108 protein-coding genes (2 of these 108 only partly in view) are annotated in these 112253 nt (G+C 66.5%); 47 read left to right on the top strand and 61 right to left on the bottom strand.

Features of this window, described 5'->3' with window-relative positions; genetic code table 11:
• The 15 genes from HUJ28_12850 to purD all read left to right on the top strand — a co-directional run.
• Positions 1–156, top strand: the final stretch of a protein-coding gene (locus HUJ28_12850) for a TolC family protein (protein MBD3620352.1). The gene continues 1200 nt to the left of window position 1, outside the view; 156 of the gene's 1356 nt are visible here — the last part of the coding sequence; the start codon falls outside the window, past its left edge; its stop codon occupies positions 154–156.
• Positions 153–917 carry an efflux RND transporter periplasmic adaptor subunit gene (locus HUJ28_12845; protein MBD3620351.1) on the top strand — a complete coding sequence of 255 codons (765 nt, stop codon included), beginning with the start codon at positions 153–155 and terminating at the stop codon, positions 915–917. The genes HUJ28_12850 and HUJ28_12845 overlap by 4 nt, the downstream gene beginning before the upstream one ends.
• A 36-nt stretch (positions 918–953) precedes the next feature.
• On the top strand, positions 954–1271 hold the full coding sequence (locus tag HUJ28_12840) for a divalent-cation tolerance protein CutA (protein ID MBD3620350.1): 318 nt from the start codon (positions 954–956) through the stop codon (positions 1269–1271).
• Positions 1268–3580 (top strand): protein-disulfide reductase DsbD, encoded by a 2313-nt coding sequence (gene dsbD, locus HUJ28_12835; protein ID MBD3620349.1) that lies wholly within the window; start codon positions 1268–1270, stop codon positions 3578–3580. The genes HUJ28_12840 and dsbD overlap by 4 nt, the downstream gene beginning before the upstream one ends.
• A 39-nt stretch (positions 3581–3619) precedes the next feature.
• Positions 3620–4213: a TlpA family protein disulfide reductase gene (locus HUJ28_12830; protein ID MBD3620348.1), complete on the top strand. Its 594-nt coding sequence runs from the start codon at positions 3620–3622 to the stop codon at positions 4211–4213.
• Positions 4214–4436: 223 nt separating this feature from the next.
• On the top strand, positions 4437–4886 hold the full coding sequence (aroQ, locus tag HUJ28_12825; GenBank protein MBD3620347.1) for a type II 3-dehydroquinate dehydratase: 450 nt from the start codon (positions 4437–4439) through the stop codon (positions 4884–4886).
• Between the two features lie 11 nt (positions 4887–4897).
• Positions 4898–5365 carry an acetyl-CoA carboxylase biotin carboxyl carrier protein gene (locus HUJ28_12820; GenBank protein ID MBD3620346.1) on the top strand — a complete coding sequence of 156 codons (468 nt, stop codon included), beginning with the start codon at positions 4898–4900 and terminating at the stop codon, positions 5363–5365.
• A 78-nt stretch (positions 5366–5443) separates the two neighbouring features.
• Entirely contained in the window at positions 5444–6790 is a 1347-nt protein-coding gene (accC, locus tag HUJ28_12815) for an acetyl-CoA carboxylase biotin carboxylase subunit (protein ID MBD3620345.1), read from the top strand.
• A gap of 7 nt (positions 6791–6797) precedes the next feature.
• On the top strand, positions 6798–7682 hold the full coding sequence (gene prmA / locus HUJ28_12810; GenBank protein MBD3620344.1) for a 50S ribosomal protein L11 methyltransferase: 885 nt from the start codon (positions 6798–6800) through the stop codon (positions 7680–7682).
• Between the two features lie 33 nt (positions 7683–7715).
• Positions 7716–8462, top strand: coding sequence for a zinc-ribbon domain-containing protein (locus HUJ28_12805; GenBank protein MBD3620343.1), 747 nt, complete (start codon positions 7716–7718; stop codon positions 8460–8462).
• Between the two features lie 92 nt (positions 8463–8554).
• Positions 8555–9544 carry a tRNA dihydrouridine synthase DusB gene (gene dusB / locus HUJ28_12800; protein MBD3620342.1) on the top strand — a complete coding sequence of 330 codons (990 nt, stop codon included), beginning with the start codon at positions 8555–8557 and terminating at the stop codon, positions 9542–9544.
• Entirely contained in the window at positions 9541–9828 is a 288-nt protein-coding gene (gene fis / locus HUJ28_12795; protein MBD3620341.1) for a DNA-binding transcriptional regulator Fis, read from the top strand. The genes dusB and fis overlap by 4 nt, the downstream gene beginning before the upstream one ends.
• A 79-nt stretch (positions 9829–9907) precedes the next feature.
• Positions 9908–11485 (top strand): bifunctional phosphoribosylaminoimidazolecarboxamide formyltransferase/IMP cyclohydrolase, encoded by a 1578-nt coding sequence (gene purH / locus HUJ28_12790; GenBank protein ID MBD3620340.1) that lies wholly within the window; start codon positions 9908–9910, stop codon positions 11483–11485.
• A gap of 117 nt (positions 11486–11602) precedes the next feature.
• Positions 11603–13183: a HAMP domain-containing histidine kinase gene (locus HUJ28_12785; GenBank protein MBD3620339.1), complete on the top strand. Its 1581-nt coding sequence runs from the start codon at positions 11603–11605 to the stop codon at positions 13181–13183.
• A gap of 36 nt (positions 13184–13219) precedes the next feature.
• On the top strand, positions 13220–14512 hold the full coding sequence (gene purD, locus HUJ28_12780; protein MBD3620338.1) for a phosphoribosylamine--glycine ligase: 1293 nt from the start codon (positions 13220–13222) through the stop codon (positions 14510–14512).
• A gap of 22 nt (positions 14513–14534) precedes the next feature.
• On the opposite strand, the gene HUJ28_12775 is transcribed toward purD, so the two are convergent.
• Complete coding sequence (locus tag HUJ28_12775; GenBank protein MBD3620337.1) at positions 14535–16112, bottom strand: methyl-accepting chemotaxis protein; 1578 nt, start codon at positions 16110–16112, stop codon at positions 14535–14537.
• 263 nt (positions 16113–16375) lie between these two features.
• On the opposite strand from HUJ28_12775, the gene HUJ28_12770 reads away from it, so the two are divergent.
• A complete protein-coding gene (locus HUJ28_12770; GenBank protein MBD3620336.1) occupies positions 16376–18883 on the top strand; it encodes a glycogen/starch/alpha-glucan phosphorylase in 2508 nt (835 codons plus the stop codon).
• A gap of 60 nt (positions 18884–18943) precedes the next feature.
• On the opposite strand, the gene rho is transcribed toward HUJ28_12770, so the two are convergent.
• Together rho and trxA are read right to left on the bottom strand one after the other, a co-directional pair.
• Positions 18944–20203, bottom strand: coding sequence for a transcription termination factor Rho (gene rho / locus HUJ28_12765; GenBank protein MBD3620335.1), 1260 nt, complete (start codon positions 20201–20203; stop codon positions 18944–18946).
• 218 nt (positions 20204–20421) lie between these two features.
• Positions 20422–20748, bottom strand: coding sequence for a thioredoxin TrxA (gene trxA, locus HUJ28_12760; protein MBD3620334.1), 327 nt, complete (start codon positions 20746–20748; stop codon positions 20422–20424).
• 170 nt (positions 20749–20918) lie between these two features.
• Between trxA and rhlB the strand changes: the two genes are divergently transcribed.
• From rhlB to cfa, 3 genes are all read left to right on the top strand, one after another.
• Positions 20919–22232: an ATP-dependent RNA helicase RhlB gene (gene rhlB, locus HUJ28_12755; GenBank protein ID MBD3620333.1), complete on the top strand. Its 1314-nt coding sequence runs from the start codon at positions 20919–20921 to the stop codon at positions 22230–22232.
• A gap of 4 nt (positions 22233–22236) precedes the next feature.
• On the top strand, positions 22237–22671 hold the full coding sequence (locus HUJ28_12750; protein MBD3620332.1) for a DUF2721 domain-containing protein: 435 nt from the start codon (positions 22237–22239) through the stop codon (positions 22669–22671).
• Positions 22672–22844: 173 nt separating this feature from the next.
• On the top strand, positions 22845–24047 hold the full coding sequence (gene cfa / locus HUJ28_12745) for a cyclopropane fatty acyl phospholipid synthase (GenBank protein ID MBD3620331.1): 1203 nt from the start codon (positions 22845–22847) through the stop codon (positions 24045–24047).
• 72 nt (positions 24048–24119) lie between these two features.
• Here cfa and HUJ28_12740 read toward each other — a convergent pair whose 3' ends face one another.
• Positions 24120–24680: a DUF4136 domain-containing protein gene (locus tag HUJ28_12740; GenBank protein ID MBD3620330.1), complete on the bottom strand. Its 561-nt coding sequence runs from the start codon at positions 24678–24680 to the stop codon at positions 24120–24122.
• A 170-nt stretch (positions 24681–24850) separates the two neighbouring features.
• Between HUJ28_12740 and HUJ28_12735 the strand changes: the two genes are divergently transcribed.
• The gene (locus HUJ28_12735) at positions 24851–25246 is read left to right on the top strand and encodes a VOC family protein (GenBank protein MBD3620329.1); all 396 of its coding nucleotides are present in this window, start codon (positions 24851–24853) and stop codon (positions 25244–25246) included.
• A gap of 6 nt (positions 25247–25252) precedes the next feature.
• Here HUJ28_12735 and HUJ28_12730 read toward each other — a convergent pair whose 3' ends face one another.
• Entirely contained in the window at positions 25253–26806 is a 1554-nt protein-coding gene (locus tag HUJ28_12730) for an AMP-binding protein (protein ID MBD3620328.1), read from the bottom strand.
• Between the two features lie 216 nt (positions 26807–27022).
• A complete protein-coding gene (locus tag HUJ28_12725; GenBank protein MBD3620327.1) occupies positions 27023–27502 on the bottom strand; it encodes a paraquat-inducible protein A in 480 nt (159 codons plus the stop codon).
• A gap of 127 nt (positions 27503–27629) precedes the next feature.
• Here HUJ28_12725 and HUJ28_12720 point away from each other — a divergent pair, with 127 nt between their 5' ends.
• Entirely contained in the window at positions 27630–28907 is a 1278-nt protein-coding gene (locus HUJ28_12720) for a sulfatase (GenBank protein MBD3620326.1), read from the top strand.
• A gap of 193 nt (positions 28908–29100) precedes the next feature.
• Here the strand turns inward: HUJ28_12720 and HUJ28_12715 are convergent, their stop codons facing one another.
• From HUJ28_12715 to HUJ28_12705, 3 genes are all read right to left on the bottom strand, one after another.
• Complete coding sequence (locus HUJ28_12715; GenBank protein MBD3620325.1) at positions 29101–30042, bottom strand: dimethyl sulfoxide reductase anchor subunit; 942 nt, start codon at positions 30040–30042, stop codon at positions 29101–29103.
• A 33-nt stretch (positions 30043–30075) separates the two neighbouring features.
• The gene (locus tag HUJ28_12710; protein MBD3620324.1) at positions 30076–30771 is read right to left on the bottom strand and encodes a 4Fe-4S dicluster domain-containing protein; all 696 of its coding nucleotides are present in this window, start codon (positions 30769–30771) and stop codon (positions 30076–30078) included.
• A 70-nt stretch (positions 30772–30841) separates the two neighbouring features.
• Positions 30842–33754: a molybdopterin-dependent oxidoreductase gene (locus HUJ28_12705; protein MBD3620323.1), complete on the bottom strand. Its 2913-nt coding sequence runs from the start codon at positions 33752–33754 to the stop codon at positions 30842–30844.
• Between the two features lie 298 nt (positions 33755–34052).
• On the opposite strand from HUJ28_12705, the gene moaA reads away from it, so the two are divergent.
• Together moaA and HUJ28_12695 are read left to right on the top strand one after the other, a co-directional pair.
• Positions 34053–35036 (top strand): GTP 3',8-cyclase MoaA, encoded by a 984-nt coding sequence (moaA, locus tag HUJ28_12700; protein MBD3620322.1) that lies wholly within the window; start codon positions 34053–34055, stop codon positions 35034–35036.
• Positions 35037–35189: 153 nt separating this feature from the next.
• Positions 35190–36887 carry a bifunctional diguanylate cyclase/phosphodiesterase gene (locus tag HUJ28_12695; protein ID MBD3620321.1) on the top strand — a complete coding sequence of 566 codons (1698 nt, stop codon included), beginning with the start codon at positions 35190–35192 and terminating at the stop codon, positions 36885–36887.
• An 8-nt stretch (positions 36888–36895) separates the two neighbouring features.
• On the opposite strand, the gene HUJ28_12690 is transcribed toward HUJ28_12695, so the two are convergent.
• Both HUJ28_12690 and HUJ28_12685 read right to left on the bottom strand, forming a co-directional pair.
• Positions 36896–38155 (bottom strand): BamA/TamA family outer membrane protein, encoded by a 1260-nt coding sequence (locus tag HUJ28_12690; GenBank protein MBD3620320.1) that lies wholly within the window; start codon positions 38153–38155, stop codon positions 36896–36898.
• An 81-nt stretch (positions 38156–38236) separates the two neighbouring features.
• A complete protein-coding gene (locus HUJ28_12685) occupies positions 38237–39601 on the bottom strand; it encodes an NAD-dependent succinate-semialdehyde dehydrogenase (GenBank protein ID MBD3620319.1) in 1365 nt (454 codons plus the stop codon).
• 112 nt (positions 39602–39713) lie between these two features.
• Between HUJ28_12685 and HUJ28_12680 the strand changes: the two genes are divergently transcribed.
• Complete coding sequence (locus HUJ28_12680; GenBank protein MBD3620318.1) at positions 39714–40670, top strand: complex I NDUFA9 subunit family protein; 957 nt, start codon at positions 39714–39716, stop codon at positions 40668–40670.
• Between the two features lie 114 nt (positions 40671–40784).
• Positions 40785–42005: a multifunctional CCA addition/repair protein gene (locus HUJ28_12675; GenBank protein MBD3620317.1), complete on the top strand. Its 1221-nt coding sequence runs from the start codon at positions 40785–40787 to the stop codon at positions 42003–42005.
• Positions 42006–42263: 258 nt separating this feature from the next.
• Here the strand turns inward: HUJ28_12675 and HUJ28_12670 are convergent, their stop codons facing one another.
• Positions 42264–43184 carry a histone deacetylase family protein gene (locus HUJ28_12670; protein MBD3620316.1) on the bottom strand — a complete coding sequence of 307 codons (921 nt, stop codon included), beginning with the start codon at positions 43182–43184 and terminating at the stop codon, positions 42264–42266.
• Positions 43185–43244: 60 nt separating this feature from the next.
• Here HUJ28_12670 and HUJ28_12665 point away from each other — a divergent pair, with 60 nt between their 5' ends.
• Positions 43245–45923: a bifunctional acetate--CoA ligase family protein/GNAT family N-acetyltransferase gene (locus tag HUJ28_12665; GenBank protein ID MBD3620315.1), complete on the top strand. Its 2679-nt coding sequence runs from the start codon at positions 43245–43247 to the stop codon at positions 45921–45923.
• Positions 45924–45977: 54 nt separating this feature from the next.
• Here the strand turns inward: HUJ28_12665 and HUJ28_12660 are convergent, their stop codons facing one another.
• Entirely contained in the window at positions 45978–47405 is a 1428-nt protein-coding gene (locus HUJ28_12660; GenBank protein MBD3620314.1) for an MBL fold metallo-hydrolase, read from the bottom strand.
• Positions 47386–48405 carry a YhdH/YhfP family quinone oxidoreductase gene (locus tag HUJ28_12655; GenBank protein MBD3620313.1) on the bottom strand — a complete coding sequence of 340 codons (1020 nt, stop codon included), beginning with the start codon at positions 48403–48405 and terminating at the stop codon, positions 47386–47388. Before HUJ28_12655 ends, HUJ28_12660 begins: the two co-directional genes overlap by 20 nt.
• Before the next feature lie 82 nt (positions 48406–48487).
• Here HUJ28_12655 and HUJ28_12650 point away from each other — a divergent pair, with 82 nt between their 5' ends.
• A complete protein-coding gene (locus HUJ28_12650) occupies positions 48488–49018 on the top strand; it encodes a hypothetical protein (protein ID MBD3620312.1) in 531 nt (176 codons plus the stop codon).
• Between the two features lie 306 nt (positions 49019–49324).
• A complete protein-coding gene (locus tag HUJ28_12645) occupies positions 49325–49564 on the top strand; it encodes a YdcH family protein (protein MBD3620311.1) in 240 nt (79 codons plus the stop codon).
• Positions 49565–49642: 78 nt separating this feature from the next.
• Here HUJ28_12645 and HUJ28_12640 read toward each other — a convergent pair whose 3' ends face one another.
• The 6 genes from HUJ28_12640 to HUJ28_12615 form a co-directional block, all read right to left on the bottom strand.
• The gene (locus HUJ28_12640; GenBank protein ID MBD3620310.1) at positions 49643–50932 is read right to left on the bottom strand and encodes an outer membrane protein transport protein; all 1290 of its coding nucleotides are present in this window, start codon (positions 50930–50932) and stop codon (positions 49643–49645) included.
• A 55-nt stretch (positions 50933–50987) separates the two neighbouring features.
• Positions 50988–51356 (bottom strand): acyl-CoA thioesterase, encoded by a 369-nt coding sequence (locus HUJ28_12635; protein MBD3620309.1) that lies wholly within the window; start codon positions 51354–51356, stop codon positions 50988–50990.
• A gap of 29 nt (positions 51357–51385) precedes the next feature.
• On the bottom strand, positions 51386–53206 hold the full coding sequence (locus HUJ28_12630; GenBank protein MBD3620308.1) for a long-chain fatty acid--CoA ligase: 1821 nt from the start codon (positions 53204–53206) through the stop codon (positions 51386–51388).
• Between the two features lie 161 nt (positions 53207–53367).
• Positions 53368–53883: a protein disulfide oxidoreductase gene (locus HUJ28_12625; protein ID MBD3620307.1), complete on the bottom strand. Its 516-nt coding sequence runs from the start codon at positions 53881–53883 to the stop codon at positions 53368–53370.
• A 1-nt stretch (position 53884) separates the two neighbouring features.
• Positions 53885–54565, bottom strand: coding sequence for a zinc metallopeptidase (locus tag HUJ28_12620; GenBank protein MBD3620306.1), 681 nt, complete (start codon positions 54563–54565; stop codon positions 53885–53887).
• Positions 54566–54572: 7 nt separating this feature from the next.
• The gene (locus HUJ28_12615) at positions 54573–55007 is read right to left on the bottom strand and encodes a hypothetical protein (GenBank protein ID MBD3620305.1); all 435 of its coding nucleotides are present in this window, start codon (positions 55005–55007) and stop codon (positions 54573–54575) included.
• A gap of 164 nt (positions 55008–55171) precedes the next feature.
• Between HUJ28_12615 and HUJ28_12610 the strand changes: the two genes are divergently transcribed.
• The 3 genes from HUJ28_12610 (at position 55172) to HUJ28_12600 (ending at position 58303) form a co-directional block, all read left to right on the top strand.
• Positions 55172–55840 carry an NUDIX hydrolase gene (locus tag HUJ28_12610; GenBank protein MBD3620304.1) on the top strand — a complete coding sequence of 223 codons (669 nt, stop codon included), beginning with the start codon at positions 55172–55174 and terminating at the stop codon, positions 55838–55840.
• Between the two features lie 76 nt (positions 55841–55916).
• The gene (gene nadA, locus HUJ28_12605; GenBank protein MBD3620303.1) at positions 55917–56999 is read left to right on the top strand and encodes a quinolinate synthase NadA; all 1083 of its coding nucleotides are present in this window, start codon (positions 55917–55919) and stop codon (positions 56997–56999) included.
• A 113-nt stretch (positions 57000–57112) separates the two neighbouring features.
• Complete coding sequence (locus HUJ28_12600; protein MBD3620302.1) at positions 57113–58303, top strand: hypothetical protein; 1191 nt, start codon at positions 57113–57115, stop codon at positions 58301–58303.
• Between the two features lie 132 nt (positions 58304–58435).
• Here HUJ28_12600 and HUJ28_12595 read toward each other — a convergent pair whose 3' ends face one another.
• Complete coding sequence (locus tag HUJ28_12595; GenBank protein MBD3620301.1) at positions 58436–58654, bottom strand: hypothetical protein; 219 nt, start codon at positions 58652–58654, stop codon at positions 58436–58438.
• 121 nt (positions 58655–58775) lie between these two features.
• On the opposite strand from HUJ28_12595, the gene lexA reads away from it, so the two are divergent.
• From lexA to HUJ28_12580, 3 genes are all read left to right on the top strand, one after another.
• Positions 58776–59237, top strand: a complete 462-nt coding sequence (lexA, locus tag HUJ28_12590) for a repressor LexA (GenBank protein MBD3620300.1) — start codon at positions 58776–58778, stop codon at positions 59235–59237.
• Positions 59238–59278: 41 nt separating this feature from the next.
• Positions 59279–59629 carry a hypothetical protein gene (locus tag HUJ28_12585; protein ID MBD3620299.1) on the top strand — a complete coding sequence of 117 codons (351 nt, stop codon included), beginning with the start codon at positions 59279–59281 and terminating at the stop codon, positions 59627–59629.
• 72 nt (positions 59630–59701) lie between these two features.
• Positions 59702–60613, top strand: a complete 912-nt coding sequence (locus HUJ28_12580) for a LysR family transcriptional regulator (protein MBD3620298.1) — start codon at positions 59702–59704, stop codon at positions 60611–60613.
• On the opposite strand, the gene HUJ28_12575 is transcribed toward HUJ28_12580, so the two are convergent.
• On the bottom strand, positions 60579–61718 hold the full coding sequence (locus HUJ28_12575; protein MBD3620297.1) for a diguanylate cyclase: 1140 nt from the start codon (positions 61716–61718) through the stop codon (positions 60579–60581). The two genes, HUJ28_12580 and HUJ28_12575, sit on opposite strands and share 35 nt — an antisense overlap.
• Before the next feature lie 190 nt (positions 61719–61908).
• Entirely contained in the window at positions 61909–63726 is a 1818-nt protein-coding gene (typA, locus tag HUJ28_12570; protein MBD3620296.1) for a translational GTPase TypA, read from the bottom strand.
• Between the two features lie 107 nt (positions 63727–63833).
• Here typA and HUJ28_12565 point away from each other — a divergent pair, with 107 nt between their 5' ends.
• The 3 genes from HUJ28_12565 (at position 63834) to HUJ28_12555 (ending at position 67594) form a co-directional block, all read left to right on the top strand.
• On the top strand, positions 63834–66221 hold the full coding sequence (locus HUJ28_12565; protein MBD3620295.1) for a mechanosensitive ion channel family protein: 2388 nt from the start codon (positions 63834–63836) through the stop codon (positions 66219–66221).
• Between the two features lie 67 nt (positions 66222–66288).
• Positions 66289–66693, top strand: a complete 405-nt coding sequence (locus tag HUJ28_12560) for a group II truncated hemoglobin (GenBank protein ID MBD3620294.1) — start codon at positions 66289–66291, stop codon at positions 66691–66693.
• Position 66694: 1 nt separating this feature from the next.
• Positions 66695–67594, top strand: a complete 900-nt coding sequence (locus HUJ28_12555) for a prenyltransferase (protein MBD3620293.1) — start codon at positions 66695–66697, stop codon at positions 67592–67594.
• Between the two features lie 26 nt (positions 67595–67620).
• Here HUJ28_12555 and HUJ28_12550 read toward each other — a convergent pair whose 3' ends face one another.
• Complete coding sequence (locus HUJ28_12550) at positions 67621–68328, bottom strand: hemerythrin domain-containing protein (protein MBD3620292.1); 708 nt, start codon at positions 68326–68328, stop codon at positions 67621–67623.
• Positions 68329–68566: 238 nt separating this feature from the next.
• Here HUJ28_12550 and HUJ28_12545 point away from each other — a divergent pair, with 238 nt between their 5' ends.
• The 4 genes from HUJ28_12545 to HUJ28_12530 are packed head-to-tail and all read left to right on the top strand — an operon-like array spanning position 68567 to position 70632.
• Positions 68567–68965, top strand: a complete 399-nt coding sequence (locus HUJ28_12545) for a hypothetical protein (GenBank protein ID MBD3620291.1) — start codon at positions 68567–68569, stop codon at positions 68963–68965.
• Positions 68966–68967: 2 nt separating this feature from the next.
• Entirely contained in the window at positions 68968–69420 is a 453-nt protein-coding gene (locus tag HUJ28_12540; GenBank protein MBD3620290.1) for a glycine cleavage system protein H, read from the top strand.
• Positions 69421–69436: 16 nt separating this feature from the next.
• Positions 69437–70138 carry a thioredoxin family protein gene (locus HUJ28_12535; protein ID MBD3620289.1) on the top strand — a complete coding sequence of 234 codons (702 nt, stop codon included), beginning with the start codon at positions 69437–69439 and terminating at the stop codon, positions 70136–70138.
• An 11-nt stretch (positions 70139–70149) separates the two neighbouring features.
• Positions 70150–70632: a hypothetical protein gene (locus HUJ28_12530; GenBank protein MBD3620288.1), complete on the top strand. Its 483-nt coding sequence runs from the start codon at positions 70150–70152 to the stop codon at positions 70630–70632.
• 22 nt (positions 70633–70654) lie between these two features.
• Here the strand turns inward: HUJ28_12530 and HUJ28_12525 are convergent, their stop codons facing one another.
• The 3 genes from HUJ28_12525 to speA all read right to left on the bottom strand — a co-directional run bounded on the left by HUJ28_12525 (position 70655) and on the right by speA (position 73871).
• Positions 70655–70933, bottom strand: coding sequence for a YcgL domain-containing protein (locus tag HUJ28_12525; GenBank protein ID MBD3620287.1), 279 nt, complete (start codon positions 70931–70933; stop codon positions 70655–70657).
• 98 nt (positions 70934–71031) lie between these two features.
• Positions 71032–71871 carry a hypothetical protein gene (locus HUJ28_12520; protein ID MBD3620286.1) on the bottom strand — a complete coding sequence of 280 codons (840 nt, stop codon included), beginning with the start codon at positions 71869–71871 and terminating at the stop codon, positions 71032–71034.
• 116 nt (positions 71872–71987) lie between these two features.
• Complete coding sequence (gene speA / locus HUJ28_12515; GenBank protein MBD3620285.1) at positions 71988–73871, bottom strand: biosynthetic arginine decarboxylase; 1884 nt, start codon at positions 73869–73871, stop codon at positions 71988–71990.
• 95 nt (positions 73872–73966) lie between these two features.
• On the opposite strand from speA, the gene speE reads away from it, so the two are divergent.
• Positions 73967–74824, top strand: coding sequence for a polyamine aminopropyltransferase (gene speE / locus HUJ28_12510; protein MBD3620284.1), 858 nt, complete (start codon positions 73967–73969; stop codon positions 74822–74824).
• Between the two features lie 62 nt (positions 74825–74886).
• On the opposite strand, the gene fetB is transcribed toward speE, so the two are convergent.
• The 21 genes from fetB to HUJ28_12405 form a co-directional block, all read right to left on the bottom strand.
• A complete protein-coding gene (fetB, locus tag HUJ28_12505; GenBank protein ID MBD3620283.1) occupies positions 74887–75687 on the bottom strand; it encodes an iron export ABC transporter permease subunit FetB in 801 nt (266 codons plus the stop codon).
• A 13-nt stretch (positions 75688–75700) separates the two neighbouring features.
• Complete coding sequence (locus tag HUJ28_12500) at positions 75701–76291, bottom strand: ATP-binding cassette domain-containing protein (protein ID MBD3620282.1); 591 nt, start codon at positions 76289–76291, stop codon at positions 75701–75703.
• 212 nt (positions 76292–76503) lie between these two features.
• Positions 76504–77775 carry an ammonium transporter gene (locus tag HUJ28_12495; GenBank protein MBD3620281.1) on the bottom strand — a complete coding sequence of 424 codons (1272 nt, stop codon included), beginning with the start codon at positions 77773–77775 and terminating at the stop codon, positions 76504–76506.
• A gap of 29 nt (positions 77776–77804) precedes the next feature.
• A complete protein-coding gene (gene glnK, locus HUJ28_12490; GenBank protein ID MBD3620280.1) occupies positions 77805–78143 on the bottom strand; it encodes a P-II family nitrogen regulator in 339 nt (112 codons plus the stop codon).
• Positions 78144–78375: 232 nt separating this feature from the next.
• The gene (gene ureG, locus HUJ28_12485; GenBank protein ID MBD3620279.1) at positions 78376–78999 is read right to left on the bottom strand and encodes an urease accessory protein UreG; all 624 of its coding nucleotides are present in this window, start codon (positions 78997–78999) and stop codon (positions 78376–78378) included.
• Positions 79000–79039: 40 nt separating this feature from the next.
• Positions 79040–79723, bottom strand: a complete 684-nt coding sequence (locus HUJ28_12480; GenBank protein ID MBD3620278.1) for an urease accessory protein UreF — start codon at positions 79721–79723, stop codon at positions 79040–79042.
• Positions 79695–80198, bottom strand: coding sequence for an urease accessory protein UreE (ureE, locus tag HUJ28_12475; GenBank protein ID MBD3620277.1), 504 nt, complete (start codon positions 80196–80198; stop codon positions 79695–79697). The genes HUJ28_12480 and ureE overlap by 29 nt, the downstream gene beginning before the upstream one ends.
• A gap of 8 nt (positions 80199–80206) precedes the next feature.
• Positions 80207–81910: an urease subunit alpha gene (gene ureC / locus HUJ28_12470; GenBank protein MBD3620276.1), complete on the bottom strand. Its 1704-nt coding sequence runs from the start codon at positions 81908–81910 to the stop codon at positions 80207–80209.
• The gene (locus tag HUJ28_12465) at positions 81907–82227 is read right to left on the bottom strand and encodes an urease subunit beta (protein ID MBD3620275.1); all 321 of its coding nucleotides are present in this window, start codon (positions 82225–82227) and stop codon (positions 81907–81909) included. The genes ureC and HUJ28_12465 overlap by 4 nt, the downstream gene beginning before the upstream one ends.
• A 9-nt stretch (positions 82228–82236) precedes the next feature.
• Positions 82237–82539 carry an urease subunit gamma gene (gene ureA, locus HUJ28_12460; GenBank protein MBD3620274.1) on the bottom strand — a complete coding sequence of 101 codons (303 nt, stop codon included), beginning with the start codon at positions 82537–82539 and terminating at the stop codon, positions 82237–82239.
• Between the two features lie 37 nt (positions 82540–82576).
• On the bottom strand, positions 82577–83425 hold the full coding sequence (locus HUJ28_12455; GenBank protein ID MBD3620273.1) for an urease accessory protein UreD: 849 nt from the start codon (positions 83423–83425) through the stop codon (positions 82577–82579).
• A gap of 146 nt (positions 83426–83571) precedes the next feature.
• Positions 83572–85356 (bottom strand): hypothetical protein, encoded by a 1785-nt coding sequence (locus HUJ28_12450; protein MBD3620272.1) that lies wholly within the window; start codon positions 85354–85356, stop codon positions 83572–83574.
• Positions 85357–85428: 72 nt separating this feature from the next.
• Positions 85429–86472 (bottom strand): aliphatic amidase, encoded by a 1044-nt coding sequence (locus HUJ28_12445; protein ID MBD3620271.1) that lies wholly within the window; start codon positions 86470–86472, stop codon positions 85429–85431.
• Between the two features lie 36 nt (positions 86473–86508).
• Positions 86509–87198: an urea ABC transporter ATP-binding subunit UrtE gene (gene urtE / locus HUJ28_12440; protein MBD3620270.1), complete on the bottom strand. Its 690-nt coding sequence runs from the start codon at positions 87196–87198 to the stop codon at positions 86509–86511.
• A gap of 14 nt (positions 87199–87212) precedes the next feature.
• The gene (gene urtD / locus HUJ28_12435) at positions 87213–87959 is read right to left on the bottom strand and encodes an urea ABC transporter ATP-binding protein UrtD (protein ID MBD3620269.1); all 747 of its coding nucleotides are present in this window, start codon (positions 87957–87959) and stop codon (positions 87213–87215) included.
• Between the two features lie 30 nt (positions 87960–87989).
• Positions 87990–89141 (bottom strand): urea ABC transporter permease subunit UrtC, encoded by a 1152-nt coding sequence (urtC, locus tag HUJ28_12430; GenBank protein MBD3620268.1) that lies wholly within the window; start codon positions 89139–89141, stop codon positions 87990–87992.
• 12 nt (positions 89142–89153) lie between these two features.
• Entirely contained in the window at positions 89154–90071 is a 918-nt protein-coding gene (gene urtB, locus HUJ28_12425; protein MBD3620267.1) for an urea ABC transporter permease subunit UrtB, read from the bottom strand.
• Positions 90072–90201: 130 nt separating this feature from the next.
• Complete coding sequence (gene urtA, locus HUJ28_12420) at positions 90202–91443, bottom strand: urea ABC transporter substrate-binding protein (GenBank protein MBD3620266.1); 1242 nt, start codon at positions 91441–91443, stop codon at positions 90202–90204.
• A 374-nt stretch (positions 91444–91817) separates the two neighbouring features.
• The gene (locus tag HUJ28_12415) at positions 91818–92174 is read right to left on the bottom strand and encodes a zinc ribbon domain-containing protein (protein MBD3620265.1); all 357 of its coding nucleotides are present in this window, start codon (positions 92172–92174) and stop codon (positions 91818–91820) included.
• 49 nt (positions 92175–92223) lie between these two features.
• A complete protein-coding gene (locus tag HUJ28_12410) occupies positions 92224–93453 on the bottom strand; it encodes an acetamidase/formamidase family protein (GenBank protein ID MBD3620264.1) in 1230 nt (409 codons plus the stop codon).
• A 304-nt stretch (positions 93454–93757) separates the two neighbouring features.
• A complete protein-coding gene (locus tag HUJ28_12405) occupies positions 93758–94423 on the bottom strand; it encodes a hypothetical protein (GenBank protein MBD3620263.1) in 666 nt (221 codons plus the stop codon).
• A 252-nt stretch (positions 94424–94675) separates the two neighbouring features.
• On the opposite strand from HUJ28_12405, the gene HUJ28_12400 reads away from it, so the two are divergent.
• Both HUJ28_12400 and HUJ28_12395 read left to right on the top strand, forming a co-directional pair.
• Positions 94676–94924, top strand: coding sequence for an accessory factor UbiK family protein (locus tag HUJ28_12400; protein MBD3620262.1), 249 nt, complete (start codon positions 94676–94678; stop codon positions 94922–94924).
• 51 nt (positions 94925–94975) lie between these two features.
• Entirely contained in the window at positions 94976–96490 is a 1515-nt protein-coding gene (locus HUJ28_12395) for a YifB family Mg chelatase-like AAA ATPase (GenBank protein MBD3620261.1), read from the top strand.
• A gap of 44 nt (positions 96491–96534) precedes the next feature.
• Here HUJ28_12395 and HUJ28_12390 read toward each other — a convergent pair whose 3' ends face one another.
• The 9 genes from HUJ28_12390 to HUJ28_12350 form a co-directional block, all read right to left on the bottom strand.
• A complete protein-coding gene (locus HUJ28_12390) occupies positions 96535–97038 on the bottom strand; it encodes a FixH family protein (GenBank protein ID MBD3620260.1) in 504 nt (167 codons plus the stop codon).
• 7 nt (positions 97039–97045) lie between these two features.
• A complete protein-coding gene (ccoG, locus tag HUJ28_12385; protein MBD3620259.1) occupies positions 97046–98446 on the bottom strand; it encodes a cytochrome c oxidase accessory protein CcoG in 1401 nt (466 codons plus the stop codon).
• 15 nt (positions 98447–98461) lie between these two features.
• On the bottom strand, positions 98462–98740 hold the full coding sequence (locus HUJ28_12380; protein ID MBD3620258.1) for a hypothetical protein: 279 nt from the start codon (positions 98738–98740) through the stop codon (positions 98462–98464).
• Between the two features lie 14 nt (positions 98741–98754).
• The gene (ccoP, locus tag HUJ28_12375; protein ID MBD3620257.1) at positions 98755–99639 is read right to left on the bottom strand and encodes a cytochrome-c oxidase, cbb3-type subunit III; all 885 of its coding nucleotides are present in this window, start codon (positions 99637–99639) and stop codon (positions 98755–98757) included.
• A gap of 2 nt (positions 99640–99641) precedes the next feature.
• Positions 99642–99806, bottom strand: coding sequence for a cbb3-type cytochrome c oxidase subunit 3 (locus tag HUJ28_12370; GenBank protein MBD3620256.1), 165 nt, complete (start codon positions 99804–99806; stop codon positions 99642–99644).
• Between the two features lie 5 nt (positions 99807–99811).
• Positions 99812–100417 (bottom strand): cytochrome-c oxidase, cbb3-type subunit II, encoded by a 606-nt coding sequence (gene ccoO / locus HUJ28_12365; GenBank protein MBD3620255.1) that lies wholly within the window; start codon positions 100415–100417, stop codon positions 99812–99814.
• 13 nt (positions 100418–100430) lie between these two features.
• Complete coding sequence (ccoN, locus tag HUJ28_12360; GenBank protein MBD3620254.1) at positions 100431–101837, bottom strand: cytochrome-c oxidase, cbb3-type subunit I; 1407 nt, start codon at positions 101835–101837, stop codon at positions 100431–100433.
• A gap of 230 nt (positions 101838–102067) precedes the next feature.
• Entirely contained in the window at positions 102068–102529 is a 462-nt protein-coding gene (locus tag HUJ28_12355) for a cytochrome c5 family protein (GenBank protein MBD3620253.1), read from the bottom strand.
• Between the two features lie 182 nt (positions 102530–102711).
• Positions 102712–103242 (bottom strand): MarR family transcriptional regulator, encoded by a 531-nt coding sequence (locus tag HUJ28_12350; protein ID MBD3620252.1) that lies wholly within the window; start codon positions 103240–103242, stop codon positions 102712–102714.
• Between the two features lie 154 nt (positions 103243–103396).
• Between HUJ28_12350 and HUJ28_12345 the strand changes: the two genes are divergently transcribed.
• The 3 genes from HUJ28_12345 to HUJ28_12335 all read left to right on the top strand — a co-directional run bounded on the left by HUJ28_12345 (position 103397) and on the right by HUJ28_12335 (position 108520).
• Entirely contained in the window at positions 103397–104500 is a 1104-nt protein-coding gene (locus HUJ28_12345; GenBank protein ID MBD3620251.1) for an efflux RND transporter periplasmic adaptor subunit, read from the top strand.
• Positions 104497–107547, top strand: coding sequence for an efflux RND transporter permease subunit (locus HUJ28_12340; GenBank protein MBD3620250.1), 3051 nt, complete (start codon positions 104497–104499; stop codon positions 107545–107547). The genes HUJ28_12345 and HUJ28_12340 overlap by 4 nt, the downstream gene beginning before the upstream one ends.
• Positions 107548–107824: 277 nt before the next feature.
• Positions 107825–108520 carry a hypothetical protein gene (locus HUJ28_12335; protein ID MBD3620249.1) on the top strand — a complete coding sequence of 232 codons (696 nt, stop codon included), beginning with the start codon at positions 107825–107827 and terminating at the stop codon, positions 108518–108520.
• A 10-nt stretch (positions 108521–108530) separates the two neighbouring features.
• On the opposite strand, the gene HUJ28_12330 is transcribed toward HUJ28_12335, so the two are convergent.
• The 4 genes in view from HUJ28_12330 to HUJ28_12315 are tightly spaced (at most 43 nt apart) and all read right to left on the bottom strand, a layout consistent with a single transcriptional unit that may run on beyond the window.
• Positions 108531–109130: a hypothetical protein gene (locus tag HUJ28_12330; protein MBD3620248.1), complete on the bottom strand. Its 600-nt coding sequence runs from the start codon at positions 109128–109130 to the stop codon at positions 108531–108533.
• 43 nt (positions 109131–109173) lie between these two features.
• The gene (locus tag HUJ28_12325) at positions 109174–110472 is read right to left on the bottom strand and encodes a PASTA domain-containing protein (protein ID MBD3620247.1); all 1299 of its coding nucleotides are present in this window, start codon (positions 110470–110472) and stop codon (positions 109174–109176) included.
• Positions 110473–110486: 14 nt separating this feature from the next.
• Positions 110487–111035, bottom strand: coding sequence for a hypothetical protein (locus HUJ28_12320; GenBank protein ID MBD3620246.1), 549 nt, complete (start codon positions 111033–111035; stop codon positions 110487–110489).
• A protein-coding gene (locus HUJ28_12315; protein MBD3620245.1) for a putative baseplate assembly protein crosses the window boundary here: on the bottom strand, positions 111016–112253 show its final stretch. It continues 1375 nt past the right edge of the window; 1238 of the gene's 2613 nt are visible here — the last part of the coding sequence; its start codon lies beyond the right edge, outside the window; the stop codon is at positions 111016–111018. Before HUJ28_12315 ends, HUJ28_12320 begins: the two co-directional genes overlap by 20 nt.

The raw sequence follows: 112253 nt of genomic DNA, 5'->3' as shown, positions 1-112253 counted from the left end.
CAGCAGTCCGACGCGCGCCTGCTCACCCACCGCACCGAATACGAACTGGCGCTTGCCTGGGAACGGCTGGCCTGGCTCACGGGGGAACCCTCGCTGAGCCCGCTGCTGCCCCCGGGCGAGAAGGCGCCGTTGACCGCAGACGAGGCCAACCCATGAAACGGATGCGTCATCTCATACTCCTGCTCGGCATCACCGCCACCGGGGCCTTTGCCCAGGATGTGGACGCCACCCTCGACTGGTCCCAGCGCGTGGCGCTGAGCACACCCGCCTCCGGCGTGGTGCGCGAGATCAGCGTGACCCCCGGCCAGCGCGTCGAGGCCGGCGCCCGGCTCGGCCAGCTCGACGACCGCCGCGCCCAGGCCGAACTGCGCCGCACCAGTGCCGACGTCACCCGCCTCAAGCTGACGCTGGAGGAGGCCGAACGCGAGCATCAGCGCGCCGAGGAACTCTACGAGCGCACCGTCATCGCCGAGCGCGACCGCCAGCTTGCCGAGATCGACCTCGCGGTGGCCAGGGCCGACCACACCGCCGCGGTGGCCGCCCACCAGCGCGCCCGGGTCGACCTGGAGGACACACGCCTCGTCGCGCCCTTCGACGGCGTGGTGCTGACGGTACACGTCAGCCCCGGCGAGACCATCAGCAACGCCCTGCAGGTAACCCCCATGGTGACCCTGGCCAGCGACCGTCCCATGCTGGCGCGTACCTGGATACCGGAGGCAGCCCAGAGCCGCCTCTCTCCCGGCCAGGCGCTGACCGTACGCGTGGCGGGCGAGCGCCTGACGGGCAAGGTACAGGCACTGGGCCTCGAGGCCCGGGAAGGCGGCGACGAACCGCTGTATGAAATAGTCGTGGCCTTCACGCCGTCAGACAGGGTACAGCTGCGCGCCGGTCAGGCCGCCGTCATCGAACTGCCCTGACGCCCCACCAGGCCTCACCAGGAGCCGCCAAACGCCATGACCAACGCCCTGCTCGTGCTCTGCACCCACCCCGACGCCGATGACGCCGAGGCGCTGGCGCGCACGCTGGTGGGCGAGCGGCTGGCGGCCTGCGTGAACGTCCTGCCGCTCATGACGTCCATATACCCGTGGCGGGGCGAGATACAGCGCGAGCAGGAACACCAGCTCGTGATCAAGACGCGCGCCGGCGCCTTCGATGCACTGGCGGCACGGATTTGCGAACTGCACCCCTACGACGTCCCGGAAGTGATCGCCGTCCCCGTAACCCACGGCCTTGCGGCCTACCTGAACTGGATTGACGAGAGCACATCATGAAGAATCGCCTCACCCGCCTGCTGCTTCTCCTGCTCGCCCTGCTGCCGCTCGCCGCGGTCGCCCAGGTCGAGGGGGAACTCCTCGACCCCGACGTCGCCTTCCGCTTCGAGGCCCGCGCCGTCGATGCCGACACCCTGGTCGCCGAATGGGAGGTGGCCGAGGGCTACTACCTGTACCGTGACAAGATCCGCTTCGCCATCACCGGCGGCGATGCCGTGCTGGGCGAGCCGGCCATTCCCGCGGGCAAGCTGAAGCAGGACGAGTTCTTCGGCGAGGTGGAGATCTTCCGCGACCGCGTGCGCATCGAGATCCCGGTCAGCGCGCAGTCCGAAACCATCACCCTGGAGGCACGCTCCCAGGGCTGCGCCGACATCGGCGTGTGCTACCCGCCCCATACCCAGACCGCCACGCTCACGATGCCGGCCGGGGACCCGGCCGATCGGACGCAGGCGAATGACGCCGTGGCCGAACTCACCGGCCTGGCCCGCGACATGGGCGGCCAGGAGGAAGGCGAGCTGCTCGACCCGGACGTCGCCTTCTTCCACTCCGTAGAGGTCGAGGCCGGCGAACAGGCCCTGATCGCCCGCTGGAAGGTCGCCGAGGACTACTACCTCTACAAGGACAAGTTCGAATTCCGGCTCGAAGGCCCCGATAGCGTGAGCCTCGGCGAGGCCGAGTACCCGCAGGGCAAGATGAAGGACGACGCCTTCTTCGGCCGCATGGAGGTGTATGTCGGCGAGGTGGCCATCCGCCTGCCGCTCAACCGCCCGGCCGAGGCCGTGGAGGGCCTGACCCTGGTGGCGAAATCCCAGGGCTGCGCGGAGATCGGCGTGTGCTACCCGCCGATCACCAAGACCACCGACTTCGACCTGAAGCCCGCCTCCGCCAGCAGCGCCGCCCCGGCGGCCGCCAGCGGCGCGTCCTTCAGCGACCTGGACTTCGGCAGCGTCGACAGCATCATGCAGGTACTCACCGGCGGCAGCCTCGGCCTGATGCTCGGCATCAGCCTGGTGCTCGGCGTGCTCATCGCCTTCACCGCCTGCATGTACCCGATGATCCCGATCCTCTCCAGCCTGATCGTGGGCCAGGGCGAGAAGATGACCGCCGGGCGCGGCTTCCTGTTCTCGCTGGTCTACGTGGAGGCCATGGCCGTCACCTTCGGCGTGATGGGCGCCATCATGGCCGTGATCGGCGCCGGCGTGGGCATCCAGGCCTATTTCCAGAGCCCGTGGCTGCTGATCCCCTTCGCCATCCTCTTCATCCTGCTGGCGCTGGGCATGTTCGGCTTCTACAACATCCAGGTCCCCTCCTTCATCCAGAGCCGCCTGAACGCCCTCAGCAACCAGCAGAAGGGCGGCAGCCTCATCGGCGTGGCCGTCATGGGTGCGCTCTCTGCGCTGATCATCGGCCCCTGCGGCGGCCCGGTGCTGGTGGCGGAGCTGGCCTATGCCGGCGCCAGTGAAAGCATCGTCAAGGGCTTCCTCGCCCTGTTCGTGTTCGGCAACGGCATGGGCCTGCCGCTGCTGGTGGTGGGCCTGACCGGCGGCAAGCTGCTGCCCCGCGCCGGCACCTGGATGAATGCCGTCAAGGCCGTGGCCGGGGTGATCCTGCTGGCCGTGGCCATCGTCATGCTCGAACGCATGCCCGGTATCTTCCCGGTGGGGCTGACCATGACCCTGTGGGCGCTGCTGTTCATCCTTGGCGGCGTGTACATGGGCGCACTCGAACCCATCAGGGAGGGCATGAGCGGCTGGTGGCGCTTCTGGAAGGGCATCGGCCTGGTGTTCGTCTTCTACGGCTTCGTCGTGCTGCTCGGCGGCATGACCGGCGGCTCCGGCGTCACCGACCCGCTGCACGGCTCGCGCCTGCTGGGCGGCGGCACGGTGATGATGGCCCCGGGCGCCGGCGGACAGTCCCAGGCCGGCGTCACCCAGGGCAAGCTCGAGTTCAGGACCATCAAGACCCTGGCCGACTTCCGCGCCGAGGTGGACAAGGCGAACGCCGCCGGCAAGACGGTGATGCTCGACTTCTATGCCGACTGGTGCACCTACTGCAAGCAGTTCGAGAAATACGTCTTCACCGACCCGGGCGTGCAGGCCGCATTGTCCGACACCGTGCTGCTCAAGGCCGACGTCACCGCCACCGACCGCGAGGACCGCGAGCTGATGGAGGCGCTGGGCGTGTTCTTGCCGCCGGCCATCCTGTTCGTGGGCGCCGATGGCGAGGAGCGTCGCGACCTGCGCGTGGTCGGCTACATGGAGGCCGACCGCTTCCGGGCCCGCATCCAGCAGGCCTTCGGCAGCAACTGACCCCGTCATCCAACGCCAACCGGAATCACAGGCAACGCCATGCAACAGCAAAAGACCGGCAACACCGGCTTCATCATCGCCCTGATCGTCGTCTCTCTCGTCTCGGTGGCGGCCGGCTACGGCTTCTACAGCCTGAGCCAGGACAACGCCGCCCCCGACCCCGTGGCCACCGCCAGCCAGGCCGGCGGCCTGCCGGCCATCGACAGCCAGCTGATCGGTACGCCGCGCCCCGACTTCACCCTGCCGGACCTCGAGGGCAGGGACCGGGCCATCGGCGAATGGGACGGCCAGATCGTGCTGGTGAACTTCTGGGCCACCTGGTGCCCGCCCTGCCGCAAGGAGATGCCGGCCTTCATGGAGCTGCGCGAGCAGTACAACGCGCAGGGCTTCGAGATCGTGGGCGTGGCCATCGACGATCCGCAGCAGGTGCAGGACTTCATCGACACCCTCGGCGTGAACTACCCGGTGCTGCACGGCGACGTGGACGCCATGGAGATCGCCAAGGCCTACGGCGACCGCTTCGTCACCCTGCCCTACAGCGTGCTGCTGGACCGCGAAGGCAGGATCCGCTTCATCCAGCCCGGCGAACTGCACAAGGACGTCCTCGAGGCCGAGATCCAGGCCCTGCTCTGACAGGACCGAAAACACGCTCGCGGGCCAGGTCCGCCTGGCCCGTCACATTGTGAACCCCATCGCATCTTCCGGGGTTCATGTCCCGAACGGCGGCGAACGTGCGTAAACTCTGCCGCTTATGGACAAGTCACCAGGGATTGGGCAGAATGCCCCTTCACGACCTATACTCCGTGGTCGTTTCCCGCTTTGTTTCCGGAAATTCGCCACCAGATAGCGCCCATTCATGGCCAAATTGCTGCTACTCAACGGTCCCAACCTCAACCTGCTCGGCACCCGCGAGCCGACGGTATACGGGGCAGTCACGCTCGAGCACATCGTCGAGACCCTGAGCGGCCGCGCGCAGATGGCCGGGCACCAGCTGGAGGCCTTCCAGAGCAACGCCGAGCACGCCCTGGTGGAGCGCATTCATCAGGCCGGCCGCGACGGCGTCGACTTCATCATCCTCAACCCGGCCGCCTTCACCCACAGCAGCATCGCCCTGCGCGACGCCCTGCTCGGGGTGGCCATCCCGTTCATCGAGATCCATCTCTCGAACGTGCACAAGCGGGAAAGCTTCAGGCATCACTCCTATTTCTCGGACATTGCCGAAGGGGTGATCATGGGCCTTGGTGCCAAGGGCTACGAACTGGCCCTGGAAGGGGCCATCGCCGCCATCAACCATTCGAATTCCTAAGGGCATTGCAAATGGACATTCGCAAGATCAAGAAACTCATCGAACTGCTGGACGAGTCCGGCGTCGCCGAAATCGAAATCAAGGAGGGCGAGGAGTCGGTGCGCATCAGCCGCGCCACCGCCCCGATGCCGACCTTTGCGCCGCCGCCCATGCCGGCCGCCGCCCCCGCGCCTGCCCCGGCTGCCGCCCCCGCGGCTGCCACCGCGGCTGCCCCCGCGGCCGACGAGCCCCCCGCCCTGCCGCCCGGCCACGTGGTCAAGGCGCCGATGGTCGGCACCTTCTACCGTGCCCCCTCCCCGGGCGCCAAGCCCTTCGTCGAGGTCGGCCAGAGCGTGGGCGTGGGTGACACGCTGTGCATCATCGAGGCGATGAAGATGCTCAACCCGATCGAGGCCGACAAGGCGGGGGTGGTGAAGGCCATCCTCGGCGAGAACGGCCAGCCGGTGGAGTTCGGCGAACCGCTGTTCGTCATCGAATGATGCCCGCCGCGGTGCCTCGCAGGCCCGCGCCGGACCACCGCCCACACGTCATGCCAACCGGATACGCAAGACCAGCCTATGCTCGATAAAGTCGTCATTGCCAACCGCGGCGAGATCGCCCTGCGCATCCTGCGCGCCTGCCGCGAACTCGGCATCAAGACGGTGGCCGTCCATTCCGAGGCCGACCGCAACCTGAAACATGTACGCCTGGCGGACGAGTCCGTCTGCATCGGCCCGGCCTCTTCCACCGAGAGCTATCTCAACGTCCCGGCATTGATCAGCGCCGCCGAGGTCACTGACGCCACCGCCATCCACCCGGGCTACGGCTTTCTCTCCGAGAACGCCGACTTCGCCGAACGTTGCGAGTCCAGCGGCTTCATCTTCATCGGCCCGCGCGCCGAGACGATCCGCATGATGGGCGACAAGGTCTGCGCCAAGGAGGCCATGATCAAGGCCGGCGTACCCTGCGTGCCCGGCTCCGACGGTGCGCTCGACGACAACCCGGACGAGAACATCCGCAAGGCCCGCGAGATCGGCTACCCGGTCATCATCAAGGCCTCCGGCGGCGGTGGCGGCCGCGGCATGCGCGTGGTGCATTCCGAGGCCGCGCTGCTCAATGCCATCTCCCTGACGCAGTCCGAGGCCCTGGCCGCCTTCGGCAACGGCCAGGTGTACATGGAGAAATTCCTGGAGACACCGCGTCACGTGGAATTCCAGATCCTGGCCGACGAGCACGGCAACGGCGTGCACCTGGGCGAGCGCGACTGCTCCATGCAGCGCCGCCACCAGAAGGTGGTCGAGGAGGCCCCTGCCCCCGGCATCACCGCCGAGGAGCGTCACCGCCTGGGCGAGCGCGTGCGCGAGGCCTGTCGCGAGATCGGCTATCGCGGGGCCGGCACCTTCGAGTTCCTGTACGAGAAGGGTGAGTTCTACTTCATCGAGATGAACACCCGCGTGCAGGTCGAGCACCCTGTCTCCGAGATGATCACCGGCGTGGACATCGTCAGGGAACAGCTGCGCATCGCCGCCGGCGAGAAGCTCGCCTTCACCCAGGAGGAGATCCTGTTCCGCGGGCATGCCATCGAGTGCCGCATCAATGCCGAGGACCCGGAGACCTTCATGCCCTCGCCCGGCACCATCCAGAACTTCCATGCCCCGGGCGGCCCGGGCGTGCGCGTGGACACCCACATCTACAACGGCTACCCCGTACCGCCCTACTACGACTCGATGATCGGCAAGCTGATCGTCTGGGGCGAGACCCGCGAGACGGCCATCGCCCGCATGCGCGGCGCGCTCGACGAGATCGTGGTCGACGGCATCAAGACCAACATCCCGCTGCAGCGTGACATCATGGCGGATGCGCATTTCCAGGCTGGTGGAACCGACATCCACTATCTGGAGAAGAAACTCGGCGGCCAGAAGTAGCACCGCCATGCCCTGGCAGGAGCTCACCCTGCGCCTGGCGCGCGAGCAGCTGGAGGCCGCCGAGTCACTGCTGCTGGCCGCCGGCGCCGTCTCCGTCACCTATCGCGACGCCGAGGACCAGCCGGTGCTGGAACCCGCCCCGGGCGAGACCCCGCTGTGGGACCAGGTACTGGTCACCGGCCTGTTCGAGGCCGATGCCGACCTTGCCACCCTCACGGCCCTGATCCGGGCACAGCTGCCCGCCCTGCAGGCGCTCGACACCCGCCAGGTCGAGGACCAGGACTGGGAGCGGGCCTGGATGGACGACTTCCGTCCCATGCGCTTCGGCCAGCGCCTGTGGATCTGCCCGAGCTGGGACGAGCCGCCGGCGGGCGATGCCATCAGCATCCTGCTCGACCCCGGGCTGGCCTTTGGTACCGGCACCCACCCGACCACCGCCCTGTGCCTGGAATGGCTGGACGCCCACCCGCCGGCCGGCCTCGAGGTCATCGACTACGGCAGCGGCTCGGGCATCCTCGCCGTGGCCGCCCTCAAGCTCGGCGCCGCCCGCGTGACCGCCGTGGACATCGACCCGCAGGCGCTCACCGCCACCCGCGACAACGCCGCGCGCAACGGCGTGGACGATGCGCGCCTGCATATCGACTACCCCGAGGGCCTGGGCGAGAAGACCACGGCCGATCTCGTCATGGCCAACATCCTCGCCGGCCCGCTGGTCGAACTGGCCCCGGTCATGGCCGGCCGCGTGCGCCCGGGCGGCGCCATCGTGCTCTCCGGCATCCTGCGCGAACAGGCCGACACGGTGCGCCAGGCCTATACCGCCTGGTTCGACATGGACCCGCCCGCCTTCCGCGAGGACTGGACGCGCCTCACCGGCCGGCGGCGGGACGGCTGATGCACACGGCCCGGCTTGCAGTAGACTAGACCCATGTACGTCCAGTGCCCCCGCTGTGAAGCCGTGTTCCGCGTCCGCACCCGCCTGCTCACCCAGGCCGAGGGCATGGTGCGCTGCGGCGAATGCGAGCACGTCTTCAATGCCATGGACACCCTGCTCGCCGTGCCGCCCGAGGCCCCGGCCACGCCACCGGAACAGATCCCCCTGGCCGCGGTGGCGCCCCCGGCACAGGCAGGGGAGGACGAGCCGGCACGGGACATCCCCAGCATCCTCGCCGAGGACCTGCGCCCCGCCCGTGCCCATGGCAGCACCCGGGGCCGGCTGGCCTGGGGACTGGCCAGCCTGCTGCTGATCGCGACCCTGGCCGGCCAGTACACCTGGTACGAACGCGAGACCCTCTATCGCTACCCGGCGCTGCAGGCACCGATCGACCGGCTCTGCGAGCTGACCGGCTGTACGTCGCCGCAGCCCCGGGACGTGAGCCGGGTGGAGCTGGTCAATCGCCACGTCTATTCCCACCCCAACATCGAGGGGGCGCTGATGATCACCGCCACGGTGGTGAACCGGGCCCCCCATCCCCAGCCCTACCCCCTGCTCGGCATGCGCTTCTCCGACCTGCAGGGCCAGAGCGTGGCCGCACGCCGCTTCCTGCCCGAGGAATACCTCGCCAGCCCGCCGCCACCCGGCAGCCTGATGGAACCGGGCGTGCCGGCCATCGTCAACCTCGAGATCGTCGACCCGGGCGAGCGCGCCCTGTCCTTCGAGTTCGACTTCCTCTAGTCCGGCCAGCCCTGCCTCGAGCAGTCCGGCGCGCCGGGGATGCGGCGCCCCGTCGCGCCCGGTATCATGGCGGGCTCGCGGAGACCACGACCATGCACATCGGCCCCTACCAGCTCGACAACCGGCTCATGCTCGCCCCCATGGCGGGCGTGACCGACCGCCCCTTCCGGCAGCTCTGCCGGCGGCTGGGCGCGGGCCTGGCCGTCTCCGAGATGGTCACCGCCGACAGCCGCCTGTGGCACAGCAGGAAGTCCCGCTCCCGCCTAGACCATGCCGGCGAGGATGCCCCCCGCAGCGTGCAGATCGCCGGTGCCGACCCGGCCATGATGGCCGAGGCCGCCCGCCTCAACGTCGCCTTCGGCGCCCAGATCATCGACATCAACATGGGCTGCCCGGCGAAGAAGGTCTGCAACCGCGCCGCGGGCTCGGCCCTGCTGCAGGACGAGCCACTGGTGCGCGCCATCCTCGAGGCCGTGGTGGACGCCGTGGACGTCCCCGTCACCCTCAAGATCCGCACCGGCTGGGACCCGGCGCACCGCAATGCCCCGCGCATCGCGCAGATCGCCGAGGACGCCGGCATCCGGGCCCTGGCCGTGCACGGCCGCACCCGGGCCTGCGCCTACGGCCCCACGGTGGAATACGACACCATCCGCTGCATCAAACAGACGGTGGCCATCCCGGTGATCGCCAACGGCGACATCGATTCGGGCGAAAAGGCGAAGCACGTCTTGGAATTCACCGGGGCGGATGCCATCATGATCGGCCGGGCAGCACAGGGGAATCCGTGGATCTTCCGCGAGATCGCCCACCACATCGAGACCGGACAGCCCGGCGGCACGCCCGCCTGGGACGAGGTGCGCGAGACGCTGCTCGGTCACGTGCAGGCACTGCACGGGTTTTACGGCGAACACGCCGGGCTGCGCATCGCGCGCAAGCACATCGGCTGGTATCTCAAGGGGCGCCCCGGGGGCGAGGCGACCCGCCAGCGCATCAACCGGGCCGACCGGGCCGATGAGCAGCTCGCGCTGATCGCCGCGTATTTCGATCACCCGCAGAACCATAACGAGACTCTGGCCGCATGAGTGCACATCTCGAAGCCGTGCCAACCAGGGAAAACGCCGGCTCACACGACATGGACGCACCCCCGCTCGCCGAAGCGGTGAAACAGGCGCTCGAGCGCTACTTCCAGCATCTCGACGGCCACGCGCCGGGCGAGCTCTACCGCATGGTCATCGAGGAGGTCGAGCGCCCGCTGCTCGATTGCGTGATGCGCCACTGCGGCGGCAACCAGACCCGCGCCGCCGAGCACCTCGGCATCAACCGCGGCACCCTGCGCAAGAAGCTCCGGCAGTACGGTCTCGAATAAGCCCCGGCCTGCCCGCCGGGTCGGCCATGTCGGCTATAATGTCGACCTTTTCATTCACACCCCAGCGGAATCCAGCACCATGAGCGCAGCCACGCAATGGCCCGTCACCCGGGCACTCATCAGCGTCTCCGACAAGACCGGCGTCGTCGACTTCGCCCGCCACCTGCATGACAGTGGCATCGAGATCCTCTCCACCGGCGGCACCGCGAAGCTGCTGGCCGACAGTGGCATCCCGGTGGTCGAGGTCTCCGAGCACACCGGCTTCCCGGAGATGATGGACGGCCGCGTGAAGACCCTGCACCCGCGCATCCACGGCGGCATCCTCGGCCGGCGCGGCGTGGACGACGCGGTGATGGCCGAGCACGACATCGTGCCCATCGATCTCGTGGTGGTGAACCTCTATCCCTTCGAGGCCACGGTGGCCCGTCCCGACTGCTCGCTGGCAGACGCCATCGAGAACATCGACATCGGCGGCCCGACCATGGTCCGCGCCACAGCCAAGAACCATGCCCACGTGAGCATCATCGTCGATCCGGCCGACTACGCCCGCGTGGAGACCGAGATGAAGGCCAACGACGGCTGCATCTCCCGCGAGACCCGTTTCGACCTGGCGGTGAAGGCCTTCGAGCATACCGCCCGCTACGACGGCGCCATCGCCAACTACCTCGGCCGCATCCGCTCCGAGAGCGAAAAGGACGACTTCCCGCGCACCTTCAACCAGCAGTTCCGCAAGGCACAGGACATGCGCTATGGGGAGAACCCGCACCAGCGCGCCGCCTTCTACGTGGAGCACGAGCCCAAGGAGGCCTCGGTGGCCACCGCGCGCCAGCTGCAGGGCAAGGAACTCTCGTACAACAACGTGGCCGACACCGACGCCGCGCTGGAATGCGTCAAGCAGTTCGAGGCCCCGGCCTGCGTCATCGTCAAGCACGCCAACCCCTGCGGCGTGGCCGTGGGCGAGGACATCCTGGTCGCCTACGACCGCGCCTATGCCACCGACCCCACCTCGGCCTTCGGCGGCATCATCGCCTTCAACCGCCCGCTGGACGCGCACACCGCGCGCACCATCGTCGAGCGCCAGTTCGTCGAGGTGATCATCGCCCCCGAGGTGGAGGCCGAGGCCCTGGAAGAGCTGGCCGCGAAGAAGAACGTGCGCGTGCTGGCCTGCGGCCAGTGGGCCGCCCCCGTCCCCGGCCTGGACTTCAAGCGCGTCAACGGCGGCCTGCTGGTGCAGGACCGCGACATCGGCATGGTCGCCCCGGCCGACCTCAAGGTCGTCACCCGGCGTGCGCCCAGCGAAGCCGAGATGCGCGACCTGCTGTTCGCCTGGAAGGTGGCCAAGTTCGTCAAGTCCAACGCCATCGTCTACGCCCGTGACCAGCAGAGCGTCGGCATCGGTGCCGGGCAGATGAGTCGCGTCTACTCGGCCCGCATCGCCGGCATCAAGGCCGCCGACGAGGGGCTGATCGTGGAGGGCTCGGTGATGGCCTCGGATGCCTTCTTCCCCTTCCGCGACGGCATCGACGCCGCGAAGGAGGCAGGCATCACCGCGGTGATCCAGCCCGGCGGTTCCATGCGCGACGACGAGGTCATCGTCGCCGCCGACGAGCACGACATGGCCATGGTCTTCACTGGCATGCGCCACTTCCGCCACTAGCCGGTACGGCAGTCCGCCCGTCAAGCCGCGCCAGGGGCCGCCCCGGCGCGGTTTTTTCGTTATAGTGCGGGGGACCTCCACCTTCCCATTCACCGACAGGCGGAACGCAACGCGGATATGCGCAGCCACGGCATCGCCCTACTCGTCATGCTGCTGCTGGTGGGCCTGCTCATCGGCGGCATCACGGCGCTGCGCTACCAGGCCTTCGCCGACCAGCACCAGGCCATCGCCCGGGAGGCCGTGCGCGGCATCACCGCCGAGCTCGCGCGCCTGATCGGCGAACAGGAACGCCTGGTGGGGGTGTTCACCCAGGACCACCAGCCCCTGCTCGATGCCTTGGTCAGGGCCCCGGATGACCCCGACCGCTACCTGGCGCTCTCGCGCCAGGTGGTGCGCTATTTCCCCGACGCCTCCACCTATGCCATCGCCAACCCGCAGGGCGAACTGGTGGTGCACGACGTCGACTTCCTGGGCGGCGAGCTCTGCCTGCAGGATATCCGGGAATTCGACGCTGCCGGCCAGCAGCGCCAGCGCGTGCACCCGAGCATCGACGTGTACCACTTCGACCTGCTCGGCGAATTCCGCGTCGACGGTCGTGACTACATCCTGCTCGTCAGTTTCAATGCCCGCATCCTCGGCGACCTGCTCGGTCACATGCAGACCCCGGACCACGAGCGCCTGCTGGTGCTGGCCGGCGAGGAACCCCTGATCGAGGCCACCCCGGCCGGCCCGCGCCGCGATTTCGTCCGCGACGACTACCGCCTGACGGACGAGGAGGCGGCACGCGTACTGGCACGGGACAACGTGCCCGGCACCCGCTGGGAGGTCCTCGGCCTGCACGCGCCGCGGCTCTTCACGACCATGCGCAACCGGCTGCTGGCCGAGGGCCTGCTGGTATTCGGCATCTTCGCCCTGCTGGCCGGCGTGATGCGTCACTTCCTGAATCGCGCACAGGGCCAGCGCGACCGCGCCGAACGTCTCAAGGACGAGTTCCTCGCCGTGGTCAGTCACGAGCTGCGCACGCCCATCACCTCCATGCTCGGCTCGCTCGGGCTGATGGTGAACGGCGTGGCCGGTGAACTGCCGCCCCGTGCCCGCGAGCTCAGCCGCCTGGCCCTGGCCAACGGTGAACGGCTGCTCGGCCTGGTCAACGACATCCTCGACATCCAGCGCATCGAGGCCGGTCGGCTCGCCATCGAGCGCCGCCCACTCGCCCTGGGCCGGCTGGTCTGCGAGTCCCTGGAACACAACCGCGCCTATGCCGAGCGCTTCGGCGCCGGTTTCCTGCTCGAGGACCAGGCACCCGGTGTGGTGGTGCATGCCGATCCGCAGCGACTCTCGCAGGTGCTGGACAACCTGCTGTCCAATGCCGTGAAGTACGGCCGCGAGGGCGACCGCATCGAGGTCGTGATCACGGCCGACGACGATCATGCCCGCGTGGCCATCCGCGATCACGGCAACGGGGTATCGCCGGCGCTGGCCGAGCGCATCTTCGAGAAGTTCACCCAGGGAGACACCTCGCCACGGCGCCGGCGCGACGGCACCGGGCTCGGACTGTTCATCGCCCGCACCCTGGTCGAGCAGCACGACGGCCGGATGGGATTCGAGAGCGCCCCGGGCCGGGGCAGCTGCTTCTGGTTCGAACTGCCGCTGGCCCAGCCGGTGGCGAGACAAAGCGCGGCCGGGCCGCTAGACTAGCGGCCTGCTGCAAACCAACCAGAACGGAAACAGCCCATGAAGGTACTGATCATCGGTGGCGGTGGCCGCGAACATGCACTTGCGTGGAAGGCCGCGCAGTCTCCCCGGGTGGAACAGGTATTCGTCGCCCCCGGCAATGCCGGCACGGCCCGCGAGGCGAAGGTGCGGAACGTGGCCATCGGCGCCGAGGACATCCCGGCCCTGTTCCGCTTCGCCCAGGACGAGGCCATCGACCTCACCATCGTCGGCCCCGAGGCCCCACTGGTGGCCGGCGTGGTCGACACCTTCCGCGACGGCGGCCTGCGCATCTTCGGCCCCAGCCGTGACGCCGCCCAGCTGGAGGGCTCCAAGGCCTTCACCAAGGACTTCCTCGCCCGTCACCACATTCCCACCGCCCGCTACGGCGTGTTCACCGAGATCGACGCGGCCGTGGACTTCATCCACGACCACGGCGCCCCCATCGTGGTGAAGGCCGACGGCCTGGCCGCCGGCAAGGGCGTGATCCTGGCGCAGACCCAGCAGGAGGCCATCGATGCGGTGAAAGACATGCTGGCCGGCAACGCCTTCGGCGAGGCCGGACACCGGGTGGTGATCGAGGAGTTCCTCACCGGCGAGGAGGCGAGTTTCATCTGCATGGTCGACGGCACGAACATCCTGCCCATGGCCAGCTCCCAGGACCACAAGGCCCGCGACAACGGCGACCGCGGCCCGAACACCGGCGGCATGGGGGCCTACTCGCCGGCGCCGGTAGTCACGCCCGAGATCCACGCGCGCATCCTGCGCGAGGTCATCGAACCCACCGTGGCCGGCATGGCCACCGAGGGCAACGTCTACACGGGTTTTCTCTATGCCGGGGTGATGATCGCGCCGGACGGCACGCCCAAGGTACTGGAATACAACTGCCGCTTCGGCGACCCGGAGACCCAGCCGATCATGATGCGACTGCGCTCCGACCTGGTGGCGCTCTGCGACCTGGCCATCGACGGGCGGCTCGACGCGGCACAGGCCGAGTGGGACCCGCGGGTGGCGCTGGGCGTGGTGCTGGCCGCCGGCGGCTACCCGGACGACTACGCGAAGGGCGACGTGATCCATGGCCTGCCCGGGCAGGACGCGCCCGATGCCAAGGTCTTCCACGCCGGCACCGCCGAACGCGACGGCGAGGTGGTGACCAATGGCGGGCGCGTGCTCTGTGCCGTGGCCCTGGGCGAGACCGCCCGTGAGGCGCAGAAGCGGGCCTACGAACTCACCCGGCAGATCGACTGGTCGAACGTCTACTACCGCACCGACATCGGCTACCGCGCGGTCGCCCGCGAGGCCGGGAGCGCCTGATACGGGGCCTGGGGCGTACGCCTCAGGCCTGCAGCAGCTCGTCGAAGCCCTGCACCAGCGCCCGCTGGTCCGAGACGTTGGAGAACAGCGCCTCGCTGTTCTCGTCCAGGGCCTGGGCCATGCCGAGGATGGCATCGGCCTGGTCCTTGATGTTGAGGATATTGCGGTTGATCTCCTCGGCCACGGCGCTCTGTTCCTCCACCGCGGTGGCGATCTGCGTGTTCATGTCGTTGATCAGCTGCACCGAATCGGCAATGCGCCCGAGCGACTGACCCGCCTCGCCCATGGACTCGCTGCTTTCCTGCGCCGTGCTGCGGCTGTGTTCCATCGCCTCCACCGCGTTGCGCGTGCCTTCCTGCACCCCGGCGATCATGTCCTGGATCTGCCCGGTCGCCTCCTGGGTGCGCATGGCCAGTGAACGTACCTCGTCGGCCACCACGGCAAAGCCGCGGCCCTGCTCGCCGGCACGCGCGGCCTCGATGGCGGCGTTGAGCGCCAGCAGGTTGGTCTGGTCGGCGATCTCGCGTATCACGTTGATGATGCTGCCGATCTGACCGCTCTGCTGGCTCAGGGCCTCCAGGGCATTCGCGGTGTTGTCCACCTCGCGCGTCAGGGCGTCGATGGAATGAATGGCGCGATCCAGCACCCGCTTGCCGTCGTGGGCCTCCTCGTTGGCCGCGTGCGCCGCCTCGGCCGCCTGCGAGGTGTTGCGGGCCACCTCGTTCACGGTGGCCGACATCTCGTTCATGGCCGTGGCCACCTGCTCCACCTCGGCATGCTGCTGGGCGATGGTCTGGGTGGTCTGCTGCACCTGGTCGCGGCCCTGGTGGGCCACGTCCTGCAGGTGGGCCGCGCTCGCCCCGATACGCCGCAGGATGGTGCGCTGGTTGGCCTTGAGCATGTGCAGGGCGGCCTCGGCCTGGGCCATCTCGTCCAGGTCCCCCTCATAGACCTTCTGCGTCACCGGGTTGTCGGCGATGCGGCGGGCATGGGCCCCCAGGCGCTTCAGACGGCGCAGGGCGACGGCAATGCCCAGCGGCCCGGCAACGGCCGCGCCGGCATAGGCCAGCCAGGTGCCGAAGGGGGCCGGCAGCACGGCCTGCACCGCCAGCATGGCGCCCAGCAGGACGAAGAAGCCCAGCGAGAGCCGCACCGTGGTGTGGTGATAGAAGCGGCGGGTAAAGCCCACCCGGCCCTTCCACACGCGCCGGTAGAGCTTCTCGGCACGGCGCACCAGGGCGCGATCAGGCTTGACACGCACCGACTCGTAGCCGGCCACCTGGCCGTTGCGGAAGATCGGGGTGACATGGGCGTCCACCCAGTAGTGATCGCCGTCCTTGCAGCGGTTCTTCACCGCCCCCACCCAGGGCCGCCCGGCCTTGATCTCGTCCCAGAGGTTCTGGAAGGCCGCCGGCGGCATGTCCGGATGGCGCACCACGTTGTGGCTCTTCCCCACCAGCTCGTCCGCCTCGAACTTGGCCACGCGACAGAAGCCCTCGTTGGCGAAGGTCACGCGCCCCTTGAGGTCGGTGGAGGAGATCAGGGATTCGTCGGCCGGGTAATCGACCTCCCGGCCGGTGACGGGCAGATTCGTTTTCATGACGTGTGCTGTGGGTCCATTTTCGATGATGGGCGGTTAACCGGTTTAGCGGCCCGCTGGGCAGAATCTTGACCGAAATCGGGCCAATCTGCACCAGGCTGGTGCAACAGGCGCTGTCACGCCGCTGTCGTTCCCGCCCGCTAGACTGGGTGGACTAGAATACCCCATCGGCCAGGGGCGGCGGTTGACGCCCATCGGGCCGATCGGGCCGCTGGCCCCGAACTTGCACCATGCTGTCATGGCCACATCCCAGGAGTCGCCGCATGAACCATCCGGAATCCGTCGTCGACATCGAGCACCAGCCGCTGGCCAGTGACGTCGACACGCTGCGTCAGAACATCCGCGACCGCCTGATCCACATCGTCGGCAAGGACCCGCTGCACGCCACCACCCGCGACTGGCTGCATGCGGTCTCGCTGGCCGTGCGCGACCGGCTCATCGAACAGCGCATGTTCACCAAGCGCTACCACCAGGAAGAAGACGTCAAGCGCGTCTACTACCTCTCCATGGAGTTCCTGCTCGGGCGCATGCTCATCAACAGCATGCTCAACCTCGGCATCTACGACGCCTGCGTACAGGCCCTGGAGGACCTGGGCGTGGAGCTCACCGACATCGAGGGCCTGGAGACGGACGCGGCGCTGGGCAACGGCGGCCTCGGCCGTCTGGCAGCCTGCATCCTGGACGCCATGGCCACACTCTGCCTGCCGGGCTACGGCTACGGCATCCGCTACGAATTCGGCATGTTCCACCAGGAGATCCAGAACGGCCAGCAGGTGGAACACCCGGACAGCTGGCTGCGCTACGGCAACCCCTGGGAGTTCCCGCGCCCGGAGAAGATCTTCCCGGTGTATTTCTACGGCACGGTCTCCGAACACATCGGCATCAGCGGCCAGATCGACCGCTTCTGGGACCACGGCGAAGAGGTGCTGGCCATGGCCTACGACATACCGGTCCCGGGCTATGGCAAACAGAAGAACGTGAACAACCTTCGGCTGTGGTCGGCCAAGGCCACGCGCGACTTCGACCTGCGCTACTTCAACGAGGGCGACTACATCCGCGCCCTGGAGGACAAGAACCAGTCGGAGACCATCTCCAAGGTGCTCTATCCCAACGATGCCACCGCCATGGGCCGCGAGCTGCGCCTCAAGCAGGAGTACTTCTTCGTCTCGGCCTCACTGCAGGACATCCTCGACCGCCACTGCGTGCGCGAGGGCCTGCCGGTGGACACCCTGGCCGACAAGGTCGCCATCCAGCTCAACGACACCCACCCGGCCATCGCCATCCCCGAGCTGATGCGCCTGCTCACGGATGTCTACCTGCTGCCCTGGCACAGGGCCTGGGATATCACGCGGCGCTGCTTCGCCTACACCAACCACACGCTCATGCCCGAGGCACTGGAGACCTGGCCGGTGAGCCTGCTCGAGCGCGTGCTGCCGCGGCACATGCAGATCATCTACGACATCAACCATCACTTCCTCAACCAGGTGCGTCACCGCCATCCGGGCGACAACGACATCGTGCGCCGGCTGTCCATCATCGACGAGGAAGGCGGGCGACGCGTGCGCATGGCCTATCTCGCCGTGATCGCCAGCCACCGCGTCAACGGCGTGGCCGCCCTGCACAGCGAACTCATCAAGACGCAGCTGTTCCCGGACTTCCACCGTCTGATGCCGGAGAAGTTCATCAACATCACCAACGGCATCACCCCGCGCCTGTGGCTGAACCAGGCCAATCCGGGGCTGCGCCAGCTCGTCGACGAGCACATCGGCGAGGACTGGATCCTGTCGCTCGATCGCCTGCGCGAACTCGAGCCGCATATCGAGAACGCCAGCTGCCGCGAGGCCTTCCGCCAGGTCAAGCAGGCCAACAAGCGCCAGCTCGCTGAGCTTATCCTGCGCAAGACCGGGCAGGCCGTCAGCACCGCGGCGCTGTTCGACGTGCAGATCAAGCGCATCCACGAGTACAAGCGCCAGCTGCTCAACCTGCTGCACGTCATCGCGCTCTACAACCGCATCCGCGACGGCCAGGCCGAGCACCGCGTGCCGCGCGTGGTGATCTTCGCCGGCAAGGCCGCCCCGGGCTACGCCGTGGCGAAGAAGATCATCCGCCTGATCCACGACGTCGCCGATATCATCAATCACGATCCACTGGTGGGTGACCGTCTGAAACTGATCTTCCTGCCCAACTACGAGGTGTCGCTGGCCGGCGTGATCATCCCGGCCGCCGACCTCTCGCAGCAGATCTCCACCGCCGGCACCGAGGCCTCGGGCACCGGCAACATGAAGCTCGCGCTCAACGGTGCGCTCACCATCGGCACCCTGGACGGCGCCAACATCGAGATTGCCGAGGAGGTGGGCGAGGACAACATCTTCATCTTCGGCATGAAGGCCGACGAGGTGGAGGGCCTGCGCGCAGAGGGCTATCGCCCGCGGCTGTATTACGAGAACAATGCGGAGCTGCGGCGGGTGCTCGACATGATCGGCACGGGCTTCTTCTGCCCCGAGGAGGCCGACCGCTATCGCGACCTGGTCGACAACCTGTTGAACGTGGATCACTACATGCTGCTGGCGGACTTTCCCGCCTACGTGGCCACGCAGGAAAAGGTGGACGAACTCTACCGCGACCCGGATGCCTGGACGCGCAAGGCCATGCTCAACACAGCACGCATGGGCAAGTTCTCCATCGACCGCACCGTGCGGGACTATGCGCGCGAGATCTGGGACACGGCGCCGCGCTGCTATATCGACAACGGCATCGCACCGCACACCTGAAACAAGGACGCCCGCAATAGCGGGCGTCCTCATCTTCTTCGGTCTGGACCAGGCCGGGCGCTAGCGGCTCTTCATCGCATCGAAGAACTCGTCGTTGACCTTGGTCTGCGAGAGGCGATCGAAGAGGAACTCCATCGCCTCCAGGTCATCCATCGAGTGCAGGAACTTGCGCAGGATCCACAGCTTCTGCAGTTCCTCGGTACGGGTGAGCAGTTCCTCGCGACGCGTGCCGGAGCGATTGATGTTGATGGCGGGGAATACGCGCTTCTCGGCGATGCGGCGATCCAGGTGCACCTCCATGTTGCCGGTACCCTTGAACTCCTCGTAGATGACCTCGTCCATCTTCGAGCCGGTATCGATCAGAGCGGTGGCGATGATGGTGAGGCTGCCGCCCTCCTCGATATTGCGCGCGGCGCCGAAGAAGCGCTTGGGGCGATGCAGGGCGTTGGCATCCACGCCGCCGGTGAGCACCTTGCCCGAGGACGGGATCACGGTGTTGTAGGCGCGCGCCAGGCGGGTGATGGAATCCAGCAGGATCACCACGTCGCGCTTGTGCTCGACCAGGCGCTTGGCCTTCTCGATGACCATCTCGGCCACCTGCACGTGGCGGCTGGCCGGCTCGTCGAAGGTCGAGGACACCACCTCGCCACGCACCATGCGCTGCATCTCCGTCACCTCTTCCGGCCGCTCGTCGATGAGCAGCACGATGAGATAGCACTCGGGATGATTGGCGGCGATGCTCTGGGCGATGTTCTGCAGCATCATGGTCTTGCCGGCCTTGGGCGGCGAGACGATCAGGCCGCGCTGGCCCTTGCCGATGGGGGAGACGATGTCGATGACGCGGGCAGTGATGTCTTCCGTGGAGCCGTTGCCGAGCTCCATGCGCAGGCGTTCTTCGGGATGCAGCGGGGTGAGGTTTTCGAACAGGATCTTGTTCTTGGCGTTTTCCGGGGTCTCGAAATTGATCTCGGAGACCTTGAGCATCGCGAAGTAACGCTCACCCTCCTTGGGCGGCCGGATCTTGCCGGAGACCGTGTCCCCCGTGCGCAGGCCGAAGCGGCGTATCTGGCTGGGCGAGACGTAGATGTCATCCGGCCCGGCGAGATAGGAGCTGTCCGCCGACCGCAGGAAACCAAACCCGTCCTGGAGGATTTCCAGCACCCCGTCGCCGAAGATGTCCTCGCCGCTTTTCGCGTGCGCCTTGAGGATGGCGAAGATGATGTCCTGTTTACGGGCACGCGACATGCCCTCGATCCCCATGCTCTTGGCAAGTTCCAGCAAGTCGGCGGGGGGTTTCTGCTTCAGTTCGGTCAGATTCATAGGAAACGGGTTTTGTTGGTTCAGGGATGGTGTGATACGGAAGAACGGCGTCAGCCAGCGCGGAACCGGCCGGGGGCCTTGATGATTTCAGTTGATTCTATGAGGTGCAGCCGGGGACGGAAGGATTGTAGTTGTCGTGGCTGCGGGGATTAAGCTAGCACGGTTACCGGGCGAGGTCCAGCCCCGGCGATACGCCGGGGCCGTCGCGATGTATCGGCTTACAGGTTCTGGTCGATGAAGGCCGTCAGCTGGGACTTGGACAGGGCGCCCACCTTGGTGGCCTCGACCTCGCCGTTCTTGAACAGCATCAGGGTGGGGATACCGCGGATACCGAACTTGGGCGGGGTGGCCGGGTTCTCGTCGATGTTGAGCTTGGCGACCTTCAGGCGGCCCTCGTACTCATCGGCGATCTCGTCCAGGATCGGCGCGATCATCTTGCAGGGACCGCACCACTCGGCCCAGTAGTCGACCAGGACGGGCGTATCGGACTTGAGTACGTCCGCATCGAAGCTGTCGTCCGTCAGGTACACCATCTTGTCGCTCACTCGTCTCGCCTCCGCTAGAATCCGTGTACACGAAACCCGCCCGGATAATTGATATAGTGTCAGCGGGATAGAAAACGCCGGTCTCGTCGGCCGGCGTGTCTTTTCACGCATTTGATCCCATACGGACCAGATTTTCAAGTCCGGGGGATACACACACGCACAAGGATCCCATGGGCGATACGCACCTGAGCGACATGACCTTCCAGGCCCTCGACCTGCCCGGCGAGGTACTGCAAGGCGTTGAAGAGGCGGGATTTTCCCGCTGCACCCCCATCCAGGCCGGGACCCTGCCGGTGGCGCTGAAGGGCCACGACGTGGCCGGCCAGGCACAGACCGGCACGGGCAAGACCGCCGCCTTCCTGGTGGCCATCTTCACCCGTCTGCTGCGCCAGCCCGGGAGCGCCGAGCGGCGCGCCAACCAGCCGCGCGCCCTGGTGCTGGCCCCCACCCGGGAACTCGCCATCCAGATCCACAAGGACGCCGAGGCCCTGGGGCGCCACACCGGCCTGAAGCTCGGCCTGGTCTACGGCGGCGTGGACTACGACAAGCAGCGTCAGCAGCTCGTCGACGGCATCGACGTGCTCATCGGCACCCCCGGGCGCATCATCGACTACTTCAAACAGCACGTCTTCGACCTGAAGGCCGTGCAGGTGATGGTGCTGGACGAGGCCGACCGCATGTTCGACCTCGGCTTCATCAAGGACATCCGCTTCCTGCTGCGCCGCCTGCCTCCACCGGACCAGCGGCTTTCCATGCTCTTCTCCGCCACGCTGTCCTACCGCGTGATGGAACTGGCCTACGAGCACATGAACAACCCGGAACTGGTGAAGATCGAGGCCGAGCAGGTCACCGCCGAGCGCGTGCGCCAGGAGGTGTACTACCCCGGCAACGAACAGAAGATCCCGCTGCTCATCGGCCTGCTGCGGAAATACCGCCCGGAGCGCAGCATCGTCTTCGTCAACACCAAGCGCGTGGCCGAAAACGTACTGGCCTGGCTCACGGGCAACGGCTTCAAGGCCGCCCTGCTCTCCGGCGACGTCCCGCAGAAGAAGCGCCAGCGCCTGTTGTCGGAATTCGGCGAGGGCACCTACGACATCCTCATCGCCACCGACGTGGCGGCCCGCGGCCTGCACATCCCCGACGTGACCCACGTCTTCAACTACGACCTGCCGCAGTCGGCCGAGGACTACGTGCACCGCATAGGCCGCACCGCGCGTGCCGGCGCCGAGGGGGATGCCGTCAGCTTCGCCTGCGAGGACTACGCCTTCCACCTGCCGGAGATCGAGGAATACATCGATCAGAAGATCCCCATGGCCATCGTGGAGACGGAACTGCTGGCCGAGCCCCTGCCCGCGGCGAAGATCGAGCGCCTCGGTCGCGGCGGCAAACCACCCGGCAGGGCCGGCCGGCCCGCGGGGGGGCGCCCGGCCGGCGAGGGCGGCCCCGGCCGCCGGCGGCGCCGCCGGCCAAAGGCGGAGAACTAGCACCATGGCCGCGCCAGCGAGCGAGATCGCCAGCGTCATCCAGCTGGCCGTGGCCCCGGTCTTCCTGCTGGCTGGTATCGGCGCCTTCATCAATGCCTTCTCCAGCCGGCTGGCCCGCATCGTCGATCGCAGCCGCCGCCTGGAGGAACGCCTGGCCTCCGTGAGCGACACGGCCCGCGTCTCCGCGCGCAGCGAACTGCGCCTGCTCGGCCGGCGCGCCCGCTGGATCTATCTCGGCATCAGCCTGGGCGTCACCTCGGCGCTGACTGTCTGCCTGCTCATCATCAGCGCCTTCGTCGAGCACTTCCTCGGCCTCAACCTGGCCAACCTCATCGGCGCGCTGTTCGTGCTCGCCATGCTCGCCCTGGTCGGCGCCCTGCTGGCCTTCCTGCGCGAGGTCTTCCTCGCCATCCGTACCCTCGCCATCGGCGGCGACTAGGAACCCGTCAACCGGCGGTCTGACTGGCGATTCGCCCCGTCTTGGCTATGCTCATGTCTTCGGCCCGGCAGCCGCCGCCCCTGGCGGCACGCCGCTTGCTTACCTGCCAGGGTGGGCGCCGGACGGACAGGCCGCCGGCCAGGACATGACCGCCAGGACGACAGGAGGACAGCATGAGCCAGGACACCCTCGTTGCGTCGACACGCCGCCAGCAAAGCAGCAGCATGCAGCTCTTCACCGGCCTGCTGGCACGGGCCGACATCCGTGTGAACGGCTCGCGGCCCTGTGACATCCGCATCCACAACCCGCGCGTTGCACAACGCACCCTGACCCAGGCCAACCTCGGCCTGGGGGAATCCTATATGGACGGCGACTGGGACTGCGATGCACTGGACCAGTTCTTCGACCGCATCCTGCGCACCAAAGTGGACCGGGCCGTCTCCCCCCTGCGTCTTTTATTCCACGCCCTGCGCTTCCGCCTGCTGAATCTGCAGACCGCGCGGCGCGCCTTCCAGGTGGGCGAACGGCACTATGACATCGGCAACGACCTCTACCGTGCCATGCTCGATGAGCGCCTGACCTACACCTGCGGCTACTGGGAACAGGCCACCACCCTGGAAGCGGCCCAGGAGGCCAAGCTCGACCTCATCTGCCGCAAGCTCGACCTGCGGCCCGGGCAACGCGTGCTGGACATCGGCTGCGGCTGGGGCAGCTTCGCGAAGTTCGCCGCCGAACGCTACGGCGCACAGGTGGTCGGCATCACCATCTCCCGCGAACAGGCGAAGCTGGCACGGGAACTGTGCGGCGACCTGCCGGTGGAGATCCGGGTGCAGGACTACCGCGCGGTGAAGGAGCGCTACGATCACATCGTCAGCGTGGGCATGTTCGAGCACGTCGGCCACAAGAACTATCGGGAATACATGCAGGTCGCCGCGCGCTGCCTGAAGCAGGACGGCCTGTTCCTGCTGCACACCATCGGCAAGAACCTCACCGCCACCACGCCGGACCCCTGGATCGACCGCTACATCTTCCCCAACGGCGACCTGCCCTCGCTGGCGCAGATCGCGCAGGCCGTGGAGGACGTCTTCGTGATCGAGGACCTGCACAACTTCGGGGCCGACTACGACCGCACGCTCATGGCCTGGTTCGAGAACTTCGACGCCGCCTGGCCCCGGCTGCGCGACCACTACGACGAGCGCTTCTACCGCATGTGGAAGTACTACCTGCTGAGCTGCGCCGGGGCCTTCCGCTCCCGCGACATCCAGCTCTGGCAGCTGGTGCTGTCACCCGACGGCCGCCGCGGCGGCTACCGGCGCCCGTTAGGCGTTAGGCCAAAAGTTCAGGCGCCACAGAGGGCACAGCGTACACAGAGGTAAACCGGGCTGGCTCTTCCTCTGTGATCTCTGTGTCCTCTGTGGCCAAACCGTTTTCACGTCACGCCTCACACCTCACTTCCCCGGTGGATACTGCGCCAGGATCCGCTGTACCACGTCGTTGACGACCTCGTCGCGCGCCTCGGGCGTGGGGGTATCCGCCAGTGGGCGTACGCCGGTGCCGCGCCAGATCAGCTCGCCGCTGGCGGGGGCGACGAAGTCGATGAGCAGCGTCCCCTCGTCGTATTCCCGCGATCCATAGGGATAGTCCAGCCCGATGGCCACCCCCGTGCGGCTCCACCAGTAGCCGGTACCGAAGGTCACGCTCGAACGCGAGGTCTCGATGCGGTCCTCCACCAGGGTGTGGTAACGCACCAGCAGGTCGGCCTGCGCCGGCTCAGCCACGAAGCGGTAACCGCGCGCGGCGAGCTGCGACTCGATGGCCTGCTGGATGCGCCGGTGCACCAGCGGATCGTCCAGGCGGGGATCACCGGTCTCCCGATGCCGCGGCTCATCCCAGGCAAAGACCCGGTAGGCGGAAAAATCGGCCGTCTTCGCGTAGTCCTGGGTGACGCGCACGCTGGAACAGCCGGCCAGCAGGAGCAGCAGCGAGACGAGCAACAGAGGACGCAACATGGGGGCTTCTCCTTCAGCAACCGTCGATGCGCTCATCCTACGCCCACAGGCCAGCCATCCGCCAGCGTGTCGCCGGACATCTGTGATGGTGTTCGGCGCAGGTCTTCATTCCGGCCACCGGAGCGGTTAGGCTGCCGTCTTCAATCCACGGATGCGCGAGGAGTAAAACCATGGCACGGCTGGTACACACCATGATCCGCGTACTGGATCTCGACCGCTCGGTCGACTTCTACCGCACGGCCCTGGGCCTCGAGCTGAAGCGCCGCCTGGACTTCGACGACTTCAGCCTGGCCTATCTCGGCAACGCGGAGAGCGACGTCGAGCTGGAGCTCACCCTCAACCACGGGCGTACCGAGCCCTATACCCACGGCAGCGGCTACGGCCACATCGCCGTCACCGTCGACGACCTGGATACCGAGCACGCCCGCATCCGCCAGGCGGGCTTCGCGGTCAAGGACATCGTGGAGCTGAAGGACGGTGAGCGCCTGGTGGGGAAATTCTTCTTCATGCACGACCCCGACGGCTACGAGATCGAGGTGATCCAGCGCCACGGCGACTACCGCTAGGCCAGACTATTTCAGGCGGGCCGCCAGGCGGGCGTAGTCCACCCGCGCCTGCTGGCGCGCATCCACCGGTATCGCGCGCACCCGGCGGACCTCGTCGAGCTGCGCCCAGGCGAGCGCCCGGCGCAAGGCCTCGACGTCCAGCCCGCGCATCCCTTCCACCAGCAGGATGCGTCGTCCGGCGTGGCTGATCATCGCAGAGCGCTGCACCCCGTCCAGGAAGCTGGCGGCACATTCCACGCTGAAGGGATACAACCGGCCCCGGCTGTCGTCGATGCGCGAGCGACAGCGACCGACCAGCCACAACCGGCCCTCCGCGTCGAGATAGCCGGCCTCGCCGGTACGGTGCCAGCGTCGCCCATCCACCTCGAACTTGCTCTCGACATCGCCCTCGGCATTCAGGTAGCCGGCCACCAGGTGATCACCACAGGCCACGACCTCGCCGATCTTGCCCGGTGGCAGGGCCTCGGCCGCAAAGCGCTTGCCGTCATAGGGGCCGATGGGCGCCCCATAGCGGTCGCGAATCACCCGCAGCGTCAGGCCGTCCACCGGCTTGCCGGTGAGCAGACCGCCACCCGCCTGCATGGCCGCGAGATCCACCTGGCGATATTCCCGGTACATCACGCGCGTCAGCGGCAGGGCCTCTGCACCGCCATGCACGGCGGCGACCACGGCCCCGTCGGTCGCGTGCTGTATGCGGGCCAGGGCAGGCGGCAGGACCGGTGCCCCGCCGACGTGTATATGCGTCAGGGGCAACTTGCGGCCAGACCGCTCGCAGTATTCGACCAGGCGACGAAACAGGACCGGGGCGCCCGCACTGCGCCGGATATCGAAGGCCTTCAGCAGCTGGAACACTGTCTGCGGTGCTACCCGGGCGGGGGCATGCAGCGGGGCGGCGGGGATGACACTGGTCATGCCCGAAACCAGGTTGGCGAGCGGGACCAGCGGCTGGGTGGAGAGTTCGCACTCGCCAGGACTGTGATCCAGCGCAGCGGCCAGGGCCGCCTGTGTGGCGATCAGGTCGTCATGCGAGCGCAGTACCCGGCGCAATACGCCCTGCTCGTTGCGCACCAGGGTAAACAGGGCGGGCGCCTGGCCGCCGGCGGCCAGGTCCTCGAGCCGCGGCTGCTGGCGTGCCTGCGACAGCGCCACGGCACCGGGCACATAGCCGTCCACGGCAAAGCGTCGCAGCCGACAGAGCCTGGGCGAGACCAGGTGGCGCAGCAGATCGCGACGCCCGGCGACCAGCGCCGTCGGCTCGCCCAGCCGGCAATAGGACGCCACCGTCTCCCGGCCGGCCGCCGGGTCCAGCACCATCGCCACGGCCCCGAGCCGCAACAGCGCCAGCAGCACCACGTAGAGCTCGTAGCCCATCGGCTGTACCACCAGCACCCGGTCGCCCGCACCCAGACCCTGGGCGCGGAACAGGGCCGCCGTCCGTGCGCCGTCCGCGGCGAGCTGGCGATAGGAACGGATGCGGTACCGTGCCCCCCGCACATCGATGATGGCGGGCTGCCCCGGACGCACCGAGGCCTGCTGCTCAAATAGCGCGACGATGTTCATCAATAGCTTGTAACCGGCATGTCCGCGTGCGGTCTGCCGCCAGTATCCGCTGGCCGGGCAACCGCTCGCTTGTTGTTATGTCTGTTGTTCTTGTAGCGGCCACAGTCATCGACGCCTGAGGCGGCACGGGACCATGGCCTGACCGCAGCTTATCACCGGTTATGGCCTCCGGGGCCCCAGCCCGTCGTGCAAACACCCCCGCTCGGGCGATTGCCGTCAGCCATCGCGGCGCGCTCCCGCCTCCACCAGCTGGGTCAGCAGCATGCTCGCCACCACCCCCGCGGCGAACAGATACAGCCCGTAGTGGATGGTGATACGCGCCGTGCCGCCGAACTGCAGCATCACCACCAGCCAGGCCACCACGAACACCTCCAGCATCGACCACTTGCCCGTCTGCGACAGCCAGCGCCGGATGCGTGCCTCATGCGCGGGCGGAACCGTTCCGCCGATCAGCCGGTACAGCAGCAGGAGCTTACCGGCCGGCAACAGGAGGCTGAACCCGCTCACCACCAGAAACAGCCCCCACTCCCCCGCCTGCCAGAGACGGCGGATACCGCCGAGCAGAGAGAGGGTGTCGTCGAAGATCCAGAAGGTGGTGAAGGTGAACATGGGTGCCACCGCACCGGCCACGAGCAGGATGCACGCCATCAGCCAGAGGGCCAGATGCAGTCCGGTTGAGTTCAAAATGCTGGGCATGGGCGCATCATAGCGCGATGGTCGGCGGCGGGCGCGGCATGGATGCCGAATTCGTCCACCGAACGACATCAGGCCTTCATATGGACGGACGAGACTGGAGGTTTTCAAGCCGAACCGAAGGTGGGATATGAGCAACCGCCCGAACATCCTCTGGCTCATCGCCGACGATGCCGGCTGGGAAGATCTCGGCTGCCTCGGCCACCCCACCCTCAGAACGCCGCACATCGACAACCTGGCCGAACGCGGCCTGCTGTTCACGCAGGCCTTCGTCACCAGCCCCCAGTGCAGCCCCAGCCGATCCAGCCTCTGGACGGGCAAGTACGCCCACACCATGCGCACCGAGGACCTGCATACCCCGATGCCGGACGACGAACCGATCCTCGCCGACCGCCTCAGGGAACAGGGCTATTTCGTCGGCAACATCGGCAAGCTGCACCTCGGGCCGAAGGCCCGCGGCCGCTTCGACTACTACAGCCCATGGGCCACGGCCTGGCCACGCTTCTTCAAGCAGCGGCCAGCCGACAGGCCCTTCTTTCTCTGCGTGGGCTACTACGAGCCGCACCGGCCCTATGCCCTCAAGCTCACCCGCGCTAGCTACCCGCCGGAGGCCGTGAAGCTGCCGCCTTACCTGCCGGACTCGAAGGCGATACGCACGGACTTCTCGCGCTACTACACGGCGATCACCGCCATGGACGCCAAGATCGGCGCACTGCTCGCCTACCTGCGCCAGCACGACCTCGAACGCTCCACGCTGGTGGTGTTCGTGAGCGACAACGGCCTGCCCTTCCCGCGCGCCAAGGGCTTTCTCTACGACCCCGGCATCCGCGTGCCGCTCATCGTCTCGCAGCCCGGCACCTATGCGGCAGGCACACGCGACCAGCTCACCACCCTGCTCGATCTCGCGCCCACCATGGCCGAGCTGGCCGATACGCGCATCGCCGAGGACACGCGGGGCATGAGCCTCGCGAACGTGCTGAACGATGCCGGCGCAGCGGGGCGCGAGGCCATCTTCGCTGAGCGCAACTGGCACGACCTGGATGACCACAGCCGTGCGATACGCACGACGCGCCACAAGTACATCCGCAACGAGTACTTCGAGGACCCCATGCCGTTTCCCTCGGACATAAACCGCTCGCCCACGCTGAAGTGGATCCGCGGCGCCCTGAGCCAGGGGCTGCTGCCACCGGAAGACCGGCTGCCGATCACTGGCCCGCGCCCGCCGGAGGAACTGTATGACCTCGAGGCGGATCCGAACGAGTTCCGCAACCTGGCAGCCTGCGATGACCACGCGGCCGTGCTCGTCGACATGCGCGGCCGACTCGCGCAGTGGTCACGCGAGACGGACGACGTCTCGCCGGAAGCGCGTGTACCGCGAAAGCGCAGCCCGCTCTCCTGGTTGGCCTGAGATTTCTGCAAGCCGAAAAAAGCCCACCGCACGCGGTGGGCTTTTTTGAACCAGGCACTCTCTTTCAGCGAGAGATTTTGACCGAGGGCACGGCACGGCGTCGAACGAGCAGCGCAGTCACCATTCCAGGTAATGAGCAGGCAGTCGGCGTCGCAACACCGCCATCGGTCAAAAGATCCGCTAACAGTCGCTATCAGGTGTGCTGGGCACCGTGATAGAGGTTCACCACGTGGCGGGCTTCCGCGAAGAACAGCCAGCGCTCGGCGATGATGCCGAGGAAGGCCGAGACCGTGGCCCACACGACGATGCCAACACCGGCCTGACCCGCCAACACCAGGGCCAGCAGCAGGATGGGCAGGCCGAAGCCCAGGGCGAACACCAGGGTCTTGAGCGCGGTGACCACGCTGTGGTCGGGCTCGTAGCCGAATTCCTCGGTGAGGAAGGTGCCGGCGGTGTGCCCGGTATCCAGCAGGCGCACGGCGGCGCGGGTGAAGCCGGTGGCCGTGTTGATGGTCGGGCCGGTGACCTTGGCCACCCAGAAGTAGTACACGGCCTTGGCCAGCGCGGCGATGGCCAGCAGGGTGACGGTCAGGCCGGTCACGCCCATCACGTCGGCGCCTTCCTGGTAGGACAGGGCAGAGACCATCAGCAGGCCGCCCAGCGCCAGACCCATGAAGATGTAGTTGGCCGGGGTAAGCGCGGTGTTCCACTGGCGGATGGTCTTCAGGCAGCCGTAGATCATGCCGGTGCTGAAGATGGTGATGACGGCCAGCGCGGCGCCGATCAGGCCCATGGCGCCGAAGAAGCCGCTGATGTCGGCACCCTGCAGGAACACGCCCAGCAGGTAAAGCAGCGCGAAGGGATAGAACAGCACGGCGAAGACGCCTTCACGCGACAACCAGGAGGTCTTGAAGCGGAAGAAGGCGCGCCAGGCGTTCTTGGGATTCGCCAGGTGGAAGGTGGAGGACATGAGGCCCACCGCCACCAGCACGATGCCGATGATCCCGGCCCAGAGAATGGTCTCCTGGGTCATGTCCACCAGGCCGAACACGTGCAGGATGGCCAGCAGCGTGAACAGCCCGAAGCCGGCACCGGAAGTGACGGTAAAGAAGATGACGGAAAATGCTGGATGCATGGTTGCTTCCCTCTGAATTCGTGAACCGTTGCCTTAGCGCGCAATGGCCTTGTTGACCCACTGCTTCACCGAGCTGACGAGGTCGGTCTTGCGGACGTCGTCGGTCGGGATCGGCGTGGTCAGGCGCGGCGGCAGGTAACGGTTGGTCGGGTTGTAACCGAGCTCCGGCATCAGCTGCATGCCGGCACGCTCGCGCACGAGCTTGCTGACCTCGGAATTCGGGTCGTCGAAGTCACCGAAGTAGCGCGCGTGCGCCGGGCAGGTGATGACACAGGCCGGCTGGCGATCGATCTCTTCGAGCTCGTCGTCGTAGATACGGTCGATGCACAGCGTGCACTTCTTCATGGTGCCGCTCTCGCGGTCCAGTTCGCGCGCGCCGTAGGGGCAGGCCCAGGAGCAGTAGTTGCAGCCCATGCACTTGGTCTGGTCGACCAGCACCACGCCGTCCTCGGCGCGCTTGTAGGAGGCACCGGTGGGGCAGACGGTGACACAGTCCGCGTCCTCGCAGTGCATGCAGGACATGGGGAAGTTGATGGTCTTGTTGTTCGGGTAGTCGCCGATCTCGTAGTGACGGATGCGGTTGAACCACACGCCCGAGGGATTCTCGCCATAGGGGCGATAGTCGGTCAGCGGGCCAGTGGTACCCGAGGTGTTCCACTGCTTGCAAGCGGTGGCACAGGCGTGGCAACCCACGCAGGTATCGATGTCGATTACAAGTCCGAGTCTCATCGGTCTTCTCCGTAATGCTTTGTTCGGATGCCCAGGGCGGCCCCTGCCGGGGCCGCATCTCCTCGATGCATTAGTCCTTGCGCCACTTCTCGCCGCGCGTGAGGACGTCCTTCATGTCGCGCACCAGGCGCACCGGCTCGTGCGCGTGGTAGCGCAGCACGTCCGGCGACTCCTTCATACCCGGCAGCGGCTTCATGGTGTCGAAGGTCGGCCAGGAGCCTTCCTCACCCGGGGCGGCCGGCGTGATCTTCACGCGCAGGTCATACCAGGCGGCCTGGCCGGTGACCGGGTCGGAGTTGGTGACGTTGTCGTTGGCGTCGCCCTTCTTCGGCAGCAGCTCGCTGATGAGGTGGTTCATCAGGAAGCCCTTGGTGGATTCGTTGGCGCCCTTCTTCAGGCCCCAGGCACCGGACTGCTTGCCGATGGCGTTCCAGGTCCACACGGTGTTGGGCTCGACGCCCTCCATGAGCTTCACCTGCACGCGGATCTTGCCGTTGTGCGACTCCACCCACACCCAGGACTTGTCGGCAATGCCCATCTTGGTGGCCTGCTGACGGTTCATGTACAGGAAATTCTGCGACATGATCTGGCGCAGCCACACGTTCTGGGAATCCCAGGAGTGGTACATGAACATCGGACGCTGGTTGACCGCGTGGAACGGGTACTCGTCCTCGTTGATGCGCGACTGCTCGATCGGCTTGTACTGCTCCGGCAGCGGGGTGAAGTAGTCACGCAGACGCTGCTTGTGATGCTCCTGCGTCGGCATCGGGCCGTCGTACAGGCCCATGCCGGCGAGGCGGAACTTCTGCAGGGTCTCGGAGTAGAGCTCCATGATGATCGGATCGGTGGAGCCCACCCAGCCGGCGTGCTTGGCCAGCTCGAGGTAGTCCTTGTTGGCGAAGCGGTAGTAGCGCACGTTTTCCGGCAGATGGTAGGCGAAGAACGCCTGGTTCTCGATGTAGCGATCCCACTGCTTCGGGTTCGGCTTGCCGCGCAGATGCACCTCGTTGCCGTTCTCGTCCAGGCGCCAGCCTGACAGGAAGCCGATGCCGGGTTCCTTCTCGAAGTTGACGATGAAGTCCTTGTAGTCGGCGAACTTGCGCGAACCGTCTTCCTTGGTGAAGGCCGGGAACTTGAGGCGCGAGGCCAGCTCCACCATCACCTCCTGCCACGGACGGGTGTCGCCCTCGGGCTTGAGGATCGGCTGGCGGATGGAATCGGCCGCGGTATCCGGCTCGGAGATCGGACGGTCCAGCATGGAGATCGTGTCGTGACGCTCCAGGTAGGTGGTGTCCGGGATCACCAGGTCGGCGAAGTTGACCATCTCCGAGTGGAAGGCGTCGGCCACCACCAGGAACGGGATCTTGTACTCGCCGTTCGCATCCTTCTCGCGCAGCATGTCCTGAACATTCTTGGTGTTCATGGTGGAGTTCCAGGACATGTTCGCCATGAAGAAGATCATGGTGTCGATCGGGTAGGGATCACCCTTCACGGCATTGGTGATGACCATGTGCATCATGCCGTGGTTGGCCATCGGCGCATCCCAGCTGTAGGCCTTGTCCAGGCGCAGCGGGTTGCCTTCGGCGTCGATCACCATGTCTTCCGGCGCCTTGGGGAAACCGAGCGGCGGCGACTTCAGCGGGGTGTTCGGCGCCATCTCCTTCGCCGGCTTGATGTTCGGCGGGATGTGCTTGGGATACGGCGGCTTGGCCAGGTGACCGCCGGGGCAGTCGATGGAGCCGAGCAGGATCTGCACCAGGTGGATGGCACGGCAGGCCTGGAAGCCGTTGGAGTGGGCCGAGATGCCGCGCATCGCGTGCATGGACACCGGACGGCCGATGAACTTGTCGTGCTTGCGGCCGTGGACGTCGGTCCACTCCACGTCGACGGTGATGGTCTCCTTGAAGGCGACGTGGGCCATTTCCAGCGCCAGGCGCTCGATGGTCTCGGCCGGCACGCCGGTGACCTTCTCGGCATTCTCCGGCGAATACTCGTCGGAGAGGTACTTCTCGGCCAGGATGGTCATCACGGTCTTTAGCGGGGTGCCGTCCGGCGCGGTGTACTCGCCGAACAGGGCCGGCTTGATCTCCGGCTGGGTGGCGTCCACCGGGGCATTCTTGTCCTGGTCCCAGGCCTGCGGCTTGCCGTCGGCATCGCGGTAGAACAGGCCGTCGCCCTTCTGGCCCGGAGTGTTGACCACCAGCCAGGGGGAGTTGGTGTAGCGGATGAGGAATTCCCAGTCGAACTGGTCGTTCTTCAGCAGCACGTGGATGAAGGACAGCGCCAGCATGGCATCGGTGCCCGGGCGCACGCCGATCCACTCGTCGGCGATGGCCTGGTAGCCGGTGCGCACCGGGTTCACGCCGACGAACTTGGCACCGCGGCGCTTGAGCTTCTCCAGGCCGATCTTGATCGGGTTGGAGGCATGGTCTTCCGCCACGCCCCACATCATGAAGTACTTGGTGCGGTCCCAGTCCGGATCACCGAACTCCCAGAAGGCATGGCCCATGGTGTAGAGGCCGCCGGCCGCCATGTTCACGGAGCAGAAACCGCCGTGCGCGGCCCAGTTGATGGTACCGAACTGGGTGGCCCACAGGCCGGTAAGGGCCTGCATCTGGTCGCGGCCGGTGAAGAAGGCCAGCTTCTTCGGGTCGGTGGCGCGGATGTGCTCCAGGCGCTTGGTCAGGGTGTCCATGGCCTCGTCCCAGGAGATCTCCTCGAACTCGCCGGCACCACGCTCGGTGCCCGGCTTGCGGCGCAGCGGGGCGCGCAGCTTGGCCGGGGACTGCTGCTTCATGATCCCCGAGTTGCCCTTGGCGCAGAGCACGCCCTTGTTGACCGGGTGGTTCCGGTTGCCCTGGATGAAGCGGACCTTGTTGTCCTCCACCGTGACCTTGATGCCGCAGCGGCAGGCACACATGTAACAGGTGGAATAGTGGACTTCCTGTTTCTTGTGGTTCTCGAATTCGGGTAATGCGCTCATGCAAGCACCTCGGTAGTCTCGTTCGTTCGGCGCGCCACGCGCCGGGCGCGCAAAATTCCGCAGTCAAGTCTGCGGGCCCGGCTGCGCAATGACAAAACAGTGTTTTTTATTTGGTGATAAACCGAGTCTATCAAGACTAAAAATCTTTAATAACCCCGCCTTATGACCGGCGGGTGACCTTTTATAGACCATCACGGGCCGCATGCTAAGCCCTTGTTTTCATGAGGTCTTCATTGCACGTCCCCGGGGCTGGGTTATACTCGCCGCCTGATTCCCGGCAGACTCCCGCGACCCAGGCATGCCCCAGACCCTCACAGACCAGTTCGGCCGCCGCATCGAGTACGTGCGCCTCTCGGTGACGGACCAGTGCGACCTGCGCTGCTTCTACTGCATGCCCAAGGGCTTTCGCGACTTCGAGGAGCCGGCGCACTGGCTGAGCTTCGACGAGATCGAGCGCGTGATCCGCGCCTTCGGCGAACTGGGCGTGAAGCGCGTGCGTCTCACTGGCGGCGAGCCGCTGGTGCGCAAGGGCCTGCCGGGGCTCGCCGCCCGTCTGGCCGCCCTGCCGGGCATCGAGGACCTCTCGCTCTCGACCAATGCCACGCGCATGGGCAAACACGCCGCGGCGCTCAAGGACGCGGGCGTCACCCGCATCAACGTCAGCCTCGACACGCTGCAGCCCGAGCGCTTCCGGCAGATCACCGGCGGCAAGCTCGAGAAGGTCCTCGCCGGCCTGATGGCGGCCAAGGCCGCGGGCTTCCACCCCATCAAGATCAACATGGTGGTGATGAAGGGCGTGAACGACGACGAGGTCGAGGACATGGTCGCCTTCTGCATCGAGCACGACTTCACCCTGCGCTTCATCGAGACCATGCCGGTAGGCGACACCGGGCGCGAGGCCAGCAGCCAGTACGTCGACCTGCAGGAGGTGAAGACCCGCCTGGCCCGGCGCTTCGAACTCATCCCGGGCGTGATGCCGGGCGGTGGACCGGCGCGCTACGTGCAGGTGGCCGGCACCGACCTGCGCATCGGTTTCATCACGCCCATCTCGCAGCACTTCTGCGAGACCTGCAACCGCGTGCGCCTGGCCGTGGACGGCACGCTGTACATGTGCCTCGGCCAGGAACACCGTTTCGAGCTGCGCCCCCTGCTGCGCGCCGGTATCGACGATGACGGCCTGCGCGAGGCGATCGCGAAGGCCATCGACCTCAAGCCCGAACGCCACGAGTTCCGCGAAAAACCCGACCAGGTCATCCGCTTCATGTCCATGACCGGCGGCTGACCGCTCGCCCCCCTGGCCTGATAGCGCATCAGCATATGCGGATATGCCACTGCGCATGAAGCCCGCCTGCCAAACCGATATACTGGCCCCACAAGTGCGTGCCGTACGAGAAAACGCACGGGCCACCACCAACAGGCCAGGTGATTGAACTCCATGTATCTGCATGAAACGCTGGACGCGGCGCTGAGCCCGTCGTCCATGGAAACCCTGCGCGCCCTGGCCAATGCCATGCCGCAACCCATCCTGATCCTCGACACCGGGCATCGGCCGCTGGGCTTCAACCGTGCCTTCCGTCAGGTCTTCGCCATCCCCGAAGGCGCGCTCGATCCCGACGCGGTCTGCGACCTCGTGCCCGCCGACTTCAGGCAGGCCTGCCAGGCGGCAGCGCAGGCGATGGACGTACACGGCGTGCAGAGCTATCACTGCGATATCCGGCTCGCAGACGCACCCTATCGCCTGGACTTCCGGCTGATACAGCTCACGCAGGCCAACCGGCCACTTCCCATCATCGTGGCATCACTGCTGGACGGCACCTTCGCCCTCGATCCCCATGCCCGCCGCCAGGCGGTCTCGGCCGGCCATGCATCGCGGCACGACACACTCACCGGGCTGTTCAACCGCCACGCGATGCAGGAGATCATCGAGAAGACCGTCGGTAGTGCACAGCGTGACCACGAGGCCCTGTCCGTACTGCTGTTCGACCTCGACCGCTTCAAGCTCATCAACGACAACTACGGCAACGCCATCGGCGATGCCGTGCTGGTCGAGACCGTCAACGCCAGCGTCGGCGCCCTGCGCAAGACCGACTGGATCGGGCGCTGGGGCGGCGAGGAATTCATCTGCGTGCTGCCCGGCACCGACCTGCAGACGGCCACCCACCTGGCCGAGCACCTGCGCCGCGCGGTGGAGGTCCTGGACATCGTCGTCCAGGGGCACGAACTCAAGACCACCGTCAGCATCGGTATCGCCAGCTTCCCGGACGAGGCGGACAGCGTGGACCAGTTGCTGGCCGCCGCCGACTCGGCCCTGTTCGAGGCCAAGCGCGGCGGGCGCAACCGCGTGGCCACCAGCCAGCGTCAGATCCCGCAGATCTTCTCCATCGCCGGCGAACTGGAAAACGCCCTCAAGCAGGGCCGGGTGATACCGGCCTACCAGCCCATCGTCGACCTGAACACCGGCCAGGTCGTCGCCGACGAGGCGCTGGCCCGCATCCGCCAGACGGACGGCACGCTGCTGGCCGCCGGCCACTTCATCGAGGCCGCCAATCACCTGCAGCTCACGCACAAGATCGACCACATCATCGCCACGCACAGCATCCGCCGCTGCATGGCCATGCAGTCGCGCAACCCGCGGGGCATGTCGCACTTCGTCAACACCTCGGCCGACCTGCTGCGACACCCCGAACTGGTGGAGGACATCCTGCGCGTCGCACGCGAGGCCTGTGCCGGCTGCTTTGCGAACAGCGACCCCAACTGCACCAAGCCGCTGGTCATCGAGATCACCGAGCGGGAATTCCTCGGCAACGTGCAGGATGCGCGCGACATCCTCGCCCCGCTCATCGACTTCGGCCTGCGCATCGCCATCGACGACTTCGGCTCGGGCTATTCATCTTTCGAGTATCTGGTGGACCTGCCGGTGTCCTTCCTCAAGATCGAGGGCAGCCTGGTGAGACGCGCGCGGGAGGACAAGCGCACCCGCGCGATCCTGCGCGGCATACGCGACATCGCCAAGGAGCTCGACCTGATCACCATTGCCGAGTTCATCGAGGACGAGGCCACCGCCGCCATGCTGCGCGACATCGGTGTGGACTGGGGACAGGGGTACCACTTCGGGCGGCCCGAGGCCGAATAGCAACGACCTCAGAACGTCTGCCTGGTGCCGACATACACCTCGTAATCCGGCTCGCCAACGCCCCAGCCGATGTCGACGCGCAGGTCGGTGCGCACCAGGGAGCGCACCTTCCAGCGCAGTCCCAGCCCCCCTCCCAGTTCGAGATCGGTGAGATCGGGGGCACCTTCCTCGTAGACGTTGCCGACATCGGCAAAGATCACGCCACGCAGGCTGCGGCGACCGAGGATGGGCTTCATGTACTCCAGGTTCAGCAGCACCATGACATCGCCCTCGTGATCGTCGCGGTCGAACCCCCTCAACGTCTTGGAGCTGCCGATGCGGTAGGCATAAATCCCTTCGTCGTAGCCGCGTGCGTAGCCCAGGCGCAACTGGGTGTTGAGATTGTCGTCGTTCCAGGCGACCGGGTAGAGGTAGGCACGATGAAACAGGTCCAGTCGCTGGTAGCCATCGTCGCTGCCGAGATCCTGGGCAGACAGGGCCAGCGTCCAGCCATACTCCATCCCTTCCCGGTGATAGGGGAGTTCATAGACATCGTGGAAGGTCGCGCCAAACCAGGTCTCGACGACCTTGCGATCGACCAGCAGCCCGGCAACCCCCTGGCGATAACTGTAATTCTCCTTGAAGATGCTGCTGCCCACACTGCCGCGCCAGCCGCGGCTAGGCGCACGGCGCTGCAACCAGCGTGACAGGGTCCAGGAAAGGTCGTCACGCTGCAGGTCGTACTCGCCGACACCCAGCAGCGGGTCCACTTCCTCCTGCACGGAATCCACGCGCCGCAACGCGGCCGAAAAACCGAGGTCGGTGCCCGGTATGCGAGGGATCTCGTAGGCGAACTCCTTCTTCACCTCCTCGCGCCCACCCTCGCGCTCGGTGGTCTCGTGCAGCAGCTCCAGCCGCTGGTTGTAACCGAGAAAGTTGTCCCAGGTCAGCTCGAAGCCGTAGGAGTAGTCACCGTCGGCATCCTGATCCACCTTGGGCAGGGGGAGGATGTACCACTTCTCCGACACGTCGAAGACGACCACCTGTGGCTCCGGTGAGCCCGCCGCATCCAGCGGCTCGACACGCGCCCGCACGCGCTTGAACAGCCCCAGGTTCATGATGGCCTGGCGCGAGGCCTCGATGCGTTCGCGGTCGACCGGATCGCCCGGCGCCACGGTCAGCTCCTGGCGCAGGATCACATCCTTGGTGACGTCATTGCCCTCGAAACGGATCTCGGCGATCACGCCGGCGGCATCGACCGGTACGCTGTTGTCGTCGGCAGGCGCCATCGACACGAAACAGCACGACATGGCGAGTGCGCACAACCACCTCAGGCGAGTCCCGCCCACAGCAGAGCCGGGCATACCCGCTTACTTGATCCAGACGGTCTTGGCGTTGACGAACTCGCGGATGCCATGGCGCGAGAGCTCGCGACCATAGCCCGAGGCCTTCACCCCGCCGAAGGGCAGGCGTGGATCGCTCTTCACCAGACCGTTGACGAAGGCGCAGCCGCATTCCAGCCGGCGTGCCACCGCCTCGCCGCGTGCGCTGTCGCGGGTCCACACGCTGCCCCCCAGGCCGAAACGCGAGTCGTTGGCCTGGCGTACGGCGTCGTCCTCATCGCGCGCACGCATGACGATGGCCACCGGGCCGAACAGCTCCTCGTGGTAGGCGCGCATGCCCGGCGCCACCTGATCGAGTATCGATGGCTGGTAATAGGCGCCCTCGCCGGGCACCGGCGCACAGCCGGTGACGGCCACGGCACCGGCGGCGATGGAGTCGCGCACCTGCTCGTGCAGCTCATCGCGCAGATCGCTACGGGCCAGCGGCGCCAGCGTGGTGGCGTCAGCAAAGGGATCGCCCGGTTGCAGTGCCTCCACGGCCTGGCTGAAGGCGGCGAGAAAGTCCTCGGCCACCGCATCCACCACGATGAAGCGCTTGGCGGCGATGCAGCTTTGCCCGGCATTGAGAAAGCGCGAGGTCACCGCCTGCTTCACCGTCCAGTCGAGGTCGGCATCCTCCAGCACCACGAAGGCATCCGAGCCGCCCAGCTCCAGCACCGTCTTCTTGATCTCGCTGCCGGCCACGGCCGCCACGCTGCGCCCCGCGGGCTCGCTGCCGGTGAGCGTGGCCGCCGCCACGCGCGGATCGCGCAGCACGCCCTCCACCTGGCAGGCGGAGATCATCAGGGTCTGGAAACAGCCGTCGGGAAGACCCGCCTCGCGAAACACCTCCTCCAGGGCCAGGGCGCACTGCGGCACGTTGGAGGCGTGCTTGAGCAGCCCCACGTTGCCGGCCATGAGGGCGGGGGCGGCGAAGCGGATCACCTGCCACAGAGGGAAGTTCCAGGGCATGACCGCCAACACCACGCCCAGCGGCTGATAGGCGACGAAGCTCTTGCCCGCATCGGACTCGATGGGCTCGTCGGCGAGAAAGCCCTCGCCGTGCTCGGCGTAGTACTCGCAGGCCAGCGCACACTTGTCCACCTCGCCCAGGGCCTCGCGGTAGAGCTTGCCCATCTCCAGGGTCACCAGTCGCGCATAATGCTCGCGGCGCTCGCGCAGCACCGCCGCCGCCTGCTGCAGCAGCGCGCGGCGCTCGGCAAAGGGGCGTGCCGCCCACACCGGCTGCGTCTTCGCCGCCAGGGCCAGCGCCTCCTCGATGCGCGTCGCCTCCCAGGTGTCGTACTCGGCCAGGACCTCGCCGCTGGCGGGGTTCATGGAACAGAAGCTCATTGCCGACTCCTTTGGTTTTGACTGGGCTTTACTCTAGTATACCCGTCCGGACACTGCGGGCAGTGCCGGATTCCGGCACCGCCCGACCCAACGACCCACCAGTGACAGGAACATCAGAATCATGCATGTACGGAAGGTCTGCGTACTGGGCGGCACGGGCTTCGTCGGCTCGCACCTCGTCGGCCAGCTGATCGCCAGTGGCCGCGAGGTCACGGTACTCACCCGCCGCATCCAGCGTCACCGTGATCTGCTGGTCTTTCCGGGCGTCCGCCTCGTCGAGGCCGACGTGCACGACCCCAGGGTACTGAAACAGCACTTCCAGGGCATGGATGCCGTCATCAACCTGGTGGGCATCCTCAACGAAAAGGGACATGACGGCCGCGGCTTCCGCCGCGCCCACGTGGACCTGCCGCGCAACGTGCTGGAGACCTGCAAGGCCTGCGGCGTGAAGCGCCTGCTGCACATGAGCGCCCTGCATGCCGACGCCGGCAGCGGCCCCAGCCACTACCTGCGCAGCAAGGGCGAGGCGGAAAACCACCTGCACACCTTCAGTGCGCCCGTGGCCGTCACCAGCTTCCGCCCCTCGGTCATCTTCGGCCCCGGCGACAGCTTCATCAACCGCTTCGCCGGCCTGGTGAAGATGACCCCCGGCATCTTCCCGCTCACCTGCCCCAACGCCCGCTTCGCGCCGGTCTACGTGGGTGACGTGGTAGACGCCTTCCTGCAGGCGCTGGAGGATCGCAGCAGCTTCAACCAGCGCTACGACCTCTGCGGCCCGCATGCCTACAGCCTGCGCGAGATCGTGGCCTATGTGGCCCGCACCAGCGGCCATCGCCGCCTGATCATCGGCCTGCCGGACGCCCTCTCGAAGCTCGTCGCCCTGCTCTCGGAATACCTGCTGCCGGGCAAGTTCTTCTCGCTGGACAACTACCACTCGCTCAAGGTCGACAGCGTGTGCCACAACGGCCGGCGCTGCCCGACCTCGCCCGAGGCCGTCGTCCCCACCTACCTGGGCAAGGCCGACCGCAACGCGCGCTACCCGATCCTGCGCGAACGCGCGGGCCGCTAAGTCTGGTCGCCACAGAGGGCACAGAACACACAGAGGTGATTGCGAGGCAGTTTCACGTGGTGTCTGCTGTGGCGGCTATCGTCTTTTCCTCGGCGTCCGCGCTACCATAGTCCGATGCAGATCTACCTCGTTGGCGGCGCCGTGCGCGATGCACTCCTCGGCCGGCCCGTGAAAGAACGGGACTACGTGGTGGTGGGCGCCACCCCGGAAGAGATGGTCGCCCAGGGCTTCCGGCCCGTAGGCAAGGACTTCCCTGTGTTCCTCCATCCCGAGACGAAGGCCGAATACGCGCTGGCGCGCACGGAGCGCAAGACCGCGCCCGGCTACCACGGCTTCGTGTTCCACGCGGCCCCGGACGTGACGCTGGAAGAAGACCTCAGGCGCCGCGACCTCACCGTGAATGCCATGGCCGAGGCGCCCGACGGCACGCTGATCGATTACTTCGGCGGCAGGAAAGATCTCGAGGCGCGCCTGCTGCGCCACGTCTCCCCCGCCTTTGCCGAGGATCCGGTACGCATCCTGCGCACGGCGCGCTTCGCCGCCCGCTACGCCCCGCTCGGCTTTCGCGTGGCCGGGGACACGCGGCAGCTGATGCAACAGATGGTGACGGCCGGCGAGGTCGATGCCCTGGTGCCCGAACGCGTATGGCAGGAACTCGTGCGCGCACTGGCCGAGGACGCGCCCCAGGTCTTCTTCCAGGTGCTGCGCGACTGCGGCGCGCTGGCCCGCCTGTTCCCGGCGGTCGACGCCCTGTTCGGCGTCCCCCAGAACCCGGACATGCACCCGGAGATCGACACCGGTGTGCACACCCTGATGGTGCTCGAGCAGTGCGCCCGGCTCACGCCCGACCCGGCCACGCGCTTTGCCGCCCTCACCCATGACCTCGGCAAGGGCACCACGCCACGCGAGCAATGGCCCAGTCACCGGGGCCACGAGGCGCGCAGCGTGCAGCTCGTCGAGGAGCTCTGCGACCGCTACCGCGCCCCGCGCGAATACCGCGAACTCGCCGTCATCACCGCGCAATGGCACGGCCACGTGCACCGCGCCGAGGAGATCGATGCAGCGGAGATCGTCGAGGTCCTGGAACGCACCGACGCCTTTCGCCGCCCCGAACGCTTCGAGAATTTCCTCATTGCCTGCCACGCCGACAGCCGCGGCCGCACCGGCTTCGAGGACAGCCCCTACCCCCAGGCCGAGCGCATGCGCCATGCCCTGGCCGCCGCACGCGCCATCGACCCGGCCCCGCTGGTCGCCCAGGGCCTGCGCGGTGAGGCACTGGGCGGGGCGATACACGCAGCGCGCATCCGTGCCGTCGAGGAACTGGGCGAGGGGTGAACGGACAGGCCGCCTGACAGGCATGGGCATCGCGTCATGAGGCGAACATCCATGCGCCACAGAGATCACAGAGGTCACAGAGCAAAACCGGCCGGCACACGGATCACCTCTGGGTATCGCGCCTTGCGGGCGCTCCTACACCTGACGTCTTACATCTGGAAACGGGCAGGGACGGTAGGAGCCGAGCCCCCTCGGCGATGACACCCATGCCCGCAAGCCGCCCCATCGGCCGGAGGGCCGGCCTCCTACCGGGCGACCCTAATCCACCAGCGCATCGATATGCGCAAACGCGCTGCGCCCCAGCGCGTGCAGTTCATACCCGCCCTCCAGGCAGGAGACGATGCGTCCCTGCGCATGGCGGTGTGCCACGGCCTGTATCTGCTGCGTGACCCAGCGGTAGTCGTCCTCGCGCAGGGCGAGCATGGCCATGTCGTCCTCGATGTGGCCGTCGAAACCGGCGGAGATGAAGATGAACTCGGGGGCGAAGGCCTCGAGTCGCGGCAGCCAGTGGGCGCTCACCGCCTCGCGGAAGGCCTTGCCGTCGGCACCGGCGGGCAGCGGCACGTTGACGATGTGTGGCGTGTCCGTCTCCGCGCCGGTGTGGGGATAGAAGGGGTGCTGGAAGGTGGAGCAGAACAGCACGCGCGGTTCGTCGGCGAAGATGTGCTCGGTGCCGTTGCCGTGGTGCACGTCGAAGTCCACGATGGCCACGCGCTCGAGCCCATGTGCGGCCAGGGCGTGGGCGGCGCCCACGGCCACGTTGTTGAAGATGCAAAAACCCATGGCCCGGTCACGTTCGGCGTGATGCCCCGGCGGTCGCACGTTGCAGAAGGCGGCGCCGATCTCGCCCTGCATCACCAGGTCCACGCCCAGCACGGCGCTGCCCGCGGCGCGCAGGGCCGCCTCCAGGCTATGCGGATTCATCAGTGTATCGGGGTCGAGCGACACGAGGCCCTCGGCCGGGGCGCGGGCATGGATCTCGTCGACATAGGACGGGGCATGTACCCGCTCGAGCTGCTCGCGGGTGGCCGCCGGCGCGTCATAGTGGCGCAACATCATGTTGAGACCCTGCGCAATGAGCTGGTCCTCGATGGCCGTCAGGCGCTGTGGGCACTCGGGATGATGGGCGCCCATCTCGTGCTTTAGGCATAGCGGGTGGCTGATCAGACCGACGAGCATGGCAGCTCCTTGGATGGGGCCTGCTGTTATAGTCTCTGCAAAGGCACGGAGACGGAAGGCATGGGTCCGCATTATCTCAACAAACTCTTTCGCCCGCACAGCCTCGCGGTATTCGGCGCCAGCGAGCGCGAGAATGCCGTCGGCACGCGCGTCTTCGCCAACCTGCTGGCGGCGGGCTTCAGGGGCGAGATCTACCCCGTCAACCCGAAGCACAAGCGGGTGCAGGGCCGACGCTGCTTCGCCTCGCTGGACCAGATCGACGCCCCGGTGGACCTGGCCGTCATCGCCACCCCGGCGGCGACCGTGCCCGGCATCATCCGCGACTGCGGCGAACACGGCATCCGCGCGGCCGTGATCCTCACCGCGGGCTTTGCCGAGATGGGCCGCAAGGGCGAGCGCCTGCAGCAGGAACTGACGGAGACGGCCCGGCGCTACGACATGCGCATCGTCGGGCCCAATTGCCTGGGGGTGATGCGCCCGGACATCGGACTCAACGCCACCTTCAGCCGCAACAACGCCCGCCCGGGCAACCTGGCCCTCGTCTCCCAGTCCGGCGCCCTGTGCACGGCCATCCTCGACTGGGCGGAGGCCCGCGGTGTGGGCTTTTCCAGCGTCATCTCCCTGGGCGATGCCGCCGACCTCGACTTCGGCGACCTGCTCGACTACCTCGCCATGGACGGCAAGACCCGGAGCATCCTGCTGTACGTGGAGGGCATCCGCAAGGCGCGGCGCTTCATGAGCGGGCTGCGTGTGGCCGCGCGCCTCAAGCCGGTGATCGCGGTGAAGGCCGGCCGCCACGAGGCGGGCTCGCGGGCCGCGGCCTCGCATACCGGTGCCCTGGTCGGCGCCGACGACGTCTTCGACGCGGCCCTGGAGCGTGCCGGGGCGGTACGCGCCCACAGCGTCTCCGAGTTCTTCGCCGCGGCCGAGATCCTGGCCCGCGACCTGCAGGCGCGCGGCAACCGGCTGGGCATCGTCACCAACGGCGGCGGGCCCGGCGTGATCGCCACCGACCGGGCCATCGAGGTGGGGCTGTCCATCGAGCCCCCCTCCGCCGACAGCATCGCGGCACTGGACAAGGCCCTGCCCGAACACTGGTCGCACGGCAACCCGGTGGACGTGCTGGGCGACGCCCCGCCGGAGCGCTACCGCGTCGCGGTATCCACGCTGCTCGCGGACCCGGCCTGCGACGGGGTGCTGGCCATGCTCACGCCCCAGGCCATGACCGATCCGGACGGCGCCGCACAGGCCGTGATCGAGGCCGCCGCCGGCAGCGACAAACCGGTACTGGCCTGCTGGATGGGCGACGGCCAGGTCGAGGCGGCGCGCGAGCGCTTCAGTCATGCCGGCATCCCGGCGTTCAGCACCCCCGAGGCGGCGGTGGAGGCCTTCGGCTACCTGGCCGCCTACGCACGCAACCAGGAACTGCTGCTGCAGGTACCGGGGCCGCTGGCCGAACGCGCCGACGAGCACCGCGCGGCCGCGCGCATGATCATCGAGGCGGCGCTGGCCGAGGGCCGGCAGGTGCTCAGCCTAACCGAATCCAAGGCGGTGCTCTCCGCCTTCCACATCCCGGTGACACGGGCGGTGGCCGCCAGCAGCGCCAACGAGGCACTCATCGCCGCCGAGACCGTGGGCTATCCGGTCGCGATGAAGATCGACTCGCCCGACCTCACCCACAAGAGCGACGTGGACGGCGTGCGCCTCAACCTCGGGGATGCACAGACCGTGCGTACCGCCTACGTAGAGCTGGTGGAGACGGCACGGCGACACGCGCCGCAGGCGCGTATCCGCGGCGTGACCATCGAGCGCATGGTGCGCAACCGCAACGCCCGCGAGCTCATGATCGGCGTGGTGCGCGACCCGGTGTTCGGCCCGGCCATCAGCTTCGGCCTGGGCGGTACCGCCGTGGAGATCCTGCACGACCGGGCCGTGGCCCTGCCGCCGCTCAATGCCCGCATCGTCGAGACCATGATCGGGCAGACCCGCGCCGCCGGCCTGCTGGGCAGCTTCCGCCAGCTTCCGCCGGTCCGGCTGAAGGCCCTGGAAGACACGCTGCTCAAGGTCTCGGACCTGGTCTGCGAGCTGCCCGAGGTGCAGGAACTGGACATCAACCCGCTGATGGCCGACGAGGCTGGCGTGGTGGCGGCCGATGCGCGCATCGTCGTCGCCCCGCCCGGCAGCTCGCTCGACCGCTACGGGCACATGGCCATCCACCCCTATCCCCACGACCTGGTCCAGGACTGGCAGCTGCCGGATGGCACCCGCATCATCATCCGGCCCATACGCCCGGAGGACGCCGAGATCGAGCGCGACTTCGTGCGCAACCTGTCCGACGAGTCGCGCTACTTCCGCTTCATGCAGGCACTGCACGAACTCACCCCGAAGATGCTGGTGCGCTTCACGCAGATCGACTACGACGAGGAGATGGCCTTCATCGCCGTCACCGAGATCGACGGCCAGGAACGCGAGCTCGGCGTGGCCCGCTACAGCACCAACCCCGACCGCGAGAGCTGCGAATTCGCCCTGGTGGTGGACGACCGCTGGCACCACCGGGGCATCGGCTCGCAGCTGATGAAGAGCCTCATGCAGGCCGCCCGCGCCCGGGGGCTCGGGCGCATGGAAGGCGAGGTGCTGGCCGGCAACCGGCCCATGCTGGAGCTGGCTGAATTCCTGGGCTTCTCGCAGCGCCCGAGCGCGGAGGATGCGGAGATCATCGAGGTGTGGCGGGATCTGTAAGGAGACCGGCAAGAAGGTCGGGCGCCCCGGTGGCCGCCGCGCCTTCTCCAGACATCACCAGTGCAGTGGTGCCGCCAGGTCGATGGCCTCGCCCCGCTGGGCGATGCGTGCCGGGGCCTGCAGCGTCTGGCGCAGGTGCTCGGCGAAGGCCGCCTGGGCCTCGGCCTCGCCATGCACCAGCAGCACCGGCGGCCGGCCCTCGAAGTGGCTGTACCACTCGGTGAGCCCGTGGCGGTCGGCATGGGCGGAGAGCCCGTTGATGGTGTGCACCGTGGCCGCCACCCGTACCTGCTCGCCCCACAGCTGCACGAACTCGGCACCGTCGACGATCGCGCGCCCGGGCGTGCCCTTGGCCTGAAACCCCGGAAAGATGATGTGCGTGTTCTTGCGCCAGAGGTTGTGCTTGAGGTGATGCCGGATGCGGCCGCCCGTGCACATGCCGCTGCCGGCGATGACGATCATGCCGGAACGCACGTTGTTGAGCTGCATGGACTGCTTGGCCGTGTGGCTCCAGTGAAAGTTCGGCAACAGGCTCTCGGCCTTGTGCTGCTTCCACAGCTCGCGCGCCTCCGCGTCATAGAGATCGTCGTGCTGCATGTAGACCCGGGTGGCCTCGATGGCCATGGGGCTGTCCAGGAAGATCTGCCAGTGATCCAGCTCCCAGTCGTCGTAGTGCTTGCCGAAGAGGTAGAGGATGTCCTGGGCGCGCCCCACGGCGAAGGAGGGGATGAGCAGGTTGCCGCCGGCCTCGGCGGCGGCCTGGATCGCCAGGCGGATCTCCTCCAGGGTGTCGACGTCGCTGCGGTGCTCGCGGTCGCCATAGGTGCTCTCCAGCAGCACCAGGTCGGCCTCCTTGACCACCCGCGGATCGCGCAGGATGGGCATGTTCTTCTGTCCCAGGTCTCCGCTGAAGACGAGCTTCTTCTCGACGCCGTCCTCACTGAGCCAGATCTCGACGATGGCCGAGCCGAGGATGTGGCCGGCATCGCGCAGCCGGATGCGCAGGCCGCGCACGATGTCCACCTCCTCGTCGTAGTCGATGGCGCGAAACTGCCGCATGGTGGCGGTGGCATCGTCCACCGAGTACAGGGGTTCGAGCAGGGGCAGACCCTTGCGCTCGCGCTTGCGGTTCTCCCACTCGACGTCGCGCTCGTTGAGGAAGGCCGCGTCCTTGAGCATGATCTTGCACAGGTCGCGGCTGGCACGCTGGGTGTAGATCTTGCCGCGAAAGCCGTTCTTCACCAGCAGGGGCAGGCGCCCGGAATGATCGATGTGCGCATGGCTCAGCACCACCGCATCGAGCGCCTGTGGATTGAAGGGGAAGGGCTCGGCATTGCGCGCCTCGTCCCTGGGGCTGCCCTGGACCAGGCCGCAGTCGAACAGCACGCGATGCCCCCCGACCTCGATCAGGTGGGCAGAGCCCGTGACCTCGCCAGCGGCCCCGTATACGGTGAGTTTCATCTCAGGTGCCCTCCTCGCCATCTGCGCCTATCGTCACCAGCACACGGCCGGTGAGGCGCCGGCCCAGCAGGTCGTCGAAGACCGCCGGGAGCTCCTCCAGTGTCACGGTGCGCGCGTGCATGGCATCGAGCCGGCGCGGCCGCAGGTCGGTGCCCAGCCGCGCCCAGATCCGGCGGCGCAGGGCACAGGGACAGTTCGCGGAGCTGATGCCGAGCAGGCTGACCCCGCGCAGGATGAAGGGCATGACGGTGAGATCGAGTCGATGCGAGGCGGCCAGACCGATGCTCGCCACGCAGCCAAAGGGTTGCGTGCGGCGCACCAGGGCCGAGAGGGCGTCGCCGCCCAGGTTGTCCACGGCCGCCGCCCATTCGGTCTTCCCCAGCGGCCCCTCCCCGGCCGACAGCTCGGCCACGTCGCGCACCTCGGCCGCGCCCAGGGCCCGCAGCGTCTCGGCATGCTCGGGCCGCGAGGTATAGGCGGTGACCGTATAGCCACGGGCGGCCAGCAGGTCGATGGCCATCTGCCCCACGCCACCGTTCGCCCCCGTCACGGCCACCGGCCCCGCCTGCGGCACGAGGTGGTTCTCCTCCAGGCGGTGGATGGCCAGTGCGGCGGTAAAGCCGGCCGTGCCGATGATCATGGCCTCGGCCAGGCCCATCCCCTCGGGCAGGGGGCAGAGGCAATCGGCCGGCACGCGCAGGTACTCGGCATAGCCGCCATCCAGTGTCTCGCTCAGGCCACAGCCGGTGACGACCACGGCATCGCCCGGCGCGAAGTCCGGGCATTCGGAGGATGCGACGATGCCGGCCGCATCGATGCCGCCGTTGAGCGCCGAGCGGCGCAGGATACGGCCCCGGCCCGTACCCGCCAGGGCGTCCTTGTAGTTGACGCTGGAGTAATGCACCCGCACCACCACGTCCCCGGGGGTGAGGTCGTCGAGACCCAGGGTCTCGATACCGGCCTGCAAGGGCTCGGCGTCGGCATGGATGCGAAAGGCGCGGAAACGGGCGGGCTGTGTCATGGGAACAAGCATACATGCCCCGCTTTTTCACCGCGAGACACTGGCCGTATACTCGAGGCGGAGAGACGACACCGGGAGGCCCATGACAGACCCCGCCAAGACCCGCCGCACGACCAACGTCGTCGCCGGCCCGGATGTCGGGCGCTGGCGTTGCCCCTGCTGCCAGGAGGACGCCCCCCGCCTGCTGCCGAACGGCATGCCCAACCGGCACCCCCTGCGCCCGGCCGACGCCTGGCTGCACCACCCGGATGTCGAGGCCGCCGTGCACAAAACCGGCGCGCATGCCGATTTCGACATCTGCCTGGGCTGCCGCGACACCGTACACCAGCTTCTCGGCACCCTCGTCGTGCCACGGGGCGAACAGGCCGAACTCCTGAACGCCCGCGGCCTGGCCGGCACTGCCCTCATCGGCGCCGTGCTGCCGGGCATGGAGGGCCAGACCCTCATCCTGGTCTTCGCCGCCGACGGCGAACAGCTCCGGCTCAGCGAGACCATTCCCCTCGGCGACTTCGACCCCGGGCGCATGACCTACCCGGACGAACGCGGCGACATCGACCCGGTGACCTGGGCCGCCTACCAGGACGGCCTCAAGCGGCTGCGCCGCGGCCTGTGAATGCCCGCGGGCCGGCAGGCAAAAAAACGGGCCGCCCGAAGGCGGCCCAAGCTTCCCGTCAGTGCTTGCCTTCCGCGCCACAGGGACGTCGGAACCGGTACGGCGCCGGGAGATGACCGGCACCCGGGCCGCCGAAGACGGCCACGTATGCAAGGATGACGTGATACCCGTCTGTTCTATTCCAGCCCTGCCCGCTGCGACCCGCCCCATTGATCCGCATCAATGCCCCGCCGCGCCGACAGGGGCATAGTGAAACCGTGGCCGGGGCTCCCGGTACACCAGCCATGTCCATCACGAGGAACCCGCATGTTTGCCGAGCACCACGACCTGCTGCACGAATTCCCGGAACACCGTGAGCGCATCCACGCGCTCAAGACCCAGGATGCCCATTTCGCGAAGCTCTTCGACGAATACCACGCGCTCGACCGCGAGCTGCGCCGCGTCCAGCAGGAGATCGAGACCCCCTCCGACGAGGTCGTCGAGGACCTGAAGAAACAGCGCCTGCACCTCAAGGACCAGCTCTACGCCCGGATCACCGCCGCCTGACCCGGGCTGCCACACGGGCAACAGGCATGAAAAAAGCCGGGCAGTGCCCGGCTTTTTTGTTACGCCCCGAAGACCGCCTCAGAACTTCCAGGTGACCTGGGCGCTGAAGATGTCGACGTCTGCCTCGTAGCTGCCGGTCAGGGTGTGCGGACTGATCGCCGATTCCAGCGTGTTGTCGATATCGGCATCCTTGACGAACAGGTGGGCATAGCCGAAATCGAACTGCAGATCGGCCGACGGCGCATAACCGAAGCCCAGCGCCAGCCAGGTACGGTCGTTGCCCGGGATGCGCGGGGTGCGGCGCTCGGCACTCGGGATCGGCTCCTCGTCGTAGGCCACCCCGGCACGCAGGGTGAGTGCATCGCTGTAGCGGTAGTTCATGCCGATGGAATAGCGCCAGACATCTTCCCAGTCCTCGGTGGTGACGGCATCCGGCTGGGTGCTGTCATAGTTCACCCGCAGCTCGTCGAAGCTGCTCCAGCCGGTCCAGGTGACATCGGCCAGCAGGGTGAGCCGGTCGTTCATCTCACGCACATAGCTGAGCGAGGCCATCTGTGGCAGATCGACGGCTGCGGAGGCCGATGTATTTTCAAAGAGCGTCACGCCCGGCGCGACAACTGTTGGGGCAAGGTTGTCAAACTTCGCATCACCCTCCAGCGTATGCGCCACCTTGGAGCGATAGGCGATACCAATGCGCGAACGCTCCGAGTATTCGTAGAGCATGCCGAAGTTGGCGCCGAAGCTGATCCCGTCACCCTCGAGCTCGGCAAAGCCATTACTCGGCTGCCCGACATTGGTGCCGTCAACCGCCGAACTGATCTTCGCCTCGATGTACTGCACGTTGAAACCGACACCCAGCGACAGCTTGTCGGTGACCTTCGAGGCCAGCGACGGATTGATGTTGAGCGTCGCGATCTCGGACTCGATGGCGTGGTAGCGCCCGATCCAGTTGGCATCGTATTTAGAGGCCAGGCCGAAGGGCGTATTGATGCCCAGGCCGAACTTCACATCGTCCCCCAGGTCACGCACGTAGTAGAAGTTGCCGACGATACCCACCTCGTCGGTCGTATCGTCCGGGCCACCACCAGGGACCGTGGAGGTTCCGCTATCCGTATACTCCGCAGTCGGCGCGATGTAGTGCACCGCCACGACCACCTGGTCCTTGCCCAGACGCGTCATGCCTGCCGGGTTGAACCAGACGGTGCTGGCATCATCGGCAATGGCGGCGGCACCGGCGAAGGCGTTGCCCATGCCGCTGGCGCTCTGTTCGATGAGGGCGAAACCGGCGGCGTGGGCACTGCCGCAGGTGGCGCCGATGGCGACGGCCAGCGCGAGGCGGCGGCCGATGGACGGGATATGGTTGGGCATGTCTTCCTCCCTACTCCTGCTCTGATTGTTGGTTTTGCGTCTGTGGTTGAATCGATCAGGTGGTTTCCGGCCCGGCATCCGGCAGGGGACGCGGGCGGCCCTTCTCGTCGACGGCGACATAGGTCAGTCGCGCGTCGGAGATCTTGTGGGTCTCCAGCGCCACCGGGTTGCGCTGGGCATAGACCTGCACATCCACGGTGATGGAGGTGCGGCCGGTCTCGCTGACCTCGGCATAGAGGCTCACCATGTCGCCGACGTAGACGGGCTTGAGAAAGCTCATCTCCTTCACCGCGCGCGTGACCACACGGCCCCGGGCACGCAGTACGGCGGGGATGGAACCCGCGATGTCGACCTGCGACATGAGCCAGCCGCCGAAGATGTCACCGCCGGTATTGGCCTGCGTGGGGGTGGCGGGCACCCGCATCACCGGCTCGGCGTCGGGCAGCCGCTCGCTCACAGCGAGTGCCCCGCGTACATGGCCTCGATGGCATCGGCATACTGTTTGGCGATGCGCGCCCGCTTCATCTTCATGGTGGGCGTGATCAGGCCGTCCTCCACCGTCCAGGGCTCGAGCAGCGGCGTGATGCGGCGGATCTGGGCATAGCCCGGGAACTCGCGCAGCTGGTGCGCCATACGGTTGATCAGGCTCTTCTGCACGAAGCTGTCCTGCAGCACCGCGGGATCGTGCGGATCGACGTCGAGGTCCTCTCGCGCATACGCCTCCCACTTCTCCGCGTTGAGGACCACCAGGGCCGTGAGGAAGGGCCTGGCCTCGCCGATCACCATCACCTGCTCGAACAGCCCGTCGATGGCGATGGCCATCTCCATGTCGGCCGGCGGCACCTTCTCGCCGTTGGCCATGACGATGATCTCCTTGAGCCGGCCGGTGATGAAGATATGGCCCTGCTCGTCCATGCTGGCCTTGTCACCGGTATGCAGCCAGCCGTCGTCATCGACGGTCTCGCGCGTGGCCTCGTCGTTCTTCCAGTAGCCGAGCATCACGGCCGGGCTGCGGGTGAGCAGCTCGTCGTTCGGCCCGATCTTCACCTCCACCCCGGGGATGGCGGTGCCGATGGACTCGGGGATGTTGTCGTCCGGGCGGTTGACGCTGACCACCGGCGAGGACTCGGTCATGCCGTAGCCCTGCAGCACGGTGACGCCCAGGCCGATGAACAGGCGCGCCACCGGCGGCGAGAGCGCGGCCCCGCCGCAGATGGCCAGCCGCAGTCGGCCGCCGAGCTTTTCGTGCACCTTGCTCGCCACCAGCTTCTCGAACAGCGGCCAGGTGGGCAGCAGGGGGGACCAGCCGGCCCGGCCCTGGCTGTATTCGAAGCGCCGCCAGCCCACGGCCTGCGCCTGGCTGAACAGCCAGCGGGCCACGCCCGATTTCTCCTTCAGCCCGTCCATGATCTTGCCGTACACGCGCTCGTAGATGCGCGGCACAGAGATGAGCACGGTGGGCTTGACCGTCACCAGGTCCTCGCCGAGCTGCGGGATGGAGCGTGCGTAGGCCACCTCGGCGCCGACCAGCATGGGCAGGTAGTAGCCGCCGGTGCGCTCCAGGGTGTGCGAGAGCGGCAGGAAGGAGAGGAACACATCGTCGCCGTTGAGCTGTCCGCAGGTACTGGCGCTGTGCGCGTCGAACAGGATGTTGCGATGCGAGAGCATCACGCCCTTGGGACGGCCGGTGGTGCCGGAGGTGTAGACGATGGTGGCCAGGGCATCGGGGTCGATGGCCTCGACCGCGAGTTCCCCGCCGCAGCCGAAGATCCAGTCGTTGAGCGAGACCAGGCGCGGGTCGTGCGGCTGGTCGTCCTCCTCGATGGTGTTGACGCTGACGATGCGCTGCAGGCCCGAGAGGTCCTCGGCCACCTCTTCCAGGCGCTGCCACTGGCGACGCCCCTCCACCAGCAGGAGCTTCGCCTCGGCGTGGTTGATGATGTAGGCGGCGTTGTCCGGCCGGTCCTCGAGATAGAGCGGCACGTTGACCAGCCCCAGACCGAGGGCGGCCTGGTCGAAGACCACCCACTCGCGGCTGTTGCGCAGCATCACGGCCACGCGGTCGCCGGGCTTGAGATTTTCCTTGCGCAGGGCGGCCTGCCAGCGCGCCACCTCGTTGGCCATCTGCGCCCAGGTGGTGGTCACCCAGGACTGGCTGCCGATGTCGTAGTCGCGGTACGCCGGCTTGTCCGGCGTGCGCGCGACGCGCTCGCGGAACAGCCCCGGGATCGACCCCGCCTCCTCGGGCGCGATCGTGCCTGTGGTCTCGCTCATCACACTCCTCGCTTTGCCACCGGCATGGCCGGCCGGGGCGCTCGTTGTTCTGTCTTCGGGTGCAGCCTGCCCTGATGTGTGAGTTTAGTCTTCCTGACCCGGCACCGTGTGCTGCGCCGTATTACAGCACAGCCGCCCGGCCAATGGCAGGCCATCCGCCCTCAGCGCGCGAGCCAGAGGCGGGTGCGCAGTCCCCATTCGGTGGTATAACCGGTCTCGCGAAAGCGGATCATGCCGTCGGCGTCGATGACGAAGGTGGTGGGCACGGCCTTCACGCCGAACTGGCGCGACAGCTCACCGTGCTCGTCCACCAGCACCGTCCAGTCCAGTCCCTCGGCCGCGAGGTGGGCGTCCACCTCCATGCCGGGCCCGGACTGCATCGCCACGGTGAGCACCGGCCAGTCCGCCTGGATGGACTGGATGCTGTCCTGCTCCAGCCGGCAGATGCCGCACCAGCTGGCCCAGAAATGCAGCAGCACGGGCTGCCCCCGGTAGTCGGCGAGCCGCACGAGCTCGTCCCCGGGCGTGAAACCCGCCAGTGCCGGTGCCTGGCCGCTGGGCATGTCGCGCTGCATCCAGGCCTTCACGCCCAGGTAGACGGCGAGGATCAGCAGCAGCTCGACCAGGATGATCAGCGCCTTGCGTGTACGGGGACGGGTCCGGAGCCAGGCTCGCATCTCAGCGCCTCAGCAGGGTGAGCCAGCGGCCCAGGTTGAGGATGTCGGCCAGCGCGGCGGCCACATAGGTCATGGCACAGGCCGCCAGGACGTGACGGGCGCGCCCCTGGTCCTGCGGCTCGATATAGCCCTCGGCGAGCAGCGGCAGGGCCCGGCCGAAACTCGCGTCGAATTCCACCGGCAGGGTGACCAGGTGGATCAGCACCGCCACGCCGAAGCTCAGCAGGCCCGCCAGCAGCAACAGCCCGCCGGTATGCGGCATACGCGTGAGCAGGGCCACCAGCGGCACCGCGACGAACAGCCAGGAACCGATGCGCTGCGCACGGTGGGCCCAGCGCGCCATCTCGGTGCGCAGCCGCAGCGGCCGGTAACCGGCCTGGTCCTGCAGGGCATGACCCACCTCGTGGGCGGCCACGGCCACCGCCGTGAGGGACTTGCCATGATAGTTGTCTGCCGAGAGCCGCACCGTTTTGTCGGACGGGTCGTAGTGGTCACCCGACTCGGTGATCTCCACCGGCACGGCCTCCAGCCCGTGGCGGTCCAGCAGGTGACGGGCCAGCTCGCCGCCGGTGCCCGGGTAATCGGCACGCGGCGCGGCATGGCGGCGCAGCACCCAGCGCGCCCACATCCCGGGCCCCAGGACGAGCAGCAGCAACAGCAGGCCGAGCAGCAGGAAGGGCATGGATGCCTCAGCGGATCATCAGGGCCTGGCCCGGGCGGGCACGGGTCTCGCGGCGCTTGGGCCCCTTGGCCGCGGCCTTGCGCACCAGCGGGTCCTCGTCTTCCAGCAGGCGGGCACGCTGGGCCTCGGTCAGCAGCGGATTGCGGGCGATGAAATAGCGCAGGTTGGGATCGCGGTCGTTCACGCACTGCGCCACCTGCGCGGGCGTGAGGTCCTCGCGCTTGGCGCAGTTCAGGCGCACGGTCTGGTCCGGATCGGCGAGCAGGATCGCGACCTCCTCGGGCGTGAGATCCAGGCGCCGCGAGAAGTAGGCCTTCACCTGCGAGTGCTGGTCGCGCACGATGTAGTAACGCCACTGCGGGTCCAGGTCCGCGCTCAGCGCCATGTCCATGCGCTGGGGGATGGGAATCGCCTTGTAGGTCCTCAGCTGTTCGTCGTTCATGCCCTGCGGTCTCGTCCTCGATGGATGACTTCAGACGCCAAAAGCGCCCGCGAGTTTGCCCCGAGCACCGGCCGAGCGCAAACCGGCCTTGACATAGTGTACATCTCACACTTTAATCAACGTGTATCATTGACACGAACTGATATACCGACGACCGCCACCCGATGCGCCATTGCTACGATCATCCGCGACCGGCCGTGACCACCGACGTGGTCATGTTCACGATTCGCGAAGAGACACTGCAGCTGCTGCTGATCAAGCGCGCCGCCGAGCCCTTCCAGGGGCGCTGGGCACTGCCCGGCGGCTTCGTGGAGCCCGACGAGGCACTGGAAGAGGCGGCGGCCCGCGAGCTCGCGGAGGAGACCGGCGTCACCGGCGTGTACCTGGAGCAGCTCTACACCTTCGGTGCGCCGGACCGGGACCCGCGCGACCGCGTGATCTCGGTGGCCTACTACGCCCTGGTGCCCTCCGACCGCCTGACGCTGCGCGCCGCCTCCGACGCCGAGGACGTGGGCTGGTTCGCCTTCGACGCCCTGCCGCCCCTGGCCTTCGACCACGACCGCATCGTGCGCATGGCCCACGAGCGCCTGGCGGCCAAGCTCGACTACTCCACCATCGCCCTGCAGTTCATGCCCGAGCGCTTCACCCTGGGTGACCTGCAGGAGGTCTACGAGACCATCCTGCGCGCGCCGCAGGACAAGCGGAACTTCCGCAAGCGCATCCTGGCCCTGGAACAGCTCGAGGCCACCGGCGAGCGGCGCCGCAACGGGGCGCACCGCCCGGCCATGCTGTACCGGGTACGCGACCCGCAGCGGGTGGCGATCATCAAGTGACACGCCGGCGCGGCGAACGGGGCCGCGCCACCACCGACACAGGGCGCCCGCCGGGCGGGCGCGAGGAGCAGGCAACATGAACCAGCCCAACGACATCCCGCTGATCCGCCTGCCGGAGATCCCGAGCACGCGCACCATCGAGGCCCACGTGCCGCACTACACCGGGCGCGAACGCGACGAGGTGATCGCGCGCATCAAGGCGCTGCTGGAAGACCGCGATGCCGTGCTGGTGGCCCACTACTACGTGGATGCCGACCTGCAGCAGCTCGCCGAGGAGACCGGCGGCTACGTCTCCGACTCGCTGGACATGGCGCGCTTCGGCAACGAGCATCCCGCCAGCACCCTGGTGGTGGCGGGCGTGCGCTTCATGGGCGAGACGGCCAAGATCCTCAACCCGGAAAAGCGCGTGCTCATGCCCACGCTGGAGGCCGAGTGCTCGCTGGATCTCGGCTGCCCGGCGGAGCAGTTCATCCCCTTCTGCGACGCACACCCGGATCGCACCGTGGTGGTCTACGCCAACACCAGCGCCGAGGTGAAGGCGCGCGCCGACTACGTCGTCACCTCCTCCATCGCCGTGAGCCTGGTCAGACACCTGCACGAACAGGGGAAGAAGATCCTCTGGGCGCCGGACAAGTACCTCGGCCACTACATCCAGCGCGTCACCGGCGCCGACATGCTGCTGTGGAACGCCTCCTGCGTGGTGCACGAGGAGTTCAAGTCTCGCGAGCTGGGCCGGCTCATCGAGCAATACCCGGACGCCGGCGTGCTGGTGCATCCGGAATCGCCCGAGGAGGTGATCGCCATGGCCGACGTGGTCGGCTCCACCTCGCAGCTCATCCAGGCGGTGAAGGAACTGCCCAACGACACCTTCATCGTCGCCACCGACCACGGCATCTTCTACAAGATGCAACAGGCCGCGCCGGGCAAGACGCTGATCGACGCCCCCACCGGCGGTCGCGGCGCCACCTGCAAGATGTGCGCGCACTGCCCCTGGATGGCCATGAACGGCCTGCACAACCTGCTCAGCGTGCTCGAGACCGGCAAGAACGAGATCCATGTGCCGGAGGACATCCGCGTGAAGGCGCTGCGCTCCACCCAGCGCATGCTCGACTTCGCGCGCAGCCGGCAGAGCGAGGTACTCGGCGCCGGCAATGCCTGAGCCGCCTGGTCCCGTTCGTCGGAACCACGTCGCGCCCTGACCGGCGCGTCATTGACAATGCATCCGGCCCTGTGAAGTAATTGGCCGTTGCGACAACGAGAATAAACGGCGCCATGTCAGACCTATTCAAGGACAAGCCGACGATCCCGTTCGAGGTCTTCAAGAAGCTGGCCTATACCCTGCCACCCGACGAGATTGCCAAGCTGCCCCCGGAAAAGCTTCCGGAGAACATCCCGATCGATTTCGTCGAGGATGCGCCGATCTATTCTCGGGCTGCGCTCGAGGGCCTGATCCTCTCCGCCAACTCCTACCATCTGCAGCAGCGCCTGGCCATGCAGGAAAAGCACGGCGAGGACGTCATCGAGGCACTGGACCGCGCCAAGGCCACCAAGCCCGGCGCCAACGTGCGCGTATTCCGCAACAAGCTCAAGGACCTCAAGGCCCTGCTCGAGCAGTACCAGTCCAGCCGCACCCAGCAGCAGCTCGACCTGCTGTCGAAGAACATCAAGCACATCAACGGCCTGCTCATGGACGTGCGCGCCGAGGTCACCGACATCCTGCGCTCCATGGAACTGCTGGGCGAGGCGATGCAGAACGCCCCCGAGGATGTCGCCACCTTCGAACCGGCCATCGGACGTCTGCGCAACAATGCCGAGATCGTCGAGCGCCTGCTTGCCGAGTACTACCTGCTGCGCCTGAGCATCCTCAACCAGGAGATGCAGACCAAGAACCACCAGGTTGTCGAACTCGAGGACGAGGCCCGCCGCCTGCAGAAGGACATCGACCTGCTGCGCGAGGAACTGGAACGTTCGCAGACCCTGTGGAAGCGTGCGCTGGCGCGCGGCAAGTCCAACACCGAGGGGGACGCCCTGCAGCAGCGCATCTCCGAGCTGGTCTCCGAGCAGAAGTCCAAGGAAGTGGCGATCAACGAGAACGACCTCACCCTGTGGCTGGACGCCATCGTCGACGCCAGCCTGCACCCCTACACCCGCGACCGCGTCATCAAGGTGCTGGCCGATGCCCGCGTGGCCCTCTACAACCTGCTGAACAAATACTGCGTCAACCAGGAGATGTCGGCCCTGCAGATCGCCCGCAACCCCTTCCTGCAGATCGACGCCAAGCAGGCCATCCGCTTCATGCTCATGTCCGAGCAGTTCATCCTCGATTACTTCGCCAAGAAGCGTAACCAGAACACCGCCTGGATCAGCGACATCGCCGAGGTGAAGATGGAAGACCTCGACGCCCTGGAAAAGGAGATCCTCCAGGAGCTCAAGCGCAGCAGCCGCTTCAAGAAGAAGATATAGGGCTGGCGCACCGCCGTTGCAGGGGCCGTCTTCCAATTGATGGCACAGGACGAACGTTCGTAGGAGCGCTGCAAGGCGCGATATGCCGGAATCAGGCGACTGATCGCGCCTTGCAGCGCTCCTACCCTCTATCTAAATACCCTTCAGCTTCACCCCGCCGTGCAGCCAGGCCGCCCACTGCGCGTGCAGGGACACATCCACGCCTTCGGCCGTGGCGGCCTGCTGCAGGTGGCGCTGCAGGTCCTCCAGCAGCTCGGAGTCCATCAGTTCGGGATTGGCCGGCAGGGCCTCGTGCAGCAGGCCGTAGATGCGCTTGAGTTCGTCGAGCGGGTAGTCGGAAAGGGGCTTCATGGGTGGCTCCGGGGCTGTCGATTTCGAGAGGCGACTTTAACAAGCACGGCTAACTGCTTGCAAAATCATGGGTTTTGATTAAGATCGACCCATCGACCGAACCTGTCACGAGGGGTACATCATGTCCAATGTCGCCTACCTGCTGCCCAAACACCAGCGCCCGGTGTGGCCGGCGGAGCTCGAGGACCTGGGCATGGCGCTCGACGCCCTCACCGAGATCCCCCTGCTCGGCACCGTCACCGCCGGCCTGCCCATCGATCTCTGCGAACAGCAGGAGCGCATCGCCGTCCCCTCCGACCTGGTGCGCCGCAACACCTACGCCCTGCGCGTGCGCGGCCACTCGATGATCGACGACAACATCGAGGACGGCGACATCATCGTGGTGGAAAAGCGCGAGAGCGCGGAGAACGGCCAGACCGTGGTGGCCATGATCAACGGCGAGCAGGTCACGCTGAAGAAGTTCTACGTGGAGCGCGACGGCATCCGCCTGCAGCCGGCCAACCCGGAGATGGAGCCCATCATCCTGAAGAACGAGGACATCCAGATCCTCGGCATCGTCACCGGTGTGATCCGCCGGAAATAGCCGATTTTCCCGCCGCCTCCAGCGGCGGGGCATGTCCCCCGATGTACAAACGCAAGGCCCGCATCCTGTTCGTGGACAGGCACGCACCGGCCGCCGCGCTGGCGGCACGCCTGGCCAACGAGCTCGGCGCCGACTGGCTCGAGGGGCGTCATGCCACCCCCGCCTCGGCAGCAGGGCACATGCCCTGGGCGGACCTGCTCGTCCATTTCGACCCCGACCTGCCCATGCAGCTGGCAACACCGCCGAAGACCCTGCGCCTCAAGCACTGGCCGCTCGCGGCCGACCCGGCGCAGCCGGATACGACACTGGCGGCGGAACTGCGCGAACGCATCCGCGGCATGGTCGGTGGGATGCGCATGCTGGCCCGGCTGTCACCGGAAGACGACGACTGATCGGGCCGGCCCTCGCGAGCCGGCAACGATTGGCGCTATAGTGGCGCCGTCGCAGTACAACGATGGAACACCATGACGACACCAAGGATCACGCTCGATCAATGGCAGGCACTGCAGGCACTGGCCGATCACGGCAGTTTCGCCGCCGCCGCCCAGGATCTCGAACTCAGTGACTCGGTCCTGCGCTTCGCCCTGCACAAGCTGGAGGACAAGCTCCAGCTCAAGCTGCTGGAACAGGCCGAGGATGGCCGGGTACAGGTGACCGAGGCGGGCAACATCCTGCTCGACCGCTCGCGCCAGCTGATGGAAGAGGCCCTGAGGCTGGAGACACTGGCGCGCGACCTGCGAGAGCAGGACGACACCCAGATCAACCTGGTGGTGGATACCGGCTTTCCCACCAGCCTGCTGCTGGAGGCCCTGCGCCGCTTCGACGAGGCACGCACGGCGGCCCGCATCAACCTGCGCGAGGTCGCCCCGCTGGGGGTGCAGCGTGCGCTGCGCGCCGGCGAGGCCGACCTCGCCCTGGGCAGCGAGATCCCCGAAGGCTTCAAGGGCCAGCCCGTCACCACCATCGAATACATCGCGGTGGCCCAGCCCAACCATCCCCTGCACGACATCAAGCGCAAGCTGCTGCCCAAGGACCTCGCCCGTCACCTGCAGATCATCGTGCAGGGCGCGAGCGGCCAGTTCCAGAGCAGCGGCGCCTGGGTGCGTTCAGAACGTCAGTGGACGGTGGCCACGCTGCATACGGCGCTCACCCTGGTGAAGGCGGGACTGGGGTTCAGCTGGCTGCCGGCCCACCTGGTGAAACACGCCATCGACCACGGCGAGATCAAGCCGCTCAGGCTGCAGGCCGGCGGCAGTTATCACGTGTCGATGTTCCTGGTGGTACGGGATGCGATGGCCTGCGGACCGGCGGCGGCGAAGCTCGCCGGTATCCTGCAACAGATCAGTGCTGATCCGAAACAATCCGCTCGCGCATGATGTGATCGATGCGCTCGCGCAGCATCATCAGACTGCCGTCGATACCGAGACGCAGCTCGTGGTTGGCGAACTGCAGCAGGGGATAGACCTTGTCCACCAGCAGGTGGGTCTGCTCGGCCAGCTTGCCGGTCTCGCCCGACTTCAGCAGCACCAGGGCCTCTTCCACCGACAGCAGGTTCTTCGGCCGCGGTAACTGCCCCGTGCCGCCGCCACCGGCCGCCACCGGCTCCTCGAAGATCAGCTTGTTGCCGCCGCTGGCCATGGCCTTGTTGAGCCGCGTCTCGGCCACCTTCAGCATCTCGTCGAAATCGAGGTCGGCCGACAGCGTCGGCGAGACCAGGCCCGCACTCATGGTCATGCGGAAACGGGTGTTGCCGATGCGGTAACCCGTCTTCTGCATGAGCTGGTGGATGCGATTGGCGATCTTGCGTGCGGTGTGCTCGTCGGCACCCGGCATGAGCACGCCGAACTGTGCGAGCCCGATGCGGGCCACGGTGTCCTCCTGGCGTACCGAGTTGGCGATGATCCGGGCCACGTTGACCAGGATCTTCTCGGCGATCTCGCGCCCCTTCTTCTTGAACAGCACGTCGTACTTGTCCACCGACATGCGCAGGATGGACAGGGGCTTGTCGTGGCGCAGGGCGAAGGAGATGAGCTCGGAGCCGTGCTGCTTGAAGTAGAGCTTGTTGGCCAGACGCGTGAGCGGGTCGATGGTCGACTGCGTCTCGATGATGTTGCGCGCGTCTTCCAGCTTGCGCGTGGTCTCGTCGAACTTGACGCTGGCCCGGGCACGGGCCTTGAGCTGCATGGCGTCGAAGGGCTTGGTGATGAAGTCGGTGGCGCCGAGCATCATCGCCTGGCGATGCATGCGCTCATCGTCGTTGTGCCCGGTGATGATGACCACCGGCAGCTGGTTGATGCGACTGTGGATGGATTCGCGGATCTGGCGCAGCAGCTCGAAGCCGTTCATCTTCGGCATCACCAGGTCCGAGAACACGGCCTGGATGTCCTGATCCTCGGCGATGCGCTTCCAGGCCTCCTTGCCGTCCTCGGCCTCGATCACGTCGAAGTCCTGCACCAGCAGGCGGCGCATGGCGCGCCGCATCGTCTTGGAATCGTCGACGATGAGGATGCGCTGCTTCTTGATCTCGACCTGTGCGTCGGCCTCCCTCCGGCCTCCCCCGTTTCTGCTGCGCGATGCCCCATGCCGGGGCGTCAACCTAGCAGCATGTTAGCACCCGTGAGCGGGGTTGGGGAGGCACGCCCCGGAACCCCGTCACAGATGCAGGATGGCCCTACTTGGGCTGGCGCGAGGCGCGCTTGCGGTCGTTCTCGGAGAGCATTTTCTTGCGCAGGCGGATGTGGTTGGGGGTCACCTCCACCAGCTCATCGTCGTCGATGAACTCCAGCGCCTGCTCCAGGCTCATGCGGATCGGCGGCGTGAGGATCAGGTTCTCGTCGGTGCCAGCGGCGCGGATGTTGGTGAGCTGCTTGGCCTTGAGCGGGTTCACCACCAGGTCGTTGTCGCGCGAGTGGATGCCGATCACCATGCCCTCGTACACCTCTTCCCCGGGGCCGATGAACAGGCGGCCACGGTCCTGCAGGTTGAACAGGGCATAGGCCAGGACCTTGCCCGGACCGTTGGCGATGAGCACGCCGTTGATGCGGTTGCCGAAGCTGCCCTTCTTCACCGGACCGTAATGGTCGAACACGGAGTAGATGAGACCGGTGCCCTGGGTGGCGGTCATGAACTCGGTACGGAAGCCGATCAGGCCGCGCGAGGGGATGATGTAGTCCAGGCGCACGCGCCCCTGGCCGTCCGGCACCATGTTCTTGAGGTCACCACCGCGGGTGCCGAGCTTTTCCATCACGCCGCCCTGGTGGTTCTCCTCCACGTCCACGGTGAGCTGCTCGTAGGGCTCCTCGCGCACGCCATCCACCTCGCGCAGGATGACTTCGGGGCGCGACACGCCCAGCTCGTAACCCTCGCGGCGCATGTTCTCGATGAGTACGGACAGGTGCAGCTCGCCACGACCGGAGACGCGGAACTTGTCCGGGTCGTCGGCCTGCTCGACGCGCAGCGCCACGTTGTGCAGCAGCTCGCGCTCCAGGCGCTCCTTGATCTGGCGACTGGTGATGAACTTGCCGTCCTTGCCGGCAAACGGCGAGGTGTTGACCTGGAAGGTCATGCTCACGGTCGGCTCGTCGACGGTCATCGGCGCCAGGGCCTCGACCGCGCCCGGATCACAGAGGGTATCGGAGATGAACAGCTCCTCGATGCCCGTGAAGGCGATGATGTCGCCGGCGGTGGCCTCCTGCACCTCGATGCGGTCCAGGCCGAGGAAGCCGAAGATCTGCAGCATGCGGCCGTTGCGGCGCTTGCCGTCACGGTCGACGATGGCCACCGAGGTGTTCGGCTTGATGCGGCCGCGGGTGATGCGGCCGATACCGATCACGCCCACGTAGCTGTTGTAGTCGAGCTGCGAGACCTGCATCTGGAACGGGCCCTCGATGTCGACCTGCGGCGGATGCACCTTGTCGACGATGGCCTGGAACAGGGGCGTCATGTCGCCCTCGCGCACGGTCTCGTCGAGACCGGCGTAGCCGTTCAGGCCCGAGGCGTAGATGACGGGGAAGTCGAGCTGCTCGTCGGTCGCCCCCAGGCGGTCGAACAGGTCGAAGGTCTGGTCCAGCACCCAGTCCGGGCGCGCGCCCGGGCGGTCGATCTTGTTGATGACCACGATGGGCTTGAGGCCGCGGCCCAGCGCCTTCTGCGTGACGAAGCGGGTCTGCGGCATGGGGCCGTCCACCGCGTCCACCAGCAGCAGCACCGAGTCGACCATCGACAGCACGCGCTCCACCTCGCCGCCGAAGTCGGCGTGTCCGGGGGTGTCGACGATGTTGATGTGGTAGTCACCCCAGTTGATGGCCGTGTTCTTGGCCAGGATGGTGATGCCGCGCTCCTTCTCCAGGGCATTGGAGTCCATCGCGCGCTCTTCGAGCTGGGTGCGCTCGTCGAGGGTCTGCGACTGTTTCAGGAGCTGGTCTACCAGGGTGGTCTTGCCATGGTCGACGTGGGCGATGATGGCGATATTGCGGAGATTTTCGATCACGGGACGTTCCGGGGGGCGTAGAATGAAGGTCGCGTATTATACTTGATCGGCGGCGTCAACGCCTGAAAAATCACGACGACAACAAGAAAAAAACGGGACAGCCCACCATGCGCTCCACCACCCACCCGGCCGACAGGCGGCAGCTTCACCCCCGGGGATACCGGCCGCTGCTCTGGCTGCTGATCCTCGCCCTGCTGGGGCCGCTGGCCGCCCTGGCGCAGGAGCCCGCCACGCCGGAATGGACGCGCGAGGCCACCCGCAGCCTGGAAGCGATCGAAAAGCGCCTGCTGCCGGTCGACCCGGAGACGGCCGATGCCAAGGCCATCGGCGACGCCCTGCGTGAGGTCAGCGCCCTGCGTGCCCAGGCGCAGGAGTGCGTGACCATGGCCGAGGAGGGCATCCAGCAGATCGACACCACCCTCGAGTCACTGGGGGAGGCCAGCAAGGGCGAGTCGGCCGAGGTGGCACGCGAGCGCCGTGAACTCGCCCAGCAGCGGAGCGCCCACGAGCAGACGCTCTCCAGCTGCCGGCTGCTGGGCGTGCAGGCCCAGCGCCTCGCCGATGCCCTGTCCCAGGGCCAGCAGAGCCTGCTGGCCCGCCGCCTGCTCGCGCAGGGACCCGACGCCTGGGCCGTGATCCGGGCCAATCTCGCCCAACCGGGCCAGTGGCTCACCTCCTTCATGCAGCTGCTCACGCTGGAGGCGGACCGGGGGCTGCCCAACGCGCGCCAGTGGCTGCTGGCCCTGGCCCTGTTGGTCCTGGGCGCCCTGGCTGGCCTCGGCCTGCGCCGGCTGCTGTTCCGCGGCAATGCCTCGCCCCATGCCCGCGAAGGCATCGCCGCCCACTTTGCCCTGGCGCTGGGCGTGCAGGTCCGGCGCGACCTGCCACGCTGGCTGGCCCTGGCCCTGCCGGCCGGCTTCCTGCTCATCATCCTGCCGACCTCGCCCCCGCCCTTCGTGACCGCGGCCGCGGTGGGCCTTGCATTGTTCGCGCTGCTGCTGTCGCTGATCGGCCTGCTGCTGACCCCCCGCAAACCGGCGATCGACTGGCTCATGCATCCCGCCGGGACGGCCCGTGCCCTGGGTCGCCGCCTCAAGGTGATGGCCGCCCTGGGCCTGATCGGCTACCTGCTGTTCGTCACCAGCCTGCGCCAGGCCCTCACCCCGGACCTCTACCTGCTCGCACGCGGCATCTTCGTCACCGTGCTCATCCTCAACCTGGTGGACATCGTCTGGATCGTGCGCCGCGCGAGCTGGAGCGTGCTCGGCCGCCTGCCCCGCCTGGCACTGATGCTGGCCCTGCTCGGCGTACTGCTGGCCGAATACCTGGGCTATCGCAACCTCGCCGGCTACCTGCTCGGCGGCATCATGGGCAGCCTCTTCGCCATCGCGCTGGCCGTGCTCGCCAGCGTCCTGCTCACCGATCTCTACAACGGCATCGACGAGGGCCGGCTGGGCTGGCAACGCCGCCTGCGTGCCCGCCTGGGCCTGAAGGAACACGAGCTCGTGCCCGGCCTCACCTGGCTGCGCCTGTTCTCGCTGGTGGTGATCTGGGGCCTCCTCGTCATCTGGCTCACCGCCATCTGGGGCTTCTCACAGCAGGGGCAGAGCCTGCTCATCCCCTACCTGCTCAACGGCTTCACCGTCGGCTCGCTCACCATCGTGCCCACCTACCTGCTCGGCGGGCTGCTGGCCTTCGCCCTGCTGCTGAACCTCTCCCGCTACGTCAAGCAGAGACTGATCCCGCGCTGGCTCCGGCACACACGCATGGACCAGGGGGCGCGCGAGGCCGTGGCGGCGGTCACCGGCTACACGGGCATCGCCGTGGCGGCACTCATCGCCCTGTCCATCGCCGGCTTCGAGATGCAGAACCTGGCCATCATCGCCGGCGCCCTGTCGGTGGGCATCGGCTTCGGCCTGCAGAACATCGTCAACAACTTCGTCTCCGGCCTGATCCTGCTGTTCGAGCGCCCCATCCGCCGCGGCGACTGGATCGTCGCCGGCAACACCGAGGGCTTCGTCAAGAGCATCAACATCCGCTCCACCCAGATCGAGACCTTCGACCACGCCGACGTGATCGTGCCCAACTCCGAGCTCATCTCCCAACAGGTGACCAACTGGATGCTGGCCGACCGGTATGGCCGCGTGGTGGTGCCGGTGGGCGTATCCTACGACTCCGACCCGGAGCAGGTGCGCGACATCCTGCTCAAGATCGCCGAGGCACACCCGCTGATCCTGAAGGACCACCACACGCTGCCGGGACCCAACGTCCTGTTCCGGCAGTTCGGCGACAGTTCGCTCAATTTCGAGCTGCGCTTCTTCATCACCCAGGTGGACCAGCGCCTGAACACCATCAGCCAGATCAACTTCGAGATCTTCCGCGCCTTCCGGCGCGAGGGCATCGAGATCCCCTTCCCGCAGCGCGACCTGCACCTGCGCAGCTGGCCGGGACGCGAGGGCGGGGCCGACAACCCCACCCTGCCGCCGCCGTCCTGACCCCGGTTGTTGGCGGCCGTCCGGGGCGCTGGGTATAGTGGGCACACCCGGAAACACGGACAGCCCCATGACCCAGCAAAGCGCCCCTGACCAGGAACCGACCCCCTACGAGCGCCTCGGCGGTGACGCCGCCGTGCGCCGCCTCGTGGACCGCTTCTACGAGCTGATGGACACCCTGCCCGAGACGTACGAGATCCGGCGCCTGCACCCGCAGGACCTGTCGGGTTCGGCCGACAAGCTCTACAAGTTCCTCTCCGGCTGGCTGGGTGGTCCGCCGCTGTACTGGGACGAATACGGCCACCCCATGCTGCGCCGCCGACATCTGCCCTTCCCCATCGGCGAGGCCGAGCGCGACCAGTGGCTGCTGTGCATGAACCAGGCGCTGGACGAGCAGGTGGCGGACGCCGGGCTGCGCGAGGCCCTCAAGCGCGCCTTCTTCGGCACCGCCGACCACATGCGCAACCGCGGCTGACGTGACCACCCCCGCCCGCGCCCTGCCGGGGCTGGCCCGCGCGCCCTTCCTCTTGCTGGCCCTGGTGGCCTGGGCCATCGGCGCGGCCGCCGCCTGCTGGCTGCCCGGCACCGTGCATGGCGGCCACGCCCTGCTCGCCCTGCTGGCGGCGGTGCTCGCCCACACGGCGGTCAACAGCCTCAACGAGTACCACGACTTTCGCAGCGGGCTGGACCTGCACACCACCCGCACCCCCTTCAGCGGGGGCAGCGGGGTGCTCCCCCGCCAGCCGCAGTGGGCCCCGCTGGCCCTGGGCCTGGGCCTGGTCACGCTGCTCGCCAGCGGCCTCATTGGCCTCTATCTCCTGCAGGCCGGCGGGCCGGCCGCCCTGGTGCTGGGCCTGATCGGCGTGGCGCTGGTCGTCACCTACACCCCCTGGCTCAACCGCAACCCCTGGCTCTGCCTGCTGGCCCCCGGGATCGGCTTCGGCCCGGTGATCGTCGCCGGCACCGGCGTGGTGCTCACCGGCGGGCTGGACCCGCGCCTGCTCGTCGCCTCGCTGCCCATGCTGTTCCTCGCCAGCAACCTGTTGCTGCTGAACCAGCTGCCGGACCGGGAGGCGGATGCCGGCGCGGGCCGGCGCCACCTGCCCATCGTCATCGGGGCCCGGGGGAGCCTGTACGTGTTCGGGGGATTCCTGCTGGCGGCCTATGCGAGCCTGCTGCTCGGCTGGGCGGGCGGGCTGTTGCCGGTCGGTGCGCTGGCAGGACTTGCCACCCTGCCGCTGGGGATCGTGGTGTGGCGCGGGGCCTGGCGCCACCACGCGGATGTCGCGCGGCTGACGCCGGTGCTGGGACAGAACGTGCTGCTGGTACTGGGTACCGGCGGCCTGCTGGCCGCCGGGCTGTTTCTCTCGGCCTGATTCTCTCGGCCTGAGACCGCCGGGCCTCAGCGCACCTCGCCGATGGTCTCGCGGGCGATGCGGAAGAGCTCGTCCTCCTCGCCCTCCAGGTTCTTCACCAGCCGCTTCCAGTGCGGGAAGAGGTTCTCCTCCTCGCGATACTCGTGCTTGGCGAGCTGCCCGGAGAGCATGGCGAAGAAGGGCGCCAGCATGCCGGCATCACCCAGGCCCTCGTCGATCAGTTCCTCCATCATCACCGTCTGCTCCAGGATCTGTTCGTGCTCGCGCACCATGATGGAGGTCGGGTCGTCGCCCGCCGGGCTGCGCGGCAGGTCGAAGCGCGGTGCGAGGATCTCGTCCTCCAGGCTCAGGTGCCGGCGCAGGGCGGCGGCGTACTCGCGAAAATACGGCAGTGCCTCCTCGATCCTGTTGGCGTTGGCCAAGTGCAGGGCATTGGCAAAGAGCTTGTCGATGCGCAGGTGGTCGCGGGTCAGCAGGTCGATGAGGTCGGCGGCGTCCACGTCGTCGCGGCGCTTCACGCTCACCGTCCACACCGGCGGCCCGGCCTCCGTCACCTCCCAGTGGATGCCCCGGCGCAGCTGGATCTCCAGGCTCTTCATCAGGACCGAGGGCTCCTCGGCGAGCCGCAGGGTGGCGTCTTCGCCATGGCGCAGTTCACGCAGCGCGTAGAAGGCGTAGCTGTGGGGGGCCATCCCCAGGTCGTCGGCGGTCAGATCGATCAGGCGTGTGGACATCGGCAAACCTCGAATCGGGAATACGTCGGGCAGGGCCAGCACCATACCACCGGCAGGGTACCGGTGAAACGCGGGCATTAATCCCGATCCGCTCCCATCGCGCAAGTAACCCCGGCAAGCTCGTGGACTTGTGCGGGTTGCAGCCCGGATAAAAGATGCACATGATATACATCAAAGAAACACATGACCCCCAGCTGCTACGGTATAAACCGACACCACAGAAAAATCCGGATCACGCATGCACAAGCGCAACCGCCTCTTCATCACCCTGGCCCTGGTCTACGCCCTGATCGGCGGCCTGATCTCGCTCTCCTGGCTGGCCTGGCCGGGGCTCATCCCCGGCAACGTGCCGCGCCTGCACGGCCACGTGATGCTGCTGGGCTTCATGGCCATGATGATCTACGGCGTGGGCCTGCACGTGCTGCCGCGCTTCTCCGGCCGGCCCCTGTTCTCCGAGCGCATGGCCAACGGGCAGCTGTGGGTGAGCAATGCCGGCCTGTGGTTGATGGCCGCGGGCTGGATCGTGCTGGACAACCGCCTGGTGGGGGTCGGCGGGCTGCTGAGCTGGATCGGCATCGGCATGTTCGCCGGCAACATCCTGCTCACCGTGCGTCACTACGGACCGAAGGGGGCATGACCATGAGCAAGACCGAATACCGCGGCTGCGAGCTGCCGGACGACCTGCTCTATGATCTGGACTACGTCTGGGCGCGGCCGGAGGACGACGGCACCTTCACCCTGGGCATCACCGACCCCGCACAGACCATGGCCGGACGCGTGCAGTACTTCCGCTTCCGCAAGGAGGGCTCGCACCGCGAGGCGGGCAAGCCGGTGGCGCGGCTGGAATCCGGCAAGTGGGCCGGCGGCATCCCCACCCCCTTCGACGGCACCATCGTGCGCATCAACCCGGCGGTGGAAAAGGACCCGGGGCTGGTGAACGTCGCCCCCTACAGCGATGCCTGGCTGGTGGTGATGAAGCCCGACGATCCGCAGCAGGCCTACGCGCGCCTGACCACCGGCCCCGAGGCCATGGACGCCCTGCGCGCCTGGATCGACCGCTACGACCTGCAGTGCATGCGCTGCGCGGACTGAGACGGAGGAGCGAGCGATGAAGGTCGAACTGGTGGTCTCCGAGTGGTGCCAGACCTGCCACCAGGCCGAGAAGGTCTGGCGCGGCATCGCCGAGAAGAAGGCCATCGACTTCGCGGTGGTGGACATGGGACAGCCGGAGGGACGCGAGCTCGCCACGCGGCTGCGCATCCGCTCCATCCCCGCCATCGTGCTGGACGGCGAGCTGGTGCAGATCGGTGTGCACCCGGAGGGCGAGTGCCTGAAGCTGGTGGCAGGCGCCCCGGACCGCCAGGCCGGCGGTGCGCGCCACGTGGGCCTCGGTCTCAGCCCGACCAGTCGCGCCGCCATCCTGGCCGCCATGGTCTACCTCTTCATCGCCGGCGGCTTCCTGCCCTTCGGCGGGCTGTTCGGCGAGGGCAGTGCACGGCCGCTGCCGCTGCACCTGTTCACGGTCGGCTTCATGACCTTCCTGGTCTACGGCCTGGCCGAACACATGCTGCCCCGCTTCACCGGCAACCCCATCCGCGGCGGGGCCTGGAGCCTCGGTCAGCAGGGGCTGGCGCACCTCGGGCTGTGGCTGCTGCTGACCGGGTTCGGCCTCGGCCAGCAGGGCCTGTCCGTGACCGGCGCCGTGCTGCTCTGGCTCTCCCTGCTCGTCTTCACCCTGCGACTGTGGCCGGTGCTGTGGCACCGCCGCGGCGGAGACGACAAGACCATCCCCATCCACAACGAAACCTGACAGGACACCCCATGCCGCGCATCTCCCCTTTGTTGCTCGCCGCCTGCCTGGCCCTTGCACCCCTCGCACAGGCCGAAACGGCAGAGGAAGGACAGGGCGTCGTCGACCCCGACCAGCGCGAGGTCATCGCCATGGACCCGGCCGGGCGCGACCTGGTGCTCACCGAGATGCGGATGTTCCTGGAAGGGGTACAGCAGATCACGGCGGGACTGGCCGCCGAGGACATCGACACCGCCATCACGGCGGCCCGCCGGCTCGGCCTGGGCATGGCCCAGGATGTGCCGCCGGCGGTGAGGCAGCAGTTGCCGATGGCGTTCCGTCAGCTCGGCCGCGCCACCCACGCCGACTTCGACCAGATCGCCCTGGACCTGGAGACCCTGGGCGATACGCAGCATGCCCTGCGCCAGCTCGGCGACACGCTCAACAAGTGCGTCGCCTGCCACGCCACCTGGCGTATCGAGCTGGTGGACACGCGCCGCGGCCTGCGGCCCTGAATCGACCCGGTGACCGGGACGCTCAGCTGTTGACGAGGCGGGCCAGCAGTTCCTCGGCCGTGGGCTGGCCGGGGGCGGGCGGCATCTGCAGATGGAAACCCTGCTGTTCGAGGTTCTCCCGCACCTTCGCCGGATCTTCCTGGGCGAGCCGGCGCCCGGGCGTGAGCTCGAACTCCAGTGCGAAGACCGGGGTGCCGAAGAGCTTGAGCAGCCCCTCGGGCAGCCCGTCGAAGACGTCCTTTTCCGGCAGATAGAGATAGGTATCGGCCCGCAGCGTGCTGCGGTAGACATAGACTTGCATGTGGCTGGACCCGAAGCGGTTGATCAGAGGCCGGGCATTCTAGCGCGAATCGCCCGGCCTGTCGGGCCCCGGCCTGTCGGTCGCAGGGACGCCGCCCGTTACTCGCTGGGCGCCGGCGGCGGCAGCACCACCGGGGCGGAGACCGGTTCGGCGGGCGCCGGGGCCGGCTCGGCGGCCGGGGAGGCCTCCTCGGGTGCCGGGGGCGGCGGTGGCGGGGTGCAGTCCAGCGAGGCCGGCACCGGCCCGCGTTCGCGCTCGTAGACCTCGATGCGTTCGAGCTCGCTGTAGCGGTACTCGAAATTCACGATGCCGCCCTGCACGAACTGCTCGATGCTCAGCGAGATGTCACCCGCCGCGGCGAGCCGCCCTTCCACCACCTTGCCGTCCTTCGTCTTCAGGCGCAGCGGCTTGGCCTCGCGCCCCGGCAGGTCGGCCGGGCAAACGGGGTACCACAGACGCTTGACCGTCTCGACGGGGATGGACTGCACGTCCTCCGGCGGCAGCGGCTGGATCTCGAAGCCCTCGATGAAATCGGAGCGCTCCAGCACCGACTCGCTGGTATCGATGCCGGCGGCCTCGACCTCGGCCTTATTCGGGGCCTCGACCTCGCCCTTCGCCTTGACCGGCATCCTGATCTCCGGCACCTCGACGCCGACCTCGCCCCCGACCCGCTTGGCCGTCTGGCTCACGGCCTCGTCGGCCCCGCCGTAGAAGGCCACGGCCACGGCCAGGGCACCGGCCACCAGCAGCAGGAAGCCGTTGCGGGTCTTGTTCTCGGTCCAGGCGGAGGCGACATAGTAGAAGTTGACCACCGGGACCAGGCCGATCAGGCCCATGATCAGGCCGCGCCGGTAGGCCGAGGAGGCGATCATGAGATTGCCCAGCACGAAGACGGCGATGCCCGCCCAGGCGACGATATTGACCAGCGTGTCGTTCATTCCCCATCCCTTTGTATTGCACGCCCGATGAAATCCGGCGAATGACCCAACGGTAATACCAGAATCATGCCACGCACACCACCCTTCAGGGATGAAGCTGTGCGGTCCTGCACCCCTCAGTCCTCGAGATAGGTGTATCCCTCGAGACCGGCCTTGAGCTCTTCCACCAGCAGCTGGCGCTTGTCGGCATCGATGGCGAGCGCATCGACCTTGTCCTTCAGCGCTGCCAGCAGGGCGTCGGTGTCGAAGTGCACGTAGCGCAGCAGCTCGTCGACGGTATCGCCGTACTCGGGCTCCACCAGGCGGTAGCCGTCATCGGTGAGTGCCACGTTGATCGAGTCGGTATCACCGAACAGGTTGTGCAGGTCGCCCAGGATCTCCTGGTAGGCGCCCACCAGGAAGATGCCGATGAGGTAGTCCTCCTCCGGCCCCACGGCATGCAGCGGCAGGGTGGGCTCGATGCCGTCGTCCTCCACGTAGCGGTCGATGCGTCCGTCCGAGTCGCAGGTCAGGTCCTGCAGCACGGCGCGCCGCGTGGGCCGCTGTTCCAGCCGGTTGAGCGGCATGATGGGGAAGATCTGCTCGATGGCCCACACGTCCGGGATGGACTGGAACACGGAGAAATTGCAGAAGTACTTGTCGGCCAGCTTCTCGTTGAGCTCGTCGCGGATCTCGCGCTGCACCCGGCTCTGCCCCTCCATGCCCTCGAGCAGGCGGCGGCAGATGGCGAAATAGAGCTCCTCGGCGCGTGCCCGCTGCTCCAGCGTGAACACGCCATGGGCATACATGGACTGCGCCTCGGTGAGCCAGTGGGCCGCGTCGTGGTAGACCTCGGTGGGCGAGACGCCCCCGGCATTCTCGTACAGCGCCCACAGGTCCTGCAGGATGGCCGGTTCGCCCGACTCGGTCGGCGGGGCAGGCTCGTCCATGCCCAGGCGCTCGATGTCCGTGACATTGGTGATGAGCACGGCATGGTGCGCCGTCATGGCGCGGCCGGACTCGGTGAAGACCTCGGGATGCGGCAGGCCGTGTTCCTCGCAGGTCTCGTGCAGGGTGCGCACGATGTTGCGCGCGTATTCCTGCACGCTGTAGTTCATGGAGCAGTAGTGGCGCGAACGCGTGCCCTCGTAGTCGATGCCGAGCCCGCCGCCCACGTCCACCACGCGGATGTCGGCGCCCAGGCGGCGCAGCTCCTGGTAGAAGCGTGCGGCCTCGCGCATGCCGCGCTGGATGTCGCGGATGTTGGCGATCTGCGAGCCCATGTGAAAGTGCAGCAGGCCCATGCAGTCCAGCATGTCCTCCTCGCGCAGGCGGTGCAGCAGGCGCAGGGCCTGGGCGGCGGAGAGCCCGAACTTGGCCTTCTCGCCCCCCGTGTTCTGCCACTTGCCGGCGCCGATGGAGGCCAGGCGCACGCGCATGCCCAGCAGGGGGCGCACGCCCAGGTCGCGCGCCTCCTGGATGACGAGTTCGAGCTCGGAGGGCTTTTCCACCACGATGTAGATGCGCTGGCCGAGCAGGCGGCCGAGCAGCGCCAGGCGCAGGTACTCGCGGTCCTTGTAGCCGTTGCAGACGATCACGCCGCCGGGACGCGCCAGCGCCAGCACCGCCAGGAGCTCCGGCTTGCTGCCCGCCTCCAGGCCCACGCGGCTGCCGCCGTGGGCGAGGATCTGCGCCACCACGCTGCGCTGCTGGTTGACCTTGATGGGATAGACGGCGGTGTAGCCGCCCCGGTAGTCCACCTCGTCCATGGCCTGGTCGAAGGCGCTGCACAGTGTGTCGACACGGTCGTGCAGCACGTCCTCGAAGCGCACCAGGGCCGGCAGGCGCAGCCCCTGTTCTTCGCGTAGCTCGCCGGCCAGGCGGTAGAGGTCCACCGCGGGGGCGGCGTCGCGCCGTGCACGCATGGCCACGTGACCCGCCTCGTTGACGGTGAAATAGCCACCGCTCCAGTTGTCGATGCCGTAGAGCTGCCGGGACCTGTCGAGTGTCCAGTCTGTCATCTGCCTGACCTTGAGATTGGGGCGACGGTGGCCCGCCGCCGGGATGTCGTGCGTATAATACCGTTTTTGCCCACCGCCATAGGGGAGCGTTTCGCATGTCTCTGGATGATCGCTGGTTCACCGAAATCCACGCCGCCGAGGGTTCGGCGTTTTCGCTGAAGATCAAGGCGAAACTGCACGAGGAACAGACGCCCTTCCAGAAGATCGAGATCTATGACACCGAGACCTACGGCAAGCTCATGATCATCGATGGCTGCACCATGGTCTCGACCTACGACAATTTCCTCTACCACGAGATGATGAGCCACCCGGTGCTGTTCAGCCACCCGAACCCGAAGCGCGTGGTCATCATCGGCGGTGGCGACTGCGGCACCCTGCGCGAGGTGCTCAAGCACCCGGGCATCGAGTCGGCCGTGCAGGTGGACATCGACGAACGCGTCACGCGCCTCTCCGAACAGTACTTCCCCGAGCTCTGCGAGTCCAACGGCGACCCGCGCGCCACGCTGCTGTGGGATGACGGCATCAAGTACGTGAAGGACCTGGCGCCCGGCTCGGTGGACGTGGTCATCGTCGACAGCACCGACCCGGTGGGTCCGGCCGAGGGCCTGTTCTCACGCCCCTTCTTCGAGGACGTGCACCGGGCGCTGGCGCCAAACGGCCTGGTGGTGCAGCAGAGCGAGTCGCCGCTGTATCACACCGACCGCATCATCCGGCCCATGCACGACATGATGCGCGCGGCGGGCTTTCTCGACGTCATGACCATCACCTTCCCGCAGCCGCTGTACCCGAGCGGCTGGTGGAGCGCCACCCTGGCCTGCAAGGACATGCCGGTGATGTTCAGCCGCGAGGAGCAGGCCGAGGAGCTGCCGTTTGCCACCGAGTACTACAACGCCGCGGTGCACCGCGCCGCCTGCGCGACGCCGAACTTCATGCTGAAGAAGCTGATGGGCTGAGGCCGTCCCCTCGCCAGACGAAAAGGCCCCGGGCGACCGGGGCCTTTTTCATGCCGGCCCGGTCAGGCCCGCGCCTGCAGGCGGTCCAGCCGCAGCCGCTGGCGCTCGTCGAACAGGCGCCGCGAGGCCAGCCACAGGGCCGCCAGCACGCCGAAGCCCGTGCCCACCGCGATCAGGAACAGGATCATGATCTGGTACTTCACCGCCTCCACCGGCGGCGCACCGGCCAGGATCTGGCCGGTCATCATCCCGGGCAGGCTCACCACGCCCGAGGCCGCCATGGCATTGATGATGGGCGTGAGCCCGGCCCGTGCGGCGTCCCTGCGCGGCTCGGCAATCGCCTGCGCCCAGGTCACCCCCGTCAGCAGCCGTCCCTCGATCTCGCGGCGCTGCCGCCAGGCCGCGTCGGTCAGCCGCTCCATGGCCACCGCGATGCCGGTCATGGTGTTGCCGAGGATCATGCCGAGCAGCGGGATGGCGTACTGCGGCTCGTACCAGGGCGTGGGCGCGACGATCACCAGGAGCGCCAGCAGGGTCACGCTGAAGGAGGAGACGAACATGGACACCGCGCCCACGCCGTAGCCCCAGACCCCGGCGAAGCGCCGCTTCTGCCGCGCCAGCACCTCGTAACCGGCCATGGCCAGCATGAACAGGCCGATCAGCGCCACCCAGCCCCAGTGGCCCACGTCGAAGACGAACTTCAGCACCAGGCCGACCAGCAGCAGCTGCACCGTGGCGCGTACGGCCGCCACCAGCAGGCTGCGCGCCTGCCCCAGCCCGAGGACGAGATTGGTCACGGCCAGGACCACGACCAGGGCCGCGGCGATGCCGAGCTCGACGACGGAGAGCTGTTCCATGTTCATGACGCGACCCCGCTCATGCCGCCTGGCCCTCGCCGCGGGCATCGAGCACCAGCACCTGGTCGGCCATGCGCCGCACCTCCGCCGGGTCGTGGCTCACCCACAGCGCACAGGCGCCGTGTTCCTTGAGATAGGTGCGCACCAGCGCCTCCACGCGCGCCGCGTTGTCGTCGTCCAGATTGGCGGTGGGCTCATCCAGCAGCAGCACGCGCGGCCGGTTGGCGAGCACCCGCAGCAGCGCCAGTCGCTGGCGCTCGCCACTGGACAGACGCGTGACCTCCCAGTCCATCACCCCCGGGCGGAAGCCCAGCGCCGCGACATCCACCGCCGCGGGCTCGGCGAAGTGCGCACCCACGGTCTCGTGCCACCAGGCCGCCTCGGCCGGCAGCAGACCCACCGCCCGCCGCCAGGCCGTCACCGGCATGGCCCGCCGCTCGACGCCCTCCAGCCACACCTCGCCCTCGCTGGGATCGAGATCCGCCAGCGCCCGCAACAGCTGCGACTTGCCCGCCCCCGACGGCCCGCGCAGCACCAGGCACTCGCCCGCCGCGACCGCGAAGCTCACGGGGCCGAAGAGGGCGGTCTTCAGATCGATGGCCTTGAACATGTGGTGCAGCGGTGGCTCGTGGAGTGAGAAGAGGCCAACGGTAGCGGGTTGGGGTCGGGGGATGCAACTGGGTGGTCCGTTGTCCGACATTCGTCATCCCCTTGCTTGCGCCCTACGCCTTTACAACGGACAACGAACCACGGACAACGAACCAAAAAGAAGACGGGCCCCGAAGGGCCCGTCTGTGCTGACTACCTTGGTCAAGGCAGATGTTACTTCTTGCTGCCGGTGAACTCCGGGTAGGCTTCCATACCGCATTCGGAGAAGTCGGCACCGGCGTACTCGTCTTCCTCGGAGATGCGCAGACCCATGATCATCTTGATGATGAACCAGACGATCAGGGAGGCCACGAACACCCAGATGAAGATGGTGAGCGCACCGAGGATCTGGCCGCCGAAGGAGGCACCGTCGTTGGTGAGCGGCACCAGCAGCAGGCCGAGCAGACCCACCACACCGTGCACCGAGATCGCACCGACCGGATCGTCGATCTTGAGCTTGTCCAGGGCGATGATGGAGAACACCACGATGGTACCCGCGACGGCACCGAAGACGGAGGCCAGCAGCGGGGTGGGCGTGGAGGGCTCGGCGGTGATCGCCACCAGACCGGCCAGGGCGCCGTTCAGCGTCATGGTGAGGTCGGCCTTGCCGAACATCAGGCGGGCGACGATCAGGGCGGCGACGGCACCGGCGGCGGCAGCGGCGTTGGTGTTGAGGAACACCATGGCCACGGCGTTGGCGGAGGCGATGTCACCCAGCTTCAGCACGGAACCGCCGTTGAAGCCGAACCAGCCCATCCACAGGATGAAGGTACCCAGGGTCGCCAGCGGCAGGTTGGCACCGGGGATGGCGTGGATCTCGCCGTTCGGGCCGTACTTGCCTTTACGGGCGCCCAGCAGCAGCACACCGGCCAGGGCGGCGGCCGCACCGGCCATGTGCACGATGCCGGAACCGGCGAAGTCGGAGAAGCCGGCGTCACCCAGGTTGAACATGCCGAACACGTCATTGCCACCCCAGGTCCAGCCGCCTTCCATCGGATAGATGAAGCCGGTCATGACCACCGCGAACAGCAGGAAGGCCCAGAGCTTCATGCGCTCGGCCACCGCACCGGAGATGATGGACATGGCCGTGGCGACGAACACCACCTGGAAGAAGAAGTCCGAGGCGCCGGAGTAGACCGAGTCGCCGTCGAAGCCGGCCTCGGCCGAGGCGGCCAGGGTATCCGCGACGTAGCTGTCGCCGACCACCGCGCTGGAGACGAACCAGCCGCCGTCATACATGATGTCGTAACCAACGATCAGGTACATGATGCAGGCGATGGAGTACAGCGCGACGTTCTTGGTGAGGATCTCGGTCGTGCTCTTGGAGCGGACCAGACCGGATTCGAGCATGGCGAAGCCGGCGGCCATCCACATGACCAGGGCGCCCGATACCAGGAAGTAGAAGGTATCGAGTGCGTATTGCAGTTCGAAGATTTGGTTTTCCACGTTAGATTCCTCCGCTAACCAGAGTTCGTTTACAGCGCATCGGGGCCGGATTCGCCCGTGCGGATGCGAATGGCCTGCTCAAGCGGATAGACGAAGATCTTGCCGTCGCCGATCTTGCCGGTATTGGCCGACTTGGTGATGGCCTCGATGACCTGATCGACCAGGCCGTCGTCGATCGCCACTTCCAGCTTCACCTTCGGCAGGAAGTCCACGACATACTCGGCGCCGCGATACAGTTCGGTGTGACCCTTCTGACGGCCAAAGCCCTTTACCTCGGTCACGGTGATGCCCTGCACACCGATCTCGGAGAGGGATTCGCGCACATCATCGAGCTTGAAGGGCTTAATGATTGCAGTTACTAGCTTCATGGGTTGGTTCTCCTGTGCACACATTGCGTAAGCCGTCGTCCCGGCTGTCTGCTTGGCCCGGAACACCTGAACGGGTTAAGCGTCATGGGAGAAATTGCAGGATGCGTGCCATGTGTGATTCACGCTGCAAAATGGCCCGCGATGCGGTGATCAGGGGGCGTTTTGCCCAAGCGCGGTGCGCGATGCCGGCGCATGCACCGTACGCGCGCACCAGACTGGTGCGCGTCTGCCCTCAGGCGGCGCGACGCGGCAGCACGCCCTGTTCGATGATGAAATCGATGATGGCCGGCAGTCCCTGGCCGTCGCGCACGTTGGCGAAGACGAAGGGTTTGTCGCCGCGCATGCGGCGCGCATCGCGGTCCATCACCTCCAGCGAGGCCCCGACATGGGGCGCGAGCTCGGTCTTGTTGATCACCAGCAGGTCGGAGCGGGTGATGCCGGGCCCGCCCTTGCGCGGGATCTTGTCGCCGGCGCAGACGTCGATGACGTAGATGGTGAGATCGGAGAGCTCGGGACTGAAGGTGGCGCTCAGGTTGTCGCCGCCGCTCTCGATGAAGACCACGTCGAGGCCGGCGAAGCGCCGGTTGAGTTCGGCCACGGCGGCGAGGTTGATGGAGGCATCCTCGCGGATGGCCGTGTGCGGACAGCCGCCGGTCTCCACGCCGATGATGCGCCCTTCCTCCAGTGCGCCGTGGTGCTGCAGGAACCGGGCGTCCTCCTGGGTGTAGATGTCGTTGGTGACCACGGCGATCTGGTAATGATCGCGCATGGCCTTGCACAGGGCCTCGACCAGTGCCGTCTTGCCCGAGCCCACCGGTCCGCCGATGCCCACGCGCAGTGCCTTGTCCGGGTTCATGTCTCGCTCCGTTGTCCGTGTCTGATCATGCGCCTGCCGGTCAGGACCGGAACAGGCGGGTGTATTGCGTCTCGTGCAGGGAGCTGGCCAGGGCCACGCCGGGGGCCGAGGCGCCGATGGCCTCGTCCTCGATGGTCAGGCCGCGCGTCACGGCCGCGCCGATGTCCCCGCTCAGGGCCAGCAGCAGGCGCTGCCCGTCGGTCTGGCCCAGGGGCACGAGCTTGACCGCCGCCGCCACCTGGTTCTCGCACCAGGCCCAGAGCAGCCCTTCGGCCGCCGCGCGTGCCTCGATGCCCCAGTGCACGGCTGCCAGTGCGAAGGCCAGGGCAAAGGTCGGCGCGGGCGTATCGGGTGCTGCCGCCGGCCGGATATCGAGGTCCACGAGCAGGCGCAGCAACGCCGCCCCCAGCTGCGCATCCTCGGCGCGCAGCTCGGCGGTCTCGCGACTGGCGCGCAGCAGGGCGTCCCAGCGGCGCTGGCCGGGCGCGTCCCCCGCGGCGCAGGCGGCGTGCAGACGCAGGAACACGGGCACGTCGAGCCGCGCCTGCACCTCGCGCAGCTGCACGCCGATCCAGTCCTGCACGGCCTCACGCGTCCTCACCCAGCCGGCGTCGATGGCGTATTCCAGCCCGCCGGAATAGGCATAGGCGCCCACCGGCAGCGCGGGACTGATCAGCTGCCAGAGGCGCAGCTGGCTAGTGCTCGTGGGCGTGTCCATGTTCATGCTGTGTCGCGTGATGCCCGCCGTGGTGATGACTGTGGTGATGACCGTGACCACCGGCGTAGGCGCCGGCCTCGGGCTCGAAGGGGGCCTGTTCGAAACGCACCAGGAGACCGAGCGCGGCGACCATGTCGTCCAGCACGTGATCGTGCTGGTAGCGCAGCCAGCCGTCGCCGACCTCCAGCGGCATGTGCCGGTTGCCCAGGTGATAGGCCGCGCGTGCCAGCAGACGTGCATCGTCGGCCGCCACCGTGGAGACCGCCTCGTCGGCGGCACGCACGCTCACGAGCCGGCCGTCCGCCGCGCGCAGCACGTCACCCCCGCGCAGCACCGTGCCGCGCGGCAGCTGCACGGCCACCTCGCTGCCATCGTCGAGCGTGGCGCGAAAGCGGCTCTTCTGCCGCTGGTCGAAGGGCAGGGTCAGGGTGAGCGCAGGGGTCTCGTCCGGTGTCTCGATGCGTTCGTGGATGTGCAGCATGGCCGGCCTCAGAACAGGAAATAGCGTTGGGCGAGCGGCAGCTCCACGGCCGGCTCGCAGATGAGCAGTTCGCCGTCGGCGCGTACCTCGTAGGTCTGCGGGTCGACCTCGATCTGCGGCTGCCAGGCGTTGTGCACCATGTCGGCCTTGCGCACGCTGCGCGTGTCCTTCACCACGCCGATGCGCGAGGCCAGTGCGAGCTGCTCGTGGATGCCGGCGGCCTGCGCCGCCTGCGAGAGGAAGGTCAGGCGCGTGGCATGGCGCGCGGCACCGAGCGCGCCGAACATGGTGCGGTAATGCACCGGCTGCGGCGTGGGGATGGAGGCATTGGGATCGCCCATGGGCGCGGCCACGATCATGCCGCCCTTGATGATGAGCGAGGGCTTGGCCCCGAAGAAGGCCGGCTTCCACAGCACCAGGTCGGCGAGCTTGCCCACTTCCACCGATCCGACCTCGTGCGCGATGCCGTGGGTGATGGCCGGGTTGATGGTGTACTTGGCGATGTAGCGTCGGGCGCGCAGGTTGTCGTTGCGCGCGCTGTCGCCGGCGAGCGCACCGCGCTGCACCTTCATCTTGTGCGCGGTCTGCCAGGTGCGCGTGATCACCTCGCCGACACGGCCCATGGCCTGCGAATCGGAGGAGATCATGGAGAAGGCGCCGAGGTCGTGCAGGATGTCCTCGGCGGCGATGGTCTCGCGGCGGATGCGCGACTCGGCGAAGGCCACGTCCTCGGCGATGGCCGGGTCCAGGTGATGGCAGACCATGAGCATGTCCAGGTGCTCGTCCACCGTGTTCACCGTGTAGGGTCGCGTCGGGTTGGTGGAGGACGGCAGCACGTTGGCCTCGCCGGCCGCGCGGATGATGTCGGGTGCGTGCCCGCCACCGGCGCCCTCGGTGTGGTAGGTGTGGATCACGCGACCCTTGAGCGCGGCCAGCGTGTCCTCGACGAAGCCCGATTCGTTCAAGGTGTCGGTATGGATCGCCACCTGCACGTCCATCTCCTCGGCCACGCTCAGGCAGTTGTCGATGGCCGCGGGCGTGGTGCCCCAGTCCTCATGCAGCTTCAGCCCGATGGCGCCGGCGGCCACCTGCTCGCGCAGCGGCTCCGGCAGGCTGGCGTTGCCCTTGCCGAGGAAGCCGAGATTCACGGGCAGGCTGTCCGCCGCCTGCAGCATGCGATGGATGTTCCACGGACCGGGCGTGCAGGTGGTGGCATTGGTACCGGTGGCCGGCCCCGTGCCGCCGCCGAGCATGGTGGTGACGCCGGACATCATCGCCTCCTCCACCTGCTGCGGGCAGATGAAATGGATGTGGGCATCGATGCCGCCGGCGGTGAGGATCTGGCCCTCGCCCGCGATGGCCTCGGTGCCGGGGCCGACCACGATGTTCACATCGGGCTGCACGTCCGGGTTGCCGGCCTTGCCGATGCCGGCGATACGTCCGTTCTTGATGCCGATGTCGGCCTTCACGATGCCCCAGTGATCGAGGATCAGCGCGTTGGTGATGACGACATCCACCACCTCGGCGGCCACCCGCTGTCCCTGGCCCATGCCGTCGCGGATCACCTTGCCGCCACCGAACTTCACCTCGTCGCCGTAGACCGTGTGATCGGCCTCGACCTCGATGACGAGTTCGGTGTCGGCGAGGCGCAGGCGATCGCCCGTGGTCGGGCCGTACATCTCGGCATAGGCCTGTCTCGTGATCCGGGTCATGATGCCCCCTCCTCGAGTGCGCCCATCACCGCGCCGCGAAAGCCGTACACCCGGCGCGCGCCGGCGTAGGCGACGAGTTCCACCTCGCGCGACTGCCCGGGCTCGAAACGCACCGCGGTACCGGCGGGGATGTTCAGGCGAAAGCCGCGCGCCGCCTCGCGTTCAAACTCGAGGGCGGGATTGGTCTCGTAGAAGTGGTAATGCGAGCCGACCTGGATGGGCCGGTCGCCGGTGTTGGCCACGGTGAGGCGGCACGTATCGCGCCCCGCGTTGAGTTCGATCTCGCCGTCGGCCGGCAGCAGTTCTCCGGGAATCATCTGCGTCTCCTAGACGATGGGCTGGTGCACGGTGACGAGCTTGGTGCCATCGGGAAACGTCGCCTCCACCTGCACCTCGTCGATCATCTCCGGCACCCCGTCCATCACGTCCTCGCGAGTGAGCAGCGTGGCACCAAAGCCCATGAGCTCGGCCACACTGCGTCCCTCGCGTGCACCTTCCATGATGGCGCAGGAGATGAAGGCCACCGCCTCCGGGTAGTTGAGCTTGAGCCCGCGCGCCTTGCGCCGCTCGGCCAGCAGGCCTGCCGTGAACAGCACCAGCTTGTCTTTTTCCCTTGGCGAGAGTTCCATCGTCTGTCTCCGTGCCTTGCGTAATTGATCGGATGTCTCAGGTGCGCCAGATGCGCGGCGTGCAGGCGGGACGGCCCAGCAGGGCCGGTCGCAGCAGCGCCCAGATCCGCTCGAAGACCGCGCGCGCCGCCAGTGCCTCGTCGCCGAGATAACGGCAGACCAGCAGGTCGTCGATGAGCGTGATGCCAAGCTGCGCACTGTCGGGCGCGGCGACCTGCGTGCGCACCGCCTCCAGCAGCTCGCGCGTCACCGGCGTGGCAAGCAGGGTGGCCAGACAGCGTCTGCCCGACAGTCCCGCGGCAGCGTGCAGCAGCCCACCGTCGCCATCGAGGGTCAAGGCATCGACGACGAGCGGCTCGTCCCCGCGCCAGAGCTCCAGGCGCTGGCGCAGACAGCCGGTGCGAAACAGATGTCCACCCGCCGGGCGCCCAGGGACCAGGGTCTCCCAGCCGATGAAGCGCGCACCGTCCTCGAGTTCCACGCGGCAGTGCGTACGCGCCTTGGCACCATCGAAACCGATCGTCTCCTGCGGCAGCCACTCCAGCGCTGCGTTGCTGCCCACGCGCAGGTGCTGCGTCTGCGAGGCCTCCAGGCCGTTGCTGCGATAGAACTTGGTCGCCCCGGGTGTGGTGACCAGCGCATGGGCCTGCGGCGCCACGGCCAGACCGACCTCCAGCGCATCGCCGCCCACCAGCCCACCGGGCGGGTGCAGCAGGTACAGGTGGCAGACCCCGCCCTCGGGATAGAACGGCCGCTGCACGACCAGCGGTCCGCTGTGCACGCGACGCACCGGTACCGTGCGCCCGGCCCGCACGCCAAAGTCGACCTCCAGCCGCGCCCGCCAGTGACGCACCGGCACGACCTCCTGTAGGGAAAGCGCCTCCATACCTGCCCCAATGCAAGGCGCGTACCAGCACACACCATCACCACGGGGCACCCGTCTGGCGCAGATGCGGCGCCCGATCGCGCACCATTACGTGACATGCGCCCCGCACGCGCACCGGCATCGAGCACGCGACCTGCGACTCTTAGTCACCCCAGATAGCGCCGGACCAGCCGGAAATACACCTCCGGCAGATGGCGCGGCAGATCGGTCACGCGCTGCATCACCGCATGGCGATGGGCGCCGAAGATGTGGGTGACGTAGGCATCGGCCTCGGCATCGAGACTGAGGCAGTAGGGCAGGAGGTCATGACCCAGGGCATCGACCACGGCATGGTGGGCATCCTCGATGAGCAGGCGCGGGTCGTGCACGTCGATATCCGAGGGTGCGCCGTCGGTGATGACGAGCAGCAGGCGGTGTGCCGCCGGCTGCGCCGCCAGGCAGCGGGTGGCGTGACGGATCGCCGCCCCCATGCGCGTGGAGAACTCGCCCTGCATGGCGCCGAGCCGCGCCACCTGTTCGGCCCCGTAGGGCTCGTCGAAATCCAGCAACCGCTGGTAATGCAGCGCCTGACGACCGTCGGAATTGAACCCGTGGATCGCAAAGCGATGACCGAGCCGGCTCAGGGCGTCGGCCAGCACGATGGCCGCCTCGCGCGTGACATCGAGCACGCTGCGCTCGGGGGCCTCGCGCAAGGCGTCCCGGGTCGACGCGGAGAGATCCAGCAACACCAGCAGCGCCAGCTCCTGTTCGGAGTGCAGGTGATGCCGCATGTAGACCCGCCCATCCGGCGTCTGGCCACCCTGCATCGCGATCCGGTTCTCGATGACCCCGTCGAGATCGAGCTCGTCCCCCTCGACCTGGCGACGCAGTCGTCTGCGACTCTGGTGATGCACGGCCGCGATCTGGCGGTGCAGCCGCTCGATGACCGACCGGTAACGCCCCAGCACCTCTTCGGCCACGGCCGGTGCCCTCGCCGACGGGCGCCGGTCCAGCACCTGCACCCAGTCCTGCTTGAGGCGCTGGATGCGGTAATCCCATTCGGGGTAGGCGAGTACCGATGTCGACAGCGACGCCTCCGCCCCCTCCCGGTATTCGAGGGCGGCCTGCTCCGTCACGGGCTGGATGGCATAGCCCGTCTCCGTATCCGCGCGGGCACCATCCACCAGCGAGAGGCTCGCGCCCGTATCCGTCTCGCGCAGGCGCGCCGACCGCACACCGATGGCATCCACCGCCTGCGGGCTGCCTGCTTCGCGGGCAAGCGCCCGATCAGTGGTCCACAGGTGGGTATTGTCATCGCGGTAGGCGGCCACGGAAAAAGGGCGTCCCTCGTTCATGGCGATACGCATCTGGCCCAGATCGCTGGCCAGCAGCAGGCCCAGCTCGCGGGCGAAACCGGGATCCTCCCAGCGGACGGGCTCGGCGTAGAACAGACGCTGCCCCCGGGCCACCCAGGCATTCGGGTCGTGGCGATCCGGCAGGAGCAGGGCAACCGCCAGGCGGTGCAGGAGATGGTCGAAGTCCTGCACATCGACCGCCACCTCGCCAAGCTGCTCATGCCACAGGCGGCGCAGCCCCGGGAACTCGCGGCTGGCGAGCGCCTCGACACGGGCGTCCTCCACCGTCTCGATCAGCTCCCGCTGGCGGGCCTTCAGGTCGGCCGTGTCGAAGCACTGTGTGGAATACGCCAGATGTGCCCCGGCATGGGCCGCAGCCGCGCGTGCGGTATTGGCAGACACCGTGGGCGACAGATAGAGTCGCCCCTCGGTCAGGCGGGGCGCGGGCAGCGCCATCGGCAGCACCCGGTCATCTCCGGGATGGCCACCCCAGAGCGCCGTGAGAAAGAGCCGGGCGCGTCGCAGCGGATCGGCAGGGGCGCCTGCCGTAGCAAGGCCGTGACCGACGGACTTGTCCGGCCTCAGGACGGCAGACATGGCGGGACGACCGGCACGGCCTCGGACGGGCATGGGCCGGCGGGATAACCCACCGACCCATGCCACTGTCTCCTAGCGGTGCGAGGAGGCCGTGTCCTCGTTGGGAATGCCCTCGATGGGACACTCTGCGGTGCCGACCGTCTTGCGCGTGATGGCCTCGACATCCTCGCACGCCGCGTCCGGGTCGGTGATCCACTTGGTGTAGAACTCGTAGGGGCAGGCGGCCACGCCGGTATCGCCCTCGCCCGAATTGATCTTGCCCGTGTAGCCGCGATGCAGCAGCTTGAACAGGTGATTCTGCGACTGGGCATTCTTGCGAAAATCGCGGATCTGCGAGACGGACAGCTCGGCATACTGGATGCCGTAGTCCTCTTCGCCACATTCGCCCAGCGTGCGACCATCGAAGCCGACGATGGCCGAATGACCGAAATAGGAATACACGCCATCGAAGCCGGTGGCATTGGCCACGGCCACGTAGCTGTTGTTCATCCACGCCATGGCCTTGGCCACGATCACCTGCTGTTCCTTGGACGGGTACATGTATCCCTGGCAGCGCACGATCAGCTCGGCGCCACGCATGGCACAGTCACGCCAGATCTCCGGGTAGTTGCCGTCGTCGCAGATGATGAGGCTGACCTTGAGCCCTTTCGGCCCTTCGCTGACGTAGGTCTTGTCTCCCGGGTACCAGCCCTCCACCGGGCACCAGGGCATGATCTTGCGGTACTTCTGCACGATCTCGCCCTGATCGTTCATCAGGATCAGGGTGTTGTACGGCGCCTTGTTCGGATGATCCTCGTGACGCTCGCCGGTGAGGGAGAATACCCCCCAGGTCTTCGCCTTGCGGCAGGCGGCCGCGAAGATCTCGGTCTCCTCGCCGGGTATGGTCGAGGCGGTGTCGTACATCTCCTTCGGATCGTACATGATCCCGTGGGTGGAGTACTCGGGAAAGATCACCAGGTCCATCCCCGGCAGCCCCTGCTTCATGCCGACGACCATGTCCGCGATGTTGCGGGCATTGTCCAGCACTTCGGCGCGGGTGTGCAGGCGGGGCATCTTGTAATTGACGACGGCCACACCGACCGTGTCGTTGCTCGATGAGATATCACCGTGCCGCATGATTCTGACTCCTGCGTATTGAATGAGTGAAGGGGTTCATACCGAGAGATACTTGCTGATCTGCGCCTCATCGACTTCCTCGCGCCGGTCCTCACGGATGAAGTTCCCTTTCTCGATCACGATGATGCGATCGGCAATCGCCATGGTGAAGCTGAGCACCTGCTCGGAGACGATGATCGAGATCTCGCGCAGCTTGCGAATCTCGTTGAGGACGTTTGCGATGTCCTTGATGATGGACGGCTGGATGCCCTCGGTAGGTTCATCGAGCAGCAGCACCTTGGGGTCGGTGACCAGCGCACGCGCAATAGCCAGCTGCTGTTGCTGACCACCCGACAGGTTGCCGCCCTTGCGCTTGCGCATGTCCCACAGCACCGGGAACAGGGCGAACACATCCTCCGGTATGTTGCGCTTGCCCGTACTGGAGAGCCCGGTCCGGATGTTCTCTTCCACGGTGAGCGTCGGAAAGATCATCCGCCCCTGGGGCACATAGGCGATACCATGCTTGACCCGCTCGTAACTCTCCATTCCGGTCACACTTCTGCCGTCCAGGCTGATATCGCCGCCGCTGGTGGAGAGCGCGCCGATCAGCGACTTGAACAGCGTGGTCTTGCCCATGCCGTTACGCCCCATCACGGCGACCGTCTCGTTCATCTCCACCTTGAGGTCGATGCCGTGGATCACCTCGCTCTGGCCGTAACTTACCTTGAGATCTGATACTTGCAGCATGTCGCGCCCCCGGCCTAGTGGCCCAAGTAGACTTCGATGACTTTGGGATCGTTCTGCACATGATCCATGTCGCCGGCGGCAAGAATCTTGCCCTGGTGCAACACCGTGACCTTGTGCGCGATGGACTTGACGAACTCCATGTCGTGCTCGATGACCAGCACGGCGCGCCCCTTGCAGATGCGTCGCAACAACTCGGCCGTATCCTGTCGCTCCTTCACGCTCATGCCCGCCACCGGCTCATCCAGCATCAGCAGCTGCGGGTCCTGGATCAGCAGCATGCCGATCTCCAGCCACTGTTTCTGGCCATGGCTGAGCAGCCCGGCCTGCGTATGGAGTTCTTCGCCTAGGTTGATCTCCCCGGCAATCTCTTCCACACGCTTCACGACCTCCTCGTCACGCTTGAACATCAGCGCGCCGAACACGCCATGACCTCGCGGGAAGGAGATCTCCAGGTTCTCGAAGACGGAGAGGTTTTCGTAAATGGACGGGTTCTGGAACTTTCGCCCCACCCCGGCATGCACGATCTTGTGCTCCGACAACTTCGTCAGCTCCTGGTTGCGGAACTTGATGCTTCCCGAGGTTGCCTGCGTCTTCCCGCAGATCATGTCCAGCACCGTGGTCTTGCCAGCCCCGTTCGGCCCGATGATGACGTGCAGCTCGTCCTCGTCCAGGTAGAAGTTGAGCCCGTCCACGGCCTTGAAGCCGTCGAAGGAGACCGTCAGGTCCTCGATGGCCAGCAGGAAATCGGTATCGCTACTCATTTCTCAATCCCTCGCTTGGTCGTGGTCATCTCAGGACTCGCTTGGACGGGGCGTCTGCGCCCTGTAGGCCGGGCAGAACGGCACCCGTGCGCAGATCCGGCCACCCAGGGCGAAGAGCCTGCTGCGATATTTCTGGTAGACACCGGCCAGGCCATCCGGGAAGGCCATCACCACTGCGATGAACAGAGCCCCCATCATGAACAGCCACAGCTCCGGCGCGACTTCCGAGAAGTAGGTCTTGCCGAAACTGACCAGCAGCGTGCCGTACACTGCACCGATCAGCGACATCCGCCCGCCCACGGCGGCGAAGATCACCATCTCGATCGAGGGCACGATGCCGACGAAGGACGGCGACATGAAACCCACCTGCAGGGTGAACATGGCACCACCGATGGCCGAGAACATGGCCGCCAGGCAGAAGACGAAGATCTTGAAGGCCGAGACGTCATAACCCGAGAACCGTACACGGTCCTCGCGATCGCGCATGGCCACCAGCAGGCGCCCGAGCTTGGAGGTGATGACGAAGCGTCCGATCATGATCACCCCGAGCAGCAGGAAGGCGTTGACGAAGTACAGGATGTACTTGGCCGAATCATCGCGGATATCCCAGCCCAGCAGCGTGCGCAGGTCGGTGATGCCATTGATGCCACCGGTATAGCCCTGCTGGCCGACGATCAGCACCGTCAGGATCAGCGCGATGGCCTGGGTGATGATCGCGAAGTACACCCCTCCCACGCGGCGCTTGAACATGGCCACGCCGATGAAGAAGGCAAAGATCGTGGGCACCACCAGGACCGCGATAATGGTCAGCGGGAGGCTGTTGAAGGGCTCCCAGAACCACGGCAACGCCGTGATCTGGTTCCAGTCCATGAAATCCGGGATACCGGGCGTCGACTGGATCGCCGTGGCCTCGGGACTGGAGGCCTCCAGCTTGAGGAACATGGCCATGGCGTAACCGCCGAGGCCGAAGAAGACCCCCTGCCCCAGACTCAGGATGCCACCATAGCCCCAGCACATGACCAGGCCGACCGCGACGAAAGCATAGGTCAGGTACTTGCCGACCAGGTTCAGGCGGAAGATATCCAGGAACAGCGGGAACAGCACCAGGATCACGGCAGCAATGATGACAAAGGCCACCGCACCCTCCTTGCCGCCCATCATACGTTGCATGAAGAAGTTCATGACCGGACTCTCCTACTTGCGAACCTTGACCGAGAACAGGCCTTCGGGTCGGATCATCAGAACGCCTACCACGAACAGCAGGGTAAGCACCTTGGCCATGGAGCCGCTCATGAAGAACTCCATGATCGACTGCGCCTCGGCGATGGCAAAGGCCGAAGCGATGGTGCCGAACAGGCTAGCCGCCCCACCGAACACGACCACCATGAAGGTATCGACGATGTACAGGGAACCGGTGGTGGGCCCGGTCGAGGCAATGGTCGTAAAGGCGGCACCCGCCACACCGGCAATGCCGCAACCCAGGGCAAAGGTGAACCGGTCCACCTTCTTCGTGTTGATACCCACGGCGCCGGCCATCATCCGGTTCTGCGTGGTCGCACGCATCTTCACGCCGGACCGTGACTTGTACAGGTAATAGAGCACGGCAAACGTCAGCAGCACCGTCAGCCCCAGCACGAACAGGCCATTGATCGGAATATCGATCGTGTCGGTGGGCTGCCAGGAACCCTGCAGCCAGTCAGGCATCGTCGGGCTCACTTCCCGCGCACCGAAGACGGTACGGAAGACCTGCTGCAGCATGAGGCTCAGGCCCCAGGTCGCCAGCAGGGTATCCAGTGGTCGCGCGTACAGGTGTCGTATCAGAGCCCATTCGGTCAGGTAACCCGCACCGAAGGCAATCAGAAACGACACGATGATCGCGACCGGAAAATAGTAATCCACGAGGCCGAATTCGCCGGCCATGGTGGACATCAGAAACGTGGTATAGGCACCGATGGTCATGAACTCACCATGCGCCATGTTGATCACGCCCATCTGGCCAAAGATAATCGCCAGACCAAGCGCCATCAGCAGCAACACACTGAACAAGCTGATCCCCGCGAAGCCCTGCATCGCGACGATGCTCATCAGCTCTGAAGCGGTATAGCCATCCATAACAAACACCCCATGTGGTTGTCTTCTCTCCGGCCCGATCTGCACTGAAGGCAGATACTCCGGATCTGGCGATCGACCTGGCCGGCCGGGGCCGGCCAGGACATTACTTACCCAACGTCTGTCTCAGGACTTACTGATAACCTTCCGGGAACGGGTTCGGCGCGATCACGTCGGACTCGAAGACCACCTCGGCCTGACCGTCCTTCTGCCATTTGCCAATACGCGTGCGCATGTGCAGATGATGGTTCTCGTCCACCTTCAGGTAGCCATGCGGGGAGTCTTCCCAGACCAGGCCCGGCGACGCGGCCACGACCTTGTCGACATCGAAGCTGCCGGCCTTCTCGACCGCCCACTTCCACAGCCAAGGGCCCAGGTAGGCCGACTCGGTCACGTCACCGATCACTGCATCGGCACCATATTCAGCCTTGAAGGCCTTGACGAACTCGGCATTGCTGCCGGCATCCAGGGACTGGAAGTACTTCATCGAGGAATAAAAGCCCTCGAGGTTCTCGCCACCGATGCCCAGCGCCTCGTCTTCGGTCACGGCCAGCGTCAGCAGGTTCTGGCGCTTGGAGTCCATGCCGGCGGAGACCATCTGCTTGAAGAAGGCCACGTTGCTGCCACCGACCACGGCACCGAAGACCAGATCCGGCTTCTTCAGCTTGATCTTGTTGATGAGCGAACCGAAGTTGGTGTGACCCAGCGGGTAGTACTCCTCGCCCACCACCTTGCCACCGAGCACGTTCTCGATGTGCTTGCGCGCGATCTTCATCGAGGTACGCGGCCAGATGTAGTCGGAACCGACCAGATAGAAGGTCTTGGCACCGAGGGTTTCACTCGCCCAGTCCAGACCCGCCAGGATCTGCTGGGTGGCCTCCTGGCCGGTGTAGAAGACGTTGTGCGACTGCTCCAGGCCCTCGTAGAAGGTCGGGTAGTAGAGCAGACCGTTTTCCTTCTCGAACACGGGCAGAACTGCCTTGCGCGAGGCCGAAGTCCACGCACCGAAAACGGCCGCCACCTTGTCCTGCACCAGCAGCTTCTTGGCCTTCTCGGCGAAGGTCGGCCAGTCGGAGGCGCCGTCTTCCACGATCACCTCGATCTGCCGGCCCAGGATGCCGCCGGACTCGTTGATCTGCTTGATCGCGAGCTTTTCCGCCTGGATGGAACCGACTTCACTGATCGCCATCGTGCCCGTCATGGAATGCAGGATACCCACCGTGACCTTGTCGTCGGTCACGGCCAGCCCCGTGGTATTCACAGCCGAGGTCGGCGGATTGGCCGCCATCGCGGCACCGGTCGTGGCGATCATCGTCGCCGCGGCCAACGCAGACAGCGTGGTCTTCAGAAACTTGCGCTTCGATTTATTGAACATTGTCGTTACCCCTAGCTTGACTACTCTCAAAGACATGTCGCGCACCCCTTGTGGGCGATGCACACTCGGTTGCCCATTTCGCTTATTGCAACGCCCGTGCCAATCACCGGGGAATGTCCGTCGCAATCGACCAACAACCCTGCGCAGGCACTGTCCACGGGCGTTTATGCAGCACACCCATCGCAGACCGGGATTAATTCAAGCCGCTCATGCAACCGGCGTTGCACCACCGACGTGCAACCATTCGTGCACGCGCATCTTTTCTGGTGCGCCAGGATTGGGAGTCACGCAAAAAAAAAGAGCGACCCGCAGGTCGCTCATGACGCACATAACGATTTTTCTTATGGTTAGCCGAAGAGGCACCATACGCACCTTCAGTGGCCGAGCATCCAGGGCCTCGCATTCTTCTTCGTCTGGCGCTGGAATTCCGGTTTTCCGGCTGCACCAGACTGACCCTCCTTGGCCGCGACACGCTTGTTGCTGCCACAGGTATGCGCACCAGTGCAACCGCAACTCGAACGTCGCGCACGTCGCGGCTCGTGTTGCGAGCGCTCGTTACGCTCCCACTTCTGGCGGTTTTCGCCGGTCATCAACGACAGGCTCGGCGCACTGATCAGGCGCGGCGACGAACGCCCGCAATCCGGGCATTCGGCTGGTACCGCCGAATCCGACAACCTTGCCAGGCGCGTGAACAGGCCGCAGGCCGGGCAATCGTACTCATAGATAGGCATATGTTGACCTCCGAACGCAGGCGGCGCGCGCTGCGCGCCGCCCGTCTCATCAGCTGCTGGTCTTCGATGTATCCGTACCGGGTGCAACCATGATCTCCGGTCCATCCGCATTCGGCCGGATATCGAACTCGAAGATCTCGGTGGGCAACCACAACGTGGCGCAGACATTGGGAATGTCCACGATACCGCTGATATGCCCTTCCACCGGGGCCGTACCCAGGATCGAGTAGGCCTGTTCGCCGGTATAGCCGAACTTCTTCATGTATTCGATGGCATTCAGGCAGGCACGGCGATAGGCGATGTGCGCATCGAGGTAATGCTGCTTGCCGTCCTCGTCCACCGAGATGCCCTCGAAGATCAGGTAGTCGCTGAAATGCGGGTCCACCTTGCTCGGCTGGAAGATCGGGTTGACGATGCCGTATTTCTCCACGCCACCCTTGATCAGCTTCACACGCATCTCGATGAAGCCGGCCATCTCGATGGCGCCACAGAAGGTGATCTCGCCGTCACCCTGCGAGAAGTGCAGGTCACCCACGGAGAGGCCGGCCCCCTTCACGTACACCGGGAAGTAGATGCGTGACCCGCGCGACAGGTTCTTGATGTCGCAGTTGCCGCCATGCTCGCGCGGCGGCACGGTGCGCGCGCCCTCTTTCGCCGCACGCTTCGCCTCGGCCTCGGGCATCTGACCCATCAGGGCCGTTTCTTCATAGGGCAGGGTCGCCAGCGGCGGCACACGGTCGGGATCGGTGGCCACCAGTGCGCCCTCGCGCTTGTTCCACTCGTCCAGCAACTCCCTCGAGGGCAGGCAGCCGATCAGGCCCGGGTGTATGGTGCCGGGAAACGATACGCCGGGGATATGGCGCGACTTGGTATAGATCCCACTGAAGTCCCAGATCGACTTGCGCGCCTCCGGGAAGTGCTCGGTGAGGAAGCCACCGCCATTCTCCTTGGCGAACAGCCCGTTGAAACCCCAGAGCTGACCGGGAAGCGGACCGACGTCCAGAATGTCCACCACCAGCAGGTCGCCCGGCTCCGCGCCTTCCACACCCACCGGACCCGTTAGGTAGTGCACCTTGGTCAGGTCAACGTCACGGATGTCGTCCGCGCAGTCGTTGTTCTCGATCTGGCCACCGGTCCAGTCGAAGCATTCCAGGCGGAACTCGTCGCCCGGCTTCACCTGCACGGCCATCGGAATGTCGGGATGCCAGCGGTTGTGCGGCTTGATGGCCTGTTCTTCCGGCGGCTTGTTGAAGTCATAACTGATCAATGTTTCTGGCATGACACTACTCCCAGGCTGGAACGCGATACGATTGGTTTTCAGGGAGCGCACCCACCGGGGGCACGCACGGATTACCCGAGAGGTATTCAGCAACAAGCGTGCCACGCAACTAACCAGCGTTATTTCATCGACTTACCGGACAGTCTACCGGTGTCTCCGTTACCGGCACGCCACAGAAAAGGGCAGGTGCGCATGGACATGCACTGGCAAAAGGCAGGGCCAGAACAGCACGCATGGAGCGCAAAAAAAAAGGCGCGATCACAACGTGATCGCGCCCAGGGCTCATGAAGATATAACGTGTTGCTTACAGATCGAAGCCGAGCGAGTAGCTCACGGCGAAGAGCGGATCTTCTTCGACGATCGGGTCACCAAGGGCGTCATCATCCGCAAAGGCCTTGGACACGGAGAAGCTCAGGTTGTCCGTGGCAGCGAAGTCGACCTGCACGTGCGAGTATTCCGGACCGCTGTTTTCCAGCTCCCAGCCGCCGTAGAAGGCGGTGAACTTGTCGTAGGTGAAGCCGATCTGGTAGTACAGGTCCTCGTCGGCATTGTCGTCCACCTGCTGGTAGAGGTTGACGAAGCCCGGGCCGTAGGTCAGACCCAGATAGACATCGGCAACAGCCGAGTCGCTGATGCTGACATCGGTACCTTCTTCCGGATACATGTAGTAGAAGTAGGCCACGTCGTAACCCAGGCCACCGACTTCACCGGCAAAACCGGCGTACAGGTCGGTCTCGTGACCATCGGTCTCGGTGCTGGTCCAGGCGCCGGCATAGAAACCGCTTTCGTGCGCGTAATCGAGGGAGCCACTGACCGCAGCGCCATCGGGGGTCAGGTTCTGACCGCGCCACAGGTACATGCTCGAGGCCGCGACGCTGGCGGACACTTCAGCAGAGGCGGTGCCGGCGGCACCGAAGAGGGAACCGGCCACAGCGGCGGCCAACAGCGACTTGGCAAATACGTTACGCATTATTCTTACTCCTGCGAGTGTGGTGATGAAAAAGGTGAAGCCTCGCTTTCCCCTATTGCACTCGCCGTGCCAAGTTTATTTTCTATTTATTATTCATGAAGTTATCTTTTTCATCGCTGCAGCCGCCACGCATGACAGGCAGATGAACCCGAGGTTCCTGCACGCTCGCGGTGCACGGAAATCGGGCAGCCGCACCCTAAACGTGCACCCATCCGGCTGGCAGCGATCAGCCGGCGTGATAAAGTAATCCCCATGAACGCGAAACTGATCGACGAACTCGCCCACCGCCTCAGCCAGGCCCTGCCCGAGGGCGCGGCCGCCTTCCAGCAGGATGTGGAGAAGAACTTCCGCGCCACCCTGCACAGCGCCCTGCGCAGGATGGACCTGGTTACGCGCGAGGAATTCGAGGTGCAGCAGGCACTGCTCGCGCGCAGCCGCGAGAAGCTCGAGCGCCTGGAGGCACAGATCCGCGAACTGGAGGCACGACTCGACGAGTCCTAGCCGCAGCACAGTGCCGGGCGGGACGCCCTACACGGCCATCAGGGAAGAGACATGTCACTCGCCAATACCTATTCCCGTTCTCAGGACGGCATCCATGCCCCGCTGGTGAGCGTGGAGGTCGATCTCGCCAACGGCCTGCCGAGCTTCTCCATCGTCGGCCTGCCGGAGACCGCCGTAAAGGAAAGCCGCGATCGCGTGCGCGCGGCCATCGTCAACTCCCGCTTCGAGTTCCCCGCCCGCCGCATCACCGTGAGCCTCGCCCCCGCCGACCTGCCCAAGGATGGTGGCCGCTTCGACCTGCCCATCGCCCTGGGCATCCTGGCGGCCTCGAAACAGATCTCCGCCGAACCGCTGCGGCAGTACGAGTTCGCCGGCGAGCTGGGCCTGTCGGGCGAGATCCGCCCGGTACGTGGCCTGCTGCCCATGGCCCTGGCCTGCCGCGACTCGGGACGGGCACTGGTGGTACCCGCCGAGAATGCCGACGAGGCCACGCTGGTACGCGAAGTCGAGGTGCTGCCCGCCCGCCACCTGCTCGAGGTCTGCGCCCACCTGCTGGGCGAAACACGCATCGCGCCACATGCCATCCGGGCACCGGATCAACTTCCGGACCCGGAACTGGATCTCGCCGACGTACATGGCCAGCACCATGCCAAGCGTGCACTGGAGATCGCCGCCGCCGGACAGCACAACCTGCTGATGATCGGGCCGCCGGGCACCGGCAAGACCATGCTGGCCTCGCGTCTGGCCACCATCCTGCCTCCGCTGACCGACGCCGAGGCCATCGAGACGGCGGCCGTGGCCTCCATCGGCGACAGCGGCTTCGACATCCGCCACTGGAAACGCCGCCCCGTTCGCTGCCCGCATCACACGGCCTCGGGTGTGGCGCTGGTCGGCGGCGGTTCGCATCCACGCCCGGGCGAGATCTCGCTCTCGCACAACGGCGTGCTCTTCCTCGACGAACTCACCGAGTTCGACCGGCGCGTGCTGGAGGTCCTGCGCGAACCCATCGAGACGGGCCGCATCACCATCTCCCGGGCGGCCCGCCAGGCGGAGTTTCCAGCCCGCTTCCAGCTCGTCGCCGCCATGAATCCCTGCCCGCAGGGCTATGACTGCGACCTCGGCGAGCACTGCCGCTGTACGCCGGAACAGCAGCGCCGCCATCGCGCCCGCATCTCCGCCCCGCTGCTGGACCGTATCGACCTGCAGATCGAGGTGCTGCGACCTGCACGCGAGGCGCTGGAGCGAACGGAGGCGGGTGAGGACAGCGCGACCATACGCGACCGCGTGCTGGCCGCGCGCGAGCGGCAGCTGTCCCGGGCGGGCAAACCCAATGCACAGCTCAACAACCGGGAACTGGCGCGTGACTGCGCACTGGATGAGACGGATGCAGGGCTCCTGCAGGAGGCCATCCGCCGCTTTGGCCTGTCGATGCGTGCCGAGCATCGCATCCTCAAGGTGGCCCGCACCATCGCGGACCTGGGCGACTCTGCGCGCATCAACACCACGCACCTGACCGAGGCACTGACCTACCGGGCGATGGATCGCTGGCTGGGTCGCCAGCGCTGACCGCTGCTGCGCCGGTTCAGTGATTCGGCACGGTCACCAAACCCTCAGTGCACCTCCGGCTCCAGCAGCATCGCCCCCCGGTCCTGCGGGTTCCAGCGCCCCTGCAGTCGCCACTGGCGGTCTTCGGGCATGAGCAACACACGCCACTCCCCAGGCCCCGGATCCTTCAACTGCCCGTGATAAGCACCATCCGGCCCCGGCAGCAGCACGACATCCTGATCGCGATCGGCCAGGGTCGGATGTACCAGGAAGATCTGCAGACGCGAGGGCCGCGCACTCGCCTCATCAGCCGTGAGCCGCACACGCAGCCCCGCCTCGGTGAGCACGAGCTCGGCCGACAACCCCTGCTCGGCCGCCACGCGATCCCGCCCCAGCTCCTGGTTGATGGCCAGTCCCGCCTTGTAGTACTCGTCCACCACCAGGGTGTCATCGGTCTGCAGGGCGAGATGGATGGTGAACAGGCTCGCGGCCACGGCACTGGCCGGCAACCCGATCAGCACCCAGGGCCAGAACTGTCGATACCAGGGCGGCGGCGTGTTTGCGTGCATGCTGACCTCAGCGGTTGATGGGACCCAGGAAACGGGCGTCCTGCGTACGACGCAGTTTCGGATCGTCCACGGCGGTGGCGGTGAAGCGTATCTCGGTGCTGGCACGTTCCAGGTGCACCGGGTCGGCCTGCACCCGCACCGGCAACGTGACCAGCTCACCACCCGGTACCTCGATCTCGGCCTGTTCTGCCACCAGACGCAGGTCGGGAATACCCTCCACCGTCAGGACGAAGCGCTGCGTGACATCCTGCATATTGATAAGCCGCAGCGTGTAGACATTCTCCGCCAGCCCCAGGGTGGTCTCGCGATACAGGGTATTGCGGTCGCGCATCACGTCGAGCTGCAGCGGCACGCGCGTGGCCAGGCCATAGACCAGGCCGGCCGTGATGACGAGCAGGATGAGGGAATAGATCACGATGCGCGGCCGCAGCACGCGCGTGCGCCCTCCCTGCATGGCATTCTCCGTGGTATAGCGGATGAGTCCCTTCGGATAGTTCATCTTCTCCATCACCTGGTCGCAGACATCGACACAGGCGGCACAGCCGATGCACTGGTACTGCAGGCCGTCGCGGATGTCGATGCCGGTCGGACAGACCTGCACGCACAGCGTGCAGTCGATGCAGTCCCCCAGGCCACGTGCACGATGATCCTCGTCGCGCTTGCGCGAACCGCGCGGCTCGCCCCGCGACTCATCGTAGGAAATGACCAGCGTGTCCCGGTCGAACATCGCGCTCTGGAAACGCGCGTAGGGACACATGTAGATGCAGACCTGTTCGCGCATCCAGCCTGCATTGCCGTAGGTCGCAAAGCCGTAGAACAGCACCCAGAAGGTCTCCCAGGGCCCGGCATTGAACTGCAGGAGCTTCACGGCGAGTTGATGGATGGGCGTGAAATAGCCGACGAAGGTGAAGCCCGTCCACAGGGCAAACAGGATCCACACCAGGTGCTTGCCGCCCTTGATGGCCAGCTTGTGCAGCGACCAGGGGGCCTTGTCGAGCTTCATCTGCCGTGGCCGGTCACCCTCGATGCGGCGCTCGATCCACAGGAAGACCTCGGTCCACACCGTCTGCGGACAGGCATAACCGCACCACAGGCGGCCTGCCAGGGTGGTAAAGAGGAACAGTGCGAGTGCGGCCACCACCAGCAGCATGACGAGAAAGAAGAAGTCCTGCGGCCAGAAGGTCAGGCCGAAGACATGGAACTTGCGTGCAGGCAGGTCGAACAGCACCAGCTGCTGCCCGTTCCAGTGCAACCAGGGGATGACGTAGTAAAGCCCCAGCAGGGCCAGTACGGCGGCCACGCGCAGGCGTGCAAACACGCCATGCACCTCACGCGGATAGATCTTCTCGCGCTTCCTGTAGATCTCGACCGGCACCTCGGTCGGCGGACTGGGTGTCTTCTGACTCATGACGGCTTGCGGGTATCAGCCACCACGACGCGGATTGAGTTCGTCGCAGGGCTTTCTGAAATAACAGGTCAGCGCACAGGAGGTGGAGGTCAGCATCCAGAACAGGAAGAAACCGATGCTGTAGGCCTCCAGACGTTCCAGCTGTTCGACCCCGAGCAGCATGCCCAGGTCCACCGGGTCGAAGGCGGTGAAGAACAGGATGGTGGCGACCCCGGCCGTCAGAAATGACGGCCAGAGCACGGAGACCACCTTCTGGATGCGGGGAATGTCCTTCGTCCGGGTTTCGCTGTCCATGGACCCTCCTGGGCTTACTGCCGGCTGAGGCCGTACACGTAGGCGGCGAGGATGTGCACCTTCTCCTCGCCCAGGAATTCCTCGTGGGCCGGCATCTGGCCGTTGCGCCCCTCGCGAATGGTCTTCTCGATCACGCCCAGCGAACCGCCATACAGCCAGACGTTGTTGGTGAGATCGGGAGCACCCATCGCGGTGTTGCCCTTGCCATCGGCACCGTGACAGGCCGCGCACATCATGAAGTGCTGCTGGCCGGCGGCAACCAGCTGCGGGTCGGCCTCGCGCCCACTCAGGCTGACCACGTAGGCGGCCACCTCCTTCACCCCCTGCTCGCCGAGTGCGGCACCGAACGGCGGCATCACGCCGCTGCGCCCGTGCAGGATGGAGGTCTTGATGGCCTGCGCATCACCGCCCCAGAGCCACTCGTCGTCGGCCAGGTTCGGGAAGCCCGGCGCCCCGCGGGCATCCGAGCCGTGACACTGCGAGCAATAGGTCAGAAACAGGTTCTGCCCCATCTGCCGCGCCTCCGGGTCGGCCGCCACCGCGGCGATCTCCTGGTTCGCGTACTGGGCGAAGATCGGGCCATAGGTGGCATCCGCCTGCGCCATCTCCTCCTCGTACTGCTGCGTCTGGCTCCAGCCGAGTACGCCCTGGAAGTTGCCAAGCCCCGGGTAGAGGATGAAATAGATCACGGCGAAGATCAGCGTGAGATAGAACATCCACAACCACCAGCGCGGCAACGGGTTGTTGTATTCACGCAGTCCGTCCCATACGTGGCCGGTGGTGTTCTCGGTACCGGCCGCTGCCGGTCCCGAGCGGGCGCTGAACCGGATCAGCCACCAGCAGCCCAGCAGATTGATGACCGTAATGACGATGACCCACCAGTGAAAGAACGCACTCATGTTCAATCCTCCTCCCGCTTGCGGGATGACTGCTCGTCCTCGAGCGGCAGACGCGAGGCCTCGTCGAAGTCGCGCTTGCGCCGGCCGCTCCAGGCCCAGATCACGATGCCGATGAAAATGACCAGCAATACGACGGTGTAGATGCTGTGAAAGGTTGCTCCGTCCATCTCGCTCACCGCTGCTTGATGGCGGTGCCCAGCACCTGCAGATAGGCGATCAGGGCATCCATCTCGGTCTTGCCTTCCACCGCCTGCGCAGCCCCTTCTATCTCGGCATCGCTGTAGGGCACACCGAGGGTGCGCATGGCCGCCAGCTTCTTCGGCGTGACCTCGTGATCGATGACGCGTTCCTCCAGCCAGGGGAAGCCCGGCATGTTGGATTCGGGCACCACATCGCGCGGATTGATCAGATGGACGCGATGCCACTCGTCCGAATAGCGACCGCCCACGCGCGCCAGGTCCGGCCCGGTGCGCTTGGAGCCCCACTGGAAGGGATGGTCGTAGACGAACTCGCCGGCCACCGAATAATGACCGTAGCGCTCGGTCTCGGCCCGGAAGGGCCGGATCATCTGCGAATGGCAGGTATAGCAACCTTCACGCACGTAGATGTCGCGTCCTTCCAGCTGCAGTGCGCTGTAGGGCTTGAGCCCTTCCACAGGCTCGGTGGTGGACTGCATGAAAAACAGTGGCACGATCTCCGCCAGGCCACCGAAGCTCACCACCACGAGGATGAGCACGGCCATCAGCCCGACGTTCTTCTCAACGATTTCATGACTCATGTCTCGTCTCCTCTCACGCCGGCTGCGGCACGGGGGCCTCGTCGGCCCTGCCCGCGGCAATCGTCTTCCACACGTTGTAGGCCATGAGGAACATGCCGAACACCACCAGCACGCCACCGATGAAGCGCACCGTGTAGTAGGGGTACATGCGCACCAGCGACTCGGTGAAGCTGTAGGTGAGCGTGCCGTCGGCATTCACCGCACGCCACATCAGGCCCTGCATGACGCCCGCGATCCACATGGAGACGATGTACAGCACCACGCCGATGGTGGTGGTCCAGAAGTGCCACTCGATGAGCCGGGTGCTGTACATGCGCTCACGACCGAAGAGCTGCGGGATGAGCACGTAGAGCGAGCCCACCGAAACCATCACCACCCAGCCGAGTGCGCCGGAATGCACGTGTCCGATGGTCCAGTCGGTGTAATGCGAGAGGGCATTCACGGTCTTGATCGACATCATCGGGCCCTCGAAGGTCGACATGCCGTAGAACGACAGCGAGACGATGAGGAAGCGCAGGATCGGGTCGTCGCGCAGTTTGTGCCAGGCGCCCGACAGCGTCATCATGCCGTTGATCATCCCGCCCCAGGACGGGGCCAGCAGTACCAGCGACATCACCATGCCGAGCGACTGCGCCCAATCCGGCAGCGCCGTGTAGTGCAGGTGATGCGGGCCGGCCCACATGTAGATGGCGATCAGCGCCCAGAAGTGCACCACCGACAGGCGATAGGAATACACGGGCCGCCCGGCCTGCTTGGGCACGAAGTAGTACATCATGCCGAGGAAGCCCGCGGTGAGGAAAAAGCCCACCGCGTTGTGTCCGTACCACCACTGCACCATGGCATCGATGGCACCGGGATAGACCGAATAGGACTTGGTCAGGGTGATCGGCAAGGCCGCGCTGTTGACGACGTGCAACAGGGCCACGGTGAGGATGAAGGCGCCGTAGAACCAGTTGGCCACGTAGATGTGCTTCACCTTGCGCTTCATGATCGTGCCGAAGAACACGATGGCGTAGGACACCCACACCACGGTGATCAGCAGGTCGATGGGCCACTCCAGCTCGGCGTATTCCTTGCTGGTAGTGATGCCCAGAGGCAGGGTGATGGCCGCCAGCACGATGACCGCCTGCCAGCCCCAGAAGGTGAACCCGGCCAGCCTGTCCGAGAACAGACGGGCGTGGCAGGTGCGCTGCACCACGTAGTAGGAGGTGGCGAACAGCGCCGAGCCGCCGAAGGCGAAGATCACCGCATTGGTATGCAGCGGCCGCAGGCGGCTGTAGGTGAGCCAGGGTATGTCGAAATTGAGTTCCGGCCAGCGCAGCTGGGCCGCGATATAGACACCGACGAGCATCCCGACGATACCCCAGACCACCGTCATCACGGCGAACTGGCGCACCACCCGGTAGTTATAGGTCTCCATCGTATGACGCCCCCAAAGGTTGAGACAGGTGGGGCCTGCCGGCTCCCCATTGGCCGGCAGGCGACACGGACCTCAGGATGCCTGCAACGGATGACGGGGATGTTGACCTAGATCAACCGGGCATTGATAGGGGCATAGACAGGGCTTATCACCCGGGCGGTGGCTGACGACGGGCACAAAAAAGGCGCGCCCCGATGGGGCGCGCCTTGGAGAGATCGAAGCCGGCAGGCTTACTTCGACTTGCCGACCATGAACTCCACGACCTTCTTCACGTCCTCGTCGCTCAGGCTGGAATCGCCGCCCCGCGCGGGCATGGCATTGAAGCCGTTGATCGCGTGCGAGACCAGGGTATCCATGCCCTTGGAGATACGCGGGGCCCAGTCACCCTTGTTGCCGACCTTGGGGGCCCCCACCGCACCGGTGTCGTGACAGGCGGCGCAGACCTGGGCGTAGATATCTTCCGGAGCACGCACGACCGGACCGGTCTGCTTCTCGCCGGAGACCACGGTGCCGATCGGCTGCAGGCGTTCCTCGATGGCAGCCTGGCGCATGCTGCTCTCGCCACCGGCGCCGGTGCCTTCATCGACCTTCGTCACCAGACGGGCCAGCAGGAAGATCACGACGGCCAGCAGCACGAGAATGCCCAGTACCATCATGAACTTCGCCATGAAATCTTTGTCTTCTTGATGCACGTTTTCCTCCTAAATGCCCCATGCGTGCAAGGCGCGCGATTCGGGCAACCCAAGTCGGACACCACGGTGAAAAAACAGCCGCGGATTATACGGGAAAAGTCCGATATGCACCAGAATGCCGCGCCGGCCGGGGCCGGCCGCCGCTAACCACATAAATACGCAGTGATTTTGCCGTACCCGGTCTAGGACGGCGCCTCGCAACACTCCCCACCCTGCTCCAGGGCGATGAGCAGACGACGCAGATCGCCCGTCAGGTGCGCGGCCTCCTCCGTCGAGAACAGGCCCATCAGCCGCCGGGCGGACTCGGCACGCCGCTGCACCGCCGTATCGACCAGCTCGCAACCGGCCGGCGTCAGGCGCACCAGTACTTGGCGGCGGTCGCTGGGGGAGGCGGCCCGCTCCACCAGCCCGCGGGCCTGGAGACGGTCGAGCCGGTGTGTCATGCCGCTGCAGGTCATGAGCACGCTGCGCGCCAGTTCCCCGGCCGAGAGCTCGTAGGGCTCCCCCTTGCGCCGCAGGGTGGCCAGCACATCGAATTCCCAGGGCTGGATGTCGAAGGGGGCGAAGCTGGTCTTGGCCTGCTGCTCGATATAGCGCCCGAGCAACACGAGCCGCAGAGTGACGGCCGATGCCGAGAGGTCGAGGTCGGGGCACGCCAGCTGCCATTCGGCCAGTGCCCGGTCGACGCGATCCTGTGGGATATCCTGATTCATAACCCGCATATTACCAGAATGTTTCGATATTTATTTTTTCGACATCGAAATATTTCTGTGCGAAGCTATGCGCTATATGTAGTCGCCGGGACGGCCAGCTACATGCCACACCCCGCGAATGCCACACGAATAAAAACACGTAAGGTGTCCATCCATGAAGCGCCTGCTGATCGTCCTCGCCCTGTTCGTCGCCATCTTCGGCCCCATCGCGGCCTGGAAGGCCTTCTCCTTCCACATGATGAACAAGATGCTCTCGCAGCCCCAGCCACCGGCGGTGATCGCCGCCACGGAGGTACGCGAGGAGACCTGGCAGCCTGCGCTCGAGGCGGTCGGCAGCCTGGTCGCCGAAAACGGCATCACGGTGACCACCGAGATGGCGGGCAAGGTGGCCGAGATCCGTTCGCCCTCGGGCTCGCTGGTGGCGAAGGGCGATGTGCTGCTCACCCTGGATGATTCCGTGGAGCGCGCCGCGCTGGCGGCGCTGCGCGCGGATGCCCGTCTGGCCCGGGTGAAGTTCGACCGGGCCGCCGACCTGCTGCCCAAGCGCGCGATCTCCCAGGCCGAATACGACGAGCGCCAGGCCGCCTGGGAATCCGCCGAGGCCCTGGCCGAGGCGGAAGCCGCGCGCATCAAGCGCATGACCATCCGCGCCCCCTTCAGCGGCCAGCTCGGCATCGTCGAGGTCAGCCTCGGCGAGTACCTGCAGCCCGGCGACCCCATCGTCAGCCTGCAGGCACTGGACCCGATCTTCGTCGACTACACCCTGCCCGAACGCTATTTCCCGCGCCTGGCCGTCGGCCAGACCGTGAACCTGTCGGTCGACGCCCTGCCCGACGAGACCTTCACCGGGCAGGTGAGTGCGCTGGAGTCCGGCATCGATGCCGGTACCCGCACGATCAAGGTCCGTGCCACGCTGGCCAATCCCGAAGGGCGGCTGCGCCCGGGCATGTTCGCCGAGGTGCAAACCGTCGAAGGCCGCGAGGAGCGCGTGCTCACCGTGCCGCGCACGGCCGTGAGCTTCAACACCTACGGCGACTTCATCTTCGTCATCGAAGCCGGTGAAGGCGAGGGCGCACTCGTGGCCAGACGGCGCCAGGTGACCACCGGCGAATCCCGCGAGGGTCACGTCGTGATCACCCGGGGCGTGGAGGCCGGCGAGCGCGTGGTGCGCGCGGGGCTGGTCAAGCTGCGCGACGGCCAGGCCGTGACCATCGACAATTCCGTTGAACTCGACGACGCCGGGATCACCCAGGAATGAAATTCACCGACATCTTCATCCAGCGCCCGGTACTGGCCACCGTCGTCAGCCTGCTGATCCTGCTCGTGGGCCTGCGCTCCCTCGGCCTGCTCGACGTGCGCCAGTACCCGGAGATGCAGAACACCGTGGTCACGGTCACCACGGCCTATCCCGGTGCCAATTCCGAGCTGATCCAGGGCTTCATCACCACGCCGCTGCAGCAGGCCATTGCCGAGGCCGACGGCATCGACTACCTGTTCGCCACCAGTTCGCAGGGGGTCTCGACCATCGAGGCCCACATGCAGCTCAACTACGACCCGAACGCCGCGGTCGCCGAGATCCAGGCCAAGGTCGCCAGCCAGCGCAACGTACTGCCGCAGGCGGCCGAGAGCCCGGTGATCGACGCCACCACCGGCGACTCCACCGCGTTGATGTACGTGGCCTTCTTCAGCGACGAGGTGCCGCGCCCGCAGGTCACCGACTACGTGCTGCGCGTGGTGCAGCCCCAGCTGCAGGCCCTGCCGGGCGTGGCCAAGGCCGAGCTCTATGGCCAGCAGTTCGCCATGCGCATCTGGCTGGACCCCAAGCGCATGGCCGCGCTGGACATCACCGCCGAGGAAGTCGCCGACGTACTGCGTGAAAACAACTACCAGGCCGGCATCGGCGCCACCAAGGACAAGTACGTCTCCATCGTGCTCACGGCCAACACCGACGTGAGCAACGTCGAGGACTTCAACAAGCTGGTGGTGCGCAACGAGGGCGGCGCGCTGGTGCGCCTGCGCGACATCGCCCGCATCGAGCTGGGCGGCGAGAGCTACGATTCCACCGCCTGGTACAAGGGCGTGCCCGCCGCCTTCATCGGCATCCAGCCCGCACCGGGCGCCAACCCGCTCACGGTCGCCAACCTCGTCAACGAGGAGATCCCGCAGATCCGCGCGCAACTGCCGGACGGCATCGACGTCCGCATTCCCTACGATGCGAGCCGCTTCATCGAGGACTCCATCGACGAGGTCTACAAGACCATCGGCGAGGCGGTGATCATCGTCCTGCTGGTCATCTTCCTCACCCTGGGCTCCTGGCGCGCGGCCATCGTCCCGGCCGTGGCCGTGCCGCTGTCGCTGATCGGCGCGGCCTTCATCATGCTCGCCCTGGGCTACTCGCTGAACCTGCTCACCCTGCTGTCCATGGTGCTCGCCATCGGCCTGGTGGTGGACGATGCCATCATCGTGGTGGAAAACATCCACCGCCACATCGAGGAAGGCATGAGCCGCTTCGATGCCGCCATCCAGGGGGCGCGCGAACTGGCCGTGCCCATCATCGCCATGACCACCACCCTGCTGGCAGTCTACGCGCCCATCGGCTTCATGGGCGGGCTCATCGGCACCCTGTTCACCGAGTTCGCCTTCACCCTCACCGCCGCCGTGCTCATCTCCGGCGTGGTCGCGCTCACGCTCTCGCCCATGCTCTCGGCCAAGGTGCTCAAGCCACATGGCAGCGAGGGACGTTTCGAGCAGCAGGTCGAGCGCGTCTTCAACTGGCTGTCGGACCGCTACCTGCGCCTGCTGCGCGGCAACCTCAACAAGATCCTGCCCACCGTGGTGTTCGGCATCGGCGTGCTGGCCTCGAACTACTTCATGTTCGTCACCGCCAAGCCCGAGCTCGCGCCCGACGAGGACCAGGGCATCATCTTCTACATGGCAAACGCGCCACGCACCGCCACGCTGGACTACCACGAGGCCTATGCGCGCGACATCCAGAACCGCTTCGAGGAGTTTCCCGAGTACAACGACAGCTTCATGATCCTGGGCATGACACCGGACACCACCTTCGGCGGCTTCAAGATGGTGGCCGACAGCGAGCGCGAGCGCTCGCAGGGCGAGGTCCTGCCCCAGCTGCAGCAGGCCCTGGCCGGTGTGGCCGGCTACAGTACTGCCGCCTTCCCGCGCCCGAGCATCCCGGGCTCGAGCGGCGGCCTGCCGGTGCAGTTCGTGCTCACCTCCGACCGGCCGCACGAGGAGATCGCCGGGTACGCCGACCAGATCATCGGCAAGGCCATGCAGAGTGGCCAGTTCATGTTCCTGAAGAAATCGGTGGACATCGACCGCCCGGTGATCACCATCGACATCGACCGTGACCGTGCCGGAGACCTGGGCATCAGCATGGGCGAGATCGGCCGCAGCCTGGGTGCCATGCTGGGCGGCGGCTACGTGAACCGCTTCAACCTGGAGGGTCGCAGCTACAAGGTCATCCCCCAGGTCGAGCGCGAGTTCCGCCTCACCGCCGAGATGCTGAAGGACTACTACGTGCGCTCGGGCAATGGCGAGCTGGTGCCGCTATCCACCATCGCCAGCCTCGAGCGCGGTGTGGAACCCTCGAACCGCACCCAGTTCCAGCAGCTCAACTCCATCACCGTGGAAGGCGTGCCCTTCCCGGGCGTGACCCTGGGTACCGCGCTGGACTATCTCGAGACCACCGCCGCGGACATCCTGCCGCGCGGTTACGGCACCGACTACCGGGGTTCGTCGCGCCAGTACGCCCAGGAGAGCGGCGGCCTGATCGTGACCCTGTTCCTCGCACTGATCGTCATCTACCTAGTACTGGCCGCACAGTTCGAGAGCTGGCGCGATCCGCTCATCGTCATGGTATCGGTGCCGCTCGCAACGGCCGGGGCACTCATCTTCATCACCCTGGGCTTCTGGGCCATGAGCGTGAACATCTACACCCAGGTGGGACTCATCACCCTGATCGGCGTGATCGCCAAGCACGGCATTCTCATCGTCGAGTTCGCCAACCAGCTGCAGATCCGCGACGGACTCTCGAAACGCGAGGCCGTGGAACAGGCCGCCGCCATCCGACTGCGCCCCATCATCATGACCTCCATCGCGCTGATCGTGGCCATGATCCCGCTGCTGCTGGCGACCGGACCGGGCGCAGTCAGCCGCTTCCACATCGGCCTGACCATCGTCGCCGGCCTGGGTATCGGCACGCTGTTCACCCTGTTCGTGCTGCCGGCCTTCTACCTGCTCATTGCCCGCGATCACAGCAAGCTGCGCGCACAGGCCAGCTGACACCCCGGATCACAGGCACCAACACAAAGGCCCACCGCATCCGGATTGATGCGGTGGGCCTTTTGCCTTGTGGGCACCCGGTTCCTGTGCTTGAATCCATGGCGACGCTCAAACCGTTTCACCACGTCTGTGGTACCGGGCGGACACAAAGGAGACTGGGGCATGGAGATTGCTGCAAAGTTTTCCGGCATCGCGCCGATGATTGCTGGCGGAGGCCTTTCCACTCACTCCGTCACCGCCGTATCGGCATCATCCGGACACCCCGACAGGTAGGCCCATGGACAAGCTTCGCACCCCTGTCTTTATCGCCGCCCTCGTCGTCATGGCCCTCGTGGTGCTCATCGAGCTGGGCTCGACGGCCTACCTGGGCGAATTCGAACCAGGCCAGCAGGAACTGCCAACGCCCGGCCTGGGCATCGCCTATCTGGCCCTGCTCGATGGCCTCATACTCTTCACTGTTGGTCTGATCGGGCTCTCATTACTACTGCCCGAGCGCATACACGGGCGACTCCAGGGCATCGCCACCTTCTTCTTCTCGCTGGCGGTGCTGATTCTGGCCATCACCATGATCTTTGTCGCCATCGGCCTGCTCATGCTCATGGTGACACTGCTGATGGCCGTACCCTTCGGCACGCTGGCCTATCTCGCCACCTACGCGAACTTCGAAGTCGGCGCGGCACAGGCCACCCTGGGAAGCATCATGGCGCTCAAGATCGTCTTCGCCGTACTCCTGGTGCTCGCACACCAGCGCTTCCTCGAGAACAAGGGGCTGGTGCTGATCGTGCTCAGCTCGTTGCTGGCCAACGTGGTGATTGCATTCACGCATGCATTCCCGCGCCTCCTGGTCAGCATCACCGACGACATCGGCGCCATCATCGTCGCCATCCTGGCCGCCATCTGGGCGCTCGTATTCCTGATCGGATCGATCCCGGCCGTGATCAAGGCACTGCGCATAGACCGGGCAGTGGGCTGATAATCGACCATCAGTGCAGTTTCAATCTGAGCTCGCGTCTCGGACTTGCCGTGCACCCCTTGCATGCGAGCACCAGCGTACCGCCCTTTCGCATCACCACCAGGCTCACAGGCTTTCCTTCCTCCTGGCGGATCCAGCAGACCGCAGATGAATCTTCTTCCTCGTCTGCGGGCCGGTAAGCGACCTCCAGTCGCGGTGAACCGGCAACCCTGTTATACGGTTCACAGGCTGTATCCAGGGTATATTCACTGTCCCCCTGTTCAACCGACCGCAACCAGACGGGGGTCGCATCCCCTTCAACACCAATCTCCAGCTTGCGATAGTCGTGTTCGTTCGAGCCCCGGATGTCCAGCCGGCACGACGGCTTTCCCTGGGTCAGCACCAGGCCTTCACTGGCACGCTGCGCATTGCAGGAAAGGCGCTTCACCTCGACCCGGGGCCCCGCGTCAGCGAACAGGCCTTCCAGGCGCCCGGCTATCGTCGTCTTGATCCCGGCCATGGATACCGTGTCGTCATCCTTGCGACCGATACCCACGCCAAGCGCAAGCAGATAAAGCACCGTGATCAGCACCAGCACCACGACAATCAGTATCAGTTTTTTCTTGTCCATGACGATGCTGTCCCGCGCCCTTTCAGGCGCGGGACGGAGCTCCTTATCGTGGCGGGATGTGTATCACACCCGGCTGAATCGGCAGGGGATTGAGCACGAGCAACTTGTCCCAGGTGACATGGCGGATGCGCATCACCCCTGGGCTTGCGCCTATCTCCGCCGTGAAGGTGAAGGCGGCGTAACGTCCCTCGCTGGTCCTGGCACATACCCAGGTTCCGGCACGCAGCCGCGTGACATCGATGACACTTGCAGAGAGCGCAGCATCCTTGCAGGCGAAATAGTCCGGCTGACCCGAGCCCATGACCCGGAAGGTCGCACCATTCTCCGGTGCCAGGTATCGCCGCGTTGCCGTTTCAGCACGGAACCAGAAATCGGCACCACTGCTTGTCTCCGCCCCGGAATCCAGGTCCCCATGCCAGGTCTGACGCACCGAGAAGATCCCCTGCTTGTGGATTCCCGGCGCCACCGGCGCCGCCTTGGCGAGCACCACCGAGACGCTGGAATCCCTCGGCAGACTGGTTCCAGACGACGGGCTCTGGCGCAGGACCGTTCCGGCGGTTGTCGAGGTAGTGACCTCGGTAGTGACATTCCCCAGCTTCAGCCCGGCCGCCTCGAGCCGCGCCGTCGCGGCAGCCTGTGTCAGGCCACCAAGATCGGGCACCGTCGCGGTCATGTCGGCCTCCGCGACGACGATCGAGACACTGGATTCCTTCGCCACCCGTTCTCCTGCCGGAGGGTCCTGCCTCAGCACGATGTCAGGCGCGACATCCTCACTGGCCTCTCGCGTGATATCACCGCGCGTCAGACCAGCGGCATCGATCTCATCCGCCGCCTCGGTCTGGGACAGGCCGACCAGGTCGGGCACGGTGGCCTTCGTAAAGTGGGCAATGGCCCACCAGGTGACGCCGCCGACCACCAGCACGGCCAGGATCACGGCGATGATCCACCAGGGGAACGGCTTCTTCGGCTCCGTGACGACCGGCTTCTCTTTCACCTCGAAGGCGATTCCGTCCCCGGTCGTGTAATCCTCACTCGGTGCGTCCGTGGAATACACCTCGACACGGAAGGTATATTTCCCTGCCGACGCATCACCCGCCTGTATGGGCACGGTGAGCTGGATCGTCTTGTCCGGATCGAGATCCCATTCCTGCTGACGCTCGTTGGCGGGAAGATGAATCTTTCCTATCCAGCCGCCTTCTGCGGGCGCATCCACATGCACGCGCGCACCGATACGCAAACGCCGGCCACTCACGTTATGTACATTGATGACGTGTTGCGCGACACCGCTGTCATCACATACCACGCTGGTGGTGGCTGCCCTGATTTCGACGATACTGGCCATGCCTTACTCCCTGGTCAGGTATTGAATACGAGTTCGTAGGTCACATACACCGGCTTTTCCTGCTCGAGAATTCGTTCGACCAGCGAACGGTGAGGAGCAGCAGCAGCCGGGGCGTTCACCCGGATATGAAACGGCAGGGGCAGACCATGTTCGTCCACCACCTGCTCGTCGATTTGAAAACCCTGCAAGCCGGTTGCCACCTCCAGGAACCGGCGCAGACCTCCACGCGTGCCCCGCCATTGCGACAGCTCGATGGCGGCGGCGATCAATTCACGCAGGCGTCCGACACCCGTCGACAATGTCTGCGTCTCGCTCAGATCACCCTCAGCCCCCCTGGCGTACTCCGGGAAGAACCGGTCCAGATCGACCCAGGACGCCAGCACAGGCACCATGGCATCCGGCGTGCGGTAGGGATCGAAATATCTGTCCACATCGCTCAGCACCTCCTCCGACGGCCCGTGCAGCGCCTCCATGACCTCGAGCAGGGCAGGCAGCACCCCGCCCGGATGCAGGGTGCGCCGAAACACCTCGGGCAGAAGCGACTCAATCGTGCTGGAGTTCATCTTCGCCTATCACCTTTATCTCGTGCTCACCCGAACAGAAGAGCCAGGTAGGAGGCAGGGTCACCCGGTCACTGAACGTACGCGAAGAACAGGATTCGAACCTTCCGCCCCCATCCTGACTCCGGTATATCCCTCTCATCCCGGCCGCCATCAGCCAACGACCATCGGCACTCGCCGCCAGGCCATCAACGGGCTCGAACCTGCGCAGTTCACGCAAAGGAAGTCCACCGTTCACGCCGGAGGCCTTCCAGTCCGCGTCACGCGCCTCCAGGTCGAGCGACAGCACGCCGCCACGCTGCGTGGCGGCGTAGGCCCTGTTATCGACGAAGGCGAGAAAGCGGCAGCTGCTGGCATCCCAGCCCTTGGCGAAGCCGATCCAGCCTTCTGGATTGTCTTCTGCACCGGTCAGCAGCCAGCGGAAACAGCCCTTGCCCGGATCGTCACCCACCGCCGCCATGCCTGCCCAGATGTAACGCCGCAAGCCCACATGCTGTACCTCGAGCACGCGCACCTCCTCGTTCCTGAGGCCAATATTGCTGAAGGTCCGCGACTGGCCACCCTGGTGGGAGAGATACACACCCTTTTTGCCGCGCGCGGCGACCGCCACGCTGACGCCACCCATGGCGTCACTCGATACCGCGACATTGTAGAAACCCAGGCCGAGGTCATCCGGCTCGACCACCAGCTGCTCCGGCACGGCGGCCTCCTGCACCCTCACATAGTAAAGGCCGGCCTCGGTGGCGAGCATCAGGCCGGGCGTATCGTTCTGCTCGACCCATGCCATGTCGTAGATCTGGAAATCGGTACGGGGACCGGCCTCCCAGGTATCGCCGCAGTCCGTGGAGAAATAGACGCGCGATGACTGGGTCTCACCGGGAAACTCGGTCACCACCGCGAGAAATCCGGCACGCGCCGGACGCCGTCCCGATTCGGTGGGCGTGGCCGCCTCGCGAGGATAGGGCTTCAACAGCACGGGCGACTCGTCATCGAAGCGCCGCAACTGCTCCCAGCCCTCGCCGTTGTTCATGGAACGGTAGATCGCATCGCCTGCTGCGGCATACCAGGTATTCGGCTGGAAGGCATCCACCGTCACGGCTCGCACCTCGGCATCCGGTGCATGATCGACCTGCAGGGCGAGATCATCGACGGTACGCACCCCGGGTTCGGAACTGAGGACCTTGTACACATGCCAGTTGGTCAGGGCATGGCCGAAAGGCC

The organism is Chromatiales bacterium (assembly GCA_014762505.1).
Taxonomy (GTDB): domain Bacteria; phylum Pseudomonadota; class Gammaproteobacteria; order SpSt-1174; family SpSt-1174; genus SpSt-1174.
The sequence above is the reverse complement of the archived record's forward strand: the minus strand, read 5'-3'. Positions and strand labels throughout refer to the sequence as shown.

What these genes read in the sequence shown, in the direction of transcription:
- HUJ28_12845 (MBD3620351.1), top strand. Translation starts at nt 153, where the DNA reads ATGAAACGGATGCGTCATCTCATACTCCTGCTCGGCATCACCGCCACC.
- HUJ28_12840 (MBD3620350.1), top strand. Translation starts at nt 954, where the DNA reads ATGACCAACGCCCTGCTCGTGCTCTGCACCCACCCCGACGCCGATGAC.
- dsbD (MBD3620349.1), top strand. Translation starts at nt 1,268, where the DNA reads ATGAAGAATCGCCTCACCCGCCTGCTGCTTCTCCTGCTCGCCCTGCTG.
- HUJ28_12830 (MBD3620348.1), top strand. Translation starts at nt 3,620, where the DNA reads ATGCAACAGCAAAAGACCGGCAACACCGGCTTCATCATCGCCCTGATC.
- aroQ (MBD3620347.1), top strand. Translation starts at nt 4,437, where the DNA reads ATGGCCAAATTGCTGCTACTCAACGGTCCCAACCTCAACCTGCTCGGC.
- HUJ28_12820 (MBD3620346.1), top strand. Translation starts at nt 4,898, where the DNA reads ATGGACATTCGCAAGATCAAGAAACTCATCGAACTGCTGGACGAGTCC.
- accC (MBD3620345.1), top strand. Translation starts at nt 5,444, where the DNA reads ATGCTCGATAAAGTCGTCATTGCCAACCGCGGCGAGATCGCCCTGCGC.
- prmA (MBD3620344.1), top strand. Translation starts at nt 6,798, where the DNA reads ATGCCCTGGCAGGAGCTCACCCTGCGCCTGGCGCGCGAGCAGCTGGAG.
- HUJ28_12805 (MBD3620343.1), top strand. Translation starts at nt 7,716, where the DNA reads ATGTACGTCCAGTGCCCCCGCTGTGAAGCCGTGTTCCGCGTCCGCACC.
- dusB (MBD3620342.1), top strand. Translation starts at nt 8,555, where the DNA reads ATGCACATCGGCCCCTACCAGCTCGACAACCGGCTCATGCTCGCCCCC.
- fis (MBD3620341.1), top strand. Translation starts at nt 9,541, where the DNA reads ATGAGTGCACATCTCGAAGCCGTGCCAACCAGGGAAAACGCCGGCTCA.
- purH (MBD3620340.1), top strand. Translation starts at nt 9,908, where the DNA reads ATGAGCGCAGCCACGCAATGGCCCGTCACCCGGGCACTCATCAGCGTC.
- HUJ28_12785 (MBD3620339.1), top strand. Translation starts at nt 11,603, where the DNA reads ATGCGCAGCCACGGCATCGCCCTACTCGTCATGCTGCTGCTGGTGGGC.
- purD (MBD3620338.1), top strand. Translation starts at nt 13,220, where the DNA reads ATGAAGGTACTGATCATCGGTGGCGGTGGCCGCGAACATGCACTTGCG.
- HUJ28_12775 (MBD3620337.1), bottom strand. Translation starts at nt 16,112, where the DNA reads ATGAAAACGAATCTGCCCGTCACCGGCCGGGAGGTCGATTACCCGGCC.
- HUJ28_12770 (MBD3620336.1), top strand. Translation starts at nt 16,376, where the DNA reads ATGAACCATCCGGAATCCGTCGTCGACATCGAGCACCAGCCGCTGGCC.
- rho (MBD3620335.1), bottom strand. Translation starts at nt 20,203, where the DNA reads ATGAATCTGACCGAACTGAAGCAGAAACCCCCCGCCGACTTGCTGGAA.
- rhlB (MBD3620333.1), top strand. Translation starts at nt 20,919, where the DNA reads ATGGGCGATACGCACCTGAGCGACATGACCTTCCAGGCCCTCGACCTG.
- HUJ28_12750 (MBD3620332.1), top strand. Translation starts at nt 22,237, where the DNA reads ATGGCCGCGCCAGCGAGCGAGATCGCCAGCGTCATCCAGCTGGCCGTG.
- cfa (MBD3620331.1), top strand. Translation starts at nt 22,845, where the DNA reads ATGAGCCAGGACACCCTCGTTGCGTCGACACGCCGCCAGCAAAGCAGC.
- HUJ28_12740 (MBD3620330.1), bottom strand. Translation starts at nt 24,680, where the DNA reads ATGTTGCGTCCTCTGTTGCTCGTCTCGCTGCTGCTCCTGCTGGCCGGC.
- HUJ28_12735 (MBD3620329.1), top strand. Translation starts at nt 24,851, where the DNA reads ATGGCACGGCTGGTACACACCATGATCCGCGTACTGGATCTCGACCGC.
- HUJ28_12730 (MBD3620328.1), bottom strand. Translation starts at nt 26,806, where the DNA reads ATGAACATCGTCGCGCTATTTGAGCAGCAGGCCTCGGTGCGTCCGGGG.
- HUJ28_12725 (MBD3620327.1), bottom strand. Translation starts at nt 27,502, where the DNA reads ATGCCCAGCATTTTGAACTCAACCGGACTGCATCTGGCCCTCTGGCTG.
- HUJ28_12720 (MBD3620326.1), top strand. Translation starts at nt 27,630, where the DNA reads ATGAGCAACCGCCCGAACATCCTCTGGCTCATCGCCGACGATGCCGGC.
- HUJ28_12715 (MBD3620325.1), bottom strand. Translation starts at nt 30,042, where the DNA reads ATGCATCCAGCATTTTCCGTCATCTTCTTTACCGTCACTTCCGGTGCC.
- HUJ28_12710 (MBD3620324.1), bottom strand. Translation starts at nt 30,771, where the DNA reads ATGAGACTCGGACTTGTAATCGACATCGATACCTGCGTGGGTTGCCAC.
- HUJ28_12705 (MBD3620323.1), bottom strand. Translation starts at nt 33,754, where the DNA reads ATGAGCGCATTACCCGAATTCGAGAACCACAAGAAACAGGAAGTCCAC.
- moaA (MBD3620322.1), top strand. Translation starts at nt 34,053, where the DNA reads ATGCCCCAGACCCTCACAGACCAGTTCGGCCGCCGCATCGAGTACGTG.
- HUJ28_12695 (MBD3620321.1), top strand. Translation starts at nt 35,190, where the DNA reads ATGTATCTGCATGAAACGCTGGACGCGGCGCTGAGCCCGTCGTCCATG.
- HUJ28_12690 (MBD3620320.1), bottom strand. Translation starts at nt 38,155, where the DNA reads ATGGCGCCTGCCGACGACAACAGCGTACCGGTCGATGCCGCCGGCGTG.
- HUJ28_12685 (MBD3620319.1), bottom strand. Translation starts at nt 39,601, where the DNA reads ATGAGCTTCTGTTCCATGAACCCCGCCAGCGGCGAGGTCCTGGCCGAG.
- HUJ28_12675 (MBD3620317.1), top strand. Translation starts at nt 40,785, where the DNA reads ATGCAGATCTACCTCGTTGGCGGCGCCGTGCGCGATGCACTCCTCGGC.
- HUJ28_12670 (MBD3620316.1), bottom strand. Translation starts at nt 43,184, where the DNA reads ATGCTCGTCGGTCTGATCAGCCACCCGCTATGCCTAAAGCACGAGATG.
- HUJ28_12665 (MBD3620315.1), top strand. Translation starts at nt 43,245, where the DNA reads ATGGGTCCGCATTATCTCAACAAACTCTTTCGCCCGCACAGCCTCGCG.
- HUJ28_12660 (MBD3620314.1), bottom strand. Translation starts at nt 47,405, where the DNA reads ATGGCGAGGAGGGCACCTGAGATGAAACTCACCGTATACGGGGCCGCT.
- HUJ28_12655 (MBD3620313.1), bottom strand. Translation starts at nt 48,405, where the DNA reads ATGACACAGCCCGCCCGTTTCCGCGCCTTTCGCATCCATGCCGACGCC.
- HUJ28_12650 (MBD3620312.1), top strand. Translation starts at nt 48,488, where the DNA reads ATGACAGACCCCGCCAAGACCCGCCGCACGACCAACGTCGTCGCCGGC.
- HUJ28_12645 (MBD3620311.1), top strand. Translation starts at nt 49,325, where the DNA reads ATGTTTGCCGAGCACCACGACCTGCTGCACGAATTCCCGGAACACCGT.
- HUJ28_12640 (MBD3620310.1), bottom strand. Translation starts at nt 50,932, where the DNA reads ATGCCCAACCATATCCCGTCCATCGGCCGCCGCCTCGCGCTGGCCGTC.
- HUJ28_12635 (MBD3620309.1), bottom strand. Translation starts at nt 51,356, where the DNA reads ATGCGGGTGCCCGCCACCCCCACGCAGGCCAATACCGGCGGTGACATC.
- HUJ28_12630 (MBD3620308.1), bottom strand. Translation starts at nt 53,206, where the DNA reads ATGAGCGAGACCACAGGCACGATCGCGCCCGAGGAGGCGGGGTCGATC.
- HUJ28_12625 (MBD3620307.1), bottom strand. Translation starts at nt 53,883, where the DNA reads ATGCGAGCCTGGCTCCGGACCCGTCCCCGTACACGCAAGGCGCTGATC.
- HUJ28_12620 (MBD3620306.1), bottom strand. Translation starts at nt 54,565, where the DNA reads ATGCCCTTCCTGCTGCTCGGCCTGCTGTTGCTGCTGCTCGTCCTGGGG.
- HUJ28_12615 (MBD3620305.1), bottom strand. Translation starts at nt 55,007, where the DNA reads ATGAACGACGAACAGCTGAGGACCTACAAGGCGATTCCCATCCCCCAG.
- HUJ28_12610 (MBD3620304.1), top strand. Translation starts at nt 55,172, where the DNA reads ATGCGCCATTGCTACGATCATCCGCGACCGGCCGTGACCACCGACGTG.
- nadA (MBD3620303.1), top strand. Translation starts at nt 55,917, where the DNA reads ATGAACCAGCCCAACGACATCCCGCTGATCCGCCTGCCGGAGATCCCG.
- HUJ28_12600 (MBD3620302.1), top strand. Translation starts at nt 57,113, where the DNA reads ATGTCAGACCTATTCAAGGACAAGCCGACGATCCCGTTCGAGGTCTTC.
- HUJ28_12595 (MBD3620301.1), bottom strand. Translation starts at nt 58,654, where the DNA reads ATGAAGCCCCTTTCCGACTACCCGCTCGACGAACTCAAGCGCATCTAC.
- lexA (MBD3620300.1), top strand. Translation starts at nt 58,776, where the DNA reads ATGTCCAATGTCGCCTACCTGCTGCCCAAACACCAGCGCCCGGTGTGG.
- HUJ28_12585 (MBD3620299.1), top strand. Translation starts at nt 59,279, where the DNA reads ATGTACAAACGCAAGGCCCGCATCCTGTTCGTGGACAGGCACGCACCG.
- HUJ28_12580 (MBD3620298.1), top strand. Translation starts at nt 59,702, where the DNA reads ATGACGACACCAAGGATCACGCTCGATCAATGGCAGGCACTGCAGGCA.
- HUJ28_12575 (MBD3620297.1), bottom strand. Translation starts at nt 61,718, where the DNA reads ATGCGGCGCGCCATGCGCCGCCTGCTGGTGCAGGACTTCGACGTGATC.
- HUJ28_12565 (MBD3620295.1), top strand. Translation starts at nt 63,834, where the DNA reads ATGCGCTCCACCACCCACCCGGCCGACAGGCGGCAGCTTCACCCCCGG.
- HUJ28_12560 (MBD3620294.1), top strand. Translation starts at nt 66,289, where the DNA reads ATGACCCAGCAAAGCGCCCCTGACCAGGAACCGACCCCCTACGAGCGC.
- HUJ28_12550 (MBD3620292.1), bottom strand. Translation starts at nt 68,328, where the DNA reads ATGTCCACACGCCTGATCGATCTGACCGCCGACGACCTGGGGATGGCC.
- HUJ28_12545 (MBD3620291.1), top strand. Translation starts at nt 68,567, where the DNA reads ATGCACAAGCGCAACCGCCTCTTCATCACCCTGGCCCTGGTCTACGCC.
- HUJ28_12540 (MBD3620290.1), top strand. Translation starts at nt 68,968, where the DNA reads ATGAGCAAGACCGAATACCGCGGCTGCGAGCTGCCGGACGACCTGCTC.
- HUJ28_12535 (MBD3620289.1), top strand. Translation starts at nt 69,437, where the DNA reads ATGAAGGTCGAACTGGTGGTCTCCGAGTGGTGCCAGACCTGCCACCAG.
- HUJ28_12530 (MBD3620288.1), top strand. Translation starts at nt 70,150, where the DNA reads ATGCCGCGCATCTCCCCTTTGTTGCTCGCCGCCTGCCTGGCCCTTGCA.
- HUJ28_12525 (MBD3620287.1), bottom strand. Translation starts at nt 70,933, where the DNA reads ATGCAAGTCTATGTCTACCGCAGCACGCTGCGGGCCGATACCTATCTC.
- HUJ28_12520 (MBD3620286.1), bottom strand. Translation starts at nt 71,871, where the DNA reads ATGAACGACACGCTGGTCAATATCGTCGCCTGGGCGGGCATCGCCGTC.
- speA (MBD3620285.1), bottom strand. Translation starts at nt 73,871, where the DNA reads ATGACAGACTGGACACTCGACAGGTCCCGGCAGCTCTACGGCATCGAC.
- speE (MBD3620284.1), top strand. Translation starts at nt 73,967, where the DNA reads ATGTCTCTGGATGATCGCTGGTTCACCGAAATCCACGCCGCCGAGGGT.
- fetB (MBD3620283.1), bottom strand. Translation starts at nt 75,687, where the DNA reads ATGAACATGGAACAGCTCTCCGTCGTCGAGCTCGGCATCGCCGCGGCC.
- HUJ28_12500 (MBD3620282.1), bottom strand. Translation starts at nt 76,291, where the DNA reads ATGTTCAAGGCCATCGATCTGAAGACCGCCCTCTTCGGCCCCGTGAGC.
- glnK (MBD3620280.1), bottom strand. Translation starts at nt 78,143, where the DNA reads ATGAAGCTAGTAACTGCAATCATTAAGCCCTTCAAGCTCGATGATGTG.
- ureG (MBD3620279.1), bottom strand. Translation starts at nt 78,999, where the DNA reads ATGAACCCGGACAAGGCACTGCGCGTGGGCATCGGCGGACCGGTGGGC.
- HUJ28_12480 (MBD3620278.1), bottom strand. Translation starts at nt 79,723, where the DNA reads ATGAACATGGACACGCCCACGAGCACTAGCCAGCTGCGCCTCTGGCAG.
- ureE (MBD3620277.1), bottom strand. Translation starts at nt 80,198, where the DNA reads ATGCTGCACATCCACGAACGCATCGAGACACCGGACGAGACCCCTGCG.
- ureC (MBD3620276.1), bottom strand. Translation starts at nt 81,910, where the DNA reads ATGACCCGGATCACGAGACAGGCCTATGCCGAGATGTACGGCCCGACC.
- HUJ28_12465 (MBD3620275.1), bottom strand. Translation starts at nt 82,227, where the DNA reads ATGATTCCCGGAGAACTGCTGCCGGCCGACGGCGAGATCGAACTCAAC.
- ureA (MBD3620274.1), bottom strand. Translation starts at nt 82,539, where the DNA reads ATGGAACTCTCGCCAAGGGAAAAAGACAAGCTGGTGCTGTTCACGGCA.
- HUJ28_12455 (MBD3620273.1), bottom strand. Translation starts at nt 83,425, where the DNA reads ATGGAGGCGCTTTCCCTACAGGAGGTCGTGCCGGTGCGTCACTGGCGG.
- HUJ28_12450 (MBD3620272.1), bottom strand. Translation starts at nt 85,356, where the DNA reads ATGTCTGCCGTCCTGAGGCCGGACAAGTCCGTCGGTCACGGCCTTGCT.
- HUJ28_12445 (MBD3620271.1), bottom strand. Translation starts at nt 86,472, where the DNA reads ATGCGGCACGGTGATATCTCATCGAGCAACGACACGGTCGGTGTGGCC.
- urtE (MBD3620270.1), bottom strand. Translation starts at nt 87,198, where the DNA reads ATGCTGCAAGTATCAGATCTCAAGGTAAGTTACGGCCAGAGCGAGGTG.
- urtD (MBD3620269.1), bottom strand. Translation starts at nt 87,959, where the DNA reads ATGAGTAGCGATACCGATTTCCTGCTGGCCATCGAGGACCTGACGGTC.
- urtC (MBD3620268.1), bottom strand. Translation starts at nt 89,141, where the DNA reads ATGAACTTCTTCATGCAACGTATGATGGGCGGCAAGGAGGGTGCGGTG.
- urtB (MBD3620267.1), bottom strand. Translation starts at nt 90,071, where the DNA reads ATGGATGGCTATACCGCTTCAGAGCTGATGAGCATCGTCGCGATGCAG.
- urtA (MBD3620266.1), bottom strand. Translation starts at nt 91,443, where the DNA reads ATGTTCAATAAATCGAAGCGCAAGTTTCTGAAGACCACGCTGTCTGCG.
- HUJ28_12415 (MBD3620265.1), bottom strand. Translation starts at nt 92,174, where the DNA reads ATGCCTATCTATGAGTACGATTGCCCGGCCTGCGGCCTGTTCACGCGC.
- HUJ28_12410 (MBD3620264.1), bottom strand. Translation starts at nt 93,453, where the DNA reads ATGCCAGAAACATTGATCAGTTATGACTTCAACAAGCCGCCGGAAGAA.
- HUJ28_12405 (MBD3620263.1), bottom strand. Translation starts at nt 94,423, where the DNA reads ATGCGTAACGTATTTGCCAAGTCGCTGTTGGCCGCCGCTGTGGCCGGT.
- HUJ28_12400 (MBD3620262.1), top strand. Translation starts at nt 94,676, where the DNA reads ATGAACGCGAAACTGATCGACGAACTCGCCCACCGCCTCAGCCAGGCC.
- HUJ28_12395 (MBD3620261.1), top strand. Translation starts at nt 94,976, where the DNA reads ATGTCACTCGCCAATACCTATTCCCGTTCTCAGGACGGCATCCATGCC.
- HUJ28_12390 (MBD3620260.1), bottom strand. Translation starts at nt 97,038, where the DNA reads ATGCACGCAAACACGCCGCCGCCCTGGTATCGACAGTTCTGGCCCTGG.
- ccoG (MBD3620259.1), bottom strand. Translation starts at nt 98,446, where the DNA reads ATGAGTCAGAAGACACCCAGTCCGCCGACCGAGGTGCCGGTCGAGATC.
- HUJ28_12380 (MBD3620258.1), bottom strand. Translation starts at nt 98,740, where the DNA reads ATGGACAGCGAAACCCGGACGAAGGACATTCCCCGCATCCAGAAGGTG.
- ccoP (MBD3620257.1), bottom strand. Translation starts at nt 99,639, where the DNA reads ATGAGTGCGTTCTTTCACTGGTGGGTCATCGTCATTACGGTCATCAAT.
- HUJ28_12370 (MBD3620256.1), bottom strand. Translation starts at nt 99,806, where the DNA reads ATGGACGGAGCAACCTTTCACAGCATCTACACCGTCGTATTGCTGGTC.
- ccoO (MBD3620255.1), bottom strand. Translation starts at nt 100,417, where the DNA reads ATGAGTCATGAAATCGTTGAGAAGAACGTCGGGCTGATGGCCGTGCTC.
- ccoN (MBD3620254.1), bottom strand. Translation starts at nt 101,837, where the DNA reads ATGGAGACCTATAACTACCGGGTGGTGCGCCAGTTCGCCGTGATGACG.
- HUJ28_12350 (MBD3620252.1), bottom strand. Translation starts at nt 103,242, where the DNA reads ATGAATCAGGATATCCCACAGGATCGCGTCGACCGGGCACTGGCCGAA.
- HUJ28_12345 (MBD3620251.1), top strand. Translation starts at nt 103,397, where the DNA reads ATGAAGCGCCTGCTGATCGTCCTCGCCCTGTTCGTCGCCATCTTCGGC.
- HUJ28_12340 (MBD3620250.1), top strand. Translation starts at nt 104,497, where the DNA reads ATGAAATTCACCGACATCTTCATCCAGCGCCCGGTACTGGCCACCGTC.
- HUJ28_12335 (MBD3620249.1), top strand. Translation starts at nt 107,825, where the DNA reads ATGGACAAGCTTCGCACCCCTGTCTTTATCGCCGCCCTCGTCGTCATG.
- HUJ28_12330 (MBD3620248.1), bottom strand. Translation starts at nt 109,130, where the DNA reads ATGGACAAGAAAAAACTGATACTGATTGTCGTGGTGCTGGTGCTGATC.
- HUJ28_12325 (MBD3620247.1), bottom strand. Translation starts at nt 110,472, where the DNA reads ATGGCCAGTATCGTCGAAATCAGGGCAGCCACCACCAGCGTGGTATGT.
- HUJ28_12320 (MBD3620246.1), bottom strand. Translation starts at nt 111,035, where the DNA reads ATGAACTCCAGCACGATTGAGTCGCTTCTGCCCGAGGTGTTTCGGCGC.